The 115343-nt window shown below is 45.3% G+C and carries 98 protein-coding genes, 4 tRNA genes and 1 other RNA gene (2 of these 103 cut by a window edge); 38 read left to right on the forward strand and 65 right to left on the reverse strand.

What is annotated here, in order from left to right; translation table 11 throughout:
- Nucleotides 1–3150: the 3' portion of a PilC/PilY family type IV pilus protein gene (locus tag OXI21_RS00235; RefSeq protein ID WP_279617541.1), read on the forward strand. Its footprint begins 279 nt before the window's first position; the window shows 3150 of its 3429 coding nt (coding positions 280–3429); its start codon lies off the left edge, out of view; its stop codon occupies nucleotides 3148–3150.
- A gap of 68 nt (nucleotides 3151–3218) precedes the next feature.
- On the opposite strand, the gene OXI21_RS00240 is transcribed toward OXI21_RS00235, so the two are convergent.
- Together OXI21_RS00240 and OXI21_RS00245 are read right to left on the reverse strand one after the other, a co-directional pair.
- A tRNA-Ser gene (locus OXI21_RS00240) sits at nucleotides 3219–3309 on the reverse strand.
- A gap of 67 nt (nucleotides 3310–3376) precedes the next feature.
- Nucleotides 3377–4153: an inositol monophosphatase family protein gene (locus OXI21_RS00245; RefSeq protein WP_279617542.1), complete on the reverse strand. Its 777-nt coding sequence runs from the start codon at nucleotides 4151–4153 to the stop codon at nucleotides 3377–3379.
- Between the two features lie 224 nt (nucleotides 4154–4377).
- Here OXI21_RS00245 and OXI21_RS00250 point away from each other — a divergent pair, with 224 nt between their 5' ends.
- A complete protein-coding gene (locus OXI21_RS00250; RefSeq protein WP_279617543.1) occupies nucleotides 4378–5139 on the forward strand; it encodes a PhnD/SsuA/transferrin family substrate-binding protein in 762 nt (253 codons plus the stop codon).
- A gap of 168 nt (nucleotides 5140–5307) precedes the next feature.
- Here the strand turns inward: OXI21_RS00250 and glyQ are convergent, their stop codons facing one another.
- On the reverse strand, nucleotides 5308–6201 hold the full coding sequence (glyQ, locus tag OXI21_RS00255) for a glycine--tRNA ligase subunit alpha (RefSeq protein ID WP_279617544.1): 894 nt from the start codon (nucleotides 6199–6201) through the stop codon (nucleotides 5308–5310).
- Nucleotides 6191–8497 carry a mechanosensitive ion channel domain-containing protein gene (locus OXI21_RS00260; RefSeq protein ID WP_279617545.1) on the reverse strand — a complete coding sequence of 769 codons (2307 nt, stop codon included), beginning with the start codon at nucleotides 8495–8497 and terminating at the stop codon, nucleotides 6191–6193. The genes glyQ and OXI21_RS00260 overlap by 11 nt, the downstream gene beginning before the upstream one ends.
- Nucleotides 8498–8628: 131 nt before the next feature.
- Here OXI21_RS00260 and OXI21_RS00265 point away from each other — a divergent pair, with 131 nt between their 5' ends.
- The 3 genes from OXI21_RS00265 to dxs are packed head-to-tail and all read left to right on the forward strand — an operon-like array spanning nucleotide 8629 to nucleotide 11658.
- A complete protein-coding gene (locus OXI21_RS00265) occupies nucleotides 8629–8847 on the forward strand; it encodes an exodeoxyribonuclease VII small subunit (RefSeq protein WP_279617546.1) in 219 nt (72 codons plus the stop codon).
- A 25-nt stretch (nucleotides 8848–8872) separates the two neighbouring features.
- Nucleotides 8873–9754 (forward strand): farnesyl diphosphate synthase, encoded by an 882-nt coding sequence (locus OXI21_RS00270; RefSeq protein ID WP_279617547.1) that lies wholly within the window; start codon nucleotides 8873–8875, stop codon nucleotides 9752–9754.
- 8 nt (nucleotides 9755–9762) lie between these two features.
- Nucleotides 9763–11658 (forward strand): 1-deoxy-D-xylulose-5-phosphate synthase, encoded by a 1896-nt coding sequence (gene dxs / locus OXI21_RS00275; protein ID WP_279617548.1) that lies wholly within the window; start codon nucleotides 9763–9765, stop codon nucleotides 11656–11658.
- Nucleotides 11659–11767: 109 nt separating this feature from the next.
- On the opposite strand, the gene rph is transcribed toward dxs, so the two are convergent.
- The 5 genes from rph to OXI21_RS00300 all read right to left on the reverse strand — a co-directional run bounded on the left by rph (nucleotide 11768) and on the right by OXI21_RS00300 (nucleotide 15085).
- Nucleotides 11768–12487, reverse strand: coding sequence for a ribonuclease PH (gene rph, locus OXI21_RS00280; RefSeq protein ID WP_279617549.1), 720 nt, complete (start codon nucleotides 12485–12487; stop codon nucleotides 11768–11770).
- 100 nt (nucleotides 12488–12587) lie between these two features.
- Entirely contained in the window at nucleotides 12588–13241 is a 654-nt protein-coding gene (locus OXI21_RS00285) for an HAD-IA family hydrolase (protein ID WP_279617550.1), read from the reverse strand.
- A 58-nt stretch (nucleotides 13242–13299) separates the two neighbouring features.
- Nucleotides 13300–13518: a translation initiation factor IF-1 gene (infA, locus tag OXI21_RS00290; RefSeq protein WP_279617551.1), complete on the reverse strand. Its 219-nt coding sequence runs from the start codon at nucleotides 13516–13518 to the stop codon at nucleotides 13300–13302.
- Between the two features lie 31 nt (nucleotides 13519–13549).
- Nucleotides 13550–13626 (reverse strand) — tRNA-Pro (locus OXI21_RS00295).
- A 28-nt stretch (nucleotides 13627–13654) separates the two neighbouring features.
- Nucleotides 13655–15085: an efflux transporter outer membrane subunit gene (locus OXI21_RS00300; RefSeq protein WP_279617552.1), complete on the reverse strand. Its 1431-nt coding sequence runs from the start codon at nucleotides 15083–15085 to the stop codon at nucleotides 13655–13657.
- A gap of 348 nt (nucleotides 15086–15433) precedes the next feature.
- On the opposite strand from OXI21_RS00300, the gene guaA reads away from it, so the two are divergent.
- The 3 genes from guaA (at nucleotide 15434) to OXI21_RS00315 (ending at nucleotide 18224) form a co-directional block, all read left to right on the forward strand.
- Nucleotides 15434–16696: a glutamine-hydrolyzing GMP synthase gene (guaA, locus tag OXI21_RS00305; RefSeq protein WP_279617553.1), complete on the forward strand. Its 1263-nt coding sequence runs from the start codon at nucleotides 15434–15436 to the stop codon at nucleotides 16694–16696.
- Between the two features lie 47 nt (nucleotides 16697–16743).
- On the forward strand, nucleotides 16744–17298 hold the full coding sequence (locus OXI21_RS00310; RefSeq protein WP_279617554.1) for an adenylate kinase: 555 nt from the start codon (nucleotides 16744–16746) through the stop codon (nucleotides 17296–17298).
- A gap of 173 nt (nucleotides 17299–17471) precedes the next feature.
- Nucleotides 17472–18224: a hypothetical protein gene (locus tag OXI21_RS00315; protein WP_279617555.1), complete on the forward strand. Its 753-nt coding sequence runs from the start codon at nucleotides 17472–17474 to the stop codon at nucleotides 18222–18224.
- A 685-nt stretch (nucleotides 18225–18909) separates the two neighbouring features.
- Here the strand turns inward: OXI21_RS00315 and OXI21_RS00320 are convergent.
- Together OXI21_RS00320 and argF are read right to left on the reverse strand one after the other, a co-directional pair.
- Nucleotides 18910–23001 carry an autotransporter outer membrane beta-barrel domain-containing protein gene (locus tag OXI21_RS00320; RefSeq protein ID WP_279617556.1) on the reverse strand — a complete coding sequence of 1364 codons (4092 nt, stop codon included), beginning with the start codon at nucleotides 22999–23001 and terminating at the stop codon, nucleotides 18910–18912.
- Between the two features lie 406 nt (nucleotides 23002–23407).
- Entirely contained in the window at nucleotides 23408–24412 is a 1005-nt protein-coding gene (gene argF, locus OXI21_RS00325; protein ID WP_279617557.1) for an ornithine carbamoyltransferase, read from the reverse strand.
- Between the two features lie 105 nt (nucleotides 24413–24517).
- Here argF and OXI21_RS00330 point away from each other — a divergent pair, with 105 nt between their 5' ends.
- The 3 genes from OXI21_RS00330 (at nucleotide 24518) to OXI21_RS00340 (ending at nucleotide 26467) form a co-directional block, all read left to right on the forward strand.
- Entirely contained in the window at nucleotides 24518–25183 is a 666-nt protein-coding gene (locus OXI21_RS00330; RefSeq protein WP_279617558.1) for a hypothetical protein, read from the forward strand.
- 64 nt (nucleotides 25184–25247) lie between these two features.
- On the forward strand, nucleotides 25248–25433 hold the full coding sequence (locus tag OXI21_RS00335; RefSeq protein ID WP_279617559.1) for a DUF2892 domain-containing protein: 186 nt from the start codon (nucleotides 25248–25250) through the stop codon (nucleotides 25431–25433).
- Between the two features lie 149 nt (nucleotides 25434–25582).
- Complete coding sequence (locus OXI21_RS00340) at nucleotides 25583–26467, forward strand: SEL1-like repeat protein (protein ID WP_279617560.1); 885 nt, start codon at nucleotides 25583–25585, stop codon at nucleotides 26465–26467.
- Nucleotides 26468–26530: 63 nt separating this feature from the next.
- Here OXI21_RS00340 and OXI21_RS00345 read toward each other — a convergent pair whose 3' ends face one another.
- Nucleotides 26531–27055 carry a hypothetical protein gene (locus OXI21_RS00345; RefSeq protein WP_279617561.1) on the reverse strand — a complete coding sequence of 175 codons (525 nt, stop codon included), beginning with the start codon at nucleotides 27053–27055 and terminating at the stop codon, nucleotides 26531–26533.
- A 200-nt stretch (nucleotides 27056–27255) separates the two neighbouring features.
- Between OXI21_RS00345 and thiD the strand changes: the two genes are divergently transcribed.
- Nucleotides 27256–28062, forward strand: a complete 807-nt coding sequence (thiD, locus tag OXI21_RS00350; protein ID WP_279617562.1) for a bifunctional hydroxymethylpyrimidine kinase/phosphomethylpyrimidine kinase — start codon at nucleotides 27256–27258, stop codon at nucleotides 28060–28062.
- Between the two features lie 96 nt (nucleotides 28063–28158).
- Nucleotides 28159–28512, forward strand: a transfer-messenger RNA (tmRNA) gene (ssrA, locus tag OXI21_RS00355).
- Between the two features lie 358 nt (nucleotides 28513–28870).
- On the opposite strand, the gene OXI21_RS00360 is transcribed toward ssrA, so the two are convergent.
- From OXI21_RS00360 to OXI21_RS00385, 6 genes are all read right to left on the reverse strand, one after another.
- Entirely contained in the window at nucleotides 28871–29878 is a 1008-nt protein-coding gene (locus OXI21_RS00360) for an ABC transporter ATP-binding protein (protein WP_279617563.1), read from the reverse strand.
- Nucleotides 29875–30864 carry a dipeptide ABC transporter ATP-binding protein gene (dppD, locus tag OXI21_RS00365; protein ID WP_279617564.1) on the reverse strand — a complete coding sequence of 330 codons (990 nt, stop codon included), beginning with the start codon at nucleotides 30862–30864 and terminating at the stop codon, nucleotides 29875–29877. Before dppD ends, OXI21_RS00360 begins: the two co-directional genes overlap by 4 nt.
- A 13-nt stretch (nucleotides 30865–30877) precedes the next feature.
- Nucleotides 30878–31777, reverse strand: a complete 900-nt coding sequence (gene dppC, locus OXI21_RS00370) for a dipeptide ABC transporter permease DppC (protein ID WP_279617565.1) — start codon at nucleotides 31775–31777, stop codon at nucleotides 30878–30880.
- Between the two features lie 8 nt (nucleotides 31778–31785).
- Nucleotides 31786–32802, reverse strand: a complete 1017-nt coding sequence (gene dppB / locus OXI21_RS00375; RefSeq protein WP_279617566.1) for a dipeptide ABC transporter permease DppB — start codon at nucleotides 32800–32802, stop codon at nucleotides 31786–31788.
- 59 nt (nucleotides 32803–32861) lie between these two features.
- The gene (locus OXI21_RS00380) at nucleotides 32862–34472 is read right to left on the reverse strand and encodes an ABC transporter substrate-binding protein (protein ID WP_347815477.1); all 1611 of its coding nucleotides are present in this window, start codon (nucleotides 34470–34472) and stop codon (nucleotides 32862–32864) included.
- 158 nt (nucleotides 34473–34630) lie between these two features.
- On the reverse strand, nucleotides 34631–36247 hold the full coding sequence (locus OXI21_RS00385; protein WP_279617568.1) for an ABC transporter substrate-binding protein: 1617 nt from the start codon (nucleotides 36245–36247) through the stop codon (nucleotides 34631–34633).
- A gap of 444 nt (nucleotides 36248–36691) precedes the next feature.
- Between OXI21_RS00385 and OXI21_RS00390 the strand changes: the two genes are divergently transcribed.
- Nucleotides 36692–37591: a LysR family transcriptional regulator gene (locus tag OXI21_RS00390; RefSeq protein ID WP_279617569.1), complete on the forward strand. Its 900-nt coding sequence runs from the start codon at nucleotides 36692–36694 to the stop codon at nucleotides 37589–37591.
- Nucleotides 37592–37883: 292 nt separating this feature from the next.
- Here OXI21_RS00390 and cydB read toward each other — a convergent pair whose 3' ends face one another.
- Together cydB and OXI21_RS00400 are read right to left on the reverse strand one after the other, a co-directional pair.
- The gene (gene cydB / locus OXI21_RS00395; RefSeq protein WP_279617570.1) at nucleotides 37884–38948 is read right to left on the reverse strand and encodes a cytochrome d ubiquinol oxidase subunit II; all 1065 of its coding nucleotides are present in this window, start codon (nucleotides 38946–38948) and stop codon (nucleotides 37884–37886) included.
- 11 nt (nucleotides 38949–38959) lie between these two features.
- Nucleotides 38960–40315: a cytochrome ubiquinol oxidase subunit I gene (locus tag OXI21_RS00400; protein WP_279617571.1), complete on the reverse strand. Its 1356-nt coding sequence runs from the start codon at nucleotides 40313–40315 to the stop codon at nucleotides 38960–38962.
- 295 nt (nucleotides 40316–40610) lie between these two features.
- Between OXI21_RS00400 and OXI21_RS00405 the strand changes: the two genes are divergently transcribed.
- Together OXI21_RS00405 and OXI21_RS00410 are read left to right on the forward strand one after the other, a co-directional pair.
- A complete protein-coding gene (locus OXI21_RS00405) occupies nucleotides 40611–41507 on the forward strand; it encodes a LysR family transcriptional regulator (protein ID WP_279617572.1) in 897 nt (298 codons plus the stop codon).
- Nucleotides 41508–41674: 167 nt separating this feature from the next.
- The gene (locus OXI21_RS00410) at nucleotides 41675–42775 is read left to right on the forward strand and encodes a glycerol dehydrogenase (protein ID WP_279617573.1); all 1101 of its coding nucleotides are present in this window, start codon (nucleotides 41675–41677) and stop codon (nucleotides 42773–42775) included.
- A 249-nt stretch (nucleotides 42776–43024) separates the two neighbouring features.
- Here the strand turns inward: OXI21_RS00410 and OXI21_RS00415 are convergent.
- Nucleotides 43025–43100 (reverse strand) — tRNA-Glu (locus OXI21_RS00415).
- 160 nt (nucleotides 43101–43260) lie between these two features.
- Nucleotides 43261–43863 carry a TetR family transcriptional regulator gene (locus OXI21_RS00420; protein WP_279617574.1) on the reverse strand — a complete coding sequence of 201 codons (603 nt, stop codon included), beginning with the start codon at nucleotides 43861–43863 and terminating at the stop codon, nucleotides 43261–43263.
- A 174-nt stretch (nucleotides 43864–44037) separates the two neighbouring features.
- On the opposite strand from OXI21_RS00420, the gene OXI21_RS00425 reads away from it, so the two are divergent.
- Entirely contained in the window at nucleotides 44038–44547 is a 510-nt protein-coding gene (locus OXI21_RS00425) for an acyloxyacyl hydrolase (protein WP_279617575.1), read from the forward strand.
- 198 nt (nucleotides 44548–44745) lie between these two features.
- On the opposite strand, the gene lpdA is transcribed toward OXI21_RS00425, so the two are convergent.
- Genes lpdA through OXI21_RS00440 form a run of 3 tightly spaced genes read right to left on the reverse strand, consistent with a single transcriptional unit; the run spans nucleotide 44746 to nucleotide 50281 of the window.
- Nucleotides 44746–46173, reverse strand: a complete 1428-nt coding sequence (gene lpdA, locus OXI21_RS00430; protein WP_279617576.1) for a dihydrolipoyl dehydrogenase — start codon at nucleotides 46171–46173, stop codon at nucleotides 44746–44748.
- Between the two features lie 39 nt (nucleotides 46174–46212).
- Nucleotides 46213–47400: a 2-oxoglutarate dehydrogenase complex dihydrolipoyllysine-residue succinyltransferase gene (odhB, locus tag OXI21_RS00435; protein WP_279617577.1), complete on the reverse strand. Its 1188-nt coding sequence runs from the start codon at nucleotides 47398–47400 to the stop codon at nucleotides 46213–46215.
- A 49-nt stretch (nucleotides 47401–47449) separates the two neighbouring features.
- Entirely contained in the window at nucleotides 47450–50281 is a 2832-nt protein-coding gene (locus OXI21_RS00440; RefSeq protein ID WP_279617578.1) for a 2-oxoglutarate dehydrogenase E1 component, read from the reverse strand.
- A 467-nt stretch (nucleotides 50282–50748) separates the two neighbouring features.
- Between OXI21_RS00440 and OXI21_RS00445 the strand changes: the two genes are divergently transcribed.
- From OXI21_RS00445 to OXI21_RS00455, 3 genes are read left to right on the forward strand one after another with little or no spacing between them, the layout of a single operon-like run.
- Nucleotides 50749–51621 (forward strand): LysR substrate-binding domain-containing protein, encoded by an 873-nt coding sequence (locus tag OXI21_RS00445; RefSeq protein ID WP_279617579.1) that lies wholly within the window; start codon nucleotides 50749–50751, stop codon nucleotides 51619–51621.
- Nucleotides 51622–51647: 26 nt separating this feature from the next.
- Nucleotides 51648–52622, forward strand: coding sequence for a GTP 3',8-cyclase MoaA (gene moaA, locus OXI21_RS00450; RefSeq protein ID WP_279617580.1), 975 nt, complete (start codon nucleotides 51648–51650; stop codon nucleotides 52620–52622).
- A 41-nt stretch (nucleotides 52623–52663) separates the two neighbouring features.
- Complete coding sequence (locus tag OXI21_RS00455; RefSeq protein ID WP_279617581.1) at nucleotides 52664–52876, forward strand: hypothetical protein; 213 nt, start codon at nucleotides 52664–52666, stop codon at nucleotides 52874–52876.
- A gap of 249 nt (nucleotides 52877–53125) precedes the next feature.
- Here the strand turns inward: OXI21_RS00455 and OXI21_RS00460 are convergent.
- The 12 genes from OXI21_RS00460 to gmk form a co-directional block, all read right to left on the reverse strand.
- A tRNA-Arg gene (locus OXI21_RS00460) sits at nucleotides 53126–53202 on the reverse strand.
- 135 nt (nucleotides 53203–53337) lie between these two features.
- The gene (locus tag OXI21_RS00465) at nucleotides 53338–53700 is read right to left on the reverse strand and encodes a SirB2 family protein (RefSeq protein ID WP_279617582.1); all 363 of its coding nucleotides are present in this window, start codon (nucleotides 53698–53700) and stop codon (nucleotides 53338–53340) included.
- Nucleotides 53701–53835: 135 nt separating this feature from the next.
- Nucleotides 53836–54783 (reverse strand): D-2-hydroxyacid dehydrogenase, encoded by a 948-nt coding sequence (locus tag OXI21_RS00470; protein WP_279617583.1) that lies wholly within the window; start codon nucleotides 54781–54783, stop codon nucleotides 53836–53838.
- 163 nt (nucleotides 54784–54946) lie between these two features.
- The gene (gene smpB / locus OXI21_RS00475; RefSeq protein ID WP_279617584.1) at nucleotides 54947–55420 is read right to left on the reverse strand and encodes an SsrA-binding protein SmpB; all 474 of its coding nucleotides are present in this window, start codon (nucleotides 55418–55420) and stop codon (nucleotides 54947–54949) included.
- Between the two features lie 223 nt (nucleotides 55421–55643).
- Nucleotides 55644–57734, reverse strand: a complete 2091-nt coding sequence (gene pnp / locus OXI21_RS00480; protein WP_279617585.1) for a polyribonucleotide nucleotidyltransferase — start codon at nucleotides 57732–57734, stop codon at nucleotides 55644–55646.
- 267 nt (nucleotides 57735–58001) lie between these two features.
- Entirely contained in the window at nucleotides 58002–58268 is a 267-nt protein-coding gene (gene rpsO / locus OXI21_RS00485; RefSeq protein WP_279617586.1) for a 30S ribosomal protein S15, read from the reverse strand.
- A gap of 108 nt (nucleotides 58269–58376) precedes the next feature.
- Nucleotides 58377–58892, reverse strand: coding sequence for a DUF192 domain-containing protein (locus tag OXI21_RS00490; RefSeq protein ID WP_279617587.1), 516 nt, complete (start codon nucleotides 58890–58892; stop codon nucleotides 58377–58379).
- 3 nt (nucleotides 58893–58895) lie between these two features.
- Entirely contained in the window at nucleotides 58896–60149 is a 1254-nt protein-coding gene (locus OXI21_RS00495; RefSeq protein ID WP_279617588.1) for a cupin domain-containing protein, read from the reverse strand.
- Nucleotides 60139–62526: a CHASE2 domain-containing protein gene (locus tag OXI21_RS00500; RefSeq protein ID WP_279617589.1), complete on the reverse strand. Its 2388-nt coding sequence runs from the start codon at nucleotides 62524–62526 to the stop codon at nucleotides 60139–60141. Before OXI21_RS00500 ends, OXI21_RS00495 begins: the two co-directional genes overlap by 11 nt.
- A complete protein-coding gene (locus tag OXI21_RS00505; RefSeq protein ID WP_279617590.1) occupies nucleotides 62501–64687 on the reverse strand; it encodes a bifunctional (p)ppGpp synthetase/guanosine-3',5'-bis(diphosphate) 3'-pyrophosphohydrolase in 2187 nt (728 codons plus the stop codon). Before OXI21_RS00505 ends, OXI21_RS00500 begins: the two co-directional genes overlap by 26 nt.
- Nucleotides 64688–64703: 16 nt before the next feature.
- Nucleotides 64704–64946 (reverse strand): DNA-directed RNA polymerase subunit omega, encoded by a 243-nt coding sequence (rpoZ, locus tag OXI21_RS00510; protein WP_347815472.1) that lies wholly within the window; start codon nucleotides 64944–64946, stop codon nucleotides 64704–64706.
- 79 nt (nucleotides 64947–65025) lie between these two features.
- Complete coding sequence (gmk, locus tag OXI21_RS00515) at nucleotides 65026–65679, reverse strand: guanylate kinase (RefSeq protein ID WP_279617591.1); 654 nt, start codon at nucleotides 65677–65679, stop codon at nucleotides 65026–65028.
- Between the two features lie 181 nt (nucleotides 65680–65860).
- On the opposite strand from gmk, the gene OXI21_RS00520 reads away from it, so the two are divergent.
- The 3 genes from OXI21_RS00520 to OXI21_RS00530 all read left to right on the forward strand — a co-directional run bounded on the left by OXI21_RS00520 (nucleotide 65861) and on the right by OXI21_RS00530 (nucleotide 71753).
- Nucleotides 65861–66436, forward strand: coding sequence for an invasion associated locus B family protein (locus tag OXI21_RS00520; RefSeq protein WP_279617592.1), 576 nt, complete (start codon nucleotides 65861–65863; stop codon nucleotides 66434–66436).
- A 156-nt stretch (nucleotides 66437–66592) separates the two neighbouring features.
- Nucleotides 66593–68488: a tRNA uridine-5-carboxymethylaminomethyl(34) synthesis enzyme MnmG gene (mnmG, locus tag OXI21_RS00525; protein ID WP_279617593.1), complete on the forward strand. Its 1896-nt coding sequence runs from the start codon at nucleotides 66593–66595 to the stop codon at nucleotides 68486–68488.
- Nucleotides 68489–68504: 16 nt separating this feature from the next.
- Complete coding sequence (locus OXI21_RS00530) at nucleotides 68505–71753, forward strand: peptidoglycan-binding protein (protein WP_279617594.1); 3249 nt, start codon at nucleotides 68505–68507, stop codon at nucleotides 71751–71753.
- A gap of 106 nt (nucleotides 71754–71859) precedes the next feature.
- Here OXI21_RS00530 and OXI21_RS00535 read toward each other — a convergent pair whose 3' ends face one another.
- From OXI21_RS00535 to OXI21_RS00635, 21 genes are all read right to left on the reverse strand, one after another.
- The gene (locus OXI21_RS00535; protein ID WP_279617595.1) at nucleotides 71860–72825 is read right to left on the reverse strand and encodes a biotin--[acetyl-CoA-carboxylase] ligase; all 966 of its coding nucleotides are present in this window, start codon (nucleotides 72823–72825) and stop codon (nucleotides 71860–71862) included.
- Between the two features lie 231 nt (nucleotides 72826–73056).
- On the reverse strand, nucleotides 73057–74256 hold the full coding sequence (locus tag OXI21_RS00540) for an aspartate/tyrosine/aromatic aminotransferase (protein WP_279617596.1): 1200 nt from the start codon (nucleotides 74254–74256) through the stop codon (nucleotides 73057–73059).
- Nucleotides 74257–74282: 26 nt separating this feature from the next.
- Entirely contained in the window at nucleotides 74283–76085 is a 1803-nt protein-coding gene (locus OXI21_RS00545; protein WP_279617597.1) for an SLC13 family permease, read from the reverse strand.
- Nucleotides 76086–76097: 12 nt separating this feature from the next.
- On the reverse strand, nucleotides 76098–78167 hold the full coding sequence (gene ppk1 / locus OXI21_RS00550) for a polyphosphate kinase 1 (protein ID WP_279617598.1): 2070 nt from the start codon (nucleotides 78165–78167) through the stop codon (nucleotides 76098–76100).
- A 53-nt stretch (nucleotides 78168–78220) separates the two neighbouring features.
- Nucleotides 78221–78640 carry a F0F1 ATP synthase subunit epsilon gene (locus OXI21_RS00555; protein ID WP_279617599.1) on the reverse strand — a complete coding sequence of 140 codons (420 nt, stop codon included), beginning with the start codon at nucleotides 78638–78640 and terminating at the stop codon, nucleotides 78221–78223.
- A 10-nt stretch (nucleotides 78641–78650) separates the two neighbouring features.
- Nucleotides 78651–80033 carry a F0F1 ATP synthase subunit beta gene (gene atpD / locus OXI21_RS00560; protein WP_279617600.1) on the reverse strand — a complete coding sequence of 461 codons (1383 nt, stop codon included), beginning with the start codon at nucleotides 80031–80033 and terminating at the stop codon, nucleotides 78651–78653.
- A 44-nt stretch (nucleotides 80034–80077) separates the two neighbouring features.
- Nucleotides 80078–80974, reverse strand: coding sequence for a F0F1 ATP synthase subunit gamma (gene atpG / locus OXI21_RS00565; RefSeq protein WP_279617601.1), 897 nt, complete (start codon nucleotides 80972–80974; stop codon nucleotides 80078–80080).
- A gap of 65 nt (nucleotides 80975–81039) precedes the next feature.
- A complete protein-coding gene (gene atpA / locus OXI21_RS00570) occupies nucleotides 81040–82584 on the reverse strand; it encodes a F0F1 ATP synthase subunit alpha (protein ID WP_279617602.1) in 1545 nt (514 codons plus the stop codon).
- Nucleotides 82585–82615: 31 nt separating this feature from the next.
- The gene (locus OXI21_RS00575; protein ID WP_279617603.1) at nucleotides 82616–83164 is read right to left on the reverse strand and encodes a F0F1 ATP synthase subunit delta; all 549 of its coding nucleotides are present in this window, start codon (nucleotides 83162–83164) and stop codon (nucleotides 82616–82618) included.
- Between the two features lie 67 nt (nucleotides 83165–83231).
- A complete protein-coding gene (locus OXI21_RS00580; RefSeq protein ID WP_279617604.1) occupies nucleotides 83232–83702 on the reverse strand; it encodes a F0F1 ATP synthase subunit B in 471 nt (156 codons plus the stop codon).
- Between the two features lie 70 nt (nucleotides 83703–83772).
- On the reverse strand, nucleotides 83773–84000 hold the full coding sequence (gene atpE / locus OXI21_RS00585) for a F0F1 ATP synthase subunit C (RefSeq protein ID WP_279617605.1): 228 nt from the start codon (nucleotides 83998–84000) through the stop codon (nucleotides 83773–83775).
- 67 nt (nucleotides 84001–84067) lie between these two features.
- Nucleotides 84068–84886, reverse strand: coding sequence for a F0F1 ATP synthase subunit A (gene atpB / locus OXI21_RS00590; protein WP_279617606.1), 819 nt, complete (start codon nucleotides 84884–84886; stop codon nucleotides 84068–84070).
- 450 nt (nucleotides 84887–85336) lie between these two features.
- Nucleotides 85337–86221, reverse strand: coding sequence for a ParB/RepB/Spo0J family partition protein (locus tag OXI21_RS00595; protein WP_279617607.1), 885 nt, complete (start codon nucleotides 86219–86221; stop codon nucleotides 85337–85339).
- A gap of 4 nt (nucleotides 86222–86225) precedes the next feature.
- On the reverse strand, nucleotides 86226–87002 hold the full coding sequence (locus OXI21_RS00600) for a ParA family protein (protein ID WP_279617608.1): 777 nt from the start codon (nucleotides 87000–87002) through the stop codon (nucleotides 86226–86228).
- Nucleotides 87003–87065: 63 nt separating this feature from the next.
- Entirely contained in the window at nucleotides 87066–87707 is a 642-nt protein-coding gene (gene rsmG / locus OXI21_RS00605; RefSeq protein WP_279617609.1) for a 16S rRNA (guanine(527)-N(7))-methyltransferase RsmG, read from the reverse strand.
- 18 nt (nucleotides 87708–87725) lie between these two features.
- Nucleotides 87726–88928 (reverse strand): gephyrin-like molybdotransferase Glp, encoded by a 1203-nt coding sequence (gene glp / locus OXI21_RS00610; protein WP_279617610.1) that lies wholly within the window; start codon nucleotides 88926–88928, stop codon nucleotides 87726–87728.
- A 2-nt stretch (nucleotides 88929–88930) separates the two neighbouring features.
- Nucleotides 88931–89584, reverse strand: coding sequence for a molybdenum cofactor guanylyltransferase (locus OXI21_RS00615; RefSeq protein WP_279617611.1), 654 nt, complete (start codon nucleotides 89582–89584; stop codon nucleotides 88931–88933).
- A gap of 1 nt (nucleotide 89585) precedes the next feature.
- A complete protein-coding gene (locus OXI21_RS00620; protein WP_279617612.1) occupies nucleotides 89586–90062 on the reverse strand; it encodes a molybdenum cofactor biosynthesis protein MoaE in 477 nt (158 codons plus the stop codon).
- Between the two features lies 1 nt (nucleotide 90063).
- Nucleotides 90064–90312, reverse strand: a complete 249-nt coding sequence (locus tag OXI21_RS00625) for a MoaD/ThiS family protein (protein ID WP_279617613.1) — start codon at nucleotides 90310–90312, stop codon at nucleotides 90064–90066.
- Complete coding sequence (locus OXI21_RS00630) at nucleotides 90309–91172, reverse strand: metal ABC transporter permease (RefSeq protein WP_279617614.1); 864 nt, start codon at nucleotides 91170–91172, stop codon at nucleotides 90309–90311. Before OXI21_RS00630 ends, OXI21_RS00625 begins: the two co-directional genes overlap by 4 nt.
- Nucleotides 91166–91879, reverse strand: a complete 714-nt coding sequence (locus OXI21_RS00635) for a metal ABC transporter ATP-binding protein (protein WP_279617615.1) — start codon at nucleotides 91877–91879, stop codon at nucleotides 91166–91168. The genes OXI21_RS00630 and OXI21_RS00635 overlap by 7 nt, the downstream gene beginning before the upstream one ends.
- A gap of 141 nt (nucleotides 91880–92020) precedes the next feature.
- On the opposite strand from OXI21_RS00635, the gene OXI21_RS00640 reads away from it, so the two are divergent.
- From OXI21_RS00640 to OXI21_RS00710, 15 genes are all read left to right on the forward strand, one after another.
- A complete protein-coding gene (locus OXI21_RS00640) occupies nucleotides 92021–92386 on the forward strand; it encodes a response regulator (protein WP_279617616.1) in 366 nt (121 codons plus the stop codon).
- Nucleotides 92387–92468: 82 nt separating this feature from the next.
- Complete coding sequence (locus tag OXI21_RS00645; protein WP_279617617.1) at nucleotides 92469–92951, forward strand: chemotaxis protein CheW; 483 nt, start codon at nucleotides 92469–92471, stop codon at nucleotides 92949–92951.
- 14 nt (nucleotides 92952–92965) lie between these two features.
- The gene (locus tag OXI21_RS00650; protein ID WP_279617618.1) at nucleotides 92966–94867 is read left to right on the forward strand and encodes a HAMP domain-containing methyl-accepting chemotaxis protein; all 1902 of its coding nucleotides are present in this window, start codon (nucleotides 92966–92968) and stop codon (nucleotides 94865–94867) included.
- 88 nt (nucleotides 94868–94955) lie between these two features.
- Complete coding sequence (locus tag OXI21_RS00655; protein WP_279617619.1) at nucleotides 94956–99317, forward strand: response regulator; 4362 nt, start codon at nucleotides 94956–94958, stop codon at nucleotides 99315–99317.
- An 11-nt stretch (nucleotides 99318–99328) separates the two neighbouring features.
- A complete protein-coding gene (locus tag OXI21_RS00660; RefSeq protein WP_279617620.1) occupies nucleotides 99329–99673 on the forward strand; it encodes a PilZ domain-containing protein in 345 nt (114 codons plus the stop codon).
- A 123-nt stretch (nucleotides 99674–99796) separates the two neighbouring features.
- On the forward strand, nucleotides 99797–100582 hold the full coding sequence (locus tag OXI21_RS00665) for a TatD family hydrolase (protein ID WP_279617621.1): 786 nt from the start codon (nucleotides 99797–99799) through the stop codon (nucleotides 100580–100582).
- A 13-nt stretch (nucleotides 100583–100595) separates the two neighbouring features.
- Nucleotides 100596–102005: a bifunctional D-glycero-beta-D-manno-heptose-7-phosphate kinase/D-glycero-beta-D-manno-heptose 1-phosphate adenylyltransferase HldE gene (gene hldE / locus OXI21_RS00670; RefSeq protein ID WP_279617622.1), complete on the forward strand. Its 1410-nt coding sequence runs from the start codon at nucleotides 100596–100598 to the stop codon at nucleotides 102003–102005.
- 66 nt (nucleotides 102006–102071) lie between these two features.
- Entirely contained in the window at nucleotides 102072–103112 is a 1041-nt protein-coding gene (recA, locus tag OXI21_RS00675; protein ID WP_279617623.1) for a recombinase RecA, read from the forward strand.
- 163 nt (nucleotides 103113–103275) lie between these two features.
- Complete coding sequence (locus OXI21_RS00680) at nucleotides 103276–104217, forward strand: RluA family pseudouridine synthase (protein WP_279617624.1); 942 nt, start codon at nucleotides 103276–103278, stop codon at nucleotides 104215–104217.
- A gap of 64 nt (nucleotides 104218–104281) precedes the next feature.
- The gene (gene ybgC / locus OXI21_RS00685; protein WP_279617625.1) at nucleotides 104282–104686 is read left to right on the forward strand and encodes a tol-pal system-associated acyl-CoA thioesterase; all 405 of its coding nucleotides are present in this window, start codon (nucleotides 104282–104284) and stop codon (nucleotides 104684–104686) included.
- Between the two features lie 9 nt (nucleotides 104687–104695).
- Nucleotides 104696–105421 (forward strand): protein TolQ, encoded by a 726-nt coding sequence (gene tolQ, locus OXI21_RS00690; protein ID WP_279617626.1) that lies wholly within the window; start codon nucleotides 104696–104698, stop codon nucleotides 105419–105421.
- A gap of 2 nt (nucleotides 105422–105423) precedes the next feature.
- Complete coding sequence (locus tag OXI21_RS00695; RefSeq protein ID WP_279617627.1) at nucleotides 105424–105852, forward strand: biopolymer transporter ExbD; 429 nt, start codon at nucleotides 105424–105426, stop codon at nucleotides 105850–105852.
- A 2-nt stretch (nucleotides 105853–105854) separates the two neighbouring features.
- A complete protein-coding gene (locus tag OXI21_RS00700) occupies nucleotides 105855–106754 on the forward strand; it encodes a TonB C-terminal domain-containing protein (protein WP_279617628.1) in 900 nt (299 codons plus the stop codon).
- 28 nt (nucleotides 106755–106782) lie between these two features.
- Entirely contained in the window at nucleotides 106783–107493 is a 711-nt protein-coding gene (locus OXI21_RS00705; protein WP_279617629.1) for a cytochrome b/b6 domain-containing protein, read from the forward strand.
- 180 nt (nucleotides 107494–107673) lie between these two features.
- Nucleotides 107674–108456 carry an enoyl-ACP reductase gene (locus tag OXI21_RS00710; RefSeq protein WP_279617630.1) on the forward strand — a complete coding sequence of 261 codons (783 nt, stop codon included), beginning with the start codon at nucleotides 107674–107676 and terminating at the stop codon, nucleotides 108454–108456.
- A gap of 563 nt (nucleotides 108457–109019) precedes the next feature.
- Here the strand turns inward: OXI21_RS00710 and priA are convergent.
- The 7 genes from priA to fabD all read right to left on the reverse strand — a co-directional run.
- Complete coding sequence (gene priA, locus OXI21_RS00715; protein ID WP_279617631.1) at nucleotides 109020–111260, reverse strand: primosomal protein N'; 2241 nt, start codon at nucleotides 111258–111260, stop codon at nucleotides 109020–109022.
- A 93-nt stretch (nucleotides 111261–111353) separates the two neighbouring features.
- Nucleotides 111354–111947 (reverse strand): LemA family protein, encoded by a 594-nt coding sequence (locus OXI21_RS00720; RefSeq protein WP_279617632.1) that lies wholly within the window; start codon nucleotides 111945–111947, stop codon nucleotides 111354–111356.
- A gap of 61 nt (nucleotides 111948–112008) precedes the next feature.
- Nucleotides 112009–113070, reverse strand: coding sequence for a protease SohB (gene sohB, locus OXI21_RS00725; protein WP_279617633.1), 1062 nt, complete (start codon nucleotides 113068–113070; stop codon nucleotides 112009–112011).
- A 137-nt stretch (nucleotides 113071–113207) separates the two neighbouring features.
- The gene (locus OXI21_RS00730; protein WP_279617634.1) at nucleotides 113208–114062 is read right to left on the reverse strand and encodes a peptidylprolyl isomerase; all 855 of its coding nucleotides are present in this window, start codon (nucleotides 114060–114062) and stop codon (nucleotides 113208–113210) included.
- A gap of 2 nt (nucleotides 114063–114064) precedes the next feature.
- Nucleotides 114065–114355 carry a BolA family transcriptional regulator gene (locus OXI21_RS00735; RefSeq protein WP_279617635.1) on the reverse strand — a complete coding sequence of 97 codons (291 nt, stop codon included), beginning with the start codon at nucleotides 114353–114355 and terminating at the stop codon, nucleotides 114065–114067.
- Between the two features lie 17 nt (nucleotides 114356–114372).
- A complete protein-coding gene (locus OXI21_RS00740) occupies nucleotides 114373–114975 on the reverse strand; it encodes a septation protein IspZ (RefSeq protein WP_279617636.1) in 603 nt (200 codons plus the stop codon).
- A protein-coding gene (fabD, locus tag OXI21_RS00745) for an ACP S-malonyltransferase (RefSeq protein WP_279617637.1) crosses the window boundary here: on the reverse strand, nucleotides 114950–115343 show its end. The gene runs 548 nt beyond the window's last position; the window shows 394 of its 942 coding nt (coding positions 549–942); its start codon lies beyond the right edge, outside the window — the gene reads right to left on this strand; its stop codon occupies nucleotides 114950–114952. Before fabD ends, OXI21_RS00740 begins: the two co-directional genes overlap by 26 nt.

Consider the following 115343-nt stretch of genomic DNA (forward strand, 5'->3'; position numbering starts at 1 on the left):
GATTACTCACAAAACATGTACTTTGGATTTTCTCACTTTTTAGCAAGAAGCCCTCATAATGCAGCGGCTTCATACTATGTCGGACAAAAGCAAAACAACACTATACTGAAATACACAGGGCCAGACCAAGAGGTGAAAAGCAATCGTAAAGTCTACGATCAAGATTACGCTACCCACGAGGCTTTTTTATATATTCCGCTGACCGATATTTCCGATGAGGCTAAAAAAGAGGCGGTGATTGATCGCATCTATAAAAATATCCCCCGTGTAGAAGATAGTAAATTCAATGCAATCTATCATCGAGAAGGCAAGCGCTATCAGCCATTTCATACCTTTGCCTTTACCACCTATGAGCTTGCTAAATATCTTCGAGGCTATGGCACCTATAAAAAAGGAAGCCCCATCCCATTACCTCAATTGAAGGGAGGAAAGTGGGTACCTAATATTAATCTTCATGGCTCGAATTTTCAGTTTTGGACTAAACCTGAATGGGAGGTTCATGAGTATCCACAACGTTATCGTTGCCAAGAAAATCATATTATCATTGTCGGATTATCGTATCGTCATATGGGGGATGGCTACTATGGAGTCGTTCCTCATGATGATATTTTATCGGACGGATATTGCAATTGGTGTATGGGAAAACAGAATTTAAGTAAAAACTTTAAACGCATTCTCGCGGAAGACCCAAACAATTTTGGTGGTGGCTATGACATCATCTCACGCAGTTTTGATATGAATCGATTAGCAAAGCAGCTCAAAGCGGTTGATATGCGTTATGAAAAAGGGCATCTTGAATCGGCTCGTCCTGAATTTGATGATGCGGGCAAAGCCTGGACAGATGAAGGCTCTAAACAGATGAATATCACCCTTCACGCAATTCAGCTCGGTAAATGGGACTTAAAAAATCCCTCTCTAAAAAATACTGGCATTGATTTAGTGAAAATGGCGGATGTATCGGGCGGTGTAGGACGAACCGTGATTGATCATATTCAATTTAGCAATGCAATGAATGATATTTTTGGTTCCATCATTCCTGAAAAGAAATTTGACACAAAAATCAACGATGGCCCTTACATAACGCTCAATAGTATCGCCTACCAAAGCACCTACGATGCCAATCGCTGGGCGGGAAAGGTGAAAGCGATGCAAGTAGTCAATCCTAATAAAGACGAACCTCTCAAACCCGGTGAGCTAATTCGCTATAAAGAGTTATGGAGTACCGACAAAACTTTTAGAGCTCAAAAAGAGAGCAACTATCGTTACAATCCCTTTAAAGCGTTGCAAAGTAATCAGGGTTCTGTTTCAGAGTTGCCTTTAAATCAGGCCACTCATATCTCTAATAATATGAAAAACTGGATTATGTATGGTCGCTCTGATAATAATTTCCCTCTACGCAATAGAGCGACATTGATGGACGATATCATCCATTCAAATATGCTCTATTTTAGACCAGATATCTTCTATGGCAATATGAATCAATATCCACAAGCCCTGCGAGACTCTCTATTACGTAAAGGCCTAGATGAGCGGACTGGGCGGAATAATCAAAATCGTTTAATCATTGGCTCTAACGATGGTTTGATCAATATTATTCGCGCCGAAAAAGATAGTATTCGCCCACAAGGGGGAAGCAATTCTCCCGTTGCAAGAGGGGAGCGTGAAAAAGCATTTTTAGTCGATACCATTGCGCAACAAAATGAATTAGATAACGTGCTCAATATCTCGTACAATCATAAATTCTCTATGGATGGTAAAAATCATCTCTTTGATTACCTCTACGCTCCTGCCGATTTATATAATGCAAGCGCCGACGAAATCAAGCTCTATGGTCTCTCCCTTTCTATGCAAGGTGCGGGCGGTAAAGGGCTTGTTGTAAACTCGATTACACCTCAAGGCAATATTAAAGGGTTTCTCTATATCGATACCAACACCCCGGGGTTTGAAGACTTAGGTTATACTCTGACCGACCCCGATTTTACTGCGACAACCACCCTTTTATCCGATGGATCGCCCTATCGCACAGCCACCATTGTCCTTGGGAATGGGTATGGTAGTAAAAGTGACCGAAGCGTTGTATATATCTTAACGATCGACCCCGAAAGCTCAACCTCACCCATCGCCGATCTACAACGCATCTATCTTAATAAAGCAAGTAGCGAATTTAGTGGCGGTGCTGGCTCACCAGCCCTTCTCACAAGCCAAGCAGATGTTGGAGGAAAGCAATATTCCGTAATCGATGCCATTTACGTTGGTGACCTTAAAGGGGGGTTATATCGAATCACCTTCCCTGATCGGGATATTACCACTTACCGTTATGGCAAACCCAAGGTTGTGAAGATATTCCAAGACCCCAACAATCATCCCATTCACGCTCAACCGACCGTTGCAAAAGACAGTCGAGGGCAAACTTGGGTCTTCTTTGGAACCGGATTAGCGGCACGTACTAGCGATAAATATACTCAAGATACCTTCCATTATTATGGTCTGCGTGACGATGTGGAAAATAGTGCCGATCGAATCTATTCAAGTGAATTGCTCGTACAGAAAATGACACGAAAAATCGCCTCAAAAGTAGGCTCTAGCTTTAGCGGGGTTTCAAATGAATATACGGTTCAATTTGAAAATAACATGCCTGGAAGTCTCTTAAGCGATCAATATCGTGGATGGGTACTCCCCTTAAAAACGGCAGACGAAATCAGTCGTGGCGAGCGCATTATCTCCCCTTCGTTCTACTTCACTAAATCGCCCGGCGTGATCGGCATTCGAACATGGGGAATCATTCCCGCTACCGACGCTCTTGAGGCAGATGACCCCTGTTTAGATGATCGAAATATATCAAAACTGCTCTTTTTAGATATGTGGACTGGCAATCAAGCCAAAAACTCTAATGGCAATCTTGTTACAGGTTATTCCAGTGAAGATGGACTCTACGGTGAGGCACAAGGGAAAGATGTGATTATCGGCAATCCTTCCGGTGGCCGAGGCGATATGAGTTCTCCCCAACCTGAAGGAGGACCCGATTTTGGAGTTCCCATCTGTGAGTCTGGTGTTACAGCCAACACTCCTGGCAATCAAGAGATATGTCTTGAGCACTTTAACAGCGATGACACCTTATCGAAAGGCCGTCTATATTTGAGAAATATTTAACGGCCCAATAAGCGCATTTAAGACAATAAAAATCCCTCTGCTAGTTACCTAACAGAGGGATTTAAGTCTGGCGGAGAAAGAGGGATTCGAACCCTCGATACGCTATGAACGTATACCCGCTTTCCAGGCGAGCGCCTTCAACCACTCGGCCACTTCTCCTTTTACACAAGGGCTATAAGATACCCTATTTTTTATGAAACTACAACCTATCGGCGCCGATTTTAGCTTAGCCGTTGATCAGTTTTAAGGTTTTTGCATGAACCTCGGGCGTTGCCGCTAAAATACTGCTGGTTTCAAGAGAGAGTTTGTCCCCTTCTAAGGTGGTCACGACCCCGCCCGCTTCTTCCACAATGATTGAAAGTGCGGCAATATCGAGAATATTGACATCGGATTCCACAATAAGGTCGAGTGAACCTTGCGCTAATAGATGATAGTGCAGGAAGTCACCAAATCCGCGTGTTGAGTTCACTTGTTTGATGAGTTCGCCATAATTGTTCCAGCGAGCTGAGTCTTGCGCAAGCGATTTCAAGTTCCCCGATGAGAGTACGACGTTTGAAAATTCGGTAATATCGCTCACCGACAGGCGCTCACCATTTTCACGGAATGCTCCTTCGCCTCGCACCGCATAAAATTGCTCACCATTATTAAACGACGGCGCCGTTGAGACTCCTAAGATAATCTCCCCTTTATACATGAGCGCAATTTGGCATGAGAAAAACGGACGGCGACGCACAAATGCTTTGGTGCCATCGATCGGGTCAACGAGCCATACATAATCGGAATCGATGTTCGATTTACCCTCTTCCTCCCCGAAAAATCCGTGGTCTGGAAAGTGCTTAGAGATATGCGCACGAATCGCCTGTTCTACCGCGACGTCCACTTCGGTAACGGGCGTCATGTCTGCTTTGATGGTAATCTTAAATGCATTTTTATCATATTCAGTTGCAATAATATTACGGGCAATGGATGCCGCTTCTTTTGCGCACTCTAAAAATTTTTGCATAGCTCTCTAGCCTTTTTTCTCTCATAGAATAAATAACAATTATAGAAATAATGCTCTAAAGAAAGGGGACTTAATCAGAGTCAAGCTCGGCCCGATTAACTCTTAATTTCTTATGCATTTTCTTAAAAAATAGTCTATCATGGTTAAATCAATATATACATAGAGCAGACCGCGTCGGCCAATTTTTATTGTATGTTTTAGCTTTTAAACAAAGGAACCGTTTTATGTCATCGATCTCTTTTTCTATTGCCCCAGATGTCTCACCACAGCGTCTCCCTGGTTGGCATTTGTTCAGCAGCTGGCTCCAACGCAAAACAGGCGAAGGAATCAGTGTATTGGAGTATATTTCGTTTGATGATCAAAAGCAGGCATTACTCGACGGTAAAATCGATCTTCTTTATGCAAACCCGTATGATGCGGGCTGGTTAATTCGCGAACAAAAATTTATTGCACTTGCACAGCCAGCGTCGGATGTTGCGGAAGTGACCATCGTCACTAAAAAAGGTGGCGATATTACAAAGGTTGAAGATCTGCAAACGGATCTTAAAGTCTCTGCAGCAATGAACGCAGACCTTCGTACCTTAGGTACTATCCTGCTTGAACCTGCAAACTTAACCAAAGATGACATCACGTTTATCGATACATCAAACCACATTTTAGCGATTAAAGAGCTCTTAAAAGGCAACTCGCAAGTGGCGATGCTTCCAACGGATATCTATCGCGGTTTAAGTAAAATTGTTGCAAGCCAATTAGAGAGCTTAGTGGCAACAGAACCTGAAGATATCGCAACGGTTGCTCACTGCTTTGTGCTTTCACCCGCGTTTGCAGAAAAAGCAGAACTCCTAAAAGAGACGCTTCGCACCATGCATGAAGATGATAATGGTAAATCAGTATTAGAAGACTTAAAAGTGGATCACTGGAAAATTTTAGACAGTGAAGACGACATCACCTTTATGATCGACCTAATCTATACCTTACAGATTTAATCGAACACACGATTTTCGTGTACAAGATGCCAAGAGCCATTGAGTAATCAGTGGCTCTTTTTTTATGCCTCAATCTATCCGTCGATAAAAAATCAATGGGCAATAAAAAAGCGATCTCTAACCAGTAAAACTGACTACGATCGCTTTTTATAAATCTGATGGAGCTAATTAATCGCGCTCTAACATCGGGAAGCCCATCTTTTCACGAGCCGCATAATAGCTCTCTGCCACCGCACTTGCCATCTTACGCACGCGTAAAATATAGGATTGTCGCTCGGTTACCGAGATCGCTTTACGCGCATCAAGTAAGTTAAACGCATGAGAGGCTTTGAGCACCATCTCATAGGCGGGGAGCACTAAATCCACCGCAAGTAGACGCCCCACTTCCCCTTCATAAAAGGTGAAGGATTTAAAGAGATAATCGGTATCGGCATGATTAAAGTTGTAATCCGATTGCTCCACTTCATTTTGATGGAACACATCGCCATAGGTAATTTTACCAAAAGGTCCATCGGACCAAACCAAATCATAGACACTTTCAACGCCTTGAACGTACATCGCAAACCGCTCAAGCCCATAGGTGATCTCACCGGTAACCGGCTTACACTCTAAACCGCCCGCTTGTTGGAAATAGGTAAATTGGGTTACTTCCATTCCGTTTAACCACACTTCCCAACCAAGTCCCCACGCGCCAAGCGTTGGTGATTCCCAGTCATCTTCCACAAAACGAATATCGTGCGTTTCAGTATCGATGCCAAGCGCTTCAAGCGAACCTAAATAGAGCTCTTGAATATTGTCCGGTGAGGGTTTAATCACCACTTGGAATTGATAGTAATGTTGCAAACGGTTCGGGTTTTCCCCATAGCGGCCATCGGTCGGGCGGCGTGATGGCTGAACATACGCTGCTGCCCATGGCTCAGGCCCAAGCGCGCGTAAAAAAGTGGCTGAGTGGAATGTTCCCGCGCCCACTTCCATATCGTACGGTTGTAAGACTGCACAGCCTTTATCCGCCCAATATTGTTGTAGCGTTAAAATGATCTCTTGAAAGGTATTATTTTTCATCTTGCTTTTCTATTTCTTCAGTCTCTAAAAATGGGTCATCTTCAGGAAGATCATCCTCCTCAAAGATCATGTTCTCTTGCTGTTTATAGCGCGTTAACGGTAACGCACTCCCCTCACGAAAGCGTAGCTCACGTTGAGGAACAGGAATCTCAATATCAAACTCGCGGAGCGCATTGTCGATCGCCCACATATAGGCCGCACGAACGCCATTAGGCCGTTTTACCGCACGGGCCGTGAGCCACACCACCAGCTCAAATTCATAATAAAATTCGGCAAAATTGGTGAGCCATACTGCAGGGTTTCGTCCGGGAATCCCTTTTAAGGTATGCGGAAGCGCTTCTGCCGCCGCTAAAACTGCCTCGCGCACCAACTCTTTATCGGTTCCATAGGCCACTTTAAACGGATAACGCATCCGGCGATGGGGCTCTTTTAAGGTCCAGTTCATCATTTTTGTGTTGATGAGCTCGGAGTTTGGAATCACGATATCGACATTATCATTATCGCTAATGATGGTAGCGCGCACGTTAATCTCTTTCACCTCGCCCCACAGCCCGCGATCTTGCAGCTCGATAAAGTCACCGACTTTAATGGATCGCTCAAAGAGCAAAATCAGACCTGAGACAAAGTTATTGACGATCGATTGTAACCCAAAACCGAGTCCGATCGCCAATGCCCCCGCCACTAATGCAAAATTAGTGAAGTCGATGCCGATCGCGGTGAGTGCATATAAAAATCCAAATAAAATGACGCTGTAATAGAGGAGTCGCCCGACAATATAATAAGCCGGAAGCTTCTCATCGCCACGCTTATTCCCGATACGGAACAGAATTTTATTGAGCCAAAACGCCACCCACCAACAGACAAATACAATCAGTAAAAATTGCGCAAAACTGAGCGGAGTGATCGGCGTATCGCCCACTTTAAAGAGCGCAGTACGCAGTAGCTGTTTAGTATTGCGCCAACCGTAACTGAGCGTACTTTTGGTGCGATTAATCCAATTGAAAAAGGGCCCTTGATAGCTCAAGAGCTGCTTTTCAATAATGCTCGAGAGGAAATGAACGTCCGCCATCTCCGTCTGTAATTTTTGCAGCAGTACCGACGTTTCCTGCACTAAGACTAAACGATCTTTCGCAATGCTCGCTAAAAATGTATTGTGATCGGTGCTGCCTTTCGATTCCACATCGGCTAAAAAGGTGTTTGAATTAGCTCGCTCGAGCTCATTTTGATTAAACCAATCGCGCCCGACCACGGTAATCTCTTGGAGTTTGCGCTGCCGATCTGATAGCCGTTTTTGAATGCGCTCCACATCGAGCGTCTCATCTTTCGCTAAAAGACTGAGGGAATCGAGCTCATTGAGATAGATATAGAGCCGCGTCTCAAGCACCGCAAGATTGATCTTCTCTTTAAGGGCTTGCTGATTACGAAGACGCATTACCGCTCGATCTTCCGCCGTCTCTTCAGGGGTCAATAATACTTGAGATTGCGCACGGAGAAGCCTCGTATTGGCTTCCTTTAATTCGCGCTCAAGACGCGTGGCTTCTTGCTTTAACGCTGTACGCTCATCTTCGGTAAAAACGAGCCGTTCAACCGCGCCATCACGAAGTTTTGAGGCTTCAAGCAAACGATTTTCCTCAATCAGCAGATTTTTCCGCTGAATGCGTAACCGCTCATCGATGAGCGCAACTTCCGTCTGCTGTAAAATAATCGCGAGCGCCTTATCAAACCGCCCTGCCGCATTGCTCGGAAGCTCGATAAACGACACCATCAGACTGTTGAGCTGACGGCTCAATTCACGATATTGCTTCTCTTGATCGCCAATATCCTGCTTAGTGCGATTGACCTGCGTCTGTACTTCCCGCTCGTGGTGAATCACCGCCATAAGATCGGACAAGTTGTAGTGATCTTTGATCATCTCTTTAGGAGGCGCAATGGGATTATCACGAGTTTTTAGGGTGACGTAAGCGGCAAAGTTCGCTTTTAAATGGGAGATTTGCGAGGTATATTTTTGCTGCTCCGCTTCCCCAACGAGCGCCACTTGATTATCGATCCGCTCTAAAAATGCATCAATGCGTTTTTGTAATTCTTCCCCTTCGGCGAGCTCAAAATATTGCCACCACGCCGCGGTTAAACGAACGGGATCGGGAAGCTCTTGTTCAGAATTATTCGTTTGCGAGGAGAGACCGCCCTGGATCACACTGTTTAAGGGGTGCGTCTGCGCGCCAACCCCAGACAGCGAGACAGTGAGCATGATTAAAATCAGCCCCAAATATCGATAAATCGGATATTGTCTGCCCATGTGTCCCCTTATTATTTAAGACCCGTTATTATGATCGCCCGCGATCGCACTCGCAGCATAATATATTTTGCATATATTAAGCCCGCACCTTAGAATAGTACCCACCATTATATAGTTTTAAAGGAATTTTTGTGACGGAAAACGAAAAAAAATCTCCGACAATTGAGGCGCAACTGACGCAGCTCGCGGAAATTGTGGAAAAACTAGAAAATGGCGATCTTAGCTTAGAAGATTCGCTAACCTATTTTGAACAAGGGATTGCGCTCACAAAAGCTTGCCACGGCACGCTTGAAGCAGCGGAAAAAAAGATCCAACAACTGACCGATGAACGTGCGCGCGACGACGCATAAATTGTAGACTGAAATTACGAAACCGATGACCTTATTAACGCCTTGGCTCAATGAGCAGCTAGCTGCATTTGAAGTAGAGTTTGACCGATATTTAGCGTCCATTGACGCGCCGAAGAATCTAAAAGAAGCGATGCGTTATAGCGCCTTAAATGGCGGGAAACGGCTCCGTCCAATGCTCTTAATCGCGGCCGGTCATCTCTCCGGTGCTGATGCAAAAATTCTCTATCCATTAGGTATGGCAATTGAGATGATTCACGCTTACTCGCTCATTCATGATGATCTTCCGGCGATGGATGATGATTCACTCCGCCGCGGGAAACCCACTTGTCACATTCAATTTGATGAAGCCACCGCCATTTTAGCGGGCGATGCATTATTAACGGAAAGTTTTGTGATTTTATCCCATCTTGAAGGCATTTCGGATAGCGCGAAAATCAAGCTCATTCAGCTCTTTTCCCATTCGGCGGGAGCCTCTGGCATGGTGGGCGGGCAGATGATGGATTTGGAAGGTGAAGAGCGTAAAATCACCTCCGATGAGCTCGTTGCGATCCACCGTTTAAAAACTGGTAAACTAATTAAAGCCTCGATTCTTGCGGGCGCGATTGCCGGTAATGCCGATGAGAAAACCCTCATGCATTTAACGGAATTTGCCGATAATATTGGCCTTGCGTTTCAGGTAAAAGATGACATTTTAGATGTGACCGGCACCTCCGAAGAGCTTGGCAAAACCGCGGGCAAAGATCTTGAACAAGAAAAATCCACCTACGTCACACTGTTAGGTTTAGAGAAAGCGACCACCATTTTAGATGAATTGATTGATAAGGCGTTCGCTAATTTGAATGCGCTCGGCGAGAAAAACGCGCCGCTTCTCAATCTCACCGCCTATGTGGTCAAACGTAATTATTAAGGCAAACTATGGACAGATATCATTATTTAGACCAGATCGACACTCCTCAGGATCTTAAGAAATTAACTGTCAAAGAACTTAAAACGCTCACGGAAGAATTACGTCAATTTTTGATCGATAGCGTCTTAGCGAGCGGCGGACATTTTGCTTCTGGCTTGGGCGTTATTGAATTAACGGTCGCGCTACACTATGTCTTTAATTCGCCGGCAGATCCGATTATTTGGGACGTAGGCCATCAAGCTTATCCCCATAAAATCCTCACCGAGCGTAAAAACAAAATTAACACCATCCGGAAAAAAGGTGGCCTTGGCCCCTTCCCCTCTCCGTTTGAAAGCCCCTACGATGCCTTTGGTGTGGGTCATTCGTCTACGTCCATTAGTGCCGCCCTTGGAATGGCAATTGCCGCGCATGAGCTTGGGCATGAAGAAAAACAGATTATTGCCGTCATTGGCGATGGTGCACTCACCGCCGGGCAAGCCTTCGAAGCGCTCAATCACGCCGGCGACCTTAAAGCGAATATGCTGGTTATTTTAAACGATAACAATATGTCGATTTCGCCAAACGTTGGTGCACTCAACAGCATGTTAACGCGAACCCTTTCCAATCCGATACTGCAATCGGTGCGTACTGAAGGGGCAAAAATCCTTAAAAACCTTCCCTTTAGTAGCGCGGCAAATATTGCTCGTAAAACGGAAGAACATCTCAAAGCCTTTGTGGAAAATGAGAGCACCATCTTTGAACAATTTGGGTTTCAATATTTTGGGCGCATTGACGGGCATGATCTTGAAACGCTCGTCAGTACCCTTCAAAACCTTCGCCATAAAAAAGGGCCTAAATTCCTTCACATTACGACGAAAAAAGGGAAAGGCTATAAGATCGCCGAAGATGAGCCGGTGACCTATCATGCGGTGTCAGGTAAAAAACCGAGTGTTCCTACCGAATCAAAAGACGCACCAAAACCGGTCGATCACGCGAAAAATTATACTCATGTTTTCTCAGAGTGGCTCTGCCATATGGGCGAGCGTGAAGCGGATCTTGCGGCGATTACCCCGGCAATGTGTGAAGGGTCAGGCCTCACGGAATTTAGTAAGCGCTTCCCCAATCGATATTTTGATGCCGCCATTGCTGAACAGCATGCGGTAACGCTCGGGGCGGGAATGGCGATTCAAGGGCTGCGCCCAGTGGTTGCGATCTACTCTACATTTTTACAACGAGCCTATGATCAGCTCATTCATGATGTGGCGATTCAAAATCTTCCCGTGGTGTTTGCGGTCGATCGCGCGGGCATTGTCGGCCCTGATGGCGCAACTCATGCCGGTACCTTTGATATGGCGTACGTGCGCTGCATTCCCAATATGATGATTATGGCACCGAGCAGTGAGAAAGAGTGTTACCAAATGCTCACCACCGCCTTTTATGCCAACGCACCTGCCATGGTTCGTTATCCTCGCGGGAAAGGGATTGGCGCAGAATATGATCCCAATGATTTTACGACGCTCCCCATCGGGAAAGCGAACGTAATTCATGAACGCTCAAATATTCTTGTGATCGGCGTTGGAGCGATGCTTCCCCTTGCCACCGAAATTGCCGAGCATTTTAATGGATCACTAGTTGATCTCCGTTTTGTTAAACCCCTTGATTACGACACTTTAACGCGCATGGCTCGCGAGCATGATCTCATCATTACCATTGAAGATGGCTCCATTGCAGGTGGCGCAGGATCGGCGATTAGCGAACTGCTTAATGAAGCGCGAATCTATAAACCGATAAAACATTTTGGCATTAGCGACCACTTCCCTGAGCATGGCGAGCGCGAAGAGATTCTCCACGATTACGGACTCCATAAAGCCGGACTCGTGGAAGAGATCGATCAGATCATTGTCGAACTATCGCCTTCTAAATAAATTCCGCTAAGTAAAAATTCTAGCAATAAAAAAGCCACTCGCGCGATCATCGGGAGTGGCTTTTTATTTAAATCTCTTATTTAAAACTTATTTCTAAATTTACGACCTATTAAAGCGATGCAAGCACTTCATTTTGTTTGGCAATAATGTCGCGAATCCCTTTATCCGCAAGCCCTAAGAGCGCGGTCAATTCATCATATTTAAACTCATTGAGCTCTGCCGTTGCTTGGATTTCGATAAACCCGCCATTACTATTCATCACAACGTTCATATCCGTATCCGCTGCACTGTCTTCTGGATAATCAAGATCAAGCACCGGAACACCTTGATAGACACCGACCGATACCGCTGCAATTTGGCTTTTGAGCGGATTTTCAGGCAATGCGCCATTTTTAACGAGTGCATTTAATGCCATCGCAAGAGCAATATAACTGCCGGAAATCGCCGCTGTACGCGTACCGCCATCGGCCTGCAATACATCACAGTCAAGCGTAATGGTGTGCTCGCCTAACCCTTCCAAATTAACCGCCGCACGCAGTGAACGGCCGATCAGACGCTGAATCTCTTGAGTGCGCCCGCTCTGTTTACCGCGCGCCGCTTCACGATTGGAACGGCTATGAGTTGAACGGGGCAACATGCCATATTCCGCCGTAATCCAGCCCGATCCCTGCCCGCGTAAAAAAGGAGGCACACGCTCTTCAACCGATGCCGTGCAGAGCACTTTGGTATTCCCAAAACAGCTCAATACCGAGCCTTCGGCATGCATTGTGAAATTAGGAATAAATTCTAATGACCGCATTTCATCGGCGTTACGTCCTGATGGTCTCATAGTGTCTCTCTCTTTTTTGAAATAAATGAAGCGATAATAATGTAATGCCTCCGCACGCGATGCTCAATAAGAGCCGGACGGAGGGCAAATCTCTACTCTATTATGAGCGAAATATCGCGGGAATCAATTCCGATATTGAATCGATAATGGTAAGGGGGGATTCTGTTTTAAGTTGCGCAGGCGTATGAACGCCGTAAGAGACGCCGATCGAATCCATCTCGATGGTGCGCGCCATTTTAAGATCAAAGGTGGTATCGCCAATCATCACCGCCTCACTCACATCAAGCTGAAGTTCATCTAAAATCTCTTCGAGCATTAATGGCGAGGGTTTGGATGCCGTTTCATCGCCGGTACGGGTAGTGATAAAGAGATCATGAAAATGTGGATTACGCTTAAAAACCGTATTTAGGCCACGGCGGGATTTCCCTGTGGCAACGGCTAATTTTAAGCCTTCCTGATGGAGCATCTTAAGCACATCGAGCGCGCCATCAAATAGCGTCTCTTTATGTTGATTCGCAAGCGAGATCTCCACAAAGGTATCGACCATTTTTTGGTACGTCTTTGCATCACGCTCAGGATAGAGAATGGGAAATATTGTAGATAAATTTAACCCCACTAGCTTCAAGATTGCCTCGTCGCTTGGTGGGGTCAAATTAAGAATTTCAGTTGCGTCTTGCATATTACTGACGATGGTCGAACTTGAATCATTCAAGGTGCCATCCCAGTCAAAAATAACGCATTTATAGTGAGTCATCCTATTAAAATATCCTAATTTTAAATATGATGGTTGCTCTATTCTTTAGAAGGATCGCTTACTTTCCGCGGTAAACAATACGACCTTTTGTGAGGTCATAGGGTGTTAACTCAACTTTTACGCGGTCACCGGTTAAAATACGGATGTAGTTTTTACGCATTTTACCAGAGATATGAGCTGTAATAACATGGCCGTTATCCAGTTCTACTCTAAAACTTGTGTAAGGAAGTGTTTCAACAACCGTTCCTTCCATTTCGATATGATCTTCTTTTGACATATATCCTTCTATCTTTTGTTCTAAAATTAAATGGTCGGGACAGCAGGATTTGAACCTGCGACCCCTTGCACCCCATGCAAGTGCGCTACCAGACTGCGCCATGCCCCGCCAAAAAATCGATGTTAAGTATAACCCACTACTTATTAATTTGCAACTCAGGAATATATTCTTCACCTGCCTCTTTTACAAGACCTCCTCCGAGCGCCGCATAAAGCGCGATGCCATTAAGGATTTTCTGATGATAGGTGGTTAGAAGCGCTTGGCGGGCACTAAAGAGGCTTCGCTGTGCGTCTAACACATCAAGGTAGTTGGCAATTCCATTATTATAGAGGGTCTCTGCAAGATTTAACTGTTCGGCAGTGGTATTGACTAAGTTTTTCTGTGCGAGAAGCTGTTTTTCAAGCGGTTTAAGTGAAACAAGCCCATCAGCTACTTCTCTAAAAGCCGTTTGAATCGTTTTCTCATAATTAACCACGGCACTATTTTGACGAACGTACGCTAAATCGAGATTCGATTGGATTTTACCCCAATTGAAAATCGGCATTGTGAGTGATGGGGTAAAATTCCAACCACTTGTCGCCGATGAGAAAAGATCATCAAAGTGCTCTGAGCTTGATCCGACTGTCGCGGTGAGTGAAATGCTCGGGAAGAATGCAGCGCGCGCGGCACCAATATTGGCATTTGCGGCACGGAGCTGATATTCAGCCGCCATCACATCTGGGCGAAGCAATAATACCTCCGAAGGAAGACCTGCAGGCACACCGATTAAGAACGAATCACGCACCGATAACCCTTTAGGAAGATTGGTCGCTTTCACACCGACTAATTCATACAGCGCATTATTTGCAACCGCTAAACTACGCTCATAGACCGCAACTTGAACGTTTGCTGAATGCACCTGACCGAGCGATTGGGCAAGATCAAGGTTATTGGCAATTCCCGCTTCAACTTGCTGTTTAACCAAATTATAAGACGCTTGGTTTGAACGGAGTGTGTTGCGTGCGAGCGCTAATTGCTCTTCGGCTAACACTTGTTCCGCATAGCTACGGGCGATCTGTGAAATAAGGGCGATCTGCGCTGCTTTTTGCCCCTCATAGGTGGCTAAATAGGTATTGAGCTGTGCATCGGTCATCGATTTTACTCGACCGAAGAAATCAAGCTCAAATTGGCTGATTCCCGCATTAACGTTGTAACCACTATTGATTACTGATTGCCCATTTGGATTCTCACCCGATTTTGAACGAGATTTCGCACCACTAGCATTAATCCCCGGTAAGCGCTCACTCTTTTGAATGCCATAGGCTAAGCGCGCGGCTTCCGTATTAAGGAGTGCCGTTTTTAGATCGCGGTTATTATCGAGCGCAAGCTCAATGTAACGATGAAGACGCGGATCTTTAAAATACTCTTTCCAACCGATCTGATAGGCCATCTTTTGCGCTTGCTTTTCCATCGCCTCAGCCGCTGGAAACTGATCATCCACAGGCATGCCTGGACGCTCATATTCAGGGGCTAATGAACAGGCCGCTAAGACTAAAGGGGTTCCCATGTACAGTAGTAATTTCTTCATAGCGTATTAATTTTCTCCATCGTTCCGCAAGCAGTGTCTAAACCTCTCAGAGAGTCGGTTTTTCTGAGAAATTGCGCTCAATTCAGCGCGTTTTGTAAACGTAATATTATAACGATTGACAACCTAGTTGTCATCTTTTTCTTCACAACTTTACTATTAATATCATCTAATTTAAGCTCATCTTATCAATAATCTAATGATCGCTCCAACCTATTTCAGCGAGAAACGAGGGCTTTTTCAAGTCAGTTTTGGATAAATGTAAAAATTCAATAAAATTTTCGAAAAAAAAGGGCCGATTTGCTATAATCCCCCTTTGATAAACTCTCAATACAGAAGGGGCTATTCAATATGAATCAGTATCAAGCCAACAAAATCTTAATTGTTCACAGCAACCATCAAGAGGGTCAAAAAATTGCACGGGTTTTGCGCAATTTAAACTACTTCTCTGAAGTGTTGCAAATCAATCACGTGGAGGCCGATGCGGCAACGCTTCCTAAAGGCATTATCACCGATAATCCTGACGCCATTCGCGAACTCTTTGCTACTGAAAAAATTACCGTCCCTCCTACCTTTAACATCGCGTCTCTCGACATCTCAAGCGATGACACTCAAGCCTCTCTTGAAACATTCCTCAAAAATGATGCAAAAGCTGACGCCGTTTGGACGCTCGAAAATGTGGTCGATTTCAACATCAACGACATTCGCGAACAAGTGGGCGATGAAGAGGTTATTTTAGGGCTTTCTGGCGGCGTTGACTCATCGGTGGTAGCAGCGCTTATTCATAAAGCGATCGGCAAACAACTGACCTGTGTCTTTGTTGATACCGGCCTCCTTCGCTTAAATGAAGGCGATATCGTCATGGAAACCTTTGCGAAAAACATGGGGATTCATATTATCCGTGTCGACGCTGAAGCGCGCTTCTTAGAGGCCCTTGCTGGGGAATCCAATCCTGAGAATAAACGTAAAATTATTGGTGAGCTGTTCATCCGTATTTTCGAAGAGGAATCCCGTAAACTTCCAAGCGCTAAATGGCTTGCACAAGGCACGATCTATCCGGACATTTTAGAATCACTCAATACAAAAGATGGGGTTGCGGTAAAATCACATCATAACGTTGGCGGTCTTCCTGAAGAGATGGATCTCCAATTATTAGAGCCATTAAAATCCCTCTTTAAACATGAAGTACGCGAACTCGGTGTTCATTTAGGGCTTCCTAAAGAGATGGTGTATCGCCATCCCTTCCCAGGACCAGGCCTTGGCGTTCGTATCGTTGGCGAAATTAAAAAAGAATACGCCGACATTTTACGTTTAGCGGATGATATCTTTATCCAAAATCTTCGTAAAGCGGGACTTTATGATAAAGTCTCACAAGCGTTTGCAGTATTTATCCCGGTAAAATCCGTGGGCGTTGTGGATAATAAACGCGTTTACGCACACGTTATCGGCCTTCGTGCCATTGAAACCGTAGACTTTATGACGGCGCGCGCAGCTCATCTGCCCTATGACTTTATTGAAGCGGTTTCAAATGAAATTATTGCAAAAGTCGACGGGGTATCTCGCGTTGTATATGATATTTCGAACAAACCACCTGCAACAATTGAGTGGGAATAATTTTCCGTGTATTATGGAAGCTTAAGTTTGAAATAGGAGAAAACGTAATGCGGGTAATTTTACTAGGAGCGCCAGGATCAGGTAAGGGCACTCAAGCAGAAAACATTGTAAACAAATATGGGATCACCCATCTATCAACCGGTGATATGCTTCGTTCAGAAGTTGCGGCAGGTACGCCACTTGGGTTAGAAGCGAAAAAAATCATGGATGATGGTCAATTAGTTTCTGATGAGATTGTCTTAGGCATGATCAAAAACCAAATTGAAAAGGCAGAAAATGGCTTCCTACTCGATGGTTTCCCTAGAAATATTAATCAAGCGCAAGCGCTCGATGAGTTACTTGAAGAAATTGGCGAGCCAATCCAAAAAGTAATCTATTTCGATGTACCTTTCGAAGTGATCAAAGAGCGTCTACTATCGCGTGGACGTTCAGATGACACCGAAGAGACCATTAAAAAACGTCGTAAAGTGTTTGAAGATGAAACCTTCCCTCTTGTTGACCACTATACGCGTCAAGGCAAGCTTCAAACCGTTGAAGGAGTGGGCGACATCGCAGAGATTGGTAAAACCATCATTGACGTATTAGCACCGCTTGCGGACTAATTGTTTGATACTTGATATCTATCGGTTTGCTGATCACTTAAATATTCAAAATTAAGCAAATAACGTATCATAAAGGCTACTCCTCCTCTGGGCGAGTAGCTTTTTTCTGTCTAGCAATTTTTATTAATGAACGGCGCTGTGCGCTACCATTTCAGATGATTTAGAGATTTTATATGAATAACAAACGACTATTCGCCATCGTAGGATCGGTACTTTTTGCCGGGCTTTCGGTCTATTATGCAACGCCCGTCTTCGCGCCTCAGATTGAAGAGCCGGCTCGCACCCCTTTCTGGGAAGTCACTGTTGAACCCAACCTCAATAGCCCCACGGTCTTTAATACGACGCTCAACAAAAGCACCATTAAAGATGCGATCCGTACCTTTGGCAATCGTCTAAGCCTCTCCATCTTTGAAGAAAAAGGGAAACTGACCTTAGAGGGCTATTTTAGAGAGACGCTTGCAGGGGGATTATCTGGCCGCGTTGCTTTTACTCCTGAAAAGGATGAGGCACTCTTTAGAGAACTCATTAGCTATCTCGAACCTCATAAACGCTCAACCTCTGAGCGCACAATCTATGATCTTCCTAAAGAGATGCAAGAAAAAGTCGAGCATCTTAAAGTCACAAGTCTTGCCTTCATTCCACTTGCTGTTCAAGTAAAAGAGGAAGATATCCTCCGGAATTTTGGCCCGACTGATTATATCTTCGATGATAAACGGAACTCCATTACCCATTATCTCTACCCAGCAATCGGCGTCGATGCTACATTAGATCGTAGCGGAAGCAAAGCATCTTATATTCAATATAGCCCACTAGAGAGCTATCACGAGCGGATTATTGAGCCGCTATTACAGAACAAATCAATTATTAAACGTGAAGTCAAAAGTGATAAAACTGACAGCGCTGAGAGTTTTGAGAGTGCGCAGTAGTCTAATGACTTAATCCTTAAAACACTCTTCACTGAATCCCGTATCTATAGCCTCACTTTTAACGTGGGGCTTTTTTATGCCTGTCCGATATTAACAATAACTCCCTTGATTCTTCCGCCCTTCTCCCTTTCTCCATTTTCTCTCCACCCCCTACTTCCAGTCTCTCCCTTTCCCGCAGAGTGTTCGAAAGTCGATCAACTCAAACCCCGTAAAACAGACCGTTTAATCAACGCCTCAAATCAACTTGAGGGGATAAAAACGAAACTGACAAACCCAATTGTTAAAGTGCTAATCTTGCAAACTCCGCTAATTTCCCAAAGAAACTCGCCTCGCCGCCTGGAAGATTTTTTGTTCTCTGCCGAAACAGGTGATCAATTATAGCGAAGATTTAGATTACGTCAACCCCGATTGCAAAGAAAATCGAAAGATTGTCACAAATCCGCAATAAGACCATGATTCACCAAGGAAAGAATTTTGATGTTTTTATGAAAAAACTTAGCGGTTAGACGAAACACCCTGTAAACCCACCTCTCCCAATGATTCAAATCGCCTAGAAACTGGGCAAATATTTATAAAGCCCGCCGGCCAGACATAAAAAAAGCCACCCTCATCGGAAGGTGGCTCTCTTACTCTACTTATCGCTCTATCTATAGACTCTATATATAAAGGACTGAGATTCTCTTAATTAAAACTCATAACGGAGATCAAGCTTGATACGGGTATCGCGATATTTGTCCTTTCCTTTTGTGAAAGAGACACCGCCACTGATCGTCCAGTTATTCTCTAACTCAGTTTTCGCACCAAGCTCTAACTGATAGAGGTTTTTATTCCCAGCAACCGATGCGTTCGTTAAGTTCGTTTTCTCAAGCGATACTTCAAACGGTTTAGTGTTGTGGATATAGTTAAACTCTGCATACGGAGTCACTTGTCCATCAAACCATGCACGCTCATTAAAGAGACGCGCTCCTAAACGCAGCTGAACGTTTCCGCGATTCGTCGTGACTTTTGTTCCACGATTATCCGTATAATCATCCGCCTTCACGCCCATATAGGTAATTTGTGCTTGCGGTTGAAGTTTTAAGGTTTCGCTTAAATCAAACGCATGCCCTGCTTCAATCGATGCAATGATCCCGCGGCTATTGTACTTATTATTTTGATCTTTATAGTCGATGCTATTGCGCATAAAGACATATTGCGCCCATGCATCTAAATAGCTATGCTCATCAAAATTGTATGTACCGTAGAGTCCGAGCGCAAACCCGTGGCTGCTATGATCCGCTTTGAATCCACGCGCATGGTTTTTCGTATTCCCATCACTGTATCCGTAAGCGATCATCACCCCAGCGTTGTACTCTTGCTTATCAAGAAGGTCTTTACCTAAATGGATCGTATAGTAATCCACCTTACTCTCAAGCGCGCTACCTAAATCCGTACGATATTTACCGAACGATGCTTTCGCGTGCATCCACACCCCTTCATATTCAGGAAGGTATTGGCGATCATGATATTTAAGCTCAAACATAATATTGCCTAACACATGATTTGCAAGATACGCGCCCACCTCAGGTGAGTATTGTCCGCTCTTATCGACTGGTTTAGCTGGCTCTTGTGGTTCATTCGGGTTAACAGGTTCAACTGGCTCTACTGGTTCAACTGGCTCTACTGGTTCAACTGGCTCTACTGGTTCTGCTGGCTCTACTGGTTCTGCTGGCTCTGCTGGCTCTGCTGGCTCTGCTGGCTCTGCTGGCTCTGTTGGCTCTGCTGGCTCTGTTGGCTCTGTTGGCTCTGTTGGCTCTGTTGGCTCTGTTGGCTCTGTTGGCTCTGTTGGCTCTGTTGGCTCTGTTGGCTCTGTTGGCTCTGTTGGCTCTGTTGGCTCTGTTGGCTCTACTGGCTCTGTTGGCTCTGTTGGGTTTTCACCACCACCGATAGGATCACCTCCAGGATTGCCTGTATGAGGAACGTATTCATTCACTAAATACCAGCTATTTGTCCCTGCATCAAAACCATTAGTGTTTTTACGGCCTTCAAAAATATACTCAACCCCACCATCGGTGACAGCGCCTTTGTGTGTCAATTCAAAGTTCGAAGCATCCCCTTCAACGTTAACCAGCAAAATCCCTTTTTTAGTAATTAATTCAGGATTAAATATCTCTTCAATTTTAACTTCACTGGTTCCGTTAGCATCACCCTTAACGATCATCAAGTTTTTGTTTCCGTCAGTAGTTAAAGGATTAGCTTCTTCTTGACCGGTTGCGTTGACTTTACCGAAATGGAGCGCACTTCCTTGGCCCCCCACATAGTTCCCTTCAACCGTTAAAACGCCATACGACTTGCCATAGTCGGTCGCGTTACCGATATGGACACTGCCTTGGTTATTTAAATTACTGAGTGTTGTATTTCCATTTGCATGGAGCATAGCCGCCTGACCAACATTAATAGTACCTTTACGCGCATCATCACTAACTTTAATACCTTCAAATACAACAATAACATCTTCATTTAAGTTCAAATCGCCAAGCAATGTGTTGATTTGATCTTTTGTGAAAACCGCTTTTCCTGCATCAAAGTTAAATGAATGCTCTTCATCAATGCCGATTTCACCGTGAATCAGACTATCTGCACGAACATGCGCATCTGCACCGCGAACAAAGAATTTGGCGTCTTCAGCTTTAAGATTAAGGCCACCATTAATATCAACCTCGCCTTTTGCATCGTATAACGCACCCTTTTCAAGGGTCACATCACCACTAACAATCAGCTCAGCATCGCGTTTAATGTCATAACGAAGCTTGGCATCTTCCGCAACCTCTTCTGTAGATTCAGAGGACTTGCCCGCAAGAACTTTCACATATTCATCATACGTTAAGCCGTGATGAAAACCATCTCCAGTAAATGCAAGGCGACCGCCCTCTTCCGAGCCATCACGATATGTGGCATCTGTCATTTTTGCATTTTCACCTAGCGTTAATGCCCCTAATGCCATCTGGCTTCCAGCAATCACCACATCGCTATTCGCACCGAATTTAAGATCAGCCACATCCACATTACTTGCCGCAATCACTAACTGTGCATTATTTAGATCAACCTTCTTACCTTCACCTTTAGCTGCAAATGTAGCACCTAAAAATGTACCTGATAATTGATCCTGCGCTGTTAAATTGCCTTCTACAGTGAGACTACTACCATGAATATCTAAACGACTTCCTGTGCCGCTATAAGTAATATCGTTCTTCGCAATAACCTGACTCTTCTGTAATGCATCCGCTTCTCCAACGCCCTGCACGGCTTTATTCTGAGTCTCTTCATCGATCTCACCCTCATAAGCTGGGCGACTATCGTGACGGAAATAGAGTCCGTCGGAAATGGTTAATTCAGCATTTTCTAATACCACATTGTCATTAAATGTTGCAGTAGACCCCTGTTCAACATGATGGAATGTCCGCGCACCATCATTTGTTTTAGCAACAAAATCACCGATTACATCTAAAGTTGAATTACCCGATACGCGCACACCCGCGCCATGCCCGGTAAAACTAATCCCCTCTTGAATTTCTCCCTGGGATTGACGACTTAAGGAAAGATTCGCATCGGTAAAGGTCGCTTTACCTTGAAGATCAAATGAGGCTTGATCCACCTGCATATTCAGCGTAAAACCTCCTCGATTATAATCTCCACCAATAAAGTTGGTTTCCTCTTCAACGATTAAATGAGCCTTGTTATCTAAGAATAGAGACCCGCCTGAAGGATCATTAGTGCGATTCTCAAGTCGTTTCGTCTCAACTCTCTCATACATGATATGACCTTCACCATGAACCTTAGAATCATACAGCTCCCATACTTTACCATTCCAAACATACTGACCATTCTCACTTGGAGTATAGTTTGCACTCTCAGTAAGAGTATAAAAATGAGAAACATCGGAATTCTCTTTATCTTCCACTAATTTCGTTGGAGGAGTAGCAGTATTTTCATCTATTTCCTTATCTGTCTCCTTATCTGTCTCCTTATCTTCAATCTTCTTCCACGCAACATGACGATCGATTTTCTGATGATCACCCGCTTCAAAAGTTAAATTTTTAACTGTTTCCGTACTGTGGATCATCACAGAGGTATAGCCTTCAATATTTAAATCATTACTTTGACCTAAGATATTTTTGTTGAAGTCCCCTTCATCTTTTCCACCAATATGCACAGATACGCCATGATTGATCTTTGTCGTACCAATGTAATCATTCCCTTCCTTAGAATTGGATTTAAGCGTCACACTACGGCCATAACGATCATCTTCACCTTTATGTAAAATCTCTCCATTGGGATCGAGCGCATGCGTCTCAGTATCACCTCTTACAAGCTCACCTCTTGAGTCTCTCAACAAGCCTGTCGCTTTCTCTTTTTTATACTTTACATTTGGCGCACTGATCTCAAGGGACGCATCACCTGTAATTTTTCCATTATAAAAAACGCCCGAGCTCTCATAGGTTTCATTGCCTGACTCATCGGTAATCTTTTTTAGCTGATGAAGATTGCGAATCTCTAAACGATCACCATGATCGATAATCTCTTCACCGGTCAGCTCTGCTTTCTCAAGAGGTGTTAACGGAATAGGCTTATCTTCTTCCGCCTGTGCCCCTGCTAGAGCGACTCCGAGTACTCCGGCAAGTAATGTGGCTTTTTGCGTACGCGACGATTTTGTCTTACGGTTTTTGTTGCCTAATTCTGAAACGGCCATCCAAGTGCCGAGCGCTTGATTCCAAACTACTTTAAATATTCTATTCACGACTTAAATCAATCCTAATAATTTATAACCAACAAATACTATTTTTGTTGACGGAAATCATCCTTGTATTTCCAGATTTATGCGCCAACCTAAAAAATTTCAGAGATTATAGTCATATGTTTGATTTTTGTCGATTTGTGTAAACAAATGTAATGATTAGATAATTCAATCGCACCTTTACATTCTGTATATCATTGTTTTTAATTGTATTAATGCCAAAATATCGCCTTTACATTGTCGAGAAAACAAAGTTGGCATGCTTTTTATAGTAATCAAAACAAAAAAACGCAACCTCAAAACATGAAGTTGCGTTTATGATCAATACTTATTTAAAAAACTTATTACAAAACTATATTATGAAGTTTTATATTATAACTGGCTGCAAAACTTAAATTTTGCAATTAAATCAATTCTTTAATGTTGCCACGAGTACCGCTTTAATGGTGTGCATTCGATTACCGGCTTGTGGAAATTGGATCGCTCTATCCGATTCGAAGACATCTTCCGTCACTTCTACACCATCGAGACCAAAAGTTTCATAAATCCATTCGCCGACGGTAGTTTCTCGGTTATGAAATGCAGGTAGGCAGTGCATAAATTTCACATCGGGGTTCCCTGAAGCATTTATTAATTCACTATTGATTTGATATGGAAGGAGTAAATCGATCCGTTCTTTCCACGCCGCTTCCGGTTCGCCCATCGACACCCAAACGTCCGTGTGTACAAAATCGACGCCTTTTACTGCCAATTTTGGGTCCTCAGTGAGCGTAATGGTCGCTCCGGTCTCTTTTGCAATCGCTTGACAGGTTTTTACTAACGCCTCTTCGGGCCATAAATTCTTCGGCGCACCGATGCGAATATGCATCCCTAATTTTGCCGCTAATACCAGATGAGAGTTCCCCATATTGTTACGCGCATCACCTAAATAAGCGTAGTGAATCTCTTCAAAAGGCTTATCGATATTCTCTTTCATGGTGAGTGCATCGGCGAGCATTTGTGTGGGATGAAATTCATCGGTTAGCCCATTATACACTGGCACACCGGCATACGCTGCAAGCTCATTTTCGATCACATCTTGGCTAAATCCACGATAAAGAATCGCATCGTACATCTCCCCAAGAACACGCGCCGTATCTTTCATCGATTCTTTATGCCCAATTTGCGAGCCTGAATCGCCAATATAGGTTAAACGCCCACCCTGATCATGCACCGCAACTTCGGTTGCACATCGAGTTCGAGTAGAGGTCTTTTCGAAAATTAACGCGACATTTTTCCCAATTAAATATTGCTCCTCACGGCCTTCGGCTTTAGCTTGTTTTAGCTCTGCCGCTAAGTCGATCAGATAGCGAATTTCGTCGGAGGTGAAGTCTAAAAGTTTTAGAAAGTGACGATTACGCAAATCATGAGACATACTCTGTTTCTCCTATATTGATGGTTGTGGTAAATAGCGAATCATTTAGTATAATCACATCAAATCAGAGAGTTCAATAATTTATTATAAAAGGGCGCTAGCGCTATGAAATCTATCCAAAAATTCTGCATGACCTGCCTCGTTTCCCCCGTCATTTTTAGCGTAAGTCACGCGTTAGATCTCCCCGAAACGATCGATCTTAAATTTACCGGCCCCTACGGCGTTCCCGCAAAAATGCACTTTAGCCACGATCATAAGACCTTTTCGATCGTCACTGAAGTGGCCATTCCCTTTAAAAATATGCGCTTTTCTTCCAAAGGCCTCATTAAAGAGAATGAACTCCTCCCCACAGAGTTTAGAGATTATCGTGGGGGCGAGCGCTATGCCTACGCCAATTATGATTATGGCAATCAAACCATCACTTACGGTAAGCGCGATGAGGTGAAAACGGCGAAACTTCTGCCCCAATCGAAAGATTTTTACACCCTTGCCTGGCAGATGGCGATCGATCATGGCGTGATGGAGGGGGTAATTCAGACTACCAATGGCAAAAAAGTCTATACGCGCACTCCGTTTGTCAAAATCGGCACGCTCGATCAGCGCATCAATCGGGTTTCCTATCAGGCTGATCATTATCAAAATGGCGAAGGCGATGATCGCATTGAGGTCGCGCTCCTACCAGAGAAACATTTCATCCCCTCACTCATTGTTTATTATGATAAAGGGAAGCGATATGAATTAAAATTGAATGATATTGATCTTGAGCCGTAGCATACATTTTACGAAATGGTATAATGAAAGTTCTGGTTTTATTTGCATTGATAAGGAGAATCAAATGAAAGCTAACATTGGTGGTATAGACCGCATTTTACGTATTTTAGTGGGCATCGTATTGATCGCGTTAACGCTTATGGGAACCATCGGCGTTTGGGGTTGGATCGGGGTTGTACCGCTTTTAACCGGTATCTTCAAGTTCTGCCCACTCTATCCGTTACTTGGTATCTCTACGGATAAAAAATAGTTTTCCCGCATAATCAGCAGCGGCGCTCTCGGTATCTTATCGGCAGCGCCGTTTTTATTGCCCGCGATCTGACAAATCGTCCCATCTTATAATAATGATATAATAGGGGTTTGTTTGATTATCAACCCGAGATAGGGGCTCACATCACCATGGTTTCATTTACTTATATCTGTACACGAATTTCGGCATTGTTCGGGAATAAAGACGATCTTTGCCGCATGGGAATCTATTATTATGAGGGGAATGAAGTCAAACGCGATCTAGACAGAGCCGCGCGCTACTTCAAAAAAGCCTCCGATAAGCACAATACCAAAGCGCTCTATTATCTGGGGCTAATCGAACTTGAACGCCTCACCGATGTACTCGAATACGCGCCGATCTTACGCTATTTTGAGCTCGCTCGAATCAGTGTTTTAAAAGCGGTCAATTCCATTAATGAGATTGAGAAAACGCTCTTTAATTTAGATAAATCGCCGGAAGTTGCGTCTACTCTCTTTAAAATCGGCTATATGTACGCCAACGATAGCAGCGTCCACCGTAATTATGAGAAGGCTGCACAATATTATAAACGCGCCGCTAGTTTCGGGAATTATCACGCTAAAAATCAGCTCGGACAACTATTATTAAAAGGCGAAGGCCGTGTTGAAGCGAATCGTGATAGTGCTTTTACCTATCTCTTTTCGGCGGCGCGCGATGGATTTAATCCCGCCAAAGAGACCTTAATCCACTATTTTAGTAACGATGAAACCCTCAATGAGCTAAAAACCCATCTCGATGAGCCCAATTTTGCCGCGATCTATGCCTCAATGCTCTACGATGGTCTCTATGTGGAATCAGATTTTGAAGGGGCGGAAGAGTATTTCCGCATTGCAGCTCGCGAACGCCATCCCGATGCGATTTTCCATCTTGGACTGATCTATAATGCTCGCGGGGATAAAGCTCGAGCAGAGGAATATTTCAGCCATGCCCGCTCACTCAATCACCTTGAAGCGCTCAATATGCTCGGCGCAACAGCGAATCAAGCAAACCCATAACATCATTATTTTTTATTCTTGAATCGCGAATCACAGCCCTCCAATCTGGCGTAAACCGTCACCCTATTGGGAGGGCTTTTTTCTGGCGCTTTTATGAAACGTATGAGGTTTATCGCGATACCACTCATAAATCGTCACCGTAATCCCGCGCGCCACAATCGTTTCATCGATTAATGCTTCAATCTTATTCCAATCCCCGCCCGCAAGCCCTGCCCCAATTTTAGGCATATGGACGCTCGCTTTTAAAACTGCCGCTTCATCGGCAAGCTTTTCAAGACACGATTTTAGCGCATCATACCGAATCGGCGGAACGCCCACATCATCGGCCACAATATCATGTTGCGCCACCATATTGACCACATAGGTATCAAGCTCCACCTGCACCGTCTGAATCTCGCCCAGCGCAAAATTATTAAGATCGCGATGCTTGTACCATAGATAATAGGACTCCTCCGGATCGCGCCACCGTTTTGAGAGCGCCAACACAAATCCCGCGCCCCAACCGCCCACATCATTACAGATATGCGCGATTAATTTAATTCCTGATCCCTGCGGATCGGTCGCATCTCCTTGTTGATAATTCATCATTCCTCCCGGATCGTTCGTTTCTTTACATTTCTTATTAAAATTTTCTACTCACGGATTCGCTAGCGTGTTAATTTGACAGATAGCGCCACGTTTGGCCTTTTCTGATGAGGCTCTCTTGTGATTCCATGGGAATATAGCATCATTCCGCATCAGAGTAATTGATTCAACCCTTATTGAATAATAATCAAACAGATACCATTATGAAAAAAGTATTAACCATTGCCGGATCAGACACCTCGGGCGGTGCCGGCATTCAAGCCGATCTTCGCACTTTTGCAAAACACAATCTCTACGGTACAACCGCTCTCACCGTGATTGTCACCATGGATTACCAAAATGGCTGGGCGCACGGCGTTTCCCCCATTTCCATTGACACCATTAAAGCACAGCTCGATACCGCATTTTTGGGCTTAACGCTCGATACCATTAAAACGGGCATGCTGCCAACGCCGGAAATTATCGATCTCGTAGCGAGCTATCTTGAAAAAGTACACGGCAAAATGCCGATCGTGATCGATCCTGTGATGGTATGTAAAGGTGATAAACCGCTCTTCCCCGAGCATGCCGAAAAGATCCGCGATACCCTCATTCAATACGCAACGATCATCACCCCGAATCTCTTTGAAGCCACCCAACTGGCCCACATGAAACCTCTCACCTCTCTAGACGAAGCGAAAGAGGCAGCCGAAAAAATCATGCAAACCGGCGGATGTGAGTCACTCGTGATTAAGGGCGCTGGCAGCTTAATGTCGCCCAATACCGCGGCTGATCTTTTCTACGATGGCAATGAATTTACCTTAATTGAAGGCGAGCTCATCAATACCACTCACACTCACGGCCTAGGTTGCACCTTTGCCTCGCACGTCGCCTCATTTATCACCAAAGGACTCACGCCAAAAGAGGCCTGTATCGCGGCGAAAAAAGCGATCTCTCAAGGTCTTTTGAAAAATTTTGCGTTAAATGAATATGTCGGCACCCTCTATTTTCCCGACAGTTTCGAGAAGTAATTTCTACGCCCCTTTGATCAACTATTTCAGCCGTTTAAATCGCGCATTACTTGCGTATTAAGCGAGAAATCCGTATAATGATCTATTACATCAAACGGGGGCGTTCCTGGATTCGACGGGGATGTTGAAGTTTGAGGTGCATGTCAAGATGGTCGAGAGTCTTGTAAAAACGCGGCAAATTGTATAGTTGCAAACGATAACAACTACGCTTTAGCAGCTTAGTCTGCTAACTGTTCTTAATACTGTGTTCGTTCGGTGTTAACAACAGTCAACTTAAACGAAATAGCCTGATGTCATTTCTAGGGGGCATCGCGCGAAACTTAACTTAGAACCGCTGAGTTTTATCCTGCCGGTCGGATCAAAACCAGTTAAATTAAAGATTCGGCTAAACATGTAGTACCAAGAATGGATAGTTCTCGGACGAGGGTTCAAATCCCTCCGCCTCCACCACATTGCAAAAAGCGCTTAGAAGACTCTCTTTTAAGCGCTTTTTCTTTGTCTATCCATAAAGCAAATTTACTTTACTTAACGTTACCAACATAGTAAACATACATAGTACTGATAAAAATAACGCGCCGTACAATGGCAATGAATCATTTGATCGGATTAAACTAATAATGATGATACTTCTAAAAAAACTGCTCTTTAAGATTATCTATGCGCTGATAGCAGTCGCCTTATCAATTGTCGTAATTGTTGCCTTCTACTTCGGCGTCGGCCACTTCCTGTCAGCCATATTTTTATAGGTGCGGTTATCAAACCGATTAAACACAAGACACACTTACCACATCCCTAAAAGCCCAGCCTCTTACGAGATTGGAGTTTTATTGATTCCCATAATATCTTCTTCATGCAAATAACAAGCAACTTTTCGTTTTTTAATCTCAGTTAGCGCTGGAGGAGCCTGAAAACATGGTGTGAATGCTTTATTACACCGAGCACTAAATGCACAACCTTTTGGAGGATTTAGTGGACTAGGGAGCTCTCCTTCTAGGCGGATTCGTCCACGGCGTTTTTCTGGATTTAATCGTGGTGTCGAAGAGAGAAGTGCAGTTGTATAGGGATGGAGCGGGTTCTCAAAAATGTCGATCTTTTTTCCATATTCAACACAGCGACCCAGATACATCACCATCACCTCATCCGCAATATGCTCAACAACCGAAAGATCATGTGAAATGAAGATATACGCCAGTCCTAATTCCTCTTGCAGATCCATCATTAAATTAAGCACTTGCGCTTGTACAGAGACATCAAGAGCCGACACGGGCTCATCAGCGATTAGAATATCTGGATCAAGCATTAAACCCCGTGCGATCGCAATTCGTTGACGTTGCCCCCCTGAAAACATATGGGGATAACGCTCATAAAACTCTGGTCTTAAGCCCACCTTTTCCATCATTGCGAGCACTTTCTCCTTTCGCGCCTCTTTTGTTAAGCTCATATTCATCAAAAGAGGTTCTTCTAAAATTTTCCCTACCTTTTTACGCGGATTTAATGATCCATAAGGATTTTGAAAGACAATCTGAATCTTTCTACGCCGTAATGCGGTTGCTTTTTTGTTTGATTCAAGCAAATTTTGCCCTTGATAATAGAGTTCACCCTCTGTCGGTTCTTCTATCATTGTTAATAGGCGCGCCAAAGTGGATTTCCCGCAACCTGATTCTCCTACAATGGCTAAAGTCATCCCCTGTGTTAAAGTAAAGGAGATACCATCAAGCGCCTTAACACTCGCTTTTTTCCCCAATAATCCTCGTCGTACGGGATAATATTTTTTGAGTAATCTCCCCTCAAAAAGAGGTACTATCGGCTGATTCATAGTTGATCCTCCTCAAATATTAAAGAGGTTATATTGAGCGGAAAATGACATTTCACTTGACGTTCTCCGCCTCTAAGTTCTGGGGGATTCTCCACACAAAGTGGTTGTTTATAAGGGCAACGCGGATTAAGCAGACAGCCTTTAGGGCGATCATACTCGCCTGGCACTACGCCTGGAAGCGCTTCAAGGCGTGCACGCCCTTTTGAAAATTCCGGCAGTGCCTTTAACAGAGCTTCCGTATAAGGATGAAGTGGCGATGCGAAAATTGTCTCGGCATCGCCTACCTCGACCACTTCCCCTGCATACATCACCACAATTTTTTCAGCTGCTTCTGCAACAAGCGCTAAATCATGGGTAATCAACATTAACGCCATATTTTCTGTTTGTTGAAGCTCAAGCAACAACTCCATAATCTGCCCCTGAATAGTTACATCAAGGGCTGTTGTCGGCTCATCTGCAATTAAAAGTTTAGGGTTACAGGCAATTGCGATTGCAATCATAATTCGCTGGCTCATCCCACCTGAGAGTTGGTGGGGATAGAGGTTTAAACGAGATTTTGCATCTGGAATACCCACCTTTTCTAAAAGCTCTAGCGCGCGTGCTTTCCGTTCGCGACGCGAGCCCCCTTGATGAACTTTTAGCGTCTCCATAATCTGGTATCCCACAGTAAAGCAGGGATTTAAACTTGTCATTGGATCTTGAAAAATCATAGCAATCTCATCGCCCACAACATGACGTCGTGCGCTATCGCTCAATGAGAGAAGATCCACTTCATTAAAGCAGAGCGCCTCCGCTGATACACGTCCCGGGTGATCGATCAACCCCATAATCGCAAGTGAGCTGACTGATTTTCCTGACCCAGATTCCCCAACAATCCCCACAACTTCTCCGCGATCAACAGTATAACTTACTCGATTTACTGCCTTAAAAGGACGCTCTTTTGTGCCAAACTCTACAGATAAGTCCCGAATCTCTAGCAATGCCATAACACCTCCCTCGTTACTCTTTTAATTTAGGGTCGAGTGCATCACGCAATCCATCACCCATCAAATTAAATGCTAATACTGTAAATAAAATGGCAAGCCCAGGAAATGTCACCACCCACCAAGCACTTTGGACAAATTGAAGCACATCGGCAAGCATCGTTCCCCACTCAGGCGTTGGGGGTTGAGCGCCCATACCTAAAAATCCAAGCGCCGCCATATCTAAAATGGCATTTGAAAATCCAAGCGATGCTTGAACGATAAGCGGAGCAAAGCAATTAGGTAAAATATTGATAAACATCTGTCGAAAATGCCCCGCTCCTGCAACTTTTGACGCAATCACATAATCTTTCTTTACCTCCGATAGCGTCGAGGCTCGCGTCAATCGGACATAATGAGGTAGCGCCACAAAGGCAAGCGCCATCGATGCATTAACAATGGAGGGGCCAAAAATTGCCACCAAAACAAGTGCAAGAAGAAGACTCGGTAAAGCAAGCATCATATCCACCAGACGCATAATAATCGTTTCAAGTAGACCGCCAAAATAACCCGCCAATAATCCTAACGTAATTCCCAATATTAATGAGGCGCACACAACCATTACCCCTACTAATAATGAGAGGCGTGCCCCATAAATCAATCGTGAAAGAATATCGCGTCCAACATCATCGGTTCCGAGAAGATAGTCCCAACTCCCCCCTTCCATCCAAATGGGGGGCATCAACAATGCATCACGAAACTGCTCTGTAGGAGAGTGAGGCGCCACAAGAGGAGCAAAAATAGCAACCAGCGTCACTACCACAACATAGAACAATCCCAAGACGGCACCGCGATTTTGCTTAAAGTAGAACCAAAATTCTTGCAAAGGTGTCAGAGGTGCTTCCATATAAAGATTATCCATTAATCTCGTTGTCATATTGCCCCCTACTGATGCCGAATGCGTGGATCAATCAATCCATAGAGCATGTCGACTAAAAGATTAACCAAAATAATTAAAGTCGCCACTAACAATACGCCACTTTGAACAACGGGATAGTCTCGCCGTTGCAACGCCTCAATCAACCAGCGCCCAACGCCCGGCCAAGAAAAGATAGTCTCCGTTAAAATGGCGCCTGCAAGAAGTGTTCCAATCTGCAATCCAATCACGGTTACTACAGGAATAAGTGCATTACGAAGCGCGTGAATTAAAATTACCCGGCCTCGGCTCAAACCTTTTGCCCGTGCCGTTAAGATATAATCCTCACTTAATACTTCAAGCATTGATGAGCGTGTCATTCTAACAATCACTGCAAGTGGGATAGTACCAAGTACAATACTCGGTAAAATTAAATGGTGTACGGCATCTCCAAAATCCCCCTCTTCCCCCCAGAAAAATGTATCAATTAACATAAACCCGGTTAGAGGCTGAGTGTCATCTAAAAAGACCATATCACTAATTCGTCCCGATACTGGAGTAAGATCAAAGTGCACTGACACCAGCATAATAAGCATCATGCCCCACCAAAAAATCGGCATTGAATATCCGGTTAATGATACTCCCACAGAGAGATGATCAAAGATCGACCCCCGTTTTACTGCCGCGATCACACCTACCGGAATCCCAATGATTATGGCAAACAGCATCGCACAGAGCCCCAGCTCAAGGGTCGCTTTAAACCGAGGCACAAATTCCTCCCACACCGGGCGCCGTGTATTGAGCGAAATGCCGAGATCACCGTGCAATACACCCTTCAAATATTCCCAATATTGAATGTAATAAGGCTGATCATACCCATATTCAGCCCGTAATAGCGCGTAACGTTCCGGGGAAAGACCTCGCTCGCCGGCTAAAATCAATATGGGATCCCCTGGAATAAGATGAATGAAGATAAAGGTTAAGAGCGTAATCCCGATAAAGGTCGGGATGACCACTCCTAATCGTCTTAGAATAAATCGAACCATATCGTATCCCTTCTTAATGGAGTCGCCCCAGTAAGCGCCCCCTCCTTTTGCGATTTTTACTATTTTTCTTCAAGTGATACTTGGTTAAAATTATGCGTACCGAGTGGATCCATAATGTATCCCTCTACCTCTTTACGCATCGGCATATATACCGTTGAGTGAGCAATCATCAATGCTGGAATGGTCTCATGCATCATCTCTTGTGCTTGACGGTATAGTTCAGTACGTTTTTCAATATCGGTTGATTGACGTGCTTCATCTAAAATGGCATCAAACGATGCATCACACCATTGTGAATAGTTTGAACCGGCCTCTGCTGCAACGCAACTCATCAATACACCAAAGAAGTTGTCAGGGTCTCCATTATCCCCAGTCCATCCGATTGTCACGGCATCATGTTCCCCATTACGGATACGTGTTAGATACTCGCCCCACTCATAGGTCACAATTTTAGCGGTAACCCCAATGCTCGCCCAATCGGCTTGAATCATCTCCGCCATTCGTCGCGCATTGGGATTATAAGGACGCTGTACGGGCATTGCCCAAAGCTCAAGCTCAAAACCATCAGGAAATCCTGCTTCCTTTAAGAGTGCTTTAGCCCCTTCAGGATCATAAGGATAATCAGCAATGCCCTCATGATAACTCCACATAGTAGGCGGAATAAAGTTGGTTGCAGGCTCTGCAGCGCCGTGGAAAATCGCTTTAATAATCTCTGGTTTATTCACTGCCATCGTTAAGGCTTTACGTACCTTAACCTGGTCAAGTGGCGCTTTTTTCATGTTGTAAGCGACATACCCCACATTGAGCCCTGTCTGCTCCATAATTTTAATATTGGGATCTGTTTTCATACGATTAAGATCCGCTAAATTTGGATAAGGCATCACGTGACACTCCCCTTTTTGGAGCTTCGCAAAGCGTACAGAAGGATCTGGAGTGATTGAGAAGATCAGGCGCTTTAATTTTGCTTTTTCACCCCAATACTCATCAAAGCGTTGATATAAAATTCGTGAATCTTTCTGATATTGCTTAAAGACAAATGGCCCTGTGCCGATGGGATCAAGATCTACCTGCTCAGGCGTACCCATTGTTAACATCTGATCTGCATATTCCGCCGATAAAATAGAAGCAAATACCATCGAAAGATTCGCTAAAAATGGACTTTCGGGTCGTGTCAAAATAAATCGGACAGTATAATCATCCACCTTTTCAACGCGGTCAATCAAGGAATTAAACCCCATACTCTCAAAATATTCATACTGCCGTCCTGAGATATTATGATACGGGTGATTGGGATCTTTTTGTCGCATAAATGAAAAGACCACATCCTCTGCATTTAAGTCCCGCGTAGGAGTAAAGTTACGATTACTATGGAATTTCACCCCTTTACGCAGATGAAATGTATAGATTTTTCCATGATCATCAATCTCCCAAGATTCTGCTAAACTGGGCTCAACCACCGTTGTTCCCAATTTAAAGTCCACTAACCGATTGTAAAGAGGCACGCCACTTGCATCATTTGAAGTACCGCTTGAAACCAGTTGGGGATTAAAACTTTCGGGCGATGCTTCGCTACAGTAAACCAATGTCTGAGCAGAAAGGACTGTGGAAAAAGAAAAAAATGCTATACACAATATCACCCTCCTAACCAAATGATTAGCGCTATATGCCATCTTTTGTGCCATAAATATAGAATTCGTTATCATCATAGTCTCCTCATACATACTAGGGAATTATTGTTATTGTTCTCACCTTTTCAGTATAAAAAAGGGTGCTTAGATGCACTCACAAGCCCCCATTTTTATCTCTCATTTTATGGATTCTCCCTCCGTTATTGACTGTTTAGCTCAACTTGATTAAAGATATGCCGTGAAAGCGGATCCATAATATATCCCTTCACCTCTTTGCGAACGGGCATATAGACCATTGAGTGAGCAATCATCAGTGCAGGCGCCTCTTGATGCATAATGGCTTGCGCTTTTTGATAGAGTTCAATACGTTTTGCATGATCAGACTCTACTTTTGCATCATTGATCAGATCATCAAACTCTTTATGGCACCATTGTGAATAATTTGTCCCCGCTTTTACCGCATCACAACTCATCAACACGCTAAAAAAGTTATCAGGATCACCATTATCGCCAGACCAACCCATCAAGACCGTATCATGTTCACCTTGTCGAATACGATTGAGGTATTCACCCCATTCATAAGTCACAATTTTTGCTTTAACGCCAATTTTCGCCCAATCAGCTTGAATCATCTCCGCCATACGACGCGCATTGGGATTATAAGGACGTTGCACCGGCATTGCCCAAAGCTCAATTTCAATCGGTCCTACACCCGCTTTCTCCAGTAGTGCTTTTGCCCCTTCCGGATCGTAAGGATAATCTTCAATAGAATCGTTATATCCCCACATAGTGGGCGGAATAAAGTTTTTTGCCGGCTCCGCAGCCCCTTGGAAAACTGCCTCAATAATGGCGTTTTTATTCACAGCCATCGTTAGTGCTTGACGCACTTCTAGTTGATCAAGCGGTTTTTTATCCATATTAAAAGAGAGATAGCCAATATTAAGCCCTGCCATTTCATGGATTTCAATGGCCTCATTTTTTTTCATCTGCTCAAGATCTGCAAGGTTTGGAAATGGCATTGCATGACATTCCCCTTTTTGGAGTTTGGCATAACGTACCGCCGCATCGGGAGCAATCGTAATAACATATCGATTAAAACTCGGCTTATTCCCCCAAAATTCATCAAAACGCTGATATAAGATTCGCGAATCTTTCTGATATTGTTTAAAAACAAATGGCCCTGTACCAATCGGATCGAGATCAACCCGATTGGGAGTATTCGCTTTTAACATCGCATCGCCATATTCAGAGGACAAAATTGAAGCAAATGGCATTGCTAAATCAGCTAAGAATGGCCCCTCTGGCTGAGTTAAATAAAACTTAACGGTATAATCATCCACTCGTTCAATACGATCAATCAGCGTATCAAACCCCATACTATAAAAATATTGATACTGCCCGCCTGATACACCATTATAAGGATGCTCTTTATCTTTCTGACGCATAAATGAGAAGATCACATCATCAGCATTAAATTCTCGAGTCGGAGTAAAATCACGGTTACTGTGCCACTTCACCCCTTTTCGTAAATGGAATGTATAGATGAGCCCATCTTCACTCACATCCCATGATTCAGCAAGCGCAGGTAACACCTCGGTAGTTCCCAAATTAAACTCAACGAGCCGATTATAAACAGGTACCGCTCCCGCATCCATAGAGATGCCACTCGTTACCAACTGAGGATTAAAACTTTCAGGTGAGGCCTCTCCACAATAGACTAGCGTCTGCGCAGTTGCACTACTCAATACACCTAGCAGTCCAAGTCCAGCACCTAGTAACCATTTTTTAAATCGCCTTTGAAACCAAGATTGTTTCATAACAGGCGCACACTTCATATGATTTCCCAACATCGTAACCCCCTCCAAACCCATCAATTAATTAGGTGTTTTATTCTTATTCTTCTTACGGTTATATTATTTTTTATGCTCGTTTTATCTGATTGCCCAATTCTTATCAAGCACCGTTTACATTGGATATCTTTTAGTCAACTGTTTTTCATAATAATCGAGTTTTTAAAAAATAGCGATGTTTTTTTATATAACTCCTTATCTTCATAAATTCAGCGATGATGCTAATCTCTTTCTTACTAAAAATCTCCTCCTTAAATACCCATCTATACAAATATTTTCATTTACAGCCCTATTGAGATCAAAATTTGAGTCTTAATTCAAGGGTGATCAATGATTACTGACAATATTTTATAAAAATTGACAATTGAGCCAGTACCATAGAAATGTCGCATTTTTGGGAGACAAGGAGTTATGGAACCACGGCAATTACATTATTTTGTCGCAATTGCACAGTCGGGGAGCTTTTCGGCGGCTTCGAAAATATTGCATATTGCACAACCAGCACTGTCACGGCAGATTCAAAATTTAGAAGCAAGTCTTGGGATTGAACTCTTCGATCGGCATGCGCGCGGGGTGAGTTTAACGCCGGCGGGCTGTCAGTTTTTGAAAGATGTTAAGCAGATTATTAACCTAATCGAGGTGGCAAAAGATAAGGCCGTTCGCATCGACCGCGAAAAACGGGCAAGCATTAATATTGGCCTCTCGCAGCTCTATCTTCTATCAGGGAAAGCGCAACGAGACATAGAAGCCTTCCAAAAAGGACATCCCCATTTAACGGTGAACCTCTTTACCATGCGCTCAAGCGAACAGCTCATTGCGATAAAAGAGGGGCGACTTGATGCGGGGTTTGTCTTTTTCCGTCCGCACAATGATCCGCTTTTACAAGGGCACGCGCTCTATGAAGAACCGCTTAAAATTGCGACTCACAAAGATTCTTTTTTAGCGAAAAATCCGCCCCGCTCGCTCCGTGATCTTGAGTGTCATCCCTTTATTTGGGCCAAAAATAATGCGCTCTTTGATGAAATTATTACCCGCATTAATCAGCACGATTTTTATCCCGTTGCCCATCATCACGGCTATGATTACAACTCGGTATTAAACCTGGTGGCCGCCGATTTAGGCTACACCTTTGCCCCGGAAGTGACTCACATTAACAATCCCTTTATCCGCTATTTCCCGCTTGATGATCTTAATATTCAGCTCACCTTAGAATTTGTCTGGGCGAAAGATGTTGAAAATGATGATCTAAGCGCGATCTTACATACGTCTAAAATGATGCAAGGTGCATCGGCCTCGCTCCCACACCTTTAAATCTCTCTTTTCCCCCAAACTCCCGCATAAATTCCTCCCATAAAAAAAGCCCCTAACTTACGCTAGGGGCAAATTCATCGGTTTCATATACTAACACTCTACTAGGATGGTGTGCTTAAACCGACAAAGGACATAATAAATTTTGCGATTTTTACGAAGAGGTAGAGGGAAACAACTCCCCCCAACCACAAGATAACCATCCACCCAAGTTGGCTTTTGAAGCTACCTTGTTTCTCTTGCTCGTCAGTGTGCTCAATGTGAGCAGGATCAGTGTGATGATTTATACTCATAATTAATACCCTTCGCCTTCGCGTACTTTTCCGCGGAAGACATAGTAAATGTAAGCGGTATACGCTAATACTAGAGGAACGAAGATGAACGCGCCCACAATTGAGAAGCTAAGCGTTGATCTTGGTGCCGCCGCATCGAAGATCGTCACTTGGAAGGGAACGATGTACGGAAGTAAAAATCCGACTAATCCCACCGCACCAAGTACGGTCAATACCAGCGTAAACACAAACGGTTGCCAATGCGTATTTTCATTTTTAATCGAGCGCATTAAGATAAATCCAACGACGATCGCTAAGACATACGCCACTGCAAACACATAGATTTTCCAGATGTTCGCGTCTTTGAAGAGCTCACCCTTCCAATGAACGATGGTCCATACTAAGATGATGCTTGCAAGAACGAAGAACCCAACGGCAATCTTTTTCGCTAAGGTGCGAACGCGTGCTTGGAGGCGACCTTCGGTTTTCTTAATGAGCCAGGTTGATCCTAAAAGCGCATAGAAAACGGTTAAGCCAGCACCGGTTAAAATGGTAAATGGCGATAACCATGACCATGAACCGCCCGCCATGACGAGGTCTAAAGCACCTTTTGATACATAGCCTGCTGGCGCATTGACGGCTTCGCCTGCTGGAATGAACTCAAATCCTTGGATAAGCGCCCCTGCGATCACCCCTTGGAAAAATCCTGCAAAGAGTGAGCCATAGAAGAATGCTTTGTCCCAGATGTGACGTTTATCGTCGGAGGCTTTTCCTCTAAACTCAAAGGAGACACCGCGGAAGATAAGCGCCATCAGAAGCAGAATCACCGGGATATAGAGCCCCGATAACACCACCGCATAAGCAATGGGGAAAATACCGAAAAGTGCCGCACCACCAAGGATTAACCACGTTTCGTTACCATCCCATACCGGGCCAATACTGTTCATCACAGTGGTACGATCCGCATCCGTTTCAACAAACGGATACATCATACCTGCCCCAAGGTCGAAACCATCAAGGATAACGTAGATCGCAACTCCTAAGAGAATGATCCCCGTCCATAAAATTACTAAAGTATTATATTCCATTGTTGATCTCCTTATTTCTCTAAAGCTGGTGCTTCAGTGCTGTTTGGACCTTTACGTAAGATACGGAAAAGGAACGTGACACCGAATGCGAAGACTGTGAGGTAAGCAATCACAAAGAGCGTAAGAGAGATGGTTAGATCCGTTGCGGTATTGGTGAAGGAGTGCCCTTCCTCTACGCGCATTAAATGATACACAAGCCAAGGTTGACGACCAATTTCAGTCACGAACCAGCCCGCAAGTACTGAGATTAGTCCTGATGGACCCATCATCACCGCAAAACGTAAGAAACCAGGTTTCTCGCCAAGCGTTGATTTACGGCGTTGCCATACACCCCAAGCGCCTAACAGCACCATTAAGAATCCAAGGCCAACCATCACGCGGAATGACCAGAATACCCAACCAACCGGCGGACGATTCTCTTTAGGGAATTTTTTAAGGTGATCGACTTTACCATCTAAGCTGTGCGTTAACACTAAGCTCGCAGCATAAGGGATTTCGATTGAGAAGTGATTACGCTCATTTTCTTGATCCGGAATGGCAAAGAGGATAAAAGGCGTTGATTCACCGTCTGGAACAGGATCCCAGTGACCTTCGATAGCCGCTAATTTCTCAGGCTGATGGTCACGCACTTTAAGGCCGTGATAGTCACCGACCGCCACTTGGAATACCGATACCACTAAAAGCGCAGTTAAAGACATGCTAAGCATTTTCTTAACGGCTGCATTTTTGTTGCCTTTAAGCATATGCCATGCTGCAGTACCTGAAATGATTAAGGTCGCCGTTAAGAGCGCTGCCGTTAACATATGCACCATGCGCACAGGAAGCGACGCACTAAATAAGATCGCAAGCCAATCTTTTACCACCACAGCACCATCGACAATCTCAATCGCGCCCGATTCAAGACTAGGAGGCGTTTGCATGAAGCTATTGGATACCAAAATCCAGTACGCTGAAAAGGTCGTTCCTAATGCCACCATTGCTGTTGCAAAGAAGTGCATTTTAGGACTGACACGATTACGACCGAAGAGCATAATTCCTAAGAATCCCGCTTCTAAAAAGAACGCCGTTAAGACTTCATAAATTAATAAAGGACCCGTCACCGAGCCTGAAAATTTAGAGAATTCACTCCAGTTGGAGCCGAATTGGAACGCCATTACGACACCGGAGACTACACCCATTCCGAAGGCTACTGCAAAAAATTTCACCCAGAAATTATAGATATCCATATAGACCTGTTTTTTGGTCTTCAACCACAGTCCCTCTAGGGTAACAAGCCACATACCTAGACCGATTGTGATTGCTGGAAACAGGATATGGAATGAGACAGTAAACGCGAATTGGATACGCGCTAATAGGATTGCACTCATCGTATAAACACCATTTGTTATCAATCAAAAGACATAAATCAGCTACATATTCACTACTGATTATTCACCTATACTGTTTTGCGTCTGAATCAATTCATATACAAAACGGCACGGTTACTATATTAACAGATCTTCATCTACGACAATAATACCTTTATCTTAGAGGTGCTATAACAGTTTGGTATAGCTATATAAAATAGAGTAAAATTAATTAAGAAAGATCGTCAACGAACGATAAGGATAGTCAAGAATAAAAATAATAGGACTTTTTTTGGGGAAATTGAGGTATTAATTAATGGAAAATAGACAACTGCACTACTTTGTTGCCATCGCAGAATTAGGAAGCGTTGCCGCCGCATCAAGAACACTACATGTAGCGCAACCGGCATTAACCCGGCAGATTCAGAATTTAGAATCGCTCTTAGATGTGGAACTTTTCCATCGCCATTCGCGAGGTATGGAATTGACGCAAGCGGGGAAACAATTCTACCACGATGCAATCCGTATTATTCGCTCCATCGAGCGGGCAAAATCGCAAGCCGTGAAAGCCAATCAAGGGGACATCGGCTATCTTAAAATTGGGATTACGCCACAACATTTGTGGCTCACTGAAGTGCAACAACATCTAAGCGAGTTTCGTAAACAAAATCCCGATATTGCACTCAATATCTGTACCATGCATTCGCGTAAACAGATTATGGCGCTCCGCAATGGGGAGATTGATGCCGGCATTATGTTTATGCGCCCACAGGATGATAACGAATTTGGCGGTCGTTTTCTCTATCGTGAAACGATGCTGCTCGCGATCAATAAAGATTCGCGCTTTGCCCAACATCCACCCGAGCACCTCCATGAGCTCGCCGACGAACCCTTTGTTTGGTCGCCGGAAAGCCACGCCTTTGATCTTTATAAAATGGTGATCGATGAATTGCGTCGCCATGATTTTACCCCAACCATCGATCATGAAGGTTGCGACTATAACTCGATGCTAAGCCTCGTCTCTGCTGGCCCGGGCTACACCTTTGTACCTGCGGTGACCAAATACCTCAAAGTCTATAACGTGATGATGCATGAACTCCCTGAACTTAACGTTACCCTCGATCTCGAACTTGTGTGGCGTAAAGAGAATCAAAATCCGTGTCTCTCCCATTTTATTAAAAACTATAATCCGCAGATGACCCGCCTCACCTAACCTCATGAATCTAGATTAAAATATCAATAAAAAATCTCAATAAACATTAATATAAATTAAGATCTCAATGGCTTTGTTATCATTCTGAGACCTTAATCGTTATACTATAAAGATCGATTGAGCATTCGTTTGCTTAAAATGTATCCAACACAACTATAGGAGATTTTATGAGCACTATCCAGATTCAATCCCCTGCAAAATATATCCAAGGCCCCTACGAGATTACCAATCTCCCTACCTATTGCGAAGCCTACAGCGATCAAGAAGTGTTTGTTTTGATCGATTCATTTATCCTCAAAACCTACGGCGATACCATCAAGGAGAGCTTTAAAGACTCCACGCTCACACTCACCCTTGAAGAGTTTCAAGGTGAATGCAGTTATAACGAAATCCGTCGCGTACAAGCGATCGCTGAAAAGGGCAATTCCGGGGTCATTGTCGGTATTGGGGGCGGAAAGACCCTCGATGCGGCAAAATCCGTAGCATTTTATCTCAAAAAACCGATGATTATTGTGCCAACAGCCGCCTCAACCGATGCGCCCACAAGTGCAGTCGCGGTGATCTATACCGATAGCGGTGAAGTGGAAGATTATCTCTTCTTACCAGAAAACCCGAACGTTGTTTTAGTGGATACCGATATTATCGCAAAAGCGCCATCGCGCCTGCTCGTTGCGGGAATTGGGGATGCCCTAGCCACTTATTATGAAGCACGCGCCTGTCAAGCAGCCTATAAACCTACGATGACTGGTAAATTTGCCTCTAAAGCGTCGATGGCGCTCGCAGAACTCTGCCTTGAGACCCTCCTTGAAGATGGGATTAAAGCAAAACTCTCGGCCGATGCGGGTCATTCATCTCAAGCGCTTATGAACGTCGTGGAAGCCAATACCTATTTAAGCGGAATCGGTTTTGAAAGTGGCGGCCTTGCAGCAGCGCACGCGGTGCATGATGGTTTTACCATCTTGCCTGAAACTCATGAATACCTGCACGGGGAAAAAGTAGCCTTCGGTACGATCGTACAACTCGTGTTGGAAAATGCGGAGAGCGAAGAGATTGAGATGATTATCGATTTCTGCCAAGCACTCGATCTTCCAACCACGCTTGCGGAATTGGGTGTCACCGAAAATATCGAAGAGAAAGCGCTACTCGTTGCGAAAGAGAGCTTAAAAGAAGATAAAACCATGGGGAATATGCCCTTCCCTGTGACCGAAGAGCTCATTGCGAACGCCATTTTAGTCGCCGACCAACTTGGCCAGCGCATTATGCTGTAACGCACACAATGCTAAACGAGTCGATGCTAAGGGGATTTTATTAAATCATTTAAGCCGATCCCTTTAGTATCTGCACAAAACCACCGAGCCTTACCGATCTCTCGCTCATCGTACACGATCTAAGTAGCGACATTTCATCAAGGCTTGGTGGTTTTTTATTTTCTGTTTATTTTGTTTTTATTATTTCTTAAAACATATTCTTGAAATATGAAAAAAGCCTGATTAATTGCTTAATCAGGCTTTTAAAACTGGCGTCCCTACGGGGATTCGAACCCCGGTTGCCGCCGTGAAAGGGCGGTGTCCTAGGCCTCTAGACGATAGGGACTTCGTCGCGCTTTTCGGATTGCTCCGTCGAGCTGAGGATTGGTATATTACAAGTGAAGCCTAATATTGTCAAACCTTTTTCTGCTCTTTTTTATTGTTTGATTAATCATTGCGCGAAAGATCGATAGTTTCAATAAGTTACATCGTTTCCCGCGCGCTTTTTAACGCGCCGAATTTACTCCGAGTGTCTTTTCGATCTCCCATTTCATCTGTTTTCGAGCATCACTAACGCTTAATTGATTAATGTGGTGATTTGAAAGGGTCCCCATACCAAGTGATAACGAAATTAAACGCCACGCACAATGAGACATTGCCTCTTCAGTCGTCTCTTCGGTGATCCCCGCTTCCATGCCACGACGAATCTCATAGACAATCGCATCATGAAAATATTGAGAGATCTCATGAAATGCCTCCCCGATGAGCGGATCGGTCTGCGCTTCTAACCACACTTCAAGCCATAACTTATGATAGAGCGCTTTATCATCGTGAATAAGGTCTGCAAAGAGGCGTTTAATATTCTCGAGCGGAGAAAATCGGTGGCGATCGAGCTCATATTCGGCGCAAAACTTTTGATTATATTGGCATAGCGCTTCCCGCTTTAATTCCGAGGTGGATTTAAAATAGTGATGCACCAACCCCATCGAAACACTCGCCTCTTCCACGACGCTCCGAATCGTCAACTTGCCAAATCCATCACGCACAATCACGCGTTTTGCAGCATTAATAATCGATTGTTTCCGCTCTTCTGCGGGTAAATATGCCATATGCTCCACTCTTTTTACTCAATCTAACTCTTTATTGTACCTAAATTTAGTGCATAACGCCGGTTTGTCCACTCATTGTTAAATGATTGAATGTTTAATTTGAACGTAGGTTCAATTTGATTTATTATGATCCCCTTATCTTTATAATTTCAACCAAATCCCTAAAAATTATATATGAAACAACTTTCAATCATCGTTACATTACTGCTCTCGTCTTACGCCTCAGCGTGGGATTTTAGTGGCGCCGTAGGTTCAACCGGCGAAGGTCAAACCACGCTTCGAATCGGCGCAACAGACGCTTGGCAATCAGAATGGTTTGTCAGCGATAGTGGCCGTTTAACCGGTTATTGGGATGTCGGACTCACCTTTTGGGATAAAGGTAATTTTGATAAAACCCGCTACTCCATCAGTGCAAGCCCGGTACTTGTCTACGAATTTACCGGCAATAGCACCTATAAACCCTTTATCGAAGCCGGCATCGGTTTAGCTCTTTTTAGTGGCACAAAAGTAGGTGATCAAGATATGGGAAGCGCCCTTCATTTTGAAGATCGCATCGGTGCAGGGGTACGCATTAATAATCGCCACGTACTCGGTATCCGCGCAATACACTATTCAAACGCGGGCTTTAAAAAACCGAACCAAGGCATCGAAAGCTATCACCTCTATTATCGCTATCAGTTTTAACCAAAAAATCACCCTTACAACCATTGACTTGATTGACGATTCTGATAAAGAGTACGCTCGATCCTTCCTATTTTGATACGTTAGAAATCTCATCAATAAAAAAGCGTAAGCCAAATTCCTCTAAAGGAGTTCATGCTTACGCTTTTATTGTTAATTATTTGGTTTACTAAATATTAATACGTTTTTAGATGCCGAAACTTAACGGTTCATCATATGAATCGCACGTTTGTCGATTCCCATCGCCGCTTCCATTAACCCTTCTGCTAAAGTTGGGTGCGCATGGATTGTGCTGGCGATATCTTCAGCCGTTCCGCCAAACTCAATCACAATCACTGCCTCGTGGATTAATTCAGATGCATTTGGGCCCACAATGTGAGCGCCGAGGAGACGATCTGTTTTCGCATCTGCGATTAACTTCACTAAGCCGCCATCACGACCCATCGCTTTCGCGCGGCCTGAGGCTGCAAATGGGAAGGTACTCGTTTTAATCTCGATCCCTTCTTGTTTACACGCTTGCTCAGTTTTACCAACCCATGCAATTTCAGGATCAGTATAGATAACCCATGGAATGGCATTGTAATTAACCCGTGCATATTGTCCTGCAATACGCTGTGCTACCGCGATCCCTTCTGCCGATCCTTTGTGTGCAAGCATTGGGCCGCGCACTAAGTCACCAATCGCCCAAATGCCGGGGATATTGGTGGAGCAATCATCATTCGCGTGAACGAAATTACCATCCATTAAGAGATCAACCGCTGGGTCAACAATGTTGTCAGTATAGGGTTTACGGCCAACGGCAACGAGAAGATAATCAAATTTCTCTTCGTGCTCGCCTTTCGCATCTTCGTAGATGACCGTAACGGTTTTCTTCGTCGATGAAGTGGATTTAACGCGCGCACCTAAACGAATGTCTAAGCCTTGTTTTTTGAAATGACGCGCCGCTTCTTTAGAGGCATGCATATCTGCCGCCGCTAAAAACTCGTCCATCGCTTCAAAGATCACCACTTCAGCGCCTAATCGGCCCCAAACGCTCGCCATCTCAAGCCCAATAACGCCCGCACCAATCACACCTAAACGTTTTGGTACTTCCGTTAAGTTAAGTGCACCCGTTGAATCGATAATGCGTGCATTATCCACCGGCGCTGCTGCGATATCCACCGGAACTGATCCCGTGGCTAATACCACATCTTTCGCGCTGTAGGTCTCAACCTTGCCTTCGTGATCAGTAACTTCTACCTGTTTTTCCACAAGCAGTTTACCGGTACCTTGAAGCCAATCGACTTTATTAGCTTTAAAGAGCATCGCGATACCGCCGGTTAATTGGCTAACGATGCCATCTTTATTACCAATCATCTGTTCAACATCAATGCCGACGCCACCCACTTTAACACCGTGCGTTGCAAATTCTTCTTTTGCGGTGCTGAAGTGATGCGATGATTCTAAAAGTGCCTTTGATGGGATACAGCCTACGTTTAAGCAGGTTCCGCCTAACGCTGGTTTACCATCTTTTCCGATCCATTTTTCAACGCAAGCGGTTTTAAGCCCGAGTTGTGCTGCACGGATAGCCGTGACGTAGCCGGCGGGACCCCCACCGATTACGATTACATCATATTCTTTTTTAGCCATAGTCTAAAAAATCCTTTAGTACTGTGTGACGGTCTTTAATTAGAGTTCTAAAAGCATGCTTGCTGGATCTTCGAGCGCTTCTTTGATCGCCACTAAGAAACCAACCGCTTCTTTACCGTCAATAATTCTGTGGTCGTATGAGTGCGCAACATACATCATTGGCGCAATCACGATTTCACCATTTTCAGCGATAGGACGCTCATAGGTTTTGTGCATACCTAAGATACCGCTTTGAGGTGGGTTAATGATCGGTGTAGACATCATTGAACCGAACACACCACCGTTAGTGATGGTGAATGTACCGCCGGTCATCTCTTCGATAGTGAGCGTACCTTCTTTCGCTTTAGTTGCATATTCGATGATCTGTTTTTCGATCTCTGCAAAGCTTAATTGGTCTGCATCACGGATAATTGGCACCACTAAACCGCGAGGCGATGATACCGCAACCCCGATATCGAAATAACCATGATATACGATGTCGTTACCGTCGATCGATGCGTTCACCGCTGGGTATTTCTTAAGCGCTTCAACCGCTGCTTTGATGAAAAATGACATGAAGCCTAAGCGCACATCATGAGTTTTGGTGAATTGATCTTGATACTTTTTACGCATCTCCATCACAGGACGCATGTTGATTTCGTTGAACGTTGTGAGCATTGCTGTCGTGTTCGACGCTTCTAAGAGGCGCTCTGCAATACGTGCACGGAGACGTGTCATTGGCACACGCTGCTCAACGCGCTCACCTTGAGGAATCGCTGCTGCTGGGGCTGCTGCCGCTTTTGGCGCTTCTTTCTTCGGTGCTTTTTGTGCGTTTAAGAAGTTTTCGATATCTTCTTTAACGTGACGGCCGTTTTTACCGGTCGCTGGGATTTGCGTGATGTCGAGATTGTTCTCTTCCACTAAACGGCGAACCGTTGGTGACATCGCTGCATCATCGGCGCTCTCAGCTACAGGCGCTTCCTCTTTTGCTGCAGGCGCTGCGGCTGCTTCACCGGCTTCGATCACCGCTAAAACAGTCCCTTCAGTTACGTCTGTCCCTTCTTCAACTAAGATCTCTTTGATCGTACCGCTAACCGTTGCAGGTACTTCGAGCATTACTTTGTCGGTTTCAAGATCAACGAGGTTATCGCCTTCTTCAACAAAATCGCCCACACCTTTATGCCATGCTGCTAAGGTCGCATCTGCTACCGACTCAGGTAAAACAGGAACTTTGATTTCTGTACTCATGTTGGATTTTCTCCTACTAAAAATAGTTCTTAAATGGTTATTTTAAATGTTATGCAAACACATCTTCGATGAGCGCATTTTGTTGTTCAATGTGATAGCTGTTGTAACCGACCGCAGGCGCTGCCGCTTTTGGACGTGTTGCAAAGCGTAAAACGGATGATTTATCCACAATCTCTTCAAGATATTCACGTACAAACACGGCGTAACCTTGGTTTGCAGGCTCATCTTGACAGAAGACAATCTCTTTGGCTTTTGGATAGTCCGCTAAGATCTCTGAAAGTACTTTCGTTGGGAATGGATAGATCTCTTCTAAACGAATGATGGCTGTGTTTTCGATGCCTTTTTCCGCACGGGCATTGACTAAATCGTAATAGATCTTACCAACGCTGATTACCACTTTTTCAACCTGGCGATTGTTGATCTCTTCGATCTCTGGAATCACCGGCATAAATTGGCCTTCGCTTAGATCCTCTAAAGTGCTCACAGCTTGGCGATGTCTTAATAAGCTCTTAGGCGACATACAGACAAGCGGTTTACGATAATCTTGCAGCATTTGACGGCGGAACATATGGAACGCTTGCGCAGGCGTGGTTGGCACCACAAATGACATATTGTTTTCTGCACAAAGCTGTAAGAAACGCTCAGGACGTGCTGAGGAGTGCTCAGGTCCTTGCCCTTCATAACCGTGTGGAAGAAGCATCACAAGCCCACTGAGACGGCGCCATTTGGTTTCACTCGATGCGATAAATTGGTCAATCACCACTTGCGCACCGTTGACGAAGTCACCAAATTGCGCTTCCCAAATCACTAAGCTATTCGGTTCTGCCGTTGAATAACCGTACTCAAATCCAAGCACCGCTTCTTCTGAAAGGATTGAGTCAATCACAGTGAAACGCGCTTGATCATCGGCAATATGCGCTAATGGCACATAGCTCGAACCATCATTTTGGTTGTGATAAACCGCGTGACGATGGAAGAAGGTGCCGCGTCCTGAGTCTTGCCCAGAAATACGCACCGGATAGCCCTCTTCGAGAAGCGTTGCATACGCCATGGTTTCTGCAAAGCCCCAATCCATCTCAAGTGCGCCCGATCCCATTTTGTAACGGTTATCGTGAATGCGTTGAACACGGGGGTGAAGGGTCACGCCTTCGGGAAGCTCGTGCATTTTCTCAGTGAGATCTTTAATGCGCGCCACATCCACGGCGGTATTCGGTTTCTCATCTTGATCGGTACCAAATTTTGCTTGGTGCTCTAAGATGCGATTCCACTCATCAACATACGCCATATTAAGAGTATCGGTCACGGGGAAACCAACCGGTTTACCAAGCTCAAGTAATTCGCGATACTCTTTAGTGTAAGCTTTGTACTCTTCTGCGGTAATCACGCCTTCTGCGATCAATTTATCCGCATAGATCTCCGCCGGTGTTTTATGGGCTTTGATCAATTTATACATCATTGGTTGGGTTGCACTTGGCTCATCCGCCTCGTTATGGCCTAGACGGCGATAACAAACTAAGTCAATGACCACGTCTTTATTAAAGGTTTGACGATAAGCAAGCGCCGTTTGCGTTACAAAACGCACCGCTTCAGGATCATCGCCATTCACATGGAAGATTGGTGCCTGAATAATTTTCGCCGCATCCGTACAATAGGTCGCTGAACGAACGTCTAATGGGTTTGATGTGGTGAATCCGATCTGGTTATTGATCACAATGTGAACCGTACCACCACAGCTATAGCCTCGAACTTTCGAGAGCTGCATCGTTTCCATCACAACCCCTTGCCCTGCAAAGGATGCGTCCCCGTGAATTAAGACCGGTAACACTTTATTGTATTGAAGACGATTTTGTTCTTTAGTAAGACGACGTTCTAAACGTGCGCGCACCGACCCTTCAACCACCGGATCAACGATCTCTAAGTGCGATGGGTTAAATGAAAGCGCTAAATGCACGGGCTTATTACGTGTTTCAACCGTTGACGAGAAACCCATATGGTATTTAACGTCACCTGAACCTGTAGTAAAGGTTGGTTTTCCTTCGAACTCATCGAAAAGATCTTTCGGCGCTTTACCAAGCACGTTCACTAACATGTTTAAACGGCCACGGTGAGCCATTCCGATCACGATCTCTTCCGCATCTTTATCTGACGCACAATTAACGAGTTCATGCATTAATGGAATAAATGCGTCCCCACCTTCCAGTGAGAAGCGTTTTTGCCCCACGTAACGCATATGAAGATAGCGCTCAAGGCCTTCTGCCGAAACAAGCTCTTTTAAAGTCTCTTTTTTCTCATCGTCTGAGAATTGAATCGCTTCACCGGTGCTCTCTAAACGTGACTGAATCCAGTTACGCTCATCGTGATCGGTGATATGCATATACTCAACGCCCACATGATTAATATAGGTACGATCGAGAATTTCAAGAATTTGTCTTAAGGTCATGTGCGGCACGCCACAAAGACCGCCAGTGTTAAACTCGGTCTCTAAATCGGCGTTCGACAACCCATGATAACCCAATGATAATTCAGGAACGTCTTGGCGTTCACGCAAATTAAGAGGGCATAAGCTTGCTACTTGATGCCCTCTGCGTCTATATGCGTCAATTAATTTTAATACTGCGGTCTGTTTCTCCGATGCTACGTGATCCATTCCTGCAGAAGCACACGGTCTACGACCTTGGCGTGCTAAATGCTCGAACGATGCTTTGATGGGACCGTGCGCCACATCTTGGGTTCGTCCGTCGCGGTATTCTTTAAAATACTCCTGCCAATTCTCCCCAACTGAATTTGGATCTGCAAGATAGGATTCGTACATCTCTTCAATATAGGGTGCGTTAGCCCCATATAGCGCTGAGTACTTGCTAAATTTATCAATCAGTTTCATATTCTCGCTCTTATATTAATATTTAGTGGTACATAAAAATCATTTCAACCCACAAAGCATTAAGTTTTGTACGCTGATCTCTGTTTTTAATTTTTTGAGATAAATGATCGCTTTTTTATATCGCCTTATTATCTACATAATGACCTATTTTAGCGCGAACAAAGAATATAATAAAGCCTTTTTACAACCCCCCTCTGAAAATTGTAAAAAAATCACGGCATTTTCTCTAAAATTTTTCTCATTTTAAGACCCCCCTCTGAAAAGCCTGTAAAACTCTAGGTTCTCAAAACCCTTACTACACTCATCATGATAGCAAGATATTTAGATTTGGTGAATCATTATTCAACCGAAATGGATAATCAGCCTCATAAGTAGGTTAAAAGAGGAGATAAGCTAAATAATTTTTACCAATATGATAAAATTTTAACTACACTCAATCATTACAATGTACGATTTATGGAGTAGGCATGAAACTAAACGAACTGCGTTATTTTATTGCTGTTGCCGAAGAAAAGCATTTTGGCCGAGCGGCTCAAAAATGTTTTATTTCTCAACCTGCATTATCCATTGGGATTAAAAACTTAGAATACTCAATGGGCGTCTCACTCTTTGAACGCACCACCAACGAAGTCTTACTCACTGCGGCGGGCCAAGAGGCACTCCCTAAAGCACGCCAAATCTTTGAGCTTGTCAATGAACTCAGATCGCTTAGCATCGATTCCGACTCATTAGACGGTGAATTCAAACTCGGGATCATCTTTACCATTGCGCCCTATCTCTTACCAAAGATTATTCCTTCGCTTCGCGATCGCGCACCGGATCTTTCGCTCAATATCTATGAAAATTTAACGGAGAATCTCATTCCCATGTTAAAAACGGGCGAAATTGATGCAGCCATTATGGCCCTTCCCGTTTCTGATCCCACCTTTGAGATTATTGAACTTTACGAAGAACCTTTTTATGTGATCACGCCAAAAGATCACCCGCTCTCAAAACGTAAAGAGATCAGCGCTAGCGAAATTCACGAATACAATCCGCTTTTACTCAATGTTGGCCACTGTTTCCGTGATCAAATTATCGATCAATGTAAAGAGATCAACGCAACGCAATCCCATCACCACTCCCTTGAAACCATTCGTAACATTGTTGCAGCAGGCCACGATATCTCGGTACTGCCTAAATATGCATTAATGCAAGATCATCTTGAAGAGTTTTTGGCCTATGTGCCCTTCAAAGATCCGGTACCCAAACGCCGCGTTGTATTAGTGTATCGAAAAGAATTTACCCAAACGAAGAAAGTTGAGCTTCTTGCGGATTGCATTAAGGACCTTAACTTGTAACTCGAATGTTGAGAGAGGAACAAGGAATGTTAATAGATCAATTTGGACGGAAAATCGATTATGTACGCATCTCAGTGACGGATCGCTGTGATTTACGCTGTACATATTGTATTCCCAAAGGCTTCAAGGGATTTGAAGTCAATAAAAACTGGCTCACCTTTGATGAGATTTTACGGGTCGTCAATGCCTTTACTGAAATGGGCACGCACAACTTCCGTATCACCGGGGGCGAGCCACTTTTACGCAAAAATGTGGCCGATCTCATTTCTGAAATGCGCGCGATTCCAACCGTTGAGGATATCTCAATGACCACGAACGCAACACAGCTCGAAGGCCTTGCCCGCCCCTTAAAAGAGGCTGGTTTGCGCCGTCTTAACATCAGCCTTGATTCTCTCAATCCGAAAACAGTGCATTCGATTACCGGCAATGATTGCAGTGATAAAGTCCTCCGCGGCATTTTAGCGGCAAAAGAGGCAGGATTTTCGCCGATTAAGATCAATATGGTGCCGATGGTGGGCGTTAACGATCAAGATATCGACGATATGATCGGCTTTTGTATGGAGCATGGATTTATTCTCCGCCTGATTGAAGCGATGCCGATGGGTGTTACTGGCCAAAACACCGAAGGTCGCGATCTGACTAAATTATTAGAGTCGCTCCGGAAAAAGTATGGCCTCATCGATACGACGCGCCATTTAGGCTATGGCCCTGCGCGCTATTATGAATCCCCCGATGGCGAATTTACCTTTGGGCTTATCACGCCGATGTCGCAACATTTCTGCGAAAGCTGTAACCGCGTTCGCTTAGCGGTCGATGGCACGCTCTATATGTGTCTTGGGCAAAATGAGGCTTATCCGCTGCGTGAGATGTTACGCGATAATTGTTCCGATGATGAGCTGAAAGCGGCAATCCGCAAGGCGATTGATCTAAAACCAGAAAAACATGAATTTACCATTGATACCACAAAAATTAGTCGTATTATGTCTATGACCGGTGGTTAAATCGAGTAAACTAAATTAAATTGATATCGAGGAGTTTATTAATGAGCAATAAAGCATACGGCGTAAAAATGACGCTTCCAGAACACGATCCGATGGCACTTCCCCATTTATTAGGGAAAGACTTTGTCGCGGAACGTTGGTTTGAAACCAAAGAAGCGCGCGAAACCTTCTTAAAAAGCTATCAAGAGAATTTTATCTTCTATCGTCAAGGCGACAATCCTCGCTATATCTACGAGCTCATCGATAAAATCTAATACGACATAGATGCAATCTCAGATCATCTGAGACATAAAATACGAAATATGAAATTCATAAATGCCCGGCCACCGCGCTGGGTTTTTTATTGCCCGCCTGTAAACAGCCCGCTAAACAATCCGCGACAATCAACATCGCCAGACTAGGAAGAGAGATGACGAGCGCTATTTATAAGCGGAAAATACGCTTCACAAATATTTTACAGATAAGAAAAAAGCTTCTAGTTAAACTAGAAGCTTTCTCTTGTATGGCGCGCCCAGAAGGATTCGAACCTCCGACCGCCTGGTTCGTAGCCAGGTACTCTATCCAGCTGAGCTATGGGCGCTGTGTCTTTGAAGATGTTTATTATATCTTACTTTTTGTTCTCGTCAACCCCTAGATCAAATATTATTCAATCTTTTTTTAATTGACCAAATTTCCGAAGAAATCTCCAAACTGCTCGTGTTTGGCGTTGGATCAATCAAAATATGATTGGCTTAACGAAGGCTAAGTATAGCATAGCGATTACCATGCCGTTGGCCAAAAAGTAACCAACATAGCGCTTTTTCGGCGGATTGTTTTGGCGCATCGCCCAAATGCCAAAAAAGATGTATCCAACCAATAAGATAAGTTTTACGATGAGCCACGCAGGCATCGCGTGATGGTAATAACGATTAAAAATAAGCGCAATCCCGAGCACAAAAAAGCCGGTATCGATAATATGCGGCGCAATTTTAATCAGCTTTGGGCGCGCTTTACTAAAATAGACCCAAAATCGAATATTAAAAAAGAGAATCGAAACCACCGCAAATAGCGTATGGGAATGTTTTAAAGCTAAATACATAGTCATCCTTTACAGTTATTGATCGATCGTTGCGTAGAGCAACAAAAAAACCTCCACACTAGTGTAGAGGTTTCTTAAATCATTGGCTATAGTGCATCGGCTCATTTTCAGCGGATTTACCTTAATGTACGCCACTCAATTCACCACGTTGACGGGATTCCCCGCAACAAACTGATTTATATTATTGTGTAAAATCACCATCAGGCGCGCCACCGCCTCTTCACTTGCCCACGCGGAATGGGGCGTTAAGATAAAGTTACCCAGATCATTGGCTAACAGCGGATTGGTTTGCAAAGGCGGCTCTTTAGTCGCCACATCTACGCCCGCGCCACCAAGTTGTCCGCTGCGTAGTGCATCCGCAAGGGCTGATTCATCCACAAGTCCGCCGCGGCTCACATTAATTAAGATCGCACCCTTTTTCATGCGCGCAATGGACTCCGCATCGATCATATTGGCGGTATCCTCATTTAACGGAACATGGAGCGAAACCACATCCGCCGATGTTAATACCTCATCAAACGCGGCATAGCCCTCTCGCACCCTATCCGCGCCCTTGCGTTCCGCATAGAGTACCTTCATTCCAAAACAGGTGGCAAATTCGCCAAGTTTTGAACCAATCGCCCCTTTGCCGAAGACCCCTAATGTTTTCCCCGCAAGATCGTAGATCGGCTCCGCCAAAATGGAAAAAAAGGGAGAAGCCTGCCACTCACCGTCCTCAATCCGCTTTTGATAAAGGGGTAAGCGATGCATAAGCGAAATCATCATCATAAAGGCATGTTCCGCCACAGACACCGTACTGTAATCGGCGACATTACACACCGTAATGCCAAGCTCACGCGCTGCCTTCACATCAATCATATTAAAGCCCGTTGCCGTCACCGCAATTAGTTTCAAATCGGGATTGGCTTCCATGTCGCTCCGCGTAATCGGCACCTTATTGGTAAGCGCAATCTCATGCCCCTTTAGCGCGGTTTTCACCTCGTCTTGAGTGCAATTATTAATGGACGTGAGTTCAAATGGAAAATCAAAGGCAAACTCAGCACGCGGCAACGTTCCGGCATCTAAAAAGACTATTTTTTTCATCGCTTCTCCCTCCGACGATTCCTCAATCGGATCTTGTTCGTTATTGTTGTTATCGTTTCTTAAAACGGTGAGTCTTTGATTTTACGGATTTAATAAAAAAGCGCAAGCAACCATGATGGCGCTCGCGCTTTGTGATTCTTTTCGATGAGTCAGCGTAATAAATCTATTGATGTTTGTGACGCATGAGACGCTGCTTCTCACGATCCCAATCACGCTCTTTAATGGTCGCCCGTTTATCATGGGCTTTTTTACCTTTACCGAGCCCAATCTCAACCTTTGCAAGGCCATTTTTCCAATAGAGATTGAGCGGAACGAGCGCATAACCCTTTTGGTCTACCGCGCCGGTTAATCGGTCAATTTCACGGCGATGGAGCAGCAATTTCCGCGTCCGCGTTGAATCGGGACGAACGTGCGTTGACGCCGATAAAAGCGGCGAAATATGCATTCCGATCAGGAAAATTTCCCCATCTCGAATATAGACATACGCCTCATTGATCTGCCCGCGCCCATCGCGAAGGCTTTTCACTTCCCAGCCTTGGAGCGCAATGCCCGCCTCAAGCCGCTCTTCAATAAAATATTCATGGAACGCCCGTTTATTATCGGCAATGCGCGATCCACCCTGTTTTTTCTTTGCCATAATTTTTGTCTCTCTTTTTAATTCTACTGTCTGCATCCACGTTATCTGGCATTGTTCAAACTACTTAAAGATAAACACCCCGTGATGCATCGATTCCGCATGTACGCCTTTTTAATACAAATACCGCGTACCAGTTAATTATACCGCATTTTTAAATCCGCATAAAAAACGCCCTACATCAATGACGATCTAGGGCGCTTAAATTACGTTAATTCAATAAATTTTATTCAACGTCTTTCATGCTGAGACGAATACGGCCTTGACGGTCGATCTCAAGCACTTTAACTTTAACGATTTGGCCCACTTTAAGGTAATCGTTAATGTCTTGGATACGCTCTTCCGCAGGGATTTGCGAGATATGAACCATACCATCTTGACCTGGGCGAAGGTTTACAAACGCACCAAAGTCCATTAAACGTACCACCGGCGCTTCGTATACGGTACCGATTTCGATATCCGCTGTGATATCTTCGATACGTTTTTTCGCTGCTTCCGCTTGTGAATTGTTCACTGCAGAGATACGTACTTCACCGGTATCTTCGATCTCAATTACCGCCCCCGTTTCTTCAGTAATGGCGCGGATAGTTACCCCACCTTTACCGATTACGTCACGGATTTTGTCTGGGTTGATGCGAATGGTGGTGATGCGAGGTGCAAATTCAGAGATTGAATCGCGTGATGCATCGAGCACTTTATTCATTTCACCCAAGATATGGAGACGGCCTGCTTTTGCTTGTTCAAGCGCGGTTTCCATGATCTCTTTGGTGATTCCGTCGATTTTAATGTCCATTTGAAGTGCAGTGATGCCTTCGTTGGTTCCTGCAACTTTAAAGTCCATATCGCCTAAGTGGTCTTCATCACCTAAGATGTCGGTAAGAACGGCGTAATCGTCGCCTTCTTTGATAAGACCCATCGCAACACCGGCTACCGGCGCTTTTAATGGAACGCCCGCATCCATCAATGCAAGCGATGATCCGCACACTGACGCCATTGAGCTTGAACCGTTTGATTCAGTGATTTCTGATACAACGCGAATGGTGTATGGATACTCTTCCATGTTAGGAAGTACTGCGTGAACCCCACGTTTTGCAAGACGGCCGTGACCAATTTCACGACGTTTTGGTGAGCCTACGCGGCCAGTTTCTCCAACTGAGTAGGGAGGGAAGTTGTAGTGAAGCATAAAGTTTTCTTTATATTCACCTTCAAGCGCGTCGATGATTTGTGCGTCACGCTCTGTTCCTAAAGTTGCCACTACAATCGCTTGGGTTTCACCACGAGTGAAGAGTGCTGAACCGTGAGTGCGAGGTAATACCCCAACTTTCACTTCGATCGGACGAACGGTTTTGGTGTCACGACCATCAATACGCGGTTCACCACGTAAGATTGATCCACGAACTACATCTGAGCTAATACGGCTCACTTCACGCACAACCTCGCTTTCAGTGAAGCTATCGTCTGCATCGGTTACCAGTGCTTCAATCGCTTTTGCTTGAACCGCTGAGATCGCATCGGAACGCTCTTGTTTTACTTGAAGTTTGAATGCCGCTTCTAAGCCTGCACGCGCTTCTTTTTCAACCGCGTCAACGAGCGCTTGGTTTTTCTCAGGTTTTTCAAATGGGAACACGTCCGCATTCACTTTACCCGCTAATTCTTTAATGTTGTTGATGATCACTTGCATCGCTTCGTGACCGTGCATAACCGCACCAAGCATCACTTCTTCAGAAAGAAGGTTTGCTTCTGATTCAACCATTAATACCGCGCTTTCTGTTCCTGCTACTACAAGATCAAGATCTGAAGTTTTGAGCTCTGAAAGCGTTGGGTTTACAACGTATTCGCCATTCTGATAGCCAACGCGCACCGCACCAATTGGGCCATTAAATGGAAGACCCGCGGTTGAAACCGCAGCAGATGCACCAATTAACGCCACAATGTCCGTTGCAATTTCAGGATTAACCGACATTACGGTTGCAATGATTTGCACTTCGTTCGTGAACGCTTCGTCAAAAAGTGGACGTACAGGACGGTCAATTAAGCGTGATACTAAGATCTCATGCTCAGAAGGACGACCTTCACGGCGGAAGAAGCCGCCTGGGATTTTACCCGCTGCATAAGTACGCTCTTGATAATCAACCGTTAACGGGAAAAAATCACGGCTTGGATCCGATGATTTTGACGCCACACAGGTAACAAATACTGTGGTGCCTTCAATATCCACCATCACTGCGCTCGTCGCTTGACGGCCGATTTCACGGGTTTCGATCGTAACGGTACGACCGGCTAATTCAAACTCTTGTTTAATTGCTTCAAGTTTCATAGATACCTCTTTAATAACTTGTAAATTAAAGGATACATAGAAGCAATTCATCTTTAGATTAGGGAACTGCTTAAAGACTAGTTAAAGTGAGCCCTTAAGCAGTGCCCCGTTTAATCGCTTCTACGTACTTAAAATGATTTTAAGAAAAAACCCTCACCAAAGCGGAGAGGGTTTCTTAAATTTTAGCAATAACCTCTACCCATTCCACAGAAGGAATCTTGATAAACGTTATTACAAAAGCTTCGTATCATCACGCGAACGTTAAAATTAACGACGTAATGAAAGACGCTCGATTAAAGCTTGATAACGACCTAAATCTTTTGATTTTAAGTAATCAAGTAATTTACGACGTTTGTTAACCATTCTTAACATACCTTGGCGAGAATGATGATCTTTCTTATGCTCGTCAAAGTGTGCTCTTAAATCGTTAATGTTATTGGTTAAAAGTGCAACTTGTACTTCAGGTGAACCAGTGTCGCCTTCAGCGCGGGCAAATTCAGCAATAATTTCAGCTTTTTTGTCTGTTGTTAACATTGTTTTTTTAAACTCCAAAAATTAAAAGTGCCAATGGCGATGACAGCATTTAAGTCCGCCATTATAGTATAGTTTTTCGCGTTTGGCTATGGCTAATCCTGCGCAAAATTAATTTGATAGCCTAAATTGATATCCAATCTCGATCCCTAAACGATCGCTCTCATTTTTCCCAAGTTCAAGCACATATTGCGCCGGCGCTTTAGAGGGGTAACTTGGGCAAGGATCGGCAATACACGGCACTGCTTTCACGATATCGACCACCACGCCCTTTCCATCAATATAGATAATATCGAGCGGAATTTTCGTGTTTTTCATCCAAAAACTGCGAGGCGCTTCTTTCGCAAAGACAAAGAGCATGCCGGCATTTTGGGGCAAGATATAGCGGTGCATTAAGCCATTCATCTGCGAACGCGAAGTGAGCGCAAGCTCCACATTGAGCGCAGCTTCGCCTGCTTGCATTTTCGCCATCGGGAGATTCGATTCAGGGTGCATTTTAAACTGATACTCAACAAAGTCCGGCAATTCAATCAATTTAGGTTTTGCTGACACAGCGCCGATAAACACCCATGCAATCAGCAACAATCCAAGCGCGACCATCATTCGGTATCGATCATTTCTTAGCATCGGTTACTCCTCATCATCCCCATCAAAATCGTCTTCATCATACTCTTCGTCGTCATACTCATCGTACTCATCTTCCAGTCCTTCATAAACGAGATAGCCCTCATTTAGAAGCTGAACAAGTAGCGCGCTGGCCTCAACCTCTTTAAGATAAGGACGCAGCTGACCGGGCGAGTAGAAACGGTGACGGGTTAAGAGCGCTAATAATGGCGTAAGATCTGCGCTTACCGCAAAGGCCTCGCCCGCCACATAGAGCGTTGCCACATCCCCTTCCACGCGATAGATAAAGGTGAGTCCGGGGTGACGTTCAATGTCCTGCTCGTCTTCTAATAATTCTTCGATAAATTCGAGATCCACGGGCTCATCAAGCGGATAGGCTTCTTGCCCCATTTTTGGCTCCGTAATAAAACGTCCGAACCATTCGCCCACCGTTTCACGATTTAGCGGCAGATGACTTTTAAGCAATTCAAGCACTTTATCCACCGATTGATCGGTAAGTTCGCCGCACTCTTGTTGATAGATTAAATCAGGATCGGAAAAACGCGCATCAGCCTCAATCAGCTCCATTTTCGCTGCGGCAAAATCATGGACGAGTTCTTGATCTTTCGGCGCACGGAATCCCACTGACCAAGTGATACTTTTGCCGATATTAACACCGTAATGACCAATTCTCGGAGGGAGATAAAGAAGGTCGCCCGGCTCGACAATCCACTCTTGATCCACATTGAAATCTTCAATCAAGCGAATATCAATGCCCTCAACAAAATCATCTTCCGATACCTCATCAAAGCTGATCTTCCAATGCTTTTTCCCCATGCCTTGAATAAGAAAAACATCGTAATCATCCCAATGCGCGCCGACGTTGCCTTCATCGGGCCCGAGCGTTGCTTGAAGATCATCAAAACGCCAATTGGGAATAAAATTAAAGGGGTCAGTCAAAAGACGCAGATGGGGGAGAAATTTTTCCATATCATTGACCACCAGCATCCACTTTTTCTCGCCTAAGTGAGAAAAGGTCTCTTCCGCCAGCGGGCCTTTTCGCATCTCCCACGGGCGCACACCCCCCTCTTCCAAAATAAGGCGCGAGGGAATAAACTCCTCAAGCGAGAGACCGGCGATGGTATCGGGAGTGAGCGGGTCTTTGAAATCCGGAAATGCCCCTTTCACAAAGAGGGGTTTTTTCTGCCAATAATCGGCTAAAAATTCCCGCGGGGTGAGCCCGCCTAAATGGCGTAAAGGTTGATCCGCTCTATTTTTCATGATTGTTCTCCTCTCGTTCTCGATACTCTTTAATCTCTGAAGGCGTTAAAATGGGTAGGTAGAAGAAGAATGTGGCGCCATCACCCTCTTTAGAGTGAAAGTCGATGGTGCCGCGCATCTGCTCAACCAATGCCTTCGTAATACTCAAGCCCAATCCCGTTCCTTGGGAACGATGTTGCGCTTCGTCAGCTTGAGCAAATTTCTCAAATATTTTTTTCTGGAAGGCTTCAGGAATGCCCTCGCCATAGTCGGTCACTTCAACGCGTGCATGACGTTTTGCCACCACAACGCTCACATCAATAATCGCCGTGCCACCGCCTGTGGAAAACTTCGCCGCGTTGGAAATTAAGTTACTCATCACCTGCACTAAGCGATCATAATCACCCAATACATAGATCGGATACGGCGGCAATTTCGCGATCACTTCCGCGCCGTAGGCCTGCACATAAGCTTCATTGACTTCAACCGATTGCCCAACGAGCTCTACAAGATCGAGCGGCTCAAGTTTAAATTCAAGCGTCCCTAATTGAATGCGCTGAATGTCTAAAATATCGTTCACCAGCACTAAAAGGCGGTTACTATTGCGAAGCGCTAAGCTCAGCAGACTGCGGGTTTTTGGCGTTAATTGGCCAGCAATTCCGCTATCGATCAATTCAAGTGAGCCTTTAATGGAGGTGATCGGTGTACGCAGTTCATGAGACACGGTCGCGACAAACTCTTGGGTGATTTTCTCTGCATGACGCTGCTCTCGAATATCGCGCACGATGCAGACAAATTTACGATTCCCGCCTTGAAGTAGGCGTGAAAACGTCACTGAAATCGGAATCCCTTCACTGCGGGCATCGATAATCTCGCCCTCCACCTGAATTGAATCGAGCGTTCCTTTTCCGGCAAGCTCATGAAAAATATCTACAAGCGATGGGAAGGTTTGATAATTGGGGGTTTTCGGGTCTTGGCGAATCAGATCTTGTAAAAACGCCCCCTGCAAAAGTGGCATCGAACGACGATGCAAAAGTTTATCCGCCGTTTTATTATTACTGATAATGCAGCCCGACTCATCGGTGGTTAAAATCCCGATCTGTAAACTGTCAAAGAGCAGACGCAGGCCATTTTCGTTATCGCGGAGCGTCTTTTCAATCGCTTTTCGGTCGCGAATCTCTTGGGCGAGATTTTTATTCGTTTCTTCAAGCTCTTGGGTACGGAGTGCAACACGCTCTTCAAGGCGACGATTGGCTTCAACCACATCATAATGCGCAGTCATCAGCCCATAGACAAAGAGGAAGAAAAACGCAATCACAAGGGAATCGCCCATCGGCACCCACATATGAAAAAGCGAGATCGCAAGATAGGAAAAAAGTAGCAGCGTAATTAAGAAAACTACCGCTACCAGACTACTCCAAACGCCAGAGATTTTAAGACGGCGCACTAAAATCAAAATAAGCAGGAGCGCAAAGAGATTAATCACTCGCTCAAAGCCGGTGGTTACTTTAAAGACGAGCTTTTCATGGCGGAGCTCATCATAAAATTGTGCTTGTAGATCGATCGCCGTTAAATATTCAGGCTCACTCTTATCCCAACGGGAAAAGGGAACAAATTTCTCACCAAGCCCCGTTGCGGTCACCCCGACAAATACCACCTTATCGCGAAATTCCTCCGGCTCATAAACGCCTGCCAGCACATCGGCAAAGGAATAATGTTGGAAACGATTCTTTTTACTGCCGATGTAATACGCCGTGTTTGAATCGATAAAACGGCTCGCTTGAATGCGGTTGAGGTAGATCTCGAGCGCAGGATTATCCGGATCGGTCGCCTTTAGGAGCGACACCGTTGTATGGGGATAGCGATGATCGCCATAGGTTTTATATAAAGAGAGCGAACGGACAACGCCATCGGTCTCTTTTTCAAGGGCGGCGTGGCCTGTTTTAACCACATCGTTGAAGATATTAAGCTCAAGTCCTGACGGGAAAATCAGCGACGGAAGCACCACATTTCCATTGGAGCGAAGTGCCTGATAGAGCTCGCCATCGCCAATATTGGGCTCAAGAAAGAGCACATCATAGCTGATCGCTTTGACGCCATATTCGGTGAGTGTTTGAATAAGTGCCCCATGATAATTGCGCGGCAACGGCCAACGCCGATCGAGTGCCTGAATGGTGTGGTCATCAATCGTCACAATGGCGATATCATCCACATTGGTGGTACAGGTTTTAACTAAGGCAAAGTTATCATAGATGATGGAATTGAGGCGCTCGGAGATACGCGAGCCGGCAAACATGCCATACGCCAGTAGCAGAATCCAAAAAATAAGCAACGTGATAACCCACGCCGGCAATTGCCGGATGGGCCACCACTTATTTTCGGGAGACGCGTTCGACATTGTCTAACAACCTCAAACTCCGCATGACATCCGCAAGGTGTTTACGATCGTTCACACGAATCACAAAGGCGATCTTCACGAGATCTTCGTTAATATTTTCCGATTTAAACTCTTCAAAATCGAGATTAAGCTCGGTGATTTTGGCGCTGATGGCGGCAATTGAACCGCGTCGATTTTTCGCTAAGAGATAGAGCTGGACGGGGAAATCGCCACGCACTTCTTTACTCCACTCAAGCGGTAGCCAGCGCTCAGGATGCTTTTTAAACATCTCGATATTACTGCAATTAGTTGCGTGCATCACAAGGCCGTGACGCATACTTAAATAGCCAATAATCGGTTCGCCCGGGAGCGGATTACAGCAGGCACCGAGCGAGACTTTCATCCCCTCTGCCCCTTTAATCATCTCATTGGACACCTCTTCCCCTTCATCGCTCTCATCGGCATCGGGGAGAAGATCGGGCGTGTAACGGAAATTGACTAAATAACGGTTGATCACATATTGCGCCGGATATTTACCGCGGCCAATGTCCATCAACAATTGTTCTTTTGAGCCCAAGCCTAAATCATGGAGAATCGTCGCTTCCTGCTCATCGCTCAACGCGCCCTCTTTAAAGCCGCGCTCTAAAATGGCATTTTGCAAAATCGCTGATCCCGCATCTTCTGCTTCAAGATCTGAAAGATCGCCAAGATAACTACGAATGCGCGAACGGGCTCGCGCGGTAATCACATGATCGAGCCAGAGCGAGCTTGGTTTAACGCTTTTATTGGTTTTAATCTCGACGGTTTGTCCGTTACTTAAGAGATAGTCATATGCCACCTCTTGCGAATCCACGAGCGCCTTTTCAAAGGTATCGCCAATATCGGTATGAACTGCATAGGCAAAGTCGAGCGCCGTTGCCCCGCGAGGAAGCTCAATAATACGGCCTTTCGGCGTGAAGACGTAGATCTCTTTCGGGAAGAGTTCCGCTTTCATCGTCTCCATAAATTCTTCAGGCGAAGTGGTGATATCCTGAAGTTCAGTCACCACATCGAGCCATTTCGTCGTTTTTTGGAACGCGTGGCTCTGCCCCTCATAACTCTCTTTATAACGCCAGTGCGCCGCAGCGCCCACTTCCGCCACAATGTGCATATCGCGAGTGCGAATTTGCACCTCAACGGGAAGCCCATTTGCCCCAAACACCACGGTGTGGAGGCTCTGATAGCCATTAATTTTAGGAATGGCAATATAATCTTTAAAGCCGCCAATAATCGGTTTGTAAAGCTGATGGACAATCCCTAAAACGCGGTAACAATCATCCACCGAACGCACAATGATTCGAATCGCAAAAATATCGTAGACATAATCAAGCCCACCCTTAACGCGCATCTTTTGATAGATACTCCAAAGGTGCTTACGGCGGGTGGAAAGTCGCGATAAGATATTGCTCCGAACGAGGCGTTCATCGATGGTTTCTAAAATTTTATTGAGATTATCGTGCTGTTCAACGTCTTTTTTCTCAAGTTCATTTTTAAGCACCTCATAGCGCATCGGGTAGAGATTCTCAAAACAGAGATTCTCAAGATAGACCTGAAGCACATACATCCCAAGGCGCGAGGCGATGGGCGCGTAAATCTCTAAAGTTTCTCGTGCAATGCGACGTTTCTTATAGGCCGGGAGCGCGCCGAGCGTGCGCATATTATGAAGCCTATCGGCCAGTTTCACCATAATGACGCGCAGGTCCTTGGTCATCGCTAAGACCATTTTGCGGAAGTTTTCCGCCTTCGCTTCCTCTTTCGAACGGAACCGAATTTGCGTTAATTTTGTGACGCCATCAACGATGTTCGCCACATCTTCGCCGAAATGATATTTGATCTCATCATACTCAATATCGGTATCTTCGATCACATCATGTAAAATTGCGCCCACAATGGAAGCCGCATCGATTTCGACCTCCGTTAAGATGAGCGCAACGGCGATGGGATGGAAAATATAGGGTTCACCGGACGAGCGAAATTGTTCCTGATGCGCAAATGCACCAAAGACACAGGCTCGTTTCACCTCTTCCACATCCTCTTTCGACAAATATCGAGAGACGACGCGAATTAAGCGATTGGTTTTCTCAACAAATTCCGCTTTCCATGGAATCAGGTTTTGCGGTAATTCAACAGTTTCCATCCCCATTGCGTAGCCCTTTTACTTAATCAGCAAATGCAGCAGACGCAGCTTCTTCTTTTGCAAGTGCTTTGATTTCGTCAGGACTAATTGCGCCGCCTGCGATTTCACGAAGTGCGACTACAGTCGGTTTTGCACCGTGGGGTACACCGTCGATACGAGGCTCTGCCCCATTACTAATTTGTCGTGCGCGCTTTGCCGCAACTAATACGAGTTGGAAACGGTTATCTACACGTCCTAAACAATCTTCGACCGTGACTCTTGCCATACTTTTACTTCCTTTAAACAACTAAAAATTAACGTTAATTAAGATCATATTACGAACAATACGGTTCATTATAGATGATCTATTCTGCTTCATCAGCAAATAATGATTTTAATAGCGCCGCTTCTTTCACCACTTGATATTTAAGGCGAAGGCGATTGGTGTGGAAAATCCCTTTTAATTCAGAGAGTGCAAGGTCGAAATCGTCATTGACAATGACATAATCAAAACTGCGGTAATGCTTAATTTGATTCACCGCATCTTTCATTCTTTTTTCGACAATCGCTTCGCTATCTAAATTCCGGTGGATGAGCCGTGCGCGGAGAATTTCAAGCGAAGGGGGCATAATGAAGATTAATACCGCTTCGGGCATAATCGCTTTGATCGATTTAGCGCCTTGCCAATCAATCACGAGCACCACATCTTTCCCTTCGCGAGTCTTCGCTTCTACCGCCTTTTTAGAGGTGCCGTAGTAATTGCCAAACACCTCTGCGTACTCATAAAACCCATCTTGTTCGATAAGCGCTTTAAATTCTTCCACTGAGACGAAATGATAATGCTCGCCGTCGATCTCTCCCGCTCTTGGCGCCCGCGTTGTATGCGTTACCACGCGCTCAACATAATCGGTCTGATCAATTAATTGATTCACCAACGTTGTTTTACCGCCACCTGAGGGCGATGAGATTACAAAAAGCGTTCCTAAACCATCCCTATTCCGTTCGTCTATACTGTCCATAAGCCTCTATCTAACGATTACTCTAAAACGATCCAATAATTCCCCTATACTCTACACTAAAATAGGCCGTACGGCATTAAATATCGACGAAAAACCCGCGCTTTTCCTTTGATTTTGTCTCAATTTATATTACACTGATTCGATACTTTTACATAAATTATCAATGGAGATTAGGTTAGCGATGTTAAAGAAAATTCTATTTGGATTAAGTGCTGCTGTGTTAATGAGCTCGCAAGCAATGGCGCAAACTCAACCTCAGCTTGAATATCAACAAAAACACGGTGACTGGATGATTACCTGTCATCTAATTGATGAGGCAAAAGAAGTCCGCGACTGCATTATCACAACCGGTACCACCACTAAAGTGGAAACCCCACAAGGTGGCCAAGAGATCGACGCAGCGCGCGCATCGGTGATCTACATCCAAGATCAACCCACCCTTATTTTAACGGCACTTCCCGGCACGCTTTTACTTCCGGGTATGAGCATTAATATCGATGGTAAACCGTTAGAGCTTGGTAAAGATAAAATCGAACAACTCTACTTTGAGCGTTGCTTAAACGATGGTTGTATCACAGGGCTTCCCCTTTCAACAGACGAAATCGTTGCCTCTCTTAAAAAATCAAACACGATGAATCTTAGCTACAACCACGATCTTTTAGGCAAAGGCTTACAAGAGCTTAAACTTAAAGTATCGATGAAAGGATTCACCGCAGCCTATGATGATCTTCAAAAACGTATGGGTAAAGCAAAATAAGATTGCCCACGAAACGATCAATCTAGACTAAAATGAACGCTGGCAGGATGGAGTAATTCGCCTGTCACTTATGAAAAATAAGACCGACTGATTCGGTCTTATTTGCTTTTTGTATTATAATAATTCTTTATTCTCACTCAGATTACATAATTAAAAATGGACTATCCTAAACATTTTGGGGTGATCGTCATCGGCGGCGGCCACGCAGGGACAGAAGCGGCCCTTGCCTCAGCAAGACTTGGCGTCCCCACACTCCTTTTGACACACAATATTGAAACCCTCGGCCAACTGAGCTGTAACCCAGCCATTGGTGGTATCGGGAAAGGGCAGATCGTCCGCGAAATTGACGCGCTTGGTGGCGCCATGGCGATTGCCACCGATCATGCCGGCATTCAATTTAGAACGCTAAACGCCTCAAAAGGCCCAGCGGTGCGATCAACTCGTGCCCAAGCGGACCGAACGCTCTATAAACAAGCGATCCGCTCGATCTTAGAAAATCAGCCCAATCTCTATATCTTCCAACAAGCGGCGGACGATATTATTTTAGAGGGCGATCGTGCGTGCGGCGTTGTCACTCAAACCGGCATTCGCTTTCATAGCTCAACGGTGGTTTTAACCGCAGGAACCTTCCTTTCAGGGCTAATTCACGTGGGAATGGAGAACTATTCTGGCGGACGCATGGGCGATCCTCCATCGATCTCCCTTGCGCATAAACTTGCCGAGATGAAACTCCGCAAAGGCCGTTTAAAAACCGGAACCCCACCGCGCATTGACGGGAAAACCATCGACTTTTCCAATATGGATATCCAACCCGGTGATGATCCGGCGCCGGTCTTCTCTTTCTTAGGCGATGTGTCGCAGCACCCAACGCAAGTGCCCTGCTACACCACCTATACCAATCCGCGCACCCACGAAATTATTCGCGGCGGTCTTGATCGCTCACCGATGTATGCCGATAATGCGACGATTGAAGGGATTGGCCCGCGTTACTGCCCGTCGGTGGAAGATAAAATCATGAAGTTTGCCGATAAAGATCGCCATCATGTATTTTTAGAACCGGAAGGTTTAGATACCCACGAATATTATCCCAATGGGATCTCGACGAGTCTGCCGTTTGATGTGCAAATTGAGCTTGTTCACAGCATTGAAGGACTCGAAAACGCGCACATTACCCGCCCTGGATACGCCATTGAGTACGATTTCTACGATCCGCGCGATCTGAAATATACCCTTGAAACCAAAGCGATCGATAACCTCTATTTTGCCGGCCAAATTAATGGAACCACCGGTTATGAAGAGGCAGCCGCTCAAGGATTGCTCGCGGGCTTAAATGCAGCGCGCCGTTATCTGGAAAAAGAGGCGTGGTATCCACAGCGTCATGAATCCTACATTGGCGTTATGATCGATGATCTCATCTCGCTTGGGGTGAAAGAGCCGTACCGCATGTTTACCTCGCGGGCAGAATATCGCCTCCTTCTCCGTGAAGATAATGCCGATCAACGCTTAACGCCGATTGGCCGAGAGCTTGGGCTAGTCGATGATTATCGTTGGCAGAAATTTGAAGAGAAAGAGGAAGCGATTGCACAAGCTGACCAATTTATGAAAGATTGGCTCATCGACATTCGCACCGATTCTGGGAAAGCGATTCAAGAGGAGACCGGCGTCTCCCTCTCGCAAAATATCAAAGCGCTTCACCTCTTAAAACGTCCGCAAGTGCATCTTGAGCATCTGATGGCGCTTGAGGAAGGTCAACCCCTTCACCAATATTCTACGGATGTGTTACAAAAAATTGAAATTCAGGCAAAATATGAGGGATATATTAATCGCGGGCTTGATGATATTGAACGCAATCAACGCTTTGAAAATGCGCCATTGCCAGCCAATATTGACTATCACGCGATTAAAGGACTGTCTGCTGAGATTCAAGAAAAGCTCGCAACTGCGCAGCCTGAAACCCTCGGACAAGCTTCACGCATTCAAGGCGTCACCCCTACGGCGGTATCGCTTCTTTTAGTGCACCTTCGCAAAGGACGCCTCCCTACGGTGAAATAAGGATAATGGATTTATAATGAAGAAACGCCTATTAACACTACTGACCGCTTCACTACTCTCCCTCTCAGTACAACAAGGATTTGCGGAAAACGCGCCAAAACTTGCTGTCAAAGGCGATATCGGGGCCTTAAGTGCGCTTAGCCTCGATGAGCTTGCCTACCGAGATGATCTTGGGTTTACCCTGCTCGATTACGCTATGATCGAGAATGATCCGGAAGTGGTGCGCTGGCTAAGACAGCACGGCGTGCGGTCAGGCGTTAATACGGTGCTCATTCAAAAGATGCAGCATTGGCTTAATCTGCTCGACTATCCCGTCGATAATTTTGCCGGCGTTTTCAATCCATCGATCCAACAGAGCGTCATTGCCTATAAATCCGCAAAGAATTTTGAGGCGAGCAATCGGATTACCCCCGATTGGTTTGAAGGACTTGAAGAAGAGGCGATTAAAGAGGCGCAGCGTCTTTTAAACAGTATGGGCGAGGATCTGAAACTCTCAGGTCTTCTCGATCGCGATACCGTAGCAGCGCTCGATAATTTTGCCGGTGCCTATCAAAATATCCCGCAGATGAATTACGCCACCTTCCGCCTTCTTAAAGAGACCGCGCAAGGCCTTATGAAAGAGCGTGGCTCTGAGACCCTTGAGGTAGAGATTGAAGAGGAATATGATCTTCCCCCGGAGGATCTTCAACTTGGCGCTGTCTCGGATGCGGATTTAGTGGAAGCAGCCGATGCCTCGCTCACTCAAAAAGCGCAAGCGGAAGCCCGTCTCTCTAAAAATGGCAATCTTCCGCCCGATGAGGTGTCGATTCGCTATCTCAATCACACCACCAATGAAAAGCTCGATCCAGAGACCCAAACGCTGGTGCTCAATAGGATCGATGCGGTGGTTAATAACGCGCCCTCCAATAAAATTCTAACGATTCAAACGTGGCTCAAAATCATCGGCTTTTTTGATCATAAAGTCGATGGTATGACGGGGCCGACAACTCGCAGTGCCATTCGTGATTATCAAGCGCATATTGGGCAAAAACCGACAGGGATTCCCGACACCAAATGGGAAGTCCCGCTTGAAAAAGAGGTGCGCAAAAAACTGCAAAAACGCCTCAAACAGCTCGATTTTTATCACGATGATGTCAATGGAGTCAATAATTTTAGCACCCGCGCGGCAACCATTGCTTACGAGCGCTTCCACGGGCTCGATGAGCTCGGCAATCTATCGCCCCGCCTGCTCATGTTCCTCTTTAGAGATAAAGAGCTCATTGATTACGGCGTGCGTTTTAAGAAAACTCCGATCGCAGAAGCCGATAGATCAACCGCAAATCAAAAAAATGCCAATGTTTCAAGCGTTCCAACGGCGCCCACCCCGATTCCTGTGGCTCGCGCGGAGAGTGATGAGACAATAGAGGACACTCCTCAAGCCGCTCCGATTGAATCAATCGCAACTGATTTAACCGCTAAGGCAGAAACCACAACACCCGAAACGGTAACGCCAGAAAAGTCGGTGACACTAACCCCGGTTCCTGAAAAACAAGCGGAAACCGACACCTCTCTTACCGAGATCGAATCCATTGAAGCACTCGAAGAGGAAGAGGATGCAGAAACAGAGGAAATTATTCATCTCATCGGCGATCTTGATGAGGTTGATGAAAACCCCATCAGTGAAGCATCAGATGATGAAGAAATCGATGAAACACCTCGTCTTACCGAGTTTGAGCATTCGATCGATGAGATCAAAAAAACCATCTTTGATGCCCACTCCAACACCCTATTAAATCGTCAAGTATGGCTGCGTATCATGGGGCATTTCCCCTATGCGCTCGATGGAGCGATGGGTCCGCAAACCCGCGAGGGAATCACCTCGTACGAAACCTCCATTGGCGTTGAACCCACCGGAAAACTTGCGCCTAAATGGGAAGCTCGTCTTGAAAAAGATGTGCGTAAAAAAGTGCAGGCGCGCTTAAAAGAAAAAGGCTTTTATGAGGGCGATGTTGATGGACTCAATGGCCCCGGAACGCGCAGCGCAATTCGCGCCTATGAGGCCTCGAAAAAGCTCCCCGAAACCGGTCTTTTATCACCGCTCTTTTTAATGGTGCTCTACAACGTCGATGACTTAAATCCCACCGACAAAGATCTCGCCGTTTTCTTTGAGCGCGAGGGCATTCAGATTAAAGGCTATAAACCCGGCGGCAGCGATAAGCTCACCTTGCAACAATTGATGCTCGCCTATACCGGCGACTATATTGAAGTGATCGACGGTAAAGAGGGCCCGGCGACAGACGAAGCGGTTAAACGTTTCCAAGCGCGCTATCATCTGCAGATCGATGGTAAAATCGGCGGCGATACCGAACGCCGTTTAACCCGTGAAGTGATCAATACCTTCCAGCGCTTCCTCAAAAAAGAGGGCTATATGGAGGATGACCCGACCGGATCACTCGGCCCTAAAACCAAACGCGCCGTCCGTGAACTGAAAGAGCGAAGCGGGATTCCCGTCAATGATGAGCTCGACATTCCATTTATGCTTGTTGCCATTGATGGACTTGCCGGCACGACCCTCAGTGATGATTATCTCGCTGAGTTAAAATCAGCCAAAGCGGAAGAAGAACGCCTGCAAACTGCGCAAGCTTATCTCATTGGGCTCAATCTTCTCACTGGTAAAGCCGATGGCGTCGACGGCCCGGCAACGCAAAATGCGGTGCGCCGTTTCCGTCAACAAGAAAAATTACTGGCAGGCACCCACGTTAATGAAGCGTTAATGCCCTTCTTAGAAGAAGCCGCGCTTAAAAAAGGCCAGTCATACCTACAGCAACTGGGGTATTCCATTAAACCGGATGGAAAAATGGGCCCGAATACGAAAAAGCAACTTCATGCTTTCTTAACCAGTAAAAAGATGCCGGTGAGTGATGTGATTACCGCTGAGATCTTAATTGAACTGAAAAATGAGGCGAATAAAAAACGCGCCATTAGCAATCAACGTGCGCCACAAGCGGTTCAAGGACAAGCGGCAAGCCGCGGCTCGGCACCGAAAGGCACTATGCCAAAACTTGAAAAAGGCAATCAAGAGGAAGGGATTTTAAGCTCAGCCCCCAATAAGAGCCTCTCAACCTCTGGAAAACTGAAGATCGTTCGCAACAAATCGGGCCAAATTATGGGCTGCCAAGTGGGCAATGTCTCTATGGGGGCAAACTACTGCAGCAATTACCGTAACGGGCAAAACTGTACCGTGGTCTACCGTCAAGGACGCGTGATTAGCCTTCGCTGTAAATAAAAATCAATAACCATAAACAGAGCCGTAAACAGAAAAGCCTCGCTGAGATTGGATTCATCTTGAACCGCAGACGAGGCTTTTTTATTGCTGTTGATTTAAGGATATTTTATTCCGCCGGGCGCAGCGATAATTCTCCTGAATAGATCGAATGCAGTTTGCCATCCTCATCCATAAATTGAAGCGCACCATCTCCATCAACACCAAGCTCTTGCCCATAGATGACGGAATCCCCTGAGATCACCTTCACTCGGGTATTTAATAACGCACTATAATCGGGCCAACGTTCATCAATGCGGAGCGATTCTCCCTGTGCGATGCGCTCGCAACTTTCATACAGTTTTTGCGCCAATAGCGCTGCCATAGAGTTACGGTCAAGGGGCGTGCCTAACAGCGTTTCACAGGAGGTCGCGTTATAACTTGCCGAGAGAGTTTCCCGCATGGTGTGATTATTAAGCCCAATGCCGATCACAACCATCACGCTCCCTTCTCGGGGGAACGTTTCGAGCAAAATACCGGCGAGTTTTTCCCCTTGAACCCAAATATCATTAGGCCATTTAAGATTTGCATCGATCCCAAACGCGCGCAAAACTTCCACTAAATCCATACCAACCTGCAGGCTAAGTGGACTTAAACGCGCATAATCATCAAGCTTAAAGGGATAGCGTAGTGAAAAATAGAGACTTCGCCCAAGAGGAGAACTCCATTCACGACCTTGCCGGCCGCGGCCTGAACTCTGCTTTTCCGCCACACAGAGCGCCGCAGAATCGAGCGGATCAACGGCGAGCACTGCTTTATTGGTGGAGTCGGTATCAAAAAGCACCTCAACCGCCACCGGAATCTCGCAAGCTTGAAGACGCGTACTAATCGCCTCTTGATTGAGCGGCGTATAGGGAGAGATACGATCAATCCACTCGCCCTCTCGCGTATAAAATCCGCCTTGAGCTTGAATCGTATCAAACACCTTCTCGCCCACCTCATATGAGATACCCTGCGCCTCACACCATTTTGGTAATGAGAGCGATGATTGCTCTGCTAGCGCTAAAAAGAGGGCGCGCTCAAGCTCGATCGTCATAATCTCTATTTTCTCCTTGCAATAAAAAAGAGCCATCAAAAATGATAGCTCTTTTTAATCTGTCTTGCTACTTATCTTCGTATCTTTCGCGATTAGCTAAAAAGAATGACCGAGAAAAGTGCGATCCAGCCCACTGCACATAATAAACCAATGATAAACAGTGGAAGCTTATAAATAAATAAACTCTCTTTTTGCATACGTACCCCCAAAATAATTTGCGTATTCTACTAACTATAATACATTAACAACCGCTTCGGCTGCAACTTCGATATTTTTATCATTGAGCGCAGCGATACAAATTCTTCCCGAATCAACGGTATATATAGCATAGTCGGTTTTGAGTTTGGCAACCTGATTCTTATCAAGCCCTGAATAAGAAAACATCCCGGCTTGCTGATTAATAAACTCAAAATCCACTTTAGACTGCTTCTCATTGAGGAGTTTGACAAATTTCTCACGCATCGCTTTAATCCGATCGCGCATCTCGCCAAGCTCTTTTTCCCACAGTACACGCAGCTCATCGTCAGCTAATACACATTGCACAATGCGCGCGCCATGTGATGGTGGTGATGAATAGATCGCACGAACCATGCGTTTAAGTTGTGAGGTGACCGTCACTTGCTCCGCTTCATCACTCGTTGTCACCGTTAATGCGCCAATTCGCTCGCTATAAAGTGAAAACGATTTTGAAAATGAACTTGCGATAAAGGTAGGAAGACCACGCTCAGCAAAGATATGAATCGCGGCAGCATCTTCTTTAATCCCTTTCGAGAATCCTTGATATGCCATATCTAAAAAGGGAATGAGGCTCTTTTCTTTAAAGAGATCGGCCAGTTTTTCCCACTCATCAAGGGTGAGATCTGCGCCGGTTGGGTTATGGCAACAGGTATGTAAAATCACGACCGAGCTTTCAGGAAGCTCGCTTAAAAATTGATACATCCCCTCAAAATCAACGCCACGTGTTGTTTCATCAAAGTAAGGATAATCATCGACTTCAAAGCCTGCTCCCTCAAAAATAGCACGGTGATTGTTCCACGTCGGACGAGAGATATAGGCTTTTGTTCCTGCAGGTACGATTGAAAAGAGGAAATCGGCACCCACTTTAAGCGCACCCGTTCCCCCGAGCGATTGTACGGTGGCGAGACGCTTTTCCTGATAGAGCGGGTGATCCGCACCAAAGAGTAACTTTTGAACGCAATCATTATAGCTGCCTAAACCATCCATAGGCAGATAAACGCGCGGTTCATTCTGGCTCGCTAAGATCTCCTCAGCACGCTGTACCGCTTCTAAGACCGGCACTTTTCCGTCATGATCGGAATAGATACCAATGCTTAAATTCACCTTGTCTGCCCGTGGATCTTTCTTAAAGCTCTCAACGACTCCCAAAATAGGATCATTAGGAGCTTGTTCAACTTGTTCAAACAGCTTCATTCTAGAGTAACTCCTTTTTTATAATTTTATAATGACCACACATACGCAAGTGTCGGAACGGTGGTAATCAGGATGAGAAGATCGAGCATCACTCCCATGCGCCAATAATCTCCAAAATAATAGCCACCAGGGCCCATCACCAACGTATTGGAATGGTGCCCAATCGGCGTATTAAACGAACAGGAACACCCAATCGCAACCGCCATTAAATAGGGGTCGATATTGTGACTAAATTGAGTGGCAATTCCCACAGCGATCGGCGCCATAATTACGGCCGTCGCAGAGCTATTGATAATGTCGGTAATGATCATCGTCGCTAGCATCACGCTCCCTAACACTAAGATAGCAGGCATTTCATCTAAAAGCGATACTATTTGTCCGACAATCAGCCCCGTTGCCCCGGTTTTCTCAACCGCTGCGCCAACGGTGATAAAGCAGCCTAGTAGCACAATTAACGGCCCTTCAATACTATGATAAGCCTCCCGAAGCGAGAGAAGTTTACTGGAAACAAGCGCAAAGATCGCAAGAGGAAAGGCGATGTGCGCCGGTAAAATTTGAGTCGCCACGAGTAAAATGGAGATCATAAAGATCGTCACCGTCGGCCAAAGTTTTGCCGAAGGTTTTAAGCGAACATTTCGCTCCGCAAGGGGCAAGCATCCAAGCTGATTGAGCGTCTCAGGGAGCTCTTTTTTATAGCCTTGAATCAAGAGCACATCGCCAGTTTTAAGGACTAAACGCGAAAAGCGCTGATGGATCTTTTCCCCATGACGGGAGACGCCTAAAATATTGATGTGATAGCGTTCACGCAGTTGAAGATCGGCGAGTTGATGGCCCGCAATCCGCGCGCCGGGATTAATCACCACTTCCAAAAATTCAATCTCATCGTCCATGCGCTCTTTGTCACGGGGATTCGTTGAAATCGTCAATCCTGATAACAGCTCAAGTTGCTTTAACTCTTCCGGCTGCCCTTCCACCAGTAAAATATCGCCGGCTTTCAAGGTCTCCTCGGCATTCGGCGATAAGATTCGGCGCGCACCACGCAGTAGCGTTGCCACGCGGATTTTATGCTCAACGATCGCTTCAAGTTCCCCAATCGTCTTTTTGATAAATTTATTATTTTCAGGAATTTTAAGCTCTAATAGATAATCATCGGTTTCAAAAAGATTGGAATTTTCTTCGGTTTGCCGCACCGGTAAAAAGCGCCAACCAATAAATGAGATATAGAGAAGCCCGACGGTCGCCACCACAATTCCCACCGGCAAGAAGTCAAACATCTTATAAGCGCCCATCCCGATCGATTCACGATATTGCGCAATAATCATATTGGGCGGCGTACCAATCAGCGTCAATGTTCCGCCTAATAGCGAGGCAAAAGCCATCGGCATTAAGAGTGCCGACGCGGGAATTTTATAACGCTGGGACACCTGAAGCGCAACCGGCATAATGAGCGCCAGCGCACCCACGTCATTCATAAAAGCAGAGAAAAAGACTACAAGGCCGGAGAGCGTTAAAATCAGTAGCGACGGCGTTTTGGAAAAGCGGCTTAAATGATTGGAAAGATGGTAGGTGACCCCAGTGTTTCCAAGCGCATAACTTAAGACTAAAACGGCGGCAACAGTCACCACCGCGCGATGACTAAAGCCCGCAAACGCATCATCCATCGGCACAATCCCGAGAAGTACGAGCGTCAATAGCGAGCCAAGCGCCACCACATCATAGCGCCAACGCCCCCATAAAAAGGCGAAAAATGTAATGCCGAGCACACAGAGAACGATCACTTGATCATTCGGCACCGTTCCGAAAAGTGAGTTGGGCAACCATGAAATCACGACTTAAATCCTCTACGACCTTGATTCAAGGAGCGCTTGTTGGGCTGAAAATGGCTCTGTTTCACCGCGTTCCACACGATGATAATCTCCAAATTCATCCAAATACCACGCTCCCATATTATCGTTTAAATACATCTTAAGGCCTTCCTTAATGATGCGTTTCTTAATCTCATTATCCTGAATTGGAACGCCAACTTCAATACGGCGGAAAAAGTTTCGATTCATCCAATCCGCACTTGCAAAATAGAGATCTTCCGCGCCGCCATTATAGAAATAGTAGAGTCGTGAATGCTCTAAAAATCGCCCGATAATTGAGCGAACCGTAATATTATCCGACACGCCCTTAATCCCCGGTTTTAACGAGCAGGCACCGCGAACAATTAGATCAATTTTCACCCCCGCTTGAGAGGCCTCATAGAGTTTATCGATCATTCGCTCTTCTAAAAGGGCGTTCATTTTCCCGACAATGTAGGCTTTTTCGCCCCGTTTTGCTGCCGCAATTTCCCCATCAATCTTCTCAATTAGTTCATCAAAAAGATTAAAGGGCGATTGCCATAATGTACGCAGTTTAGGCGAGCTTCCAAGACTTCCTAAACTTAAAAAGATATCCGACACATCTTTTGCGATCGCCTCATCGGAGGTTAATAGCGCCATATCTGTGTAATGTTTTGCGGTATTGGAGTGATAATTTCCGGTACTGATATGGGTATAAAAACGAAGCTCGGGCTCGCCGGTATGTTTGCTCGTTTCACGGCGCACAATGAGGAGCATTTTTGCATGGGTTTTAAAGCCAAATACGCCATAGACCACACGAACGCCCGCCTCTTCTAAGATCGATGCCCAAGCGAGATTGGTCGCCTCATCAAAGCGCGCCATCAGCTCAAAGATTACATTGACCTCTTTCCCATTTTGCGCGGCGCGAATCAGCTCTTCCATCAGAACTGAATCATTCCCCGTCCGGTAAACGGTCATGCGAATAATCTGCACATCCGGGTCATCTGCCGCTGCGCGAAGAAGATCGATCACCGGAGTAAAACTATCAAATGGATGGTGCAGATAGATATCATTTTTCCAAATAAGGCCAAAATAATCATCGATATTGGCCCATTTTTTAGGGACTTTCGGGGTAAAAGGCTCGTAAAAAAGCGCGTGTTTTTCTTCTAGATAAGGCAAAAGCGCACTGAGGCGAGCAAAGTTAATTAACCCTGGCACCACATAAAGATCCACCGATTTTAGATCAAATTGTGTTAGCAAGAAATCCATCAATGCAGGCGGACATTCATGCGTCACCTCCAAGCGAACTCCATGACCAAAATTACGTTGATGGAGCTCCCCTTTTAAGGTTTGATGCAGGTTTGTGAGCTCCTCTTCATCAATAAAGAGATGGCTATTTCGCGTTAATCTAAATTGATAGCACGCCTTAACCTGCACCCCTTTAAAAATTTCTGCAATAAACGCGGTAATAATATCGCTCACAAAGACAAAACGGCGCATCTTATCCGCTTCTGGGAGCTCCACAATCCGGTGCAAATTCTTCGGAATCGGTAAAATTGCCGTCTCAATCTTGCGTCCATAAGCATCAACGCCATCAAGCTCGATAATCAGATTTAAGGTTTTATTAGAAATATGGGGAAAGGGGTGAGCAACATCGAGTGCAATCGGCGTTAATACCGGTTTGACGATCGACTTAAAATAATCCAGCAGAAATGCTCGATCCGATTCACTCCAGCGGTTTTCTGGCAAAATCTCAACGGATGCTTCTGATTTTAGAAGGGGCAACAATTCATTTTCATAAAGGGCGGTCTGCTTTTCAAAAATTCGCCCAACACGTGCTTGAATCGCCTCACTCCACTCATCGACCGGCTCGCCATCTAAATGGGTAATGCCTGAATAGATGCGCTCTTTAATATTGGCAAAACGCACTTCAAAAAACTCATCTAAATTCGTCGTCACAATCGTTAAGAATCGAATGCGCTCCAAAAGCGGAATGGAGGGATCTTGCGCCTGATACAAAACGCGCTCTTGGAATGCGAGAATGGATTTTTCCCGATTGAAATAAGGATTGAGGCTCGCCGCTGTCATATATGTTCACCCATAAAAAAGCCCGTCTAAACGGGCTTTACTGTTCATAGTGATTACTTAAGATTCTTAAGTCGGTTTATCGCATCAAGTTGCGATGTTGCAATACTGAGTTCAGTTTGAGCCTGTTCGACATCGAACGAGCCCTTCTCTTTATCTTCCCAGAGCTTACGCGTTTTCTCTCTAAGCGCTTCAACCGCTGCTTCATCTAAAGCATCTGCACGCTCAGCAGAATCCGCCAATACGATGATCTGGTTTGGCTGAACTTCAACAATTCCGCCTGAAATCCAGAATACATCTTCTTTACCATCAGCAAAGGTCAAGCGGACTTGACCTGGCTTTAACAGTGCTAACATCGGAACGTGACCATGATAAACCCCGATTTCACCAGAAACCGCGGTGCCTGCAAAGAAAGTAACATCACCTGAGTAGAGTTCTTTCTCGGCACTAACAATAGTTACGTTGATGGTTTTCATGACTTATTCCTTATTTCTTTTCGCTTGATGCGAAACGCTCTAATACTTCGTTGAAGTTACCCATCATGTAGAACATTTGTTCTGGAATGTGGTCACCTTCACCATTTAAGATCGCACGGAAGCTTGTAATGGTGTCTTGAAGTGATACGTATTTACCAGGTGCACCGGTGAATACTTCAGCAACGTGGAACGGTTGTGATAAGAAGCGTTGGATTTTACGAGCACGTGAAACGATTAATTTATCGTCATCGGATAACTCATCCATACCAAGAATCGCGATGATGTCTTTTAATTCTTCATAGCGTTGAAGGATCATCTGAACACCACGAGCAACATTATAGTGCTCTTCACCGATTACTAATGGATCTAACTGACGTGAGGTTGAGTCTAATGGGTCAACCGCAGGATAGATACCAAGTGACGCGATGTCACGTGAAAGAACGATGGTCGCATCTAAGTGAGCAAACGTGGTTGCTGGTGATGGGTCAGTTAAGTCATCCGCAGGAACGTAAACCGCTTGAACCGATGTGATCGATCCTTTCTTAGTTGATGTGATACGCTCTTGAAGCACACCCATCTCTTCTGCAAGTGTTGGCTGATAACCAACCGCTGAAGGCATACGACCTAAAAGTGCTGAAACCTCAGTACCTGCAAGCGTATAACGATAGATGTTGTCAATGAAGAGAAGAACGTCACGGCCTTCGTCACGGAAGTATTCCGCCATCGTAAGACCTGAAAGTGCTACACGTAAACGGTTACCAGGTGGCTCATTCATCTGACCGTAAACCATCGCAACTTTATCAAGTACGTTTGAATCTTTCATTTCGTAGTAGAAGTCGTTCCCTTCACGAGTACGCTCACCTACCCCAGCAAATACTGAAAGACCTTCGTGTTCTTTAGCGATGTTGTTGATTAATTCCATCATATTAACGGTTTTACCAACACCCGCACCACCGAAGAGACCGACTTTACCACCACGTGCGAACGGGCAGAGTAAGTCGATAACTTTGATACCGGTTTCTAATACTTCTGTCGAACCCGCTTGCTCTTCATATGAAGGTGCTTTACGGTGAATCGCCCAATTTTCAGACGCTTCAACAGGACCTGCGTGGTCAACTGGGCGTCCTAAAACGTCCATGATACGACCAAGAGTACCCGTTCCAACTGGAACAGAGATTGGCTGTTTTGTATCGACTACCGCTAAACCGCGTTGAAGTCCGTCTGACGAACCCATTGCAATTGTACGTACGATACCGTCGCCTAACTGTTGTTGCACTTCTAAAACTAGATCGTGTTCTTGTACTTCTAATGCGCTGTAGATGCGTGGAACCGCATCACGTGGGAATTCCACGTCAACGACGGCACCAATCACCTGAACTATTTTCCCTGACATACTCTCTTTAAACCTCGTTTAATTCAAAATCTTTTAACGTTTAATTAGTTAATGGCCGCAGCACCACCGACAATCTCAGAAATCTCTTGAGTAATTGCCGCTTGACGAGCCTTGTTATATACAAGTTGTAACTCATCAATAAGATCACTTGCGTTATCACTCGCTGCTTTCATCGCAATCATACGAGCCGCCATCTCACAGGCAATGTTTTCAACCACTGATTGGTAAATCACATACTCAATATAACGATCCAGCACTAACTCGATTAACGCTTCGGGTGCAGTGTCATACACATAATCCCAACTCATGGTTTGACTTAGCGCTGCTTGCTCAGCGACGCTCTCATGAGCTTCAAGACTTTCAGCGACCACAGGTAGTAATTTAGTGCCCACTGGTTGTTGAGTCATCGTGTTAACGAAAATGTTCGAGAACACGTGTAACTCATCGATTTCACCATCGCGATAACGATCTAACACCGTTGTAGTTAAACCGATTAATTCTGCAGAAGTTGGTGTGTCTGACACACTATCAGACGCAATCACATTACCACCGTAGCGGTTAAAGAATGTCGTTGCTTTGTTACCAATGGTAGCAACATCAACTTCAATGCCTTCTTTTTGCCACTTAGCTAATGACTCGGATACGATTTTAAATAAGTTATTATTTAAACCGCCACACAGACCACGATCACTGCTCACCACGATAATTCCAACGCGTTTTACTTCACGCGGGGTTAAATACTCATGCTGGTATTCTTCTTTGGTCGCTTGTGATAGATGGGAAGCTAAACGAAGGAGTTGCATAACGTAAGGACGAGAGCGTTGCATTTGCTCTTGAGTTTTACGCATTTTACTTGCAGCAACCATCTCCATTGCACTCGTGATTTTCTGAGTGTTGCCGATACTTTTAATTTTTTTGCGTACTTCTTTTCCAGCAGACATTAAATTTCCTACCTAACTATTTAAATGAACCGAAAACTTCATCAATTGCGTGATGACGCTTGATTCTATTTCCAGCTCTCACCTTTTTTGAAACTGCTAACAATTTTGTCTAATTTCGCAATGACATCATCGTTATAAGCACCTGTTTGATCAATTTCTGCCATAAATTCAGGCTCAGAAATTTTCGCTTCAGCGATAAGGCCTTTACAGAACGCTTCCATCTCTTCGATAGGTAAATTGTCCATGTATTCACGGTCAATTGCGTAAAGTAAGATCGCCATTTCAGATACAGCGTATGGACGGTATTGAGCTTGTTTCATAAGTTCCATCGCACGTTTACCGTGTTCAAGTTGCTTACGAGTTGCTTCGTCAAGATCTGATGCGAATTGTGAGAACGCTGCAAGTTCGCGGTACTGAGCTAATGCTAAACGGATACCACCGCCAAGCTTACTCATGATACGAGTTTGCGCTGCACCCCCAACACGCGATACCGAGATACCTGCGTTGATCGCTGGTCTGAAACCTGAGTTAAAGAGGTCAGTTTCAAGGAAGATCTGTCCGTCAGTGATCGAAATTACGTTAGTAGGAACGAATGCTGATACGTCGCCTGCTTGTGTTTCAATAATCGGTAATGCAGTTAAAGAACCTGTTTTACCTTTCACTTCGCCGTTTGTGAACGCTTCAACATAGTCTGCGTTAACGCGCGCTGCACGCTCAAGAAGACGTGAGTGGAGATAGAAAATATCACCAGGGAACGCTTCACGACCTGGAGGACGACGAAGAAGAAGTGAAATTTGACGATACGCAACCGCTTGTTTAGAGAGGTCATCATAGATGATAAGCGCATCTTCACCACGGTCGCGGAAGTATTCACCCATTGTACAACCTGCGTATGCAGAGAGGTACTGAATTGCTGCTGAGTCTGATGCTCCTGCGGCAACTACGATGGTGTGATCCATTGCACCGTGTTCTTCTAATTTATTTACGATGTTTGCAATCGTTGAGTTTTTCTGACCAATTGCAACATAGATACATTTTACGCCAGTGCCTTTTTGATTGATGATTGTGTCAATCGCAAGCGCTGTTTTACCCGTTTGACGGTCACCGATGATAAGCTCACGCTGACCACGCCCAACAGGAACCATTGAGTCAATTGAGATATAACCGGTTTGTAATGGTTCATCAACGGATTGACGCTCGATAACACCTGGCGCAACTTTTTCGATAGGAGCGGTTAATGATGTACCTAAATCGCCTTTACCATCGATCGGGTTACCTAATCCGTCAACGACGCGACCTAATAATTCAGGTCCGATTGGTACTTCCATGATACGGCCAGTACATCTAACTGTGTCACCTTCTGACACAGAGTTATAATCTCCAAGGAGTACTACCCCAACGGAATCACGCTCGAGGTTTAATGCTAAACCGCTAACGCCGTTAGGAAGTTCAACCATCTCACCTTGCATCACAGAATTGATTCCGTGAACTTGAGCAATTCCATCAGTAAGACTTACTACTGTACCTTCGGTTCTTTCTTCAGGCTTTAGTTCAAATTCTTCTATCTTGGATTTAATGAGATCACTGATCTCAGATGGATTTAATTGCATCTTTTAAATCTTCCTCTATATAAAGTTAAACTTAATTCATTGATCGGATCATGCTATTAAGACGACCCAAGATCGAACCATCAATGACTAAATCATCTATTTTTAAAATAGCACCACCTATTAAGGAAGGCGAAATGGTTACCGTTATTTCAACATCTTGATTGAAGCGTCTTTTGAGCGCATCAACAAACATTTTTTCTTGCGTCTTAGTGAGCTCATAAGCCGTTTCAATTGTTGCACGGATTATATTTTGCTCTGCTAGCAAGCGCTCGTTAAAGTCGTCATAAATAGATGGCAATAGATCGTAGCGCTTCTCTTCACATATTAGTTTGAGGAAGTTTCGCTCTTCTTGGACGAGATCTCGTTTGAGCGCGTGCCCAACTAAATCTACCAACACATCTTCGACCTGTTGAGATACCAAATCAGGCACTTTTATGAAGTTATTCACCTTCTCATCAAGCACTAATTCTTTTAACGTACGTAAAAATAGATCCCAGTTCGATGAACTTGCTGGAGTCTCTTTTGCGATCTCAAATAATGCCTTCGCATAAGGTCTTGCTACGGTTACTAGTTCTGCCATATCATTTATAACTTAAATTTAATTACCAAAATGCTCTTTACAAATATAAAGAGCATAATCTGAATGATTAAAGTTGATTCGCTAAATCTTCTAAAAGTTTAGCATGTGTGTTCTTATCAACTTCTTTCTCTACGATCTTACTTGCACCGAGAATACTTAACGCTACAACTTCTTCTCTGAGCTTCTCTTTAATCTGACCTAATTCAGCATCGATTTTGTTACGCGCCGCATCGAGTTCTCTTTCGCCAGCGAGTCGTGCATCTTCTTTTGACTTCGCGACTAAACTTTCCGCACTTGATTGCGCCTTACCGACTAAATTAGAAGCCTCCAATCTTGCCTCTTGCATTACAACTTGAGCATCTGATTCTGCTCTAGCTTTAGCCTCGACGCTATCTTCTGCGGCTTTTAAACCATCAGCGATTTTCGCGCGTCTCTCATCTAAAGCTTTGATTAGGGGTGGCCAAATGAATTTCATTACCACCCAAACCAATGTAAAGAAGACGGCAAATTGGGCAAACAAGGTTGAACTTAAATTCATTACATTATTCCTTTACTGTCTGCACAAATACCTAAATATTCTTCTTAAAAAATTATGTCTCGATTCGTTATTACGCGAATACAGTCATACCGAAGAATACTGCGATACCAACACCGATTAAGAATGCCGCATCGATAAGACCAACTAAGATGAATACTTTAGGTAATAAAGAATCCATGATTTCTGGTTGTCTTGCTGATGCTTCAATATATTTAGAACCTAACATTGAAATACCGAGTGCAGCACCGATAGCACCAAGACCTACGATAATTCCACATGCAATTGCAACTAAACCCATAATATAAAACTCCTAATTAATAAAAAACTTACTTTACAGTGAAAAAACAATCAAACGATTGAAACCTTTAGTGAGACTCATGCGCCTGACCAAGATAAACTAAGGTCAGAGTCATGAAGATATATGCTTGTAATATTACAATTAAAATATGGAATATTGCCCAAGCAGATCCCGCTATCCAATGTAAACCAATTCCCCACCATGCACCAGTTGCACCTAAGAGCGCGATTAAGCAGAAAAGAAGTTCACCTGCAAACATGTTACCGAAAAGTCGCATACCTAGTGAGAATGCTTTCGATACATATTCGATAATGTTAAGAACGAAGTTAAACGGTGCAAGCCATGGACCAAAAGGCGCTGTGAAGAGTTCTTTGATGAACCCTGCTTTTTTCGCTTTAACTGAATAGAAAAGCATAAGCGCTAATACCGCAAGTGACATACCAAGCGCACCGTTAATGTCTGCAGTTGGAAGGATTTTGTGGTAAGGAATCGCCTCTTGTAATCCGAACACGTTAATGAGTGCTGGAACAAGGTCTACGGGGATGAAGTCAAGTGAGTTCATCACAATGACCCATAAGAAGATGGTTAATGCGAGAGGGGCTATATACCCTTGAGGACCATTCACTAATGATTTTGATTGGCCTTCAGCAAATTCTACGAGCATCTCTACGAATGCTTGGAAACGAGTTGGAACGCCTGCGGTCGCTTTGCGCGACGCTCTCCATAGAAACAAAACACAAACAATCCCTGCTAAGACTGACCAAAAAATGGTATCGAGATTGATTAAAGAGAAATCAACAAACTCAGTTTGTCGTTCAAATGTTTGGTTTAAGTTAACCAGATGGTGATCAATATACTCAGCATTGGTCGGATTTTCTGTTGCCATATTGTTATCTCTACACTCGTTAATCTATCTTTTTGTAAAAGAAAATAGTATGTACCCTAGCGGCACTTGCGTTATCAGGATCACCCCGACTAAAAACGCCCCTAAATTGGGTTCCCCTAATACTTTAATGCTTATGAAAAATAAGACAAGTATAAAAACTTTATTTAGAAGAACACCTAACCAAAAGAAGAGCTGACTGTATTTAGTCAGAGCTATGTTGACCGCTAAAAACAGATTCGGAATCAACAATGACAACCCTGCCAATAAGAGCGATATAGCTGCCACACCGTCAAATGCTATATAGGCAAAAATGGTTGATGCCAGTAACACGATGGCTTGATATGCAACTATTTTGGGTATCATTTACTCAACGCCCTCTTTAATTGAGTCATGATTATAAACGTAGCCCATCCCTTGGTCAAATAAAATTCCAAAAAGACTACACCTCAATCAATTAGCTTGATTTTTAATCTTTTCGAGGATGCCATCGAGCTCATCAAGGGAGTTATATTTAATCACTACCTGCCCCTTTCCTTGGCGCTGCTCTTTAATCTCAATGAGCGCCCCGAGATACTCCCCTAAACTTCGTTCGAGCGAAATAAGATCTGCATCTTTCTCTTTCGCGGGCGACCCTTTCGCCCCTTTAGCAAGATCTTTACGCTGTTTCACTAAACGCTCTGTCTCGCGAACGGTAAGCTCTTTTTCCACAATCAATTTCGCAACGGCATCTTGCTCTTTTTTCGATAAGGTTAATAACGCGCGCGCGTGTCCCATATCAAGTTTTCGCTCGGCTAAGAGCGATTGCACATACTCGGTTAATTCAAGTAGGCGAAGTGCATTACTAATGGATGAACGCGACCGACCGATCACCTCACCTGCTTCTTGATGGGTGAGTTCAAATTCCGCCACTAATCGTGAAATCGCGAGCGAGGTTTCAATGGGATTTAAATCTTCCCGCTGAATATTTTCAATCAGCGAGATCGCGAGCGCCTCTTGATCGTTAATCTTACGCACAATCACCGGCACAACTTTAAGGCCCGCTAATTGGGATGCGCGCCAGCGACGTTCTCCGGCTAAAATCTCAAAGGTTGCGCCATTACGCGCCTCAATCGGACGTACCACAATCGGCTGAATAATCCCTTGCGCCTTAATGGAATCGGCAAGGGCTTCGAGCGCCTCCTCTTCAAAGTATCGGCGAGGCTGATATTCACCGGGAGTTAAACGTTCGATCGCAATTTTTTTAACATCCGCGCCATCCGTAGAAGCAGCTTCTTCACGGGGAGTGGTTTGACTTAATAATACGCCGAGTCCACGGCCTAATCCTCGTTTTTTCACGCTCTTACCCTCTTCTATTTCGTTTAATGACTTCACGCGCGAGCTCTGTATAGGCCTCTGCCCCTTTCGATTTATCATCATAAACCGTAATCGGAACGCCGTAACTTGGCGCTTCAGCAAGGCGAACGTTGCGAGGAATAATCGTCTCAAATACAAGTTTCTCAAAGTGCGCAACGAGCTCATCGGAGACCTGTTCAGAGAGCGAATTTCGCCCATCATACATCGTCCGCAGCACGCCCATAATCGCAAGATCAGGATTGGTCGTCGCTTTGACGGTATCGATCGTCTCCATTAATGAGGTAATTCCTTCGAGCGCATAATATTCACATTGCACCGGAATAATCACATGGCTTGAGGCGGTGAGCGCATTGATCGTCAACATATTCAGAGATGGCGGGCAATCGAGCACGATAAAATCAAAGTTCGACTCAATCGCAGCAAGCATCCGTTTTAAGGTATACGCGCCCTCCTCTTTTTGGGCTAACAGCACCTCAGCGCCGGTTAGATCGGAGTTCGCTCCCATTAAGCGCAAGCCTTGCTTTTCAAGATCGATAATCGCATCCGCAAGCGACGCCTCCCCAAGGAGCACATCGACAATGCCATATTCCAGCTCATATTTATTCACCCCAATCCCCATCGTGGCATTGCCTTGAGGATCAAGATCGATCAGTAGCACATTGGGACGCATCTTGCTCTCTGTGAGCGTTGATGCAAGGTTAACCGCCGTCGTGGTCTTCCCTACCCCACCTTTTTGGTTAGTAATTGCGATTATAGTAGCCACACGTTTCCTTCAACTATCAATTTAATTATCGATGAAACAAAATGAAAGTATATCAAATATCATCTAACTGTCTTGCCGAGAAAGTAACACAAGATGACGTGCCTCATTTAATTTAGGCACCGAAAGCGCGATCACCTCCGACTGCCACGCCGGATCAATCTCGCCCCACTCTGCCTCATCAAAGCGCCCTTTCATCGCCGCAAACGCACCATTTTCAGCTAACAGATGGCTCGACCAATTGGTAAAGTCCGCCGCACTGGCAAACGCCCGTGAGAGCACAAGATCAAATCCTGTTTCGGGGGTATAATCCTGCACGCGTGAATGGATCACTTCAACGTTTTTAAGCCCGAGCTCCATCACCATCTGCGTGATAAATCGCGTGCGTTTATTATTACTATCTAGCAAGGTAAATGAAGCATCCGGCATCACAATCGCGAGCGGAATTCCGGGAAGTCCCGCGCCAGAACCGACATCGATAAAGCGCCCATCTTTACAGCGCGCCTCTAAATGCGGTTTAAGCACAAGGGAATCGAGCAGATGCTTAATCACCATCTCCGCAGGATCGGTAATCGCGGTAAGATTATAAGCACGATTCCAGAGTAGCATGCCATCTAGATAGCGTTTTAATAATACTGCTTCCGCCTCACTCACCGAAAAAGAAAGTTCTGCGAGCGCGTTATTGACTAGGGTTTGATCAACACTCATCTTAGTTTGATTCCTCTATTATTTATCGAGCGGGAAAATGCGCACCCACTCCCCTTCGCGGGTCTCTTGATTCGGGAGCATCTCAATTAAGCAATTGGCATGACTCAATCCGCTCAACATTGCCGAGCCTTGGAATTCCACCGCTTTCACGGCGTAATCGCCATTTTCATCCACAAAGTACGTCCCACGTAAAAATTCACGACGGGGTTCGATGCGAGTTTTCGTAAAGGCGATTTTAGCGCGCATTTGCGGAAGACGAGGCGATTTTCCTAAAATTTTGCGCAATACCGGCATGACTAAGACATAAAAAGTCGCATACGCCGATACCGGATTTCCGGGAAGCATAAAGATGTAGCACTCGCCAATTTTACCCCAACCAAAAGGTTTCCCGGGTTTAATCGCTAAACGCCACTCCATCAATTCACCAAGCTCGCGGATCGCTTTACTGACAAAATCCGCCTCACCAACGGACGCGCCGCCGCTTAATAAAATAATATCGTTCTCTTTCGAGGCCGTTAAGAGATGCTCTTTCAGCGCCTCATATTCGTCTTTTAAAATGCCGCCATCACGGGGATTAAAATCGTTTTTCAGCCACGATAATAATTGGTAACGGTTCGCATCGTGAATCTGATTGGCTCCCAAGGTTTCCCACGGCTCGCACAATTCATCACCCGTTGAAAAGACCGTTGTGCGCACTGCTGAGTAAACCTCAAGCTCGAACGCCCCTTGAGAGGCGCAGAGTGCAATGGCCGCAGGGTCGAGATAATGGTCTTTTTCAAAGAGCACATCGCCCGCTTTAATCTCTTCGGCTTGATAACGAATATTTTTGCCGATCGCAATGGGCTTGGTGAGTTTTACCACCGTTTGATCGCCCACAGTTTCGGTTTCTGTATGCTCTTGGATCACCACCGTAGTCGCGCCTTTTGGCGTTGGGGCGCCCGTAAAAATGCGCGCTGCCTCACCCTCGTTTAATTCAAAATCCGCCGAACCGCCCGCCATAATTCGCCCCACTACCGGAAATTCGGTCAACTCGCCAGTTGAATCACAAAGCGCATAACCATCCATCGCACTATTATCAAAGGACGGCGTATCGTATTTTGCCACCACAGGCACCGCTAAACGGCGACCAGATGCCTCAAGCAGGGAGACTTTTTCGGTTTTTAAAGTGAGCTCGATATCGTCAAGCAATGTTTTAAGGGCAACTTCGTAATCTAATAACATCTCTATTCTCTCTCTAAAATCTGTAATTGATCGGCACTATTGCAATTGGTAAAGGCTTTCGCGTCGCTCGCCTCATCAAACGGGCACACTTTGGCACCAAGATATTCTAGCAAACCGCGAATGCGCAATTGACGCTGATCGAGTAATTGATTCACATAATGGAGCTGCTCAATGCGCGCCACAAAATAACCATATTGATCGCGCCCACCGGCAGTTGGATAGGCGGCATTCAGGTTGTTTTTTTCGGCAAACTCAATTAAACGCTCCGTCATATTAAGCGGGATAAGCGGCCCATCACAACTTGCGAGCTGCAACCAGCCCCGCTTTGGCAGATGCGGTAGTGCTGAGGCAATCCCCGCAAGCGGCCCAAGGCCTTTTATCGCCGGAGTATCTTCCACCACAGGAAAGCCAAAGGCGCGATAAGCCTCCAAATCGGCATTTGCGGAAATCACCAAAGAACCCACTTGAGGCATTAATCGACGAATCACATGAGCAACAAGGGGCTCACCTTTAAAGGTTACCAGCCCCTTATTTTGATAATTCATGCGCCGCCCTTCCCCACCCGCAAGCAGGAGCGCGACGCGCGGTTCAATGTGATCCACCGAATTGCCGAAATCAAAGGAATCCCGGGAATCAAGAAAATCCAGATCCGCCATCTTAATCCTTTTTCGCCCACCGCTCAGCACGCTCAGCATCAGAGGCTTTCGCTTCCACCCACGCGCTTTGTCCGTCATCAAAATGCTCTTTTTTCCAGAACGGCGCATTGGTTTTAAGGTAATCCATAATAAATTCTGCCGCTTCAAAAGCATCTTTACGATGTTTTGAAGTGACCATTAAAAGCACAATGGGATCGTTCGCTTCGAGCCTTCCGACTCGATGGATCACCGTGCACCCTTCAATCTCCCAACGATTATCCGCCTCGTGAATAATCCGCTCGATCTCTTTTTCAGTCACCTTCGGGAAATATTCAAGTTCAAGGGCATTAAGTGCAGAATCATAATCAAATTCCCGCACCATGCCTTGAAAGGTCACGAGCGCTCCAACGCTTCCGGAGGCTTCAAGCAATTGTTTCTCTTCAAATAGCACATTGTAGGCCGCTTCCTGCACCACCACTTTGATCGATTGAATCGCCATCTTAACCTCCCGTTACCGGAGGAAGTAACGCAACTTTATCGCCGGCTTTAATCTCCACATCACCAAAATGAATCTCTTCATTAACCACAACGCGGAAGATATTATTGGGCGCTAGGGTCGTTTCCCACAACTCGCCACGGGTACGCAGCGTCTCTAGAAGCGCTTCACTACTTCCCGCCGTCCACTCGAGCGACTCTTCAGCCACTCCAAGCGCCTCTTTTAAAAAGCCAAAATAGGTAATTTCAATCATTGTTCGTCTCTCCTTGATCTCTCACCATAACGAATTGTCGTGACGAGCACGAGCGAGATCGCAAATATGAACCCTGCACTTCCAATAATCGCAGGACCGCTCGGCACTCTAAAATGATAGGACATTAATAGCCCGCCGTAGGAGGCAACCATTCCAAAGAGGAGCGTTAATAGAAAAATCGTCTCCATTCGACGCGCCCAAAGCCTTGCTGCAATCGGGGGAAGCATCATTAATCCCACCGCCATAAGTGAGCCGAGCGCCTGAAAGGAGGCCATTAAATTTAGCATAATTAAAAATAAAAAGAGACGGTAGTAACGCGCGCCTCTCTGTTTATGCACTTTAAGGAAAATAGGGTCAACAAGCTCAGCTAATAGCGGGCGATAGATCACGGCAAGCAATAATAAGGTCACCACAAGAACCGCCCAGATAAAGATTAGCGTCACCCGATCGATCGCCACCACAGAGCCAAAGAGAATGTTAAATAGATCGGTCTGCGTTCCGCTCATGCTCACTACTATCACCCCAAGGGAGAGCGAGATCAGATAAAACGCAGTAAAACTTGCATCATGACGGAGCCGGGTTTTCGTTGAAACCCACGCAGCTAAAAGCGCAATCACAAGCCCAATGGTAATCCCGCCAACGCTCATCGCTACAAGATTAAAACCAAAGATTAAAAAACCGATGGCAACGCCCGGCAAAATCCCATGGCTTAAGGCATCGCCCACTAAACTCATGCGATTGAGCATCATTAGCGCGCCAACAAGCCCCGATGAGAGCGCAATCATAATCGATGCCACAAGCGCTCGGCGTAAAAAAGGAAACTCCAGAAACGGAGCGATCAACCACTCATACACTAGCATCCACTCTCCCCGCGTCTTGCCATTTTGTCATAGGCCTTTCGGACATTTTCATCGGTTAATACGGTTTTTGTCTCGCCGCGAGCAATGACGCCACAGGCCAAAATCACGCTCTTTTCAAAGTAACGTTTCGCAAGATAAAGATCGTGCAGTACCGCGATCACGAGCTTCCCTGCCGATTTCCATTCGGTAATAAGCTCGCACAACAGATCGATCGTGTAGATATCAATCCCAGTAAAAGGCTCATCAAGAAGAATGATATCGGCATTTTGCAGCAGTAATCTTGCAAATAGCACCCGCTGAAATTGCCCGCCGGAGAGCTCGCTGAGTAGATACTCTTCACGCCCCGAAAGCTTTACCACTTCGAGCGCCTTATTGATCGCAATTTTCGAATCTTGATCCACCCCTTTTAAGAGTGAACCTTGGACCATCTGCGCCATGCTTAAAAATTCAAACACCGTCATCGGAATACCAAGATCCACCTCACTTCGCTGCGGCAAATAGGCAAGCGTTGCACTCGGATCGATCTCAATCAACCCCTTAGAGCTTGGGACGAGCCCCACCATCGCTTTTAGTAGAGAGCTTTTTCCCGCGCCATTGGGCCCAATTAACGCCACGCTCTCACCACCATCAAAACTGAGGCAACATCCCTGCAAAGCAGCGCGCTTTTGGTAACAGACGGTCAAGTCATGAATCGTTAAAATCGTCATGCGAAAACTCTACTTTTATGATGTAAGATAAATAAACTTCTAATCTTTACTCACCTTATAAAAAAATGTGGTAACTTTAAACAACAGCGAACGTAGCGCAAATTGGCATACGTATATTGTAACTCATACTGTACGGATACTATGTTTAAAAACTTAAATATTCTCATCATCGATGATAGTGCAACCGCACGAATTACCATTAAGAAGTTGGTAGAAGAGCTCGGGCACTCGCCTATTTTAGCAAATAATGGCCTGCTTGCTTTAGAGGTTGCGTTGCAAGAGATGCCGGACCTGATTCTACTCGATTTAAGCATGCCTGTCTTAGACGGTCCGCAAGTCTTATCGATCTTAAAACGTCACCCTAAAACGGCGCATATTCCGATTGCTATTTTATCAGGAAAAGAGGAAGCCTCGGAAATGATTCGAGCGAAAAGCCTCGGTGCCATTGATTTTGTTAAAAAACCCTGCTCGCCGGAAAGCTTGAGCCATGTCATCAATCAATTGTAGAAGCCTTAGACAAAACGCTTTTATCAATTATTTATGCTAATATTCCTGTATTCTATCGACTAATAAAGTTCACTGAAGATATATGAGAACCAACGGAATCGTTTATCGAATAAACAACACCCTCTGCGCGACGGTAACGAGCGAAGTTTCAGAGGTGATTCAGAACGCGAAGGCCCAAAGCGTCCCTTTAACTCGACCTTGGCTTTCAGGCGTTATTCACGTGCGTGGTAGCATTATCCCCGTGACCGATTTTGAGGCGTTCATTAATGAGCAAAAAGGCTCCGCCCCAGAACAAGTAGCTCCAGTACCCAATGACCGTAGTAGTAATGCGATTATTATCTTCAATCAAGATAACTGGGACTATGGGATTAAAATCACTCACATTCTAGGATTACAAAACTTTGAAATCGAAGAGATTTCAGAGGATGTCGCTTTACCAAACAACCTAAGCGATCTTAGAGAGATCGTTACCGGAACCGCCGCTATCTACGGTGAAAAAGCTTATCTCTTAAGCTTACCTAAATTAACCAATATTCGCGCATTTATGCAGCCGCATCACTTTTAATTTTCGAGGCCACTATGCAACACAGTACTACTGCAAATAAAAGTCAAAAATGGGACATGGTATTTCTAATACTGTGCATTATTTTCTTTTTAGTATCTTCTGGGGCGACGATCTTCTTTGTCAATGAGCGCAATGAAAGAATCACCCAACTGCAAGTTACTCATTATCAAAAATCACTCTACTTAAATGAGTTAGACTATCTGCTTGGGCTGGAACTTCAAGGAGATAAGGATGCGGCCAAAGCGCTCTCACGCCAAACCGTAAAAATGCGTGATCTCGAAGAGAGTCTTAATACAGGTCGTAACAATTGGAAATCAATCTTAGTGAGCGCAGAACTCACCAATAATCAATATTTAGCGCTTCGTGACACTCCATTTTTCAATAAAGAGGATACTGTATCTGAAATCACGTTTTTAGCCAATGAAGCAAAATCGATTCTTGAAAAAGAGCGTAACCTTTCACAAACAGCAATGAACTATCTCCTACTGTTAAGCACTGCCGATAATATGATTGGCCCACTCTACTCAGGAGATCTAACCAAAACAAATAGTGCACTCAATTTTGCCAATAAACTTATAGAATTTGATCCAACCATCCTACCTGACAATATTCGTGATACCGCAATCGATGCAAATGAAATCTTTACAGCGCTTAGTGAAAACCGCGAAGAGATCAGCAACTTCATCAAAGAGGGTGTACTGACTATCGAAAAAACACGCACAGCCATTAAAGCAGAAGAAGCAAACGAGCTTGCTCCTGGTTCATCACTCAATGATCAAATTGCGGATATAAAAGATTCTTCTCAAAACACAATCTACGCTCTTGCTGGCCTTTCGGCTCTGCTACTTTTATTAATTCTAATTATTATCTTCCGCGTATTAAATGCTCGTAAAAATGACTCGTTTAATGCGGCGCGTCAAAATAAGAAAAATGAAGAGGCGATTATGGAGATGCTCGATGCGATGATGAAGCTCTCTGAAGGGGATCTCACCGTACAAGCGAAAGTGTCTGACAATATTACCGGAACACTTGCCGACTCCTTTAACGTCTCAGTTGAAGAGCTTCGCGCGTTAGTTGCTGCGGTTAACGCCTCATCGGATAACCTCTCAACATCGGTCACGAATACCACCGAGTTTGTTGATAACTATACTGAAGCGGCGCTTTCTCAGGCAAACCAAATTAGTGAGGCCGCCGATACCGTTTCTCACGTAGTTCAAGCGATGCTTGACGTATCGGCTCAAACCTCGGCGGCGGTTGATATCGCCATGAGCTCGACGGAAGTTGCTCGTTCAGGTTCTGAGCGGGTACGTTCAACCATTACCGGGATGGACCAAATTCGTGAGCACATTCAAGAAACCTCAAAACGCATTAAACGTCTTGGTGAATCCTCACAAGAGATCGGGGACGTTGTTGAGCTGATCAATGACATCGCTGACCAGACTCACATTCTCGCACTGAACGCCGCAATCCAGGCATCGGTTGCAGGGGAAGCCGGTAAAGGGTTCGCCGTTGTTGCGGACGAAGTTCAGCGCTTAGCAGAGAGAACCGGTAACGCAACCCAGCGTGTAGAAGACTTAGTTAAAACCATCCAGACCGACACCAACGAAGCAATCTTCGCGATGGAAAAAAGTACCTCTGAGGTGGTTAACGGGGCAAACCTTGCAGAACGCGCCGGGGAATCTCTCAACGAAATCGAATCAGTATCGGGCCGCTTAGCTGCGTTGATCCAAAGCGTTTCACAAGCATCACGCGAAGTATCCGAACTCGGTTCTAAAGTTAAAAGCAGTATGGATTCTGTTAAAGAGATCTCTGAGGAGAGCGTTAACAACACCAAAACAACGAAAAGCTCGATCGACCATATTCTCACCTTGGCGAACGAACTTAAATCGTCAGTGGCAGGCTTTAAGATTGATTAATCAAATGGCCCATGCCTATGAATAACCGATCGACCTATCACTTATTGGAAAGGAATCCCTTTTGTTAGAACAAACCATGAGATCTACTATGTATCAAGATAACCATGAGATGTTACAAAATATCAGAAAGATACGCGCCAACATGGTTCGGCGCTATCTCTCCTTAGGATTTGTAGACTCGAAAAAACCATCTCTATCCCTTGATCCTAGCGTTGTGGAATCCCTCATCGAACACGATGAGCAGAACCGCCCATTATGGGAACAAATTCAGCGCTACCTCTCCGAGCAGACGCCCGATATGGAGCGTTTCGAGAAGAGCCAATATTTCCATAAATTGATCAATCTGATCGAAGCGGTTGAAACCGACAACGCCCTCATTGATCCCGCGGTGGTTACAACGCTGGTTGACCAATTGTTAGTCGCTAAAGCAAGCAGTGCCAGCATTGCCGCAAGCCTACAACAAGAGGTTAAACACGATCTTCACCCTGAAGATTCTGAAGAGCTTGTTCTCCTAACGCCTGAGGTTCCTGCTGCAGAGGTTTCACGTGAAGCCCTCGGTGATGTAGATTTTAAAGGCCTTACAACCGCGCTTGAACTTGATTCAATCTACGAGCTCCAAAAGGAGCTTGCGATTTTAGATAATAATCCTCAGCCGGTATTAAGTGAGGCTCATCGCGAGCATATCGCACCTTTTATTGCGCTCTTTGAAACACATGGGTTACCAGACCTTGCCGCTGATTTTACTGCACGTATTGCCGAAAAAGGCTCGCGCGGATTTACCGCCTATATCGAACTTGTGGACCTCCTTGATGCGATTAAATCGGGCTTTACCTTTGAAGATCAGATCTTTAGCCAAGGGCTCTATCAAGCCTTAACACACTACAAAGGACAAGCCTCGTTTATTGCCCATCTTCGTGATCTTTTAGCGCAAGTGAAAGCCGATCTCTCAGTGATCGATAAACGCAGTTTTGCGAAGAAATTTACCGAAAGCTGCTCTGCCCTATCGAGCAATGCCATCATTGAATTACCCATTGATACGCTCCGTGATCTTGCCAATCCGTTAAGCAGTGCCGATGAATATCAAGCACTCCTTGAAAATGTGATCGCCCATACTGAGCATGAGTCTCACGAAGTTACAGAAAGTACCGTAGCCGCGCCAAAACAAGCCGCTCAAGATGCAAATGCAGCCGGTAAAGCTTCAACTCATCGCCACCCCTATTATTTAACCGGCGAAACAGAAGTCTCTCTAAAAGATGTTCCCGATTATGACGATGAACTCTTAAATGAGCTAAAAGAGAGTTATCGCGAAGAGGTGGAAACGGAAGTCTTCCCGCTTGTGGAAGAGTCGCTCGAAAAACTGAAAGAGCCGCCTTACGACGACAATACCATCCTCGATCTACGCCGCGCATTCCACACCTTAAAGGGCAGTGGTTATATGTCGGGCTTTATGTACGAAGGTGAAATTGCGTGGTATGTGGAATCGGTCTTAAATGGTTGCCGCGATAAGAAATATGCCTTCAGTGAGGCGATTTGGCACCATGCCAACGACGGTTATACCGCGATTAAAAAACTGCTCGCTGGCGAAGAGGTTTATGAAAATGAGCTCTTCCGTATCGTCTATCAAGCAGAATACTTAATGGAGCACGACGGGCAAATTCCGGTTCAAGAAGCGCCGGCGATTATGCTCCAAGATGACGACGAATTTATCAATCAACTCCGTACTGAGCTGCAAGAGAAAGAACTTCCTCTTGAGGAAGAGATCGTCTTTGAGCCGGTTCACGAAGAGATCGTCGATGATTCTGAGCTCGTCCAAAATATTTTAACCCTCATTGATGGCCTTGAGAGCGGTTCATACAATACGCTCCATCACCTCACTGAGGACCTGCGCTTACTGCTTCATAACAAACGCATTGAACAAAACGCGCAAGCCAATTCACTTGTTAAAGCGGTCAATTCAAATGCTCTACTCTATTTAGCGCACGGATTAAGCCCACAGCGCCGTACCTTATCGCTCTGGAAAAAAGCACTTGAAAGTGCGGTCCAAGCGATCGAAGGACGCACCGTTTCGCAAAGCGAATTTCAATACTATATTGAAACGCTCAGTAAACGCATTATCGAATACCCGGCGCTGCGTGATTCAAGCCAAAAACACGATGACTCGAACGAGATTGACAACGAACTTCTTGAGCTCTTCACTGAAGAGGCCCTCGAGATTCTTGAAAATACCGACGATGTGATCAACGAGTGGCGCGCAACTGAATATGATCCCACTTCCCCCTTATTAGGCGAGTTTAGACGCCTCATGCACACCCTTAAAGGGAGCTCACGCATGGTGGGGAAAGAGGATATCGGCCAATTGAGCCACGCGCTTGAGTCCTTGCTTGACCAAGCTTATATCGCGCTTTTCTCGAAAGACCCACGCCGTTTTGATCTACTCCAGCGTGCCCTCGACCATATTCCAACGATGCTCGAGAATAAAACCGCGCAGATGGACCAAGAGGCGTATAACATTCTCTCCTCACTCCATCTTCTCCTTGGGAACGAAACACCCCCAGAAATGGACCTTTTAGGGAAAGTAGAAGGGGATGAAAAAATCACTGAGGTGACCGAAGAGACGAGCTCGGCGGCACAGGCGGAGCTTGGTGCGATTCGTGTATCACCAAATAAATTGAGCTTAATGTCCGAAAATATTGCGGAAAACATTATTCTCAACGCGCAACAACAACGCAGCGTTAACCAGATTTTATCGTCGATTGAAGAACTCGACCGAACGATTGGTCGCGTTAATTCACAAGCTCGCCGAATTGAGATTGAGATGGAAGCGCAGATGGTCTCCCGTCACGCGCGTTTAGCCGATCACGGGGAATTTGACCCCCTTGAGCTTGACCGATTCTCAGAGCTACAACAGCTGACACGCCTCATCATGGAATCCGCGGGAGACTTAGATTCGCTCCGCAAAACCATCGATGCGCATGTCAATACGCTGACTAATAACCTTGAGAAGCAATCGCTCCTTCAATCCTTTGTTAACCAAACATTGAATGAAGTTAGAACCGATAACTTCCAGAGCATTATTCCGCGTCTACGCCGCTTGATTCGACAAGTATCGAAAGTGCACGACAAAACCGTAGAACTCACCACTGAAGGGACCGATATTTTCGTTGAGCGTATGCTGCTTGAGCAGATGCTCACCCCGTTTGAACATATGATTCGTAACTCAATCATTCACGGGATTGAAGATCCTGAAACGCGTAAAGCGAGTGGGAAAGAGAGCACCGGTAATATCTCAATTCATGTAACCAAACACGGGCCTGACCTTGTGATTCGCTTTGCCGACGATGGTGCTGGAATTGATATTGAAACAGCCCGCCAGAAAGCGGTTGAACTTGGTAAGATTAAAGCCGATGAAAAGATCTCAGATCAGCGCTTAATTGAACTACTCATGCTTCCTGGCATGACTACAGCAAAATCCCTCTCGCAAGATGCGGGACGTGGCGTTGGACTCGATATTTTAGCAAAAGCGCTCGTTCTTCTTAACGCGCGCCTCTCCGTTGAAAATATGCCCGGTAAAGGGCTTGCCTTTGAGATCGCGGTACCCTACTCGCTCACAACGCTGCAAACCCTGCTGGTTAGCATTGGTACAAAACAAGTGGCGATTCCGCTTGATAACATCATCGCGATCGACAAACTCGATAACGAAAAGATCGTCAATAATATGGCAAACTATCAAGGGGAATCCTATGAGATTCTACCGATCGGACGCGTGTATGGTGATCTTAGCTTTGGACAAACGAAAGAGAAAAACATCTACCTCTTCTACTCCATTGCCGGCCGTAAAGTCGCACTTGAGATTGACCGAATTGTCGCGCAGCAAGATATGATTATGCGCCCGCTTAACCCGCAAATTGCGCACATTCCAGGGATTTCAGGCAGTAGCTTACTTCCCGATGGAAGCATTATCTATATCATCGATATTCAGAGCATCATTAAAAATGAGAAACTACTCTCGATGATGCAAGATATGAGCATCGATGCGCACGCTGACGAGAGTGAAAAAGCGGCAATACCAACGGTCCTTATCGTCGACGACTCCATTACTATGCGTAAAGTAAGCTCGCGAATGGTTGAGCGGATGGGCTTACAATGGAAAGCGGCGAAAGATGGGATTGATGCGGTGGAAAAACTTGAAACCTTCACCCCAGACCTTATTATGCTCGACATTGAAATGCCGAAGATGGATGGATTTGAAGTACTCGCGCATCTCCGCGCAAGACCGCATCTTGTGGATGTTCCTGTCATTATGGTAACCTCGCGCACTGGGGAAAAACACAAAGAGCGTGCCATTTCACTTGGCGCAAATGAATATTGTGGTAAACCGTACCAAGAAGCCCAAATAACCGCTATAATAGAGAAGTTATTAGGCGATAAAATGAATCATAAAGAGAAGTAGAGGTTTAAACAATGAATCAACGATCGAGACAAATAGCCATTACGTTTAAGGACGCAGGCCAAGTAGTTGAGGCCTATATGCCCTTTCTGCGCGATGGTGGATTTTTCATTCCAACGGAACGAGAATTCTCGCTCGGCGACGAATTGTTTATCGTCCTCACCCTCCCCGATAACCCCAAACAGCGTAGTCCCGCCCCGGCAAAAGTCGTGTGGATCAACCCACCAAAAGCCTCTGGAGGACGCAAACAAGGGATTGGGGTTGCCTTTACCGGCGTTCAAGCGCCCACCATCAATGATCGATTTAAAAAAATTATCGATCAATCGGGAAGACGCTCAATGATGACCAACACCATGTAATATCGCCTACGACTTAAACTGATCAATCGCCGCATCTATCAACCCGATATGCGGCGATCGCATTTCTAGCGTTTTAATCACGCGCTTTCGTTTCACATCACTCAACACTCACTAATTATACTTATGCACTTTATCGATTCTCACTGTCATCTCGATTGCATTGATCTTGCTCGTTTTAACGACGATTTTGACGAGATGATGGCCCGTACTCTAGCTGAAAATGTTCAGCACATGCTTTGCGTCTCCATTAGCCTGAATAATTGGCACGCGATGCACGACACCGTTAAAAACTATCTCGACCGCGTCTCCCTTTCGGTGGGGATTCATCCTTGCAATGTTGAAGAGGAGCCGCTCCCAACGCTCGACAGTTGTGCCGAGATGTTAGCGCACCCAAATGTGATCGCCATTGGTGAAACTGGGCTTGATTACTACTACACCGAAGAGAGTAAATTACAGCAACAAGATTATTTTATTCGCCAAATCGATATCGCTAAAAAGACGCAAAAGCCGCTGATTATTCATACCCGAAGTGCCCGGGAAGATACCATCAATATCTTAAAGCATGAAAATGCGCGCGATGCTGGAGCGATTCTCCACTGCTTTACTGAAAATTGGGAGATGGCAAAGCAAGGGCTCGACCAAGGGTTTTACGTCTCATTTTCAGGGATTATCACCTTTAAAAACGCCGCCGAGCTTCGCGAAGTAGTGCGAAAAATGCCACTTGATCGTATTTTGATCGAGACCGACTCGCCCTACTTAGCACCGGTGCCGTATCGTGGTAAAATCAATTTTCCCGGACACGTTCCGGAAGTGGCGAAGATGATTGCCGAAATCAAAGGGCTCTCCTTAGAGGAGACCGCCGATCTCACCCGCAACAACTTCAACACCCTATTTAATACGCAATTTTAAAAGAGAGATCACTATGCCTGCGACGAAGAAAATTGCCGTAATTGGCGATGTCATGCTTGATTGTTACTGGATCGGTTCGACCCATCGAATCTCTCCGGAATCCCCGGTTCCGGTGGTTAATATTAAGACCATTGAGAAGAAACTTGGGGGCGCAGCCAACGTTGCGCTCAACATTCAAACGCTCGATCAAACCGTCTCTCTTGTGGGTTTAATTGGCGATGATGATGCCGGGCGAGATCTTAAAGATCTATGCCAATCGGCGGGAATTATCGATGCGCTGATTACCGATTCTCAGCATGCAACCATCAATAAACTGCGTGTGATTAGCCGTCAGCAACATGTGGTCCGCTGTGATTTTGAAGAAAACTATCCCGATACGCCGTCCAAATCGACCGTTGATCTGTGTAAAAAAGAGATTGAAAGTGCCGATGTGATCGTTTTATCCGATTACGGCAAAGGCTTTTTACAGCCGGTATCGGAGCTGATCGCTCATGCCCGCGCGCACGGTAAAAAAGTGATTATCGACCCAAAAGGCGATGACTTTACTAAATATCGTGGCAGTACGTTGCTTACCCCAAATTTAAGTGAATTTGAGAAGATTGCCGGTACCTGCCACAGCGATGAAGAGCTCTTTGAAAAGGCGCAAACAATGCGTGAAACGCTCGATCTTGAGGCACTGCTCATTACCCGCAGTGAAAAGGGCATGACGCTTTTTGAAAAAGATAAAGAACCGATCACCTTTTCCGCCCAAGCCCGCGATGTGTTTGATGTTACCGGTGCTGGCGACACGGTCATCGCGCTGATTGCGACCTTTCTTGCCAAAGATCACTCCCTACCGGAGGCGTGTCGCATTGCTAACTTAGGCGCCTCAATTGTGGTGGGTAAAATGGGCGCTTCCACCGTCTCTTATGATGAGCTTAATCGTGCGATGCGTGAAGCGTCAAGAGCGCACCACCGTATTTTAACGAAAGAGGAGCTGCTCGAAGAGATCAAGATCGCTCACGATCGCCAAGAAAAAATCGTAATGACCAACGGTTGCTTCGATATTATTCACAAAGGCCATGTTTCCTACCTTGAAGCCGCGCGCCGTCTTGGAGATCGTCTCATTGTTGCGCTCAATTCCGATGCATCGGTCAAACGCATTAAAGGCCCAGAGCGCCCCATTATGGACGAAGAGAGCCGCGCTTCGGTACTGGCGTCGCTATCGTCCGTGGACTGGGTCGTGCTCTTTGATGAAGATACGCCCGAATCCCTAATTAATGAGTTGCTGCCGGATATTTTAGTGAAAGGAAGCGACTACGAAGTGAGCGATATTAAGGGCGCCGAAGCGGTCTTAAACAATGGCGGCGAGGTGAAACTGATCGACTTTATCGACGGTTACTCCACCACCAAAGCGATCAACAAAATCAAACAACTTAGTTAAAAGTAATTCCCAATATATGCCATAATAGTGGCTCTTTAAATCTTTCTGATATTTGAGGACAAAATAATGGATGAGAATAAACGCAAAGCGCTTCAAGCCGCATTAAGCCAGATCGATCGTCAATTTGGTAAAGGCTCTGTCATGCGTCTTGGTGATGACCAATCACCTGCCGGGATTATTCCCGTTTCCACAGGATCAATCGGCCTTGACGTTGCCCTTGGTATCGGTGGATTGCCCCGCGGCCGTGTTGTCGAAATCTTTGGACCTGAATCATCCGGTAAAACAACGCTCACGCTTCACGTCATTGCCGAAGCGCAAAAAGCCGGTGGTACTGCCGCGTTTATTGACGCTGAGCACGCCCTCGACCCCGCTTACGCCGCAAAATTAGGCGTGGATGTAGAAAATCTCTACGTTTCTCAGCCCGATAACGGTGAACAAGCGCTCGAAATTACCGATACGCTCGTACGTTCAGGCGCAGTGGATATCGTGGTTGTTGACTCCGTTGCAGCCCTAACTCCGAAAGCGGAAATTGAAGGGGAGATGGGGGATTCGCACATGGGTCTTCAAGCCCGTTTAATGAGCCAGGCGCTCCGTAAATTGACCGCAAATATCCAAAAATCGAACACCCTTGTCATCTTCATTAACCAAATTCGTATGAAGATCGGTGTCATGTTTGGTAGCCCTGAAACCACGACCGGGGGAAATGCTCTTAAATTCTACTCCTCTGTGCGTCTTGATATCCGCCGTACCGGTGCGATTAAGAAAGGCGACGAGGTGATCGGCGCAGCAACTCGTGTACGCGTCGTGAAAAACAAAGTATCGCCTCCCTTTAGACAAGCGGAATTTGAGATCATGTATGGCCAAGGCATTGACACCTTAGGCGAAGTGATCGATCTCGGTGTCGATGGCGGATTTGTGGATAAAGCCGGTGCATGGTATAGCTACGGCGATACCCGCTTAGGCCAAGGAAAAGAGAACTCGAAACAGTTCCTCCGTGAAAATCCTGAAATTGCGCGCGAAATTGAAACGAAAGTTCGCGAACACTTTATCGGTAGCACCGGAACCCCTGCATCGGAAGAGGCGCCGGCTGATCCGGAGGATGAATAGAAGATCCCACGGATTCTGCGTCAGTGATTCAAGCCTCACTCTTTTAAGATCTACGGAACGTATTTAATTAAATGCCGATCCCTAGATCCGATGAAAAGCCTCCCCCTCTGGAGGCTTTTCCTTATTAATCTCTAGCCCTTTTTTACCCCGTTAGGAACTCCATATGACCGATTCAACGCCTGCCAATATGATTAAACGCCCGGTGATGATGAAGACCATCGATGCCAACCACGAGGGTCAGCGCATTGATAATTTTCTCATGGCGGAATTTCGTGTGCTCCCCAAAAGCCGAATCTATCAAATGTTGCGTAAAGGCGAGGTTCGCGTCAATAAAGGGCGTATCAAACCCACCTATCGGCTCAACAAAGGGGACATCGTTCGTCTCCCTCCAGTGCTACTTCCTAAAACGGAAACGGTGATCATTAGCGAGGCGGAAAAACAGCATATTCTCCACTGCATGATTGATGAAACAGCGGATTTTATTGCGATCAATAAAACCTCCGGCGATGCGGTGCATGCAGGCAGTGAGATTAAAGCGGGCGTTATTGAATGGCTTCGCGCGGCAAAACCGGAGTGTTCCTTTTTAGAGCTTGTTCATCGGCTCGATCGGGATACCAGTGGTATTTTACTGATCGCGAAAAACCGCAAGGCCTTATTAGCACTGCAACAGGCAGAGATTGAAAAGCACTACACCTTACTGGTTAAGGGCGCGCTAAAAAGCTCTCCGTTACGGGTGGATCTTGCGCTCGATACCGAACACCGAGATACCCAGCGCGAGCGCCATGTCACTCCCGATCCTGATGGCAAACCGTCTACCACCATTTTTACTGAATTAAGACGTTTTTCCACTATGAGCCTCCTTGATGCAGAGCTTATTACCGGACGCACTCACCAAATTCGCGTTCACAGTGCGGCAAGCGGATTTCCGATTATTGGCGATCCCCGATATGGCGATACGGCTATGAATCGTGAAGCGAAATCTTATGGCATTGATCGGCTTTTTCTCCACGCCTCCTTACTAAAATTTACCTTAAATGGCGCAGACTATACCATCAGCGCCCCACTCCCAAAAGCGCTCAACACCGTTTTATCTTCACTAAAGTAACGCTATTCCGCTATAATATTGGGAATTAATTTAAACGATTAGCAACCATATAAGAATCATTATCATGACGAGCACAACCGAATCATCGCCGTTTATTCTGCCCATTCGGGTCTATTACGAAGATACCGACGCGGGTGGCATCGTCTATCACTCGACCTACCTCAACTTTATGGAGCGAGCGCGAACCGAGTGGCTCTTATCCCGCGGGGTCAATCTGCATACCTACGCCGATACGGAAAAAAAGATGTTTGTGGTGCGCAATATCAGCATCAATTATCATAAACCGGCAGTACTTTGCGACGATCTTTACGTGGCAACAACCATTGCCAAACGCACCAAAACTCGCGTACACTTTGAACAGATTATCTATCGAGGCGAGGAGCGATTAACCTCGGGAATGGTTGAAATTGTCTGCCTTGACACCGATACCCGAAAACCCCTTCCTCTTCCTGGAATCTTCACGAATTAGGAGTAATTCATGCAATCTAGCGTCAACTTTTGGCAACTTATCCTTGAAGCGAGTCTCCCCGTTCAGATCATTATCGGGATTCTTGCGAGTATGGTGATCATTGCGATCTTCCTGATCTGGAAAAAATGGATTTTACTAAAATTTGCCACCCACCAAGTGACTAAATTTGAGCGTCTTTTCTGGTCGGGCGCCGATATCAATCAGCTTGCCAATCACACCCTTAAAAAAGATCAAAAACCGGTGGGCCTTGAGTCGGTATTTTTAGCGGGCTTTCAAGAATTTTGGCGCTTAAAAGATCATCTCAATTATTCCCCTGAATTGATCGCTAATAACGCCAAAAGTGCGATGTTTTCCGCAACGCAAAAAGAGGAGATCGCACTCAATAAGACGCTCTCTTGGCTCGCAACAACCGCATCAGTTGCCCCCTATATTGGGCTTTTAGGCACAGTAATTGGGGTAATGAACTCCTTTAGCGCGCTTGGCGCCGTTAAACAGGTAACGCTTGCACAGGTGGCTCCCGGGATTTCAGAGGCACTCATTGCAACGGCAATCGGGCTCTTTGCCGCGATTCCCGCATCGATGGCCTACAACAAATTTACCAACGATGTGAATAAGTTACTGATGCGGTATGATGGATTTATTGATGAATTTGCCAATATTTTATCGCGCCAATATATCCATCTCACCAAACAAAAATCGGCGCACACCCAATCATCTCACTCTAGAGAGGGGTAATTATGCAACGCCGTACACGTCGGACAAAACTCAACTCCGAGATGAACATCGTGCCCTATGTGGACGTGATGTTTGTCCTACTGATTATCTTTATGGTAACCGCAACGACGATCTCGGTGGGGATTGATGTCGATCCGCCGTCGATGGAGAGCGCAAAAGATGTTGCCTCTGAGGATAATGACGATATCGTGGTTTCGGTCGATCGCGAGGGACGCTTTTACCTTAACTACGCGCCTGAACCTGAAGTGAGCCTATCGGACGCGCAAATTAAAGAGCAGGTACGCTTTGTCTTTGATAAAAATGCAAGGCTTAATACCCGCGTTAAAGGGGATAAAGAAGCGCCTTATGGCCGTATTATCGATGCCGTTGCGCTCTTGCAAGATGTCACCGAGAAAAAGGTTCAATTTGATGTCAATATAAGTGAAAACTAAGTATGAATAGCCGACTTCAATCGATTATCGCCAATGGCGTAAGCCTTCTGTTAACCGCGCTCATGATCGCGGGAGTGGTCTTTTTTGTGATGAAAACCAAAGAGATTATCTTCGATGCGCCGGGCGGCGGTTTACAGGTCCCGCTCGATTCAGAGATTCCAACGCCCGAACCCCTTGCCTCAGAACGGATTGATCACCGCCAAGTGACCGAAGAGATTAACCGTTTAGCGACAGAAAAACGCCTCGAAGAGGAGCGGATCGCTAAAGAAAAAGCGGAAAAAGCCCGTCAAGAGAAGATCGCCAAAGAAAAAACCGAGAAAGCGCGCCAAGAAAAAATCGCCAAAGAGAAGGCTGAGAAAGAACGTCAGGAAAAGATCGCCAAAGAGAAGGCCGAAAAAGAGCGTCAAGAAAAAATCGCTCAAGAGAAAGCTGAGAAAGCACGCCAAGAAAAAATCGCCCAAGAGAAAGCAGCCAAGGAAAAAGCGGCTAAAGAGAAAGCAGAACAGGAACGCATTGCGAAAGAAAAGGCGGCACAAGCGGAACGCGATCGCCTTGCCAAAGAAAAAGCTGCCCGTGAACAGGCCGCTCGCGATGCAAAAATATTAGCAGAAAAGACCGGAGCTGCGGTAAGTCAATACTTAAGTGGCACTTTAAAAGTACATTTATATACGTTCTGGATAAAACCGGAAGGCGGATTGAGTGCGACGGTGCGCTTCCAGCTAAACGCCAATGGCTATCTCATCGGCGATCCGCAGGTGATTAAATCGAGCGGCAGTTTGGAATATGATCGCAGTACCGTCCGCGGCATTGAGGCAGCTGTCCCGATTCCACTGCCCACCGATCCGCTTGCAATTGATGCCGTCAAAAAGGAACGCTACACCTTTGAAGTCACCTTCGAATAGTAGTTCTCGTATTAAATAAGGAGCATTCATGAACAAATTTAAAGTGTGGGACCTGCCCGTCCGCCTCTTTCATTGGAGCCTTGTGGTTTTAATCTCGCTCTGTCTTTATACCGGCTACAATTTTTACGATTATTACGCCTACAATCTTTTAGGGATTGAACTCTCACTGAGCGCTATGGCGGTGCATCAATACGCGGGGATTGGCATCTTTATTTTGATCGTTTTCCGGATTTTATGGGGCGTCTTTGGTAGCTCACACGCCGTCTTCTGGGATTTCTTACGCGGCCCGAAAGCGATCTTAGACTATATGAAAACCGGCATCTCACCGACTGAAGGGCATAACCCTATGGGCGGCTGGATGGTACTCGCATTTTTCGTAGTGATTTTACTGCAAGTGAGCTCTGGGCTCTTTTTAGAAGATAACACCTATATGTTTAAAAATGCCCCGCTATCAGGCCTTATTGAAAACGAAACCCGCTCAACGCTGGCGATGATTCACCATTATGGGCATTACGTTATTTTTGGCCTTGTGGGACTCCATCTTTTAGCGATCTTATTTTATACCGTGATCAAACGTGCCGCACTCGTTGGTGCGATGATTACCGGAAAACGCCGTTACGACCGAGCGCATATGGAAACGCCTGAAGCGCTCACGCACGATCATCCATGGATTGCCCTTGTGCTCTTTGTGATTGTCGCGGCCGCTTCCATCTACTTTTTCTTCTTTCACCAGTTTTAATTCTTAGGGATATCGATGAAATTTTCGCTCTTTAATGCCTCCATCAAGGAGCGCATGGGACTCGCCCTCATTTTAATCATCATCGCGAGCCTTGCTTTACTTTGGGCAATTTCGTGATATTACGATAAAACACTGGTAAAATTAGACGCAACATTCAAACCAATAGATAAAGGAATTTGTATGGGATTTTTAACAGGTAAACGTGCGCTTATTCTTGGTCTTGCTTCGAATCGTTCGATTGCATACGGCATTGCAAAAGCGATGAAAGAACAAGGCGCAGAGCTTGCTTTTAGCTTCCAAGGGGAGCGTTTAGAAGGCCGTGTTCGTGACATGGCAAAAAATGATTTCGATTCAGAACTGGTCTTCCCCTGTGATGTGGCAAGCGATGACGAAATCGATGCACTTATGGCGTCTGTCACCCAAACTTGGACAGACGGCTTTGACATCATCGTTCACGCAATCGGCTTTGCCCCCCGTGAAGCGCTTTCAGGCAACTATTTAGACGCGGTATCTCGTGAGGCGTTCCAAGTCGCACACGATATCTCATCCTATAGCTTTGCAGCCCTTGCTAAATCAGCAAAACCCCATCTTCGCCCAAATGCGGCCCTGATCACGTTAAGCTACTTAGGCGGCGTGCGCTCAGTTCAAAACTATAACGTTATGGGTCTTGCTAAAGCATCACTCGAAGCGAACGTTCGTTACATGGCAAGCGCACTGGGTAAAGAAGGCATCCGCGTGAACGCAGTTTCCGCTGGCCCAATCCGTACACTTGCAGCATCAGGCATTGCAGACTTTAAACAGATGCTCACCGCATTTGAAGCCTCTGCGCCATTAAACCGCTGCGTCACGATCGAAGAAGTCGGTAACGTTGCCGCCTTCCTCTGCTCAGATTTAGCCTCTGGCGTTACCGGTGAAATCTCATACGTTGACTGCGGATTTAACACCGTCATCTCGGGCATGTAATTGATCCGTTCAATGTAAAAAATAAATAGGCATTTTGCCAATGAAAAACCTTGCCACAGGCAAGGTTTTTTTGTGCCACCTAAGTCAAAAAAACCAACATTTCTTTACCTTAAATTGCATGCAACCTGTCGACCGTCAGCTTCGTTTTGTAAAAGTAAAATTGATGGTTGACTCTCAGAAATAGTCTGCTAATATATGGTCAACGTTTGATGATTCAAACGTTCTCCTCCATATCCTCCTTTGGTGGTTATTTTGCCGAGATACCTTAGTATCTCGGTCTTTTTTTGCCTAAAATATCATATAAACCATTGAATTCAATCGGTTTATTTTTAATCTTTCTTTACGTTGGGAAATTTATCCCGCCACTGCACTTCCCTATTAGTACAGCAAAACGGTTCTTTTTTAGGCAAAAAATGACGTAAATTGTCGAATTTTTAATATCGATATAAATTCATTATTATTCAAATAGTTATTATTAATAATAGATAAATAAGTTCATTTTCGACCAAAATTTCCAACGGGCGCTGGAGTACGAAAATTTCAATCCAATCTATAAATAAATTCTATCCGTAATCCACAGGATCGATCTCAATTAAGAACCTCAAATCGGTCACGGGATTACATTCGTAAAGGGCCATTAAATAGTAGATCGCGCGGTGCAGATCAGAGCGCTCTTTAGCCTGCAAAATGGTATGGACTCGATAATATCCCTGACGGCGACTTAAACGATTGGGCATCACCGGCATCGTACGCACCCCATCAAACATTTCTTTGGGCGTTGCGGCAAGAATGCCCTCCAAATAATGAAACGCCTGTTGCTCTGCCCGCGCTTCCACTTGAATCAACGCATGATGACTATACGGCGGGAGCTCGAGGAGCTTTCGCATCTCAAGGAGTGAGCGGGTAAAGCGCTGATAGCCCACTTTTGGTAGCTCGGTAAACACGGCGTGGCTTGGGAACAGCGTTTGGATCACCACTTTCGCGGGCTTTTGTGAGCGCCCGGCTCGCCCCGAGACCTGCATCAGCGTCTGTGCGAGCTTCTCTTCGGCGCGAAAATCATTGGAGAAAAAGAGCCCATCGGGATTTACGAGCGCAACCAAGGTGATATTTTCAAAGTCGTGCCCTTTTGCGAGCATCTGCGTCCCGATAATAATATCGATCTCACCGGCAATAATCTTCGCAACGCTCGCTTCAAATTCCCCTTTTTCCGCCATGCTATCACTATCAAACCGCATCACATTCGCAGCCGGAAAAGCATCAGACAACACCTTTTCCAGCTTTTGCGTACCTACCCCAACCCACTGGAAATCATTAAAGCCACACTCAGGACACACCTCGGGATATCCCTCTTGATGCCCACAATGGTGGCAATGAAGGCGATTCGTTGCTCGATGAAAATTGAGATACGCATCGCAATCATCGCATTTAGCCATCCAGCCACAGGAGCGGCACATAATCACCGGCGAAAAGCCGCGCCGATTCAGGAAAATCAGCACCTGCTCTTTACGCGCAAGGGTTGCTTCAATCTCATTAAGAAGCGTCCCGCTTAAGCCATCGTAAACCGCTTCAACGTTATTATCGACGATCTGCCAATCCGGTAGCTGCCCCTTAACGCGATGAGGCAATTTAAGGTGTTTCCAGAGCCCAGAATCGATATTGAGATAATTTTCTAACGTCGGCGTTGCCGTCCCGAGCACGATGGGAATATTGAGCCGCATCGCCCGTTGAATGCCACTATTGACCGCTGAATAGCGCACCCCATCTTGCTGAATATAGGAAGGATCGTGGGATTCATCAATTAAAATCGCGCCAAGGCGTACAAATGGCGTAAAGAGTGCTGAGCGCGTACCGATTAAGAGATCAATCTTTCCCGTTCGCGCGGCATTCCACGCCTCAAAGCGCTCATTATCCGTAAGGCGAGAATGAATCACCGCCATGCGCACATTAAGCTCTTTCTCAATGCGAGTAATAAATTGCGGTGTCAATCCAATCTCCGGTAGCAAGAGTAACACCTGCTTTCCCGTCTTTAAAACCCGCCGGGCAATCTCCGTATAGACGGCCGTTTTCCCAGAACCCGTCACCCCTTCTAAAAGATAAACGCCTTTTTCAAGCTTAACGGAATCAACGGCTGTTTGTTGCTCCTCACTGAGTTCAAAACTTGAGGCTTCAGAGGGGAAATGAGTCGCATCCCACTCCGTTGCAAGCGGGCGTTCAAACTCGGTTAATAAGCCCCGTTTAATTAGCTCCCGCAAATGGGAAGGGAGCGTTGGAAAAAGTTCTCGAAGTACCGCCTTTTCAATCGAAGGATACGTTGCGTTATCATCGCCCTCTTCTGCCTTTATCGGCGTCCCTTTCTCTGCCACCTTAGTGACGATCGCATGTTTCACAGTCTCCCGTGAACTCCCCTCTTCAGCAAGCCAAGGGAGACTTTTATCGGTGAGTGCAATCATCGGTTCCATCTCGTGAAGGGGCGCGCCTTTACGAAGCTTCGGCGGCAGAAAGAGTGGCATCACCTCGCCGATCGGCGCATGATAATAATGGCTCATCCACCTCATTAATCGAAATTCATGCTCGCCGATTAAGGGCTCCCGATCAAGGAGCGACACAATCGGTTTAATCTTTTTGGTATCGTACTCACAGTCTGATTTTACCGCCTGAATAATCCCCACAAGCGTCCGTTTACCACGCCCAAAGGGTACTACAACGCGCATGCCTATTTCGGCATGGTCAGTCCACTCTGCCGGCAATGAATATTCAAACGTTCGGCGCAAAGGCACCGGTAAAATCACATCGAGATACAGCATAATTCTCCAAAATAGAAGGCTAGAATGAGTCGCCCCAATCTAGCCTTTTAATGATTCCATGATCCTTTAAAGATCACGCTGAAAGATCAGACATTAAAGATCAAGCGTTGGCGCTTCCTTATCGTATTCAAGATCGAGCTCTGCCATGGTGGGAAAACGCCCGATTGCATTGACGATATTATTCGGGAAGGTCTCTTGGGTAATGCGATAATGCATCACCTCATCATTATAGGCTTGGCGAGCAAACGCGATGCGATTTTCAATGTGCACCAGCTCTTCAGATAACCTCTCCATCTGCTTATCCGCTTTAAGATCGGGATAGGCTTCCACCGTTGCGCGAAGCCCCGCTAAAGCGTGTGTGAGCGAGGTGTCGGCTACGGCCATATCACGCATGGCATCCACCTCTCCGACTGCGTGACGCGCATCTTTCAGGGTTTGGAAGGCTCGATTTCGCGCTTCGGTAACGCTCTGAAGAACCGATTGCTCATGACGAAGATACTCTTTCGCTACCGCCACCAAATTGGGCACAAGATCATAACGATAGGTGAGTTGCACATCGATCTGCGCAAAAGCGTTATAGCAGTAGTTTTTATGCCGGATCAATTTATTAAAAATAACAATAAATCCGCCAAGTAGTACGACCCCGATACCGGTAAAAACAACGCTTGTTATCATCGAAGCACTCATCAATTTGCCTCCTTAATGCTCTGCAAAGTTATCCACAACTTTCTGTGGATAACTGATTTTCTTAAAGTGAAAAACGTCTCGATAAGCGCGCTACAAAGCGTGAAATGCCTTGACGAATGGTACGGCGCTCACGATATCGAATTCCATAGACCTTCATTGTATCAATTTTTTCAATGATATAGCCATCACTTGTTTTAAGCTCATCGACAAGACCAAGTGCTTTTGCTTGCGAGGCGAGCCAGTGCTCACCGGTTGCAATCATATCGATATCCAAATCAGGGCGATAGGTGCTAACGAACGATTTAAAGGCGCTATGCACATCTTCAAGCTCCTCTTTAAACTTATCGCGCCCTTCATCGGTATTTTCCCCAAACATGGTCACCGTTCGCTTAAATTCACCGGCGGTAAATTGCTCGTAATCAATATCCCATTTCTCTAAAAGCTTATGGAAGTTTGGCATCTGCGCTACAACGCCGATTGAACCTACAATCGCAAATGGAGCTGCCACAATGCGATTGGCCACGCACGCCATCAGATATCCACCACTTGCCGCCACTTCATCGACCGATGCGGTCAGATGAATGTTTTTCTCACGAAGACGGGCAAGTTGCGCTGCTGCAAGGCCGTAACTTTGCACCATGCCACCGGGGCTTTTAAGCTTCAATAATACCTCATCACCCTCATTAGCGATCTGAAGAACGGCCGAAACCTCATGACGGAGCTGATTGACCGCACTTGCTGCCATATCCCCATCAAAATCGATCACATAAAGACGGTTTTTTTTCGGGGTATCGGTGGACTTTTTCTCCGCCTTTTTCCACACTTCCCACACTTTTTTTGTGCGTTTTTTATCAGACTTTGAGGTAGATTCCGCTCCATCACCCTCATTTTTGACCGCGGTTTTTTCCTTTTTATTGGTCTCATCTTCCTCTACAAAGAGCGCTTCAAATTCCTCTTTAATGCGCTCATGCCCTTCGCCTAAATCTTCAAATTCAATACGGCCTCGACGAGTTTGAGAGGCATCACTGCGCAGTCCGATAATAAATAGCAGCAATAAAACAATCGCCGCCACAATCGTCACTGCGCGCGCTAAAAACTGTAAATAATCAACAATAAATTCCATTCAACACTCTATTATCTAACGGTTATAAATCTTGTTATCGTACCATAAAAAAAGCCCGACCCCTCAAAAAGAGGAGCGGGCATTCAGATCGCATTAAGACCGTGCTGATATCACACAGCCTTTAAAATCGCGTGCAATTACTTCACGTTATATTCGATTTTTGCGCTCTCTTCAATCTCTTTAATGTATTGATAGATCTTATCTTGCAATACGAGCTGCTCTAAGGATTCGCGCAGATCTTCAAAACTTGGAATCTCTTCCGCTGAACCGGTACGTTTATCTTCAAGTGAGATGAGGTGATAACCAAATTCCGTTTGAACCGGCGCTTTACTGATCGTACCCACTTCCATCTCGGTGAGCGCTTTAGTAAAGTTTTCCACCATCATACCGTGACCAAACCAACCAAGATCGCCACCATTCGCTGACGCGCCTGGATCCATGGAGTATTTTTCAGCCGCCTCAGCAAAAGTAATTTTACCTGCGTTAATATCGTTTAAAATCGATTCTGCTTCCGCTAGGTCTTTCACTAAGATGTGCGCCGCTTTATATTCAACGTTTTGTAAAGCGGGAAGCTGACGCTCATATTCCGCTTTAAGCTCTTCATCGGTTAACTTAATATTTTCAGAATAATCGATGATAAATGAGGCAACTAACTCATCGGAGACTTGCAACTCTAAACGCTTTTTGATGAGCTCATACTCTTTGGCGAACGCTTCGTCATTTTTCACTTTATCAAGCGCGCGCTCATAGATAATTTTCGTTGCGGCTAAGCCATCAACGAGCTGGTTTACTTGCTCTTTATTTTGAATTAAAGACAAGTCCGCACCCAATTTATAGGTGATAAAATCTTCAAACTCGGCTTTTGTAATCGCCGCGCCATTCACCGTTGCGACCGGATCTGGAATGACAAGAGCGTTCTCCTCGGCCATTGCGGCATTCATTCCCGTTCCTAATAAAATCCCCATGCATAATGTTGCTAGTCGACGTTTCATATCTATCCTTTATTGTCGCGTTGTGCGTCAATACTGAGTGCGTGAATCTCTGTTGGGAACATCTCATCGAGTGTCTTATAAATTAATCGATGTTGTGCAACCAACCCTAAGTCATTAAATTTATCAGAACGAATCGTAAGTTTAAAGTGTCCAGCGCCACCTTTTGCACCGGCATGACCGACGTGGTGACAACTTTCATCAATAATTTCAAGGAAACTCGGCGCGAGGGCTTCTTTGAGAAGACCCTCCATGCGCGCGATGCGCCCTCTATTTTTTTCGGTAATTTCGTCCATATCCATCTCGTTGTAGTTTAATTCAATTTGTTCTCTTTTTCTATCTTCTTATAGGCTTTATCCTTTTGAAATAGATAGGCAAAGAGGCCTAACATAAAGACAAAAGAGAGCCCCGGAATGACGAAAGTCTTCATCAATACCCACGTTTCGTGAGAAAATACGAGCACAAAAATGGCATTTAATAGCGCGCAAACGAGCATGTAAATTCCCCAGATTAGATTGACCTTCACCCACTCTTCTTTAGGAAGATTAAGCTCAAGCGGACGACCTAAAATCGCCTCTAACGGTGTTTTTTTGAGGAGATAGAGCACGATCAATCCAAGGCCGATAATGCCACTAGTGATCGTTGAGCGCCATAAGATGAAATATTCGTTATCTAAGAAGATGGTGAGCCCGGTAAAAAGGAGCGTCACACCGACAGTGCCCCACTCGGTGCGTTTGATATACACCTTGCGAAAGAGCCCGATAAAGAGAATTGTTGTGATGAGTGAGGCAACAAAAAGGGCTTTCGTTGCGAAGATAAGGTCTCGGCCAAAGCCAAAAAAGGCGATGGCGAAGACTAAGGAGCTGACCGTAATCAGCCCCGATGGAAGTTTATTGATCCATGCTTTCGATGACATTTTGAAGACTCGCACCATCTGATAGATTAAAAAGCGTTAGCGATTTATCAATGCGGCGAATCAGACCGGTTAAGACTTTACCTGAACCGCATTCAACCACATTTTCAATGCCTTTATCCGCAAATCCCGCCACCGTTTCCGTCCAGCGTACTGGCTGATAGAGCTGAGTAATAAGCGCTTCTTTAATCGCTTCGGCATCATTATGGGCTTTCACGTCCACATTATGAATCACAGGAATTGTTGGGGCATTAATTTCGATCGCATCGAGCTCAACCGCTAATTTATCCGCCGCGGGCTTCATTAAAATACAGTGCGAAGGCACCGATACTGGAAGCGGAAGTGCACGACGCGCCCCTTTCTCTTTTGCA

It is taken from the genome of Ignatzschineria sp. RMDPL8A, from assembly GCF_029815055.1.
GTDB lineage: Bacteria > Pseudomonadota > Gammaproteobacteria > Cardiobacteriales > Wohlfahrtiimonadaceae > CALZBJ01.

Coding starts and splice junctions, on each gene's coding strand:
- OXI21_RS00245 (WP_279617542.1), bottom strand. CDS start 4,153: ATGCAAAAATTTTTAGAGTGCGCAAAAGAAGCGGCATCCATTGCCCGT.
- OXI21_RS00250 (WP_279617543.1), top strand. CDS start 4,378: ATGTCATCGATCTCTTTTTCTATTGCCCCAGATGTCTCACCACAGCGT.
- glyQ (WP_279617544.1), bottom strand. CDS start 6,201: ATGAAAAATAATACCTTTCAAGAGATCATTTTAACGCTACAACAATAT.
- OXI21_RS00260 (WP_279617545.1), bottom strand. CDS start 8,497: ATGGGCAGACAATATCCGATTTATCGATATTTGGGGCTGATTTTAATC.
- OXI21_RS00270 (WP_279617547.1), top strand. CDS start 8,873: ATGACCTTATTAACGCCTTGGCTCAATGAGCAGCTAGCTGCATTTGAA.
- dxs (WP_279617548.1), top strand. CDS start 9,763: ATGGACAGATATCATTATTTAGACCAGATCGACACTCCTCAGGATCTT.
- rph (WP_279617549.1), bottom strand. CDS start 12,487: ATGAGACCATCAGGACGTAACGCCGATGAAATGCGGTCATTAGAATTT.
- OXI21_RS00285 (WP_279617550.1), bottom strand. CDS start 13,241: ATGACTCACTATAAATGCGTTATTTTTGACTGGGATGGCACCTTGAAT.
- infA (WP_279617551.1), bottom strand. CDS start 13,518: ATGTCAAAAGAAGATCATATCGAAATGGAAGGAACGGTTGTTGAAACA.
- OXI21_RS00300 (WP_279617552.1), bottom strand. CDS start 15,085: ATGAAGAAATTACTACTGTACATGGGAACCCCTTTAGTCTTAGCGGCC.
- guaA (WP_279617553.1), top strand. CDS start 15,434: ATGAATCAGTATCAAGCCAACAAAATCTTAATTGTTCACAGCAACCAT.
- OXI21_RS00310 (WP_279617554.1), top strand. CDS start 16,744: ATGCGGGTAATTTTACTAGGAGCGCCAGGATCAGGTAAGGGCACTCAA.
- OXI21_RS00315 (WP_279617555.1), top strand. CDS start 17,472: ATGAATAACAAACGACTATTCGCCATCGTAGGATCGGTACTTTTTGCC.
- argF (WP_279617557.1), bottom strand. CDS start 24,412: ATGTCTCATGATTTGCGTAATCGTCACTTTCTAAAACTTTTAGACTTC.
- OXI21_RS00330 (WP_279617558.1), top strand. CDS start 24,518: ATGAAATCTATCCAAAAATTCTGCATGACCTGCCTCGTTTCCCCCGTC.
- OXI21_RS00335 (WP_279617559.1), top strand. CDS start 25,248: ATGAAAGCTAACATTGGTGGTATAGACCGCATTTTACGTATTTTAGTG.
- OXI21_RS00340 (WP_279617560.1), top strand. CDS start 25,583: ATGGTTTCATTTACTTATATCTGTACACGAATTTCGGCATTGTTCGGG.
- OXI21_RS00345 (WP_279617561.1), bottom strand. CDS start 27,055: ATGATGAATTATCAACAAGGAGATGCGACCGATCCGCAGGGATCAGGA.
- thiD (WP_279617562.1), top strand. CDS start 27,256: ATGAAAAAAGTATTAACCATTGCCGGATCAGACACCTCGGGCGGTGCC.
- OXI21_RS00360 (WP_279617563.1), bottom strand. CDS start 29,878: ATGAATCAGCCGATAGTACCTCTTTTTGAGGGGAGATTACTCAAAAAA.
- dppD (WP_279617564.1), bottom strand. CDS start 30,864: ATGGCATTGCTAGAGATTCGGGACTTATCTGTAGAGTTTGGCACAAAA.
- dppC (WP_279617565.1), bottom strand. CDS start 31,777: ATGACAACGAGATTAATGGATAATCTTTATATGGAAGCACCTCTGACA.
- dppB (WP_279617566.1), bottom strand. CDS start 32,802: ATGGTTCGATTTATTCTAAGACGATTAGGAGTGGTCATCCCGACCTTT.
- OXI21_RS00380 (WP_347815477.1), bottom strand. CDS start 34,472: ATGGCATATAGCGCTAATCATTTGGTTAGGAGGGTGATATTGTGTATA.
- OXI21_RS00385 (WP_279617568.1), bottom strand. CDS start 36,247: ATGAAACAATCTTGGTTTCAAAGGCGATTTAAAAAATGGTTACTAGGT.
- OXI21_RS00390 (WP_279617569.1), top strand. CDS start 36,692: ATGGAACCACGGCAATTACATTATTTTGTCGCAATTGCACAGTCGGGG.
- cydB (WP_279617570.1), bottom strand. CDS start 38,948: ATGGAATATAATACTTTAGTAATTTTATGGACGGGGATCATTCTCTTA.
- OXI21_RS00400 (WP_279617571.1), bottom strand. CDS start 40,315: ATGAGTGCAATCCTATTAGCGCGTATCCAATTCGCGTTTACTGTCTCA.
- OXI21_RS00405 (WP_279617572.1), top strand. CDS start 40,611: ATGGAAAATAGACAACTGCACTACTTTGTTGCCATCGCAGAATTAGGA.
- OXI21_RS00410 (WP_279617573.1), top strand. CDS start 41,675: ATGAGCACTATCCAGATTCAATCCCCTGCAAAATATATCCAAGGCCCC.
- OXI21_RS00420 (WP_279617574.1), bottom strand. CDS start 43,863: ATGGCATATTTACCCGCAGAAGAGCGGAAACAATCGATTATTAATGCT.
- OXI21_RS00425 (WP_279617575.1), top strand. CDS start 44,038: ATGAAACAACTTTCAATCATCGTTACATTACTGCTCTCGTCTTACGCC.
- lpdA (WP_279617576.1), bottom strand. CDS start 46,173: ATGGCTAAAAAAGAATATGATGTAATCGTAATCGGTGGGGGTCCCGCC.
- odhB (WP_279617577.1), bottom strand. CDS start 47,400: ATGAGTACAGAAATCAAAGTTCCTGTTTTACCTGAGTCGGTAGCAGAT.
- OXI21_RS00440 (WP_279617578.1), bottom strand. CDS start 50,281: ATGAAACTGATTGATAAATTTAGCAAGTACTCAGCGCTATATGGGGCT.
- OXI21_RS00445 (WP_279617579.1), top strand. CDS start 50,749: ATGAAACTAAACGAACTGCGTTATTTTATTGCTGTTGCCGAAGAAAAG.
- moaA (WP_279617580.1), top strand. CDS start 51,648: ATGTTAATAGATCAATTTGGACGGAAAATCGATTATGTACGCATCTCA.
- OXI21_RS00455 (WP_279617581.1), top strand. CDS start 52,664: ATGAGCAATAAAGCATACGGCGTAAAAATGACGCTTCCAGAACACGAT.
- OXI21_RS00465 (WP_279617582.1), bottom strand. CDS start 53,700: ATGTATTTAGCTTTAAAACATTCCCATACGCTATTTGCGGTGGTTTCG.
- OXI21_RS00470 (WP_279617583.1), bottom strand. CDS start 54,783: ATGAAAAAAATAGTCTTTTTAGATGCCGGAACGTTGCCGCGTGCTGAG.
- smpB (WP_279617584.1), bottom strand. CDS start 55,420: ATGGCAAAGAAAAAACAGGGTGGATCGCGCATTGCCGATAATAAACGG.
- pnp (WP_279617585.1), bottom strand. CDS start 57,734: ATGAAACTTGAAGCAATTAAACAAGAGTTTGAATTAGCCGGTCGTACC.
- rpsO (WP_279617586.1), bottom strand. CDS start 58,268: ATGTTAACAACAGACAAAAAAGCTGAAATTATTGCTGAATTTGCCCGC.
- OXI21_RS00490 (WP_279617587.1), bottom strand. CDS start 58,892: ATGCTAAGAAATGATCGATACCGAATGATGGTCGCGCTTGGATTGTTG.
- OXI21_RS00495 (WP_279617588.1), bottom strand. CDS start 60,149: ATGAAAAATAGAGCGGATCAACCTTTACGCCATTTAGGCGGGCTCACC.
- OXI21_RS00500 (WP_279617589.1), bottom strand. CDS start 62,526: ATGTCGAACGCGTCTCCCGAAAATAAGTGGTGGCCCATCCGGCAATTG.
- OXI21_RS00505 (WP_279617590.1), bottom strand. CDS start 64,687: ATGGGGATGGAAACTGTTGAATTACCGCAAAACCTGATTCCATGGAAA.
- rpoZ (WP_347815472.1), bottom strand. CDS start 64,946: ATGGCAAGAGTCACGGTCGAAGATTGTTTAGGACGTGTAGATAACCGT.
- gmk (WP_279617591.1), bottom strand. CDS start 65,679: ATGGACAGTATAGACGAACGGAATAGGGATGGTTTAGGAACGCTTTTT.
- OXI21_RS00520 (WP_279617592.1), top strand. CDS start 65,861: ATGTTAAAGAAAATTCTATTTGGATTAAGTGCTGCTGTGTTAATGAGC.
- mnmG (WP_279617593.1), top strand. CDS start 66,593: ATGGACTATCCTAAACATTTTGGGGTGATCGTCATCGGCGGCGGCCAC.
- OXI21_RS00530 (WP_279617594.1), top strand. CDS start 68,505: ATGAAGAAACGCCTATTAACACTACTGACCGCTTCACTACTCTCCCTC.
- OXI21_RS00535 (WP_279617595.1), bottom strand. CDS start 72,825: ATGACGATCGAGCTTGAGCGCGCCCTCTTTTTAGCGCTAGCAGAGCAA.
- OXI21_RS00540 (WP_279617596.1), bottom strand. CDS start 74,256: ATGAAGCTGTTTGAACAAGTTGAACAAGCTCCTAATGATCCTATTTTG.
- ppk1 (WP_279617598.1), bottom strand. CDS start 78,167: ATGACAGCGGCGAGCCTCAATCCTTATTTCAATCGGGAAAAATCCATT.
- OXI21_RS00555 (WP_279617599.1), bottom strand. CDS start 78,640: ATGAAAACCATCAACGTAACTATTGTTAGTGCCGAGAAAGAACTCTAC.
- atpD (WP_279617600.1), bottom strand. CDS start 80,033: ATGTCAGGGAAAATAGTTCAGGTGATTGGTGCCGTCGTTGACGTGGAA.
- atpG (WP_279617601.1), bottom strand. CDS start 80,974: ATGTCTGCTGGAAAAGAAGTACGCAAAAAAATTAAAAGTATCGGCAAC.
- atpA (WP_279617602.1), bottom strand. CDS start 82,584: ATGCAATTAAATCCATCTGAGATCAGTGATCTCATTAAATCCAAGATA.
- OXI21_RS00575 (WP_279617603.1), bottom strand. CDS start 83,164: ATGGCAGAACTAGTAACCGTAGCAAGACCTTATGCGAAGGCATTATTT.
- OXI21_RS00580 (WP_279617604.1), bottom strand. CDS start 83,702: ATGAATTTAAGTTCAACCTTGTTTGCCCAATTTGCCGTCTTCTTTACA.
- atpE (WP_279617605.1), bottom strand. CDS start 84,000: ATGGGTTTAGTTGCAATTGCATGTGGAATTATCGTAGGTCTTGGTGCT.
- atpB (WP_279617606.1), bottom strand. CDS start 84,886: ATGGCAACAGAAAATCCGACCAATGCTGAGTATATTGATCACCATCTG.
- rsmG (WP_279617609.1), bottom strand. CDS start 87,707: ATGAGTGTTGATCAAACCCTAGTCAATAACGCGCTCGCAGAACTTTCT.
- glp (WP_279617610.1), bottom strand. CDS start 88,928: ATGTTATTAGATTACGAAGTTGCCCTTAAAACATTGCTTGACGATATC.
- OXI21_RS00615 (WP_279617611.1), bottom strand. CDS start 89,584: ATGGCGGATCTGGATTTTCTTGATTCCCGGGATTCCTTTGATTTCGGC.
- OXI21_RS00620 (WP_279617612.1), bottom strand. CDS start 90,062: ATGGCGATTCAATCGATCAAAGTGGTGGTGCAGGAAGCGGCCTACAAT.
- OXI21_RS00625 (WP_279617613.1), bottom strand. CDS start 90,312: ATGATTGAAATTACCTATTTTGGCTTTTTAAAAGAGGCGCTTGGAGTG.
- OXI21_RS00630 (WP_279617614.1), bottom strand. CDS start 91,172: ATGCTAGTGTATGAGTGGTTGATCGCTCCGTTTCTGGAGTTTCCTTTT.
- OXI21_RS00635 (WP_279617615.1), bottom strand. CDS start 91,879: ATGACGATTTTAACGATTCATGACTTGACCGTCTGTTACCAAAAGCGC.
- OXI21_RS00640 (WP_279617616.1), top strand. CDS start 92,021: ATGTTTAAAAACTTAAATATTCTCATCATCGATGATAGTGCAACCGCA.
- OXI21_RS00645 (WP_279617617.1), top strand. CDS start 92,469: ATGAGAACCAACGGAATCGTTTATCGAATAAACAACACCCTCTGCGCG.
- OXI21_RS00650 (WP_279617618.1), top strand. CDS start 92,966: ATGCAACACAGTACTACTGCAAATAAAAGTCAAAAATGGGACATGGTA.
- OXI21_RS00655 (WP_279617619.1), top strand. CDS start 94,956: ATGTATCAAGATAACCATGAGATGTTACAAAATATCAGAAAGATACGC.
- OXI21_RS00660 (WP_279617620.1), top strand. CDS start 99,329: ATGAATCAACGATCGAGACAAATAGCCATTACGTTTAAGGACGCAGGC.
- OXI21_RS00665 (WP_279617621.1), top strand. CDS start 99,797: ATGCACTTTATCGATTCTCACTGTCATCTCGATTGCATTGATCTTGCT.
- hldE (WP_279617622.1), top strand. CDS start 100,596: ATGCCTGCGACGAAGAAAATTGCCGTAATTGGCGATGTCATGCTTGAT.
- recA (WP_279617623.1), top strand. CDS start 102,072: ATGGATGAGAATAAACGCAAAGCGCTTCAAGCCGCATTAAGCCAGATC.
- OXI21_RS00680 (WP_279617624.1), top strand. CDS start 103,276: ATGACCGATTCAACGCCTGCCAATATGATTAAACGCCCGGTGATGATG.
- ybgC (WP_279617625.1), top strand. CDS start 104,282: ATGACGAGCACAACCGAATCATCGCCGTTTATTCTGCCCATTCGGGTC.
- tolQ (WP_279617626.1), top strand. CDS start 104,696: ATGCAATCTAGCGTCAACTTTTGGCAACTTATCCTTGAAGCGAGTCTC.
- OXI21_RS00695 (WP_279617627.1), top strand. CDS start 105,424: ATGCAACGCCGTACACGTCGGACAAAACTCAACTCCGAGATGAACATC.
- OXI21_RS00700 (WP_279617628.1), top strand. CDS start 105,855: ATGAATAGCCGACTTCAATCGATTATCGCCAATGGCGTAAGCCTTCTG.
- OXI21_RS00705 (WP_279617629.1), top strand. CDS start 106,783: ATGAACAAATTTAAAGTGTGGGACCTGCCCGTCCGCCTCTTTCATTGG.
- OXI21_RS00710 (WP_279617630.1), top strand. CDS start 107,674: ATGGGATTTTTAACAGGTAAACGTGCGCTTATTCTTGGTCTTGCTTCG.
- priA (WP_279617631.1), bottom strand. CDS start 111,260: ATGCTGTATCTCGATGTGATTTTACCGGTGCCTTTGCGCCGAACGTTT.
- OXI21_RS00720 (WP_279617632.1), bottom strand. CDS start 111,947: ATGAGTGCTTCGATGATAACAAGCGTTGTTTTTACCGGTATCGGGGTC.
- sohB (WP_279617633.1), bottom strand. CDS start 113,070: ATGGAATTTATTGTTGATTATTTACAGTTTTTAGCGCGCGCAGTGACG.
- OXI21_RS00730 (WP_279617634.1), bottom strand. CDS start 114,062: ATGAAACGTCGACTAGCAACATTATGCATGGGGATTTTATTAGGAACG.
- OXI21_RS00735 (WP_279617635.1), bottom strand. CDS start 114,355: ATGGACGAAATTACCGAAAAAAATAGAGGGCGCATCGCGCGCATGGAG.
- OXI21_RS00740 (WP_279617636.1), bottom strand. CDS start 114,975: ATGTCATCGAAAGCATGGATCAATAAACTTCCATCGGGGCTGATTACG.